This window comes from Phenylobacterium sp. (genome assembly GCF_036563285.1).
GTDB lineage: Bacteria > Pseudomonadota > Alphaproteobacteria > Caulobacterales > Caulobacteraceae > Phenylobacterium.
In genome coordinates, this window is record NZ_DATCMR010000002.1 from 227102 (window position 1) to 337362 (window position 110261).

Here is a 110261-nt window from a genome sequence, read left to right on the forward strand (position 1 = left end):
AGCGGAGCTGAACCGCTCAGGAGGCCGGCGCGGCCTTTTCGGCGAGGGGCTCGAGCCACGCCTCGTCCTGGCTCCAGGGGTGGCGGACCTGGCAGGCGGGGCAGGTGTAGGACTGGCCCTCCAGCCGCACGATGCGGAAGGTCGAGGCGTCCATGGAGAGGTTGGTCGCCACGGTCTGGCCGCTCGCCGGGCAGGTCGTCAGGATCCTGGGCATGTCTCGGCTCCTCGCAGCATGGGCGGGAGCGCGAAGCGTCTCTCAGGCGCCAGCAGCCGGTACGAGCTGGCGATTTGCGGAGCATACACCGCCCGCCCCGCCAGCGATACGATCAAGCGTCGACCGTGAGCCGCCCGTTTGCCGCGCGGGTCGCCAGCGCCTCGAACGGCTTGCCGGCCTGCAGGAGCGCCCGCTCGCCATCCTCGAAGCGCATGGCGGTGAGCACGCCGGTGGCGAAGGCGCCGGTGTCCAGCCCGATGCGGTGCTCCAGGAGCTGCGGGCGCTCGTCGAACCAGGTGTGGCCGTGGACGACCACCTTCTCGAATGGTGTCTCGCAATCCAGGAACGGGCGGCGGATCCACAGCAGGTCGTGCTCCGCCTGCGCCGCCAGTGGCGCGCCGGGCCGCAGCCCGGCGTGCACGAAGGCGTAGTCGCCCACCACGGCCATCAGCTCCAGCCGCTGCAGCAGGCGCAGGTGCGCCGCCGGCATGCGAGCGAGCAGCTGGTCGCGCGCGTGGCGGAAGACCTGCGGGTCGTCGTGCGGCTCCGGCGGCTCCACGGCATAGGCGGCCAGGGTCTCCTGCCCGCCGTAGGTGAGCCAGCCGGCGGCCGCCTCGGGCGCGTCGAGGAAGTCGAGCATGGCCTGTTCGTGGTTGCCCTTGAGCAGGTGGACCTCGAGATCGCCGCGCTGCTTCAGCCAGACCATCGCCTCGAGGACCTTGGACGACTCCGGCCCGCGGTCCACGTAGTCGCCGAGGAAGATCAGCACCGGCCGCCGGCCGCGGGCGCGGAGGGCGTAGTCCTGGGCGATCGTCGCGAGAAGCTCCTTCAGCAGGCCGTAGCAGCCGTGGATGTCGCCGACCGCATAGACCAGTTGGCCTTCCGTGGAGTCGCGCGCGCCGTTCATCGGGCCCTCTTGGCGGCGAGCCGGTTGAGCTCCGCGGCCAGGGCGCCGTAGCCGGAGATCACCCGCGCCGGCTGGTCGTTGGCGTGGCGGCGCAGCGAGGCCCACCGGCTGCGGTAGGAAGCCAGGGTGGTGCGCGACACGCCGGCGCTGGTCGCCCTGGCGTAGGCCCGCCGCAGGCTGCGGTCGGCGGCGAGCACCTTGGGGTAGGCGCAGCGGGCGAGCGCGTCGCCGCGCAGGCTGCTGCAGCCCGTCACGCCGGAACGTGCGCGGGCGGGCGCGGCGGCCCGTACGGGGGCGGCCACCCGGGCGGGCGTCGCCTTCTTCACGGCCGGCGCGGCAGGCGCTGGCGCCGGGGCGGCGGCGACTTCCACCGGCTGCGGCGCGGGAGTAACGGGGGTCGCGGGCGGCGCCTGGACGATCACGGCGGGTGGCGGCGCGGGCGGCGGCGGCGGAGCGCGGGTCAGCACCGAGCCGATGGTCACGCCGGCCAGCACGCCCACGACGATCAGCCCCAGGGCGCCCACCGAGGCGCGCCGGGCGCGGCCGGAGGTCGCCACCGTGGTGAAGCTCTGCACCCGCGGGGCCGCGTCGGCAGGCGCGGCCGCCGGCTCCCGGAAGATCTCGCCCATGTCGGCGGAGACCGAGCGCGAGAGGCGCTCGAGGTCATGGGGCGCAGGCTCGTTCCCGACCAGTGCGGGCGTCAGCGCGTCAGCCGTCATGACGGTCTTAAGCCTCCAGTCGAGCGGCCCGCCCATCCGAAGCTTAAATGGATACCGCCCAGCTTCGATCCCGAAGCCGGCCAGGAACGCTCAGGGCTTGGGCTTCAGGTCCGGCCGGGAGGCCAGGAAGGCGGCTCGCTCCGCTGCGGTGAGCACCTTGGCCCGCTTCTGGCGCGAGACCTTCGGCGTCGGCGCGGCGTAGGTCTCGGCCTTGCGCGAGGTCTTCTGCAGGTCCGCGAGTTTCTTGAAGGGCGGGTTCATGGCCCTTCATGTCAGATTTCGCTCGCGGGCGGGGAAGAGAAGTCGCGGTGCGCGACGACTGGCCTCGGGTCAGCGCTTGCGGAATCGCTTGGCTTCCGCGGCCATGTTGGCGCCCCAGGGATCGGGGCGGTCTTCAGGGTCGGGCTGGAAGGGCAGGCTGCCGGCAACCCCGCGGACGGCGAGCCAGAGCTGTTGGTTGAAATGGCCCAGCACGCGCAGCGGCCGGCGCTTGTCGTCGGTGACGTCCCAGCCGGACGCCTCGAAGGCGTCCACCTGCTCGCGCAGCGGCCGGGTCTCGATTCCGTCCCAGTCGTCGGGCCGCGGCGCCGCCTCCGCCTGGTCCGCAGTCAGGCCGAAGGTGTCGACGGAGCAGGCGTCGATCTCCGGATGCTCGGCGCGCGCCTCCGGCTCGGCGAAGTCCCGCTTCATCACCGCCTTGAACTCCAGGTCGCGGACGCCGGGCAGGTCGATAAGGCGGCGAAGCGGCGGGCGGCTGGTCATCGACGAGCTATCGCAGACGCCATCGCAGCTTGCCAAGCCAATCCCCGCGGCGGGATGGTGCCGGAAAGAGGTTGGAGACACGCATGCGCTTCGGGATCTTCTACGAGCACCAGCTGCCGAAGCCCTGGAACGAGGGCGACGAGGCCAGGCTGTTCCACCAGGCGCTGGAGTAGGTGCAGCTCGCCGACCGGCTGGGCTACGATTACGCTTGGGAGGTGGAGCACCACTTCCTGGAGGAGTACTCGCACTCCTCGGCGCCCGAGGTGTTCCTGGCGGCGTGCGCCGCGCTGACGAAGAGCATCCGCCTGGGCCACGGCATCCGCCAGGTGATCCCCAACTACAATCATCCGGCCCGCACGGCCGAGGGCCTGGCGACGCTGGACATCGTCTCCAACGGCCGCCTGGAGTTCGGGATCGGGGAGGGCGCCACGCGCCTGGAGCTGGGCGGCTTCAAGATCCCCGCCAAGGAGAAGCGGGCGCTGGCGCTCGAGGCCGGCGAGCAGATCGCCAACATGATGGTGATGGAGCCCTATCCCGGGTTCGAGGGGAGGGGCTTTTCCTTCCCCTGCCGCAACGTCGTGCCGAAGCCGGTGCAGAAGCCGCATCCGCCCATGTGGATGGCCTGCACCAACCGCGACACCATCAAGGTGGCGGCGCAGAACGGCATCGGGGCGCTGGCCTTCTCCTTTGTGGACCCGGAGGAGGCCCGCAACTGGGCGGACATCTACTACGGGATCATCCGGTCCGATCAGTGCAGGCCGATCGGGCATGCGGTGAACGCCAACATCGCGATGGTGTCGAACTTCTCGGTTCACCCGGACCGGGAGACGGCGATCCGGCGGGGGCAGGAGGGCTTCGAGTTCTTCAGCTATGCGGTGAACGCGCTCGTTGCGCACGACGTGCTGCCGGGCCGCTCGCGGCTGTTCGAGGACTTCCAGAAGGCCCGCGCCATGAGCGACGACGAGCACGTCGCCGCCCGCAAGGCCAGCGCCCGCAACGCCAACGGCATCGGCACGCCTGACGACATCCGCGAGCACATCCGCGCCTTCCAGGCCGCCGGCGTCGACCAGGTGATCTTCCTGCAGCAGGCCGGCCGCAACAAACACGAGCACATCTGCGAGAGCCTGGAGCTGTTCGCGGCCGAGGTGATGCCGGAGTTCAAGGTCGAGGCGGCCGAGCGCGAGGCTGCGAAGGCCGCCGAGCTCGCCCCCTTCATCGAGGCGGCCATGGCGCGTAAGGACTGGATGAAGCCCCTTGCCGAGCACGAGATCCCGGTGGTGCCCGCCTCGCGCCCGAGGGCCGAGATCAACGTCAGTAGAGAGCCTGCCGAATGAGCGTCGCCGACTTCACCCCGATCGTGGACCCCAATGCGCTCGGCGAGTTCGTGGGTGAGGTCTGGGACCGGGAGATCGTGCCGGAGCTGGTGGACTACGTGGCCATCCCCGCGAAGTCCCCGCACTTCGACCACGACTGGGAGAAGAACGGCCACATCGACCGTGCGGTGGAGCACATGGCGCGGTGGGCCGAGGGCAAGCTCGCCGAGCTGCCGGGCGCGACGCTGCAGGTGGTGCGCCTGGAGGGCCGTACGCCGGTGATCCTGATCGAGGTCCCGGGCGCGGTGGACGACACCGTCCTGCTCTATGGCCACCTGGACAAGCAGCCGGAGATGATCGGCTGGGCCGAGGGGCTGGGGCCGTGGATCCCGGTCCTGAAGGACGACAAGCTCTACGGCCGCGGCGGCGCCGACGACGGCTATGCGATCTACGCCTCGGTGACCGCGCTGCTGGCGCTTCGGAAGCAGGCCGTCCCGCACGCCCGCGCGGTGGTGCTGATCGAGGCCTGCGAGGAGAGCGGCTCCTACGACCTGCCGGCCTACATGGAGCACCTGGCCGACCGTATCGGCACGCCCTCGCTGGTCATCTGCCTGGATAGCGGCTGCGGCAACTACGACCAGATGTGGCTCACCACCTCGCTGCGCGGGCTGGCCGGCGGCCTGCTCACGGTCGAGGTGCTGAACGAGGGCGTCCACTCGGGCGACGCCTCCGGGATCGTGCCCGACAGCTTCCGGCTTGCCCGCGCGCTCGTGGAGCGGATCGAGGACGACCAGACCGGCGAGGTCCGCCTGCCCGAGCTGAACGTGCAGATCCCGCCGGACCGTCGCACCCAGGCCAAGGTCGCCGCTGAGGCCCTGGGCGAGGAGGTCTGGCGCAAGTTCCCGTTCGCCGGGAAGACGCGGCCGCCGACCTTGGACGGTACGGAGCTGGTTCTGAACCGCACCTGGCGGCCGCAGCTGGCGGTGGTGGGCGCGGGCGGCCTGCCGGACCCGGCCAACGCGGGCAACGTGCTTCGGCCGTCGACCACCCTGAAGCTCAGCGTGCGCCTGCCCCCGACCACCGACGCCGATAAGGCCCAGGCGGCGCTAGCCGCGGCCTTGACGGCGGACGCCCCGCAAGGCGCCGAGGTCCGCTACGAAGGCAACCAGACCAGCGGCGGCTGGAACGCCCCGCCGCTCGCCCCTTGGCTGGAGGCCGCGGTGCAGCGCGCCTCGCAGGCGACCTTCGGCAAGCCCGCGGTGATGATGGGGGAGGGCGGCACCATCCCCTTCATGGGCATGCTGGGCGAGACCTTCCCCAAGGCCCAGTTCGTGATCACCGGCGTGCTCGGCCCGCACTCCAACGCCCACGGCCCCAACGAATTCCTGCACATCCCGACCGGCAAGAAGGTCACCGCCTGCGCCGCCCTGATCCTCGCCGAGCACGCCCAGCGCTCTTGACCGCCGCCACGTGTCGTCCCGATAAGACCCTCAACACGAGGGAGCCGGGCTGATGAGCGAAGACGTCGAACGCGAAGCGATGGAGTACGACGTCGTGATCGTCGGCGCCGGGCCCTCGGGCCTGGGCGCGGCGATCCGGCTCAAGCAGCTTTCGCCGGACCTCACCGTCGCCGTCATCGAGAAGGGCTCGGAGGTCGGCGCCCACATCCTCTCCGGCGCGGTGATCGACCCCAAGGGCCTCACCGAGCTCATCCCGAACTGGAAGGAGCTTGGCGCGCCGCTGGAGACCCCGGTCACCAAGGACACCTTCCAGGTGCTGGGGCCACAGGGCGACCTGGACCTGCCGATGTGGGCCATGCCGGGCTTCATGAACAATCACGGCAACTACATCGCCTCGCTGGGCAACGTCTGCCGCTGGCTGGCTGGACAGGCCGAGGGCCTCGGCGTGGAAATCTATCCCGGCATGGCGGCCTCCGACCTGGTGTTCCGAGAGGACGGCTCGGTGAAGGGTGTCGTCGCCGGGGTGTTCGGCATCGACAAGGACGGCAACCGCGGTCCCGACTACCAGTCGGGCGTCGAGCTGCACGCCAAGTACGTCTTCATCGGCGAGGGCGTCCGCGGCTCGCTGGCCAAGGTGCTTAAGGCGCGCTTCGACCTCGGCAAGGGCAAGGATCCCGAGAAGTACGGGATCGGCATCAAGGAGCTGTGGCAGATCCCGGGCGAGTGCTTCGTGCCGGGGCTCGTGGCGCACACCACCGGCTGGCCGCTGGACAACAAGACCGGCGGCGGCAGTTTCATGTACCACTTCGGGGACAACTACGTGGCCCTCGGCTACGTGGTGCACCTGAACTACAAGAACCCCTGGCTCTCGCCCTTCGACGAGTTCCAGCGCTGGAAGCACCACCCGGAGGTGGCCAAGTACCTGGAGGGCGGCAAGCGTATCGCCTACGGCGCGCGCGCCATCTCCGAGGGCGGCCTGCAGTCGGTCCCCAAGCTCTACTTCCCCGGCGGCGTGCTGCTGGGCGACAGCGCGGGCCTGGTGAACGTCCCGCGCATCAAGGGCAGCCACAACGCCATCAAGAGCGGCATGCTGGCCGCCGAGGCCGCGTACGCCGCCATCCAGGCCGGCCGCTCCGGCGACGAGCTCGCGGAGTACGAACAGGCCCTGAGCAGCTCCTGGGTCTACAAGGAGCTGAAGGTCGTCCGCAACGCCAAGCCGATGCTGTCGAAGTTCGGCACCATGCTGGGCGGCGCCGTCGGCATGTTCGACATGTGGTGCACCAGCCTGCTGGGCGGCTTCTCGTTCTTCGGCACCCTGCACCACGGCAAGTCGGACTCGGAGTCCACGGGCCTGGCCAAGGACTTCAAGCCGATCGTCTATCCGAAGCCGGACGGCGTGCTGAGCTTCGACAAGCTGTCTTCCGTGTTCCTGTCGAACACCAACCACGACGAGAACCAGCCGGCGCACCTGCGCCTGAAGGACCCGACCGTCCCGATCGCCAACAACCTGCCCAGGTACGGCGAGCCGGCCCGGCTCTACTGCCCGGCCGGCGTCTACGAGGTGCTCTACGACGACAACGGCCAGAACCCGCGGTTCCAGATCAACTTCCAGAACTGCGTCCACTGCAAGACGTGCGACATCAAGGATCCGTCGCAGAACATCGTCTGGACGACACCCCAGGGCGGCGACGGGCCGAACTATCCCAACATGTGACCTGCAGCCGCGCTTGTCGCGGCTGTCGGATACGCCCAAGGTCCGTTCATGCGCCTGAAGCTCCTCGTCGCCGCCGCTCCGCTCGTCCTGCTCTGCGCCTGCGCAGGCGCGCCACCGCAGGGGCAGATCGCCCGCAGCCAGATCGAGCCGAACTCGATCTCGCCCTACGGCATGTTCCTGGCCGGCCAGGCGGCGCTGAACGACGGCAAGAGTGGCGACGCGGCCCGGTTCTTCGACCAGGCGCGCGGTCACCCCGAGGCCGACGTCGTGGTGGCCGAGCGCGCCTTCCTGGCCGCGCTCCTGGCCGGAGACATCGAGAAGGCCGCCCAGGTCGCCCCCACCGGCGAGGACGCCTCCGAAGCCACCAAGCGGCTCGGCAAGCTGGTGCAGGGCGTCGAGGCGATCGCCGAGGGCAAGGGCAAGATCGCCCAGCCGGCGCTGACGCCCGACTCGGTCGCCTTTCCGCACCGCCCCGCCGCCGCGCTTCTGGCGCCCTGGGCCGCCGCGCTCAACGGCGACGTGGAAGCCTCGCTGACGCGTCCGGTGGTCCGCAACGACCGGCTGGTGGAGTACTTCGGCCAGCTCGGGCAGGCCCACCTCTTCGAGCGCGCCAAGCGCTACGACGAGGCGGAGACCAACTTCAAGGCCCTGACCGGCGGCGACGACCCCGCCGAGTTGGCGGTGCTGGCCTACGGCGCCTTCCTCGAGCGCCGCGGCCGTCGGCCGGAAGCCGTCGAGCTCTACGACCTGGCCCTGGGCCGCGAGCCCGCCAGCGTCGCCCTGAAGCAGTCCCGCCTGCGCGCGGCCGCCGGCAAGGCGCCCCCCGCGCCGCCGACCATCCGCGAAGGCGCGGCCTTCTCCCTGCTGGCGCCCGCCAGCAACATGATCCAGGCCAAGCAGACCCAGCTGGCGCTGGCCTACCTGCGGCTGGTGCTGCGGCTCGACCCCAAGCGCGACGAGGCCTGGGTGATGGTCGGCGACGTGATGCAGGCGGCCGGCGACACCGAAGCCGCCCGCGCCGCCTACGGCAAGCCGAAGCCGGGCTCGCCGGAGTATGGCGCCGCCCAGGCCAAGCTCGCCTGGACCTACCAGAGCGCCGAAGACCCCGAGACGGCCATCAAGCTCGCCCGCGCCGCGGCCTCGGCCGGGGACCCCGACGCCCGCCTCACCCTGGCCGACCTGCTCCGCGCCAACGAGCGCTACGAGGAAGCCGCCCAGCTGCTGACCGGCCTGATCAACGAGGACAAGAGCCCGGACTGGAGACTCTACTACGCCCGCGGCGTCTCGCTGGAGCGCCTGGGCCGCTGGAGCGAGGCCGAGAAGGACCTGCAGGCGGCGCTGAAGATCCGTCCCGACGAGCCCGAGCTGCTCAACTACCTCGGCTACACCTGGATCGACCGCGGCGAGCGGCTGAAGGAAGCCCTGGCCATGGTCGAGAAGGCCGTCGCCCAGAACCCCCGCTCCGGCGCCATGATCGACAGCCTCGGCTGGGCCTACTACCGCATGGGCGACTACAAGACGGCCATCCAGAAGCTGGAGCAGGCGGTCGAGCTGGAAGCCGGCGACCCGGACATCAACAACCACCTAGGCGACGCGTACTGGAAGGCCGGCCGCAAGGACGAGGCCGCGTTCCAGTGGCGGCGCGTGCTCACCCTGAAGCCGGACGCCAAGATCAGGGCCGAGGCGGAGCGCAAGCTGGCCTCCGGCGCCGGCCCCGACAGCCTGCCCGCCGTCGCCCGACAGTAGGCCCATGGCCGCGACTGCCTTCGCGCCGGCCAAGGTCAACCTGTTCCTGCACGTCGGCGCGCCCGGCGCCGACGGCTACCATCCGATCTGCAGCCTGATGGCCTTCGCCGACGTGGGCGACCGGGTCTCGCTGCACGCTGCCGACGCCTTCGAGCTGCAGGTGGTGGGGCCGTTCGCAGGCGAACTCACCTGGGGCGAGGAGAACCTGGTGGCCAAGGCCGCCCGGGCCCTGGTCCGCGCCGGCCGGCGGCCGGTGGCGCCGGTGGGGCTCACCCTGGACAAGCGGCTGCCGGTGGCGGCGGGCCTGGGCGGCGGCTCGAGCGACGCCGGCGCGGCGCTCAGGCTGCTGCACGAGGCGTTCCAGCTGCCGATGGACGACGCCGCGCTCGAGGCGGTGGCGGCGGAGCTCGGCGCGGATGGCGCGGCCTGCCTCTGGGGCCGGCCGGCGGTGGCGCAGGGCAGGGGGGAGCGGTTGTCCCCCGCGCCCGGCTTGCCGCCGATCGACGCCGTCCTGGTGAACCCCGGCGTGCCGGTCTCGACGCCGGAGGTCTACCGCCGCTTCGATGCGCTCGCCCGGTTCGGCGATGTCGAGCCGCCGCCGGCGCCGGACGCCTTCGAGGACGTCGTCGAACTCGCCGCCTGGCTGGCCACCCAGCGCAACGACCTGGAAGCGGCGGCGGTGGACGTCGCGCCGGCGGTCGGGACCGTGCTGGCCACCCTGGCCGACGAGCCGGAGACCCTGCTCGCCCGGGTGTCGGGCTCCGGCGGCACCTGCTTCGCGCTGTGTCCCGGCGACATCGAGGCCGAGGGCCTGGCGGAGCGGATCGAGGCGATGCGGCCCGACTGGTGGGTCCGCCGCTGCCGGCTGGGCGGGCCCTGGCCGGACTGAGCCGCGTGTCACATTCGGCGTCAGGGCCATTTGCATCACTGAGCGCGACAACTCTCGCAAGCCTCTAAGTGATTGTATTCACATGTTAAAGATCCTCTCGATAATAGCGTAGGCGCGGTCCTTCGCCAAAAGAAAACGGGGGCCCCGAAGGACCCCCGTTCCGTGCGCCACGAACGCTGCGACTAGACGTGGTAGGCGCGCTCGCCGTGCTCGACGATGTCGAGGCCTTCTTCCTCGGTGTCGGCGTCGACCCGCAGGCCGATGGTGAACCGGATCGCCGTGAACACGATGGCGCTAGCGACGCCCGACCAGACGATGGCCAGCGCCACGGCCTTGAGCTGGGCCGTGATCTGGAAGGCCGCGTCATAGCCGGTCGTGCCGTTGGTGAAGTCCACCACGCCCGCGCCGCCCAGGGCCGGGTTGACCAGGATGCCGGTGGCGATGGCGCCGACGATTCCGCCCACGGCGTGGATGCCGAACGCGTCGAGGCTGTCGTCGTACTTCAGCGCGTTCTTCACGGCCGAGCAGAAGACCACGCAGATCGGCGAGACGATCAGGCCCAGCACAATGGAGCCCACCGGGCCCGCGAAGCCGGCCGCCGGCGTCACCGCCACGAGGCCGGCCACCAACCCGGAGGCAAGGCCCAGCATGGACGCCCGCTTGCGGGTGACCCACTCGGTCATGGCCCAGGAGAAGCCCGCCGCGGCGGTGGCCAGCAGGGTGTTGACCATGGCCAGGCCCGCGTAGCCGTTGGCCTCCAGGTTGGAGCCGGCGTTGAAGCCGAACCAGCCCACCCACAGCAGGCCCGCGCCGACCAGGGTCAGGGTCAGCGAGTGTGGTGGGATCGGCTCGCGCCGGTAGTCCTTCCGCGCGCCGAGGATCAGTGCGCCTACGAGGGCCGCGACGCCGGCGTTTATGTGCACCACCGTGCCGCCGGCGAAGTCCAGGGCCCCGAAGGCCCAGATCTGACCTGCGCCGCCGGACAGGGCGTCCGCCGTCTGGCCGAAGGCCGAGGTCGCGCCCGCCCACCACCAGGTCATGTGCGCCATGGGGTAGTAGGAGAGCAGCGGCCACAGGATGGCGAAGGCGACCACCGCGCCGAACTTCATCCGCTCGGCCACGCCGCCCAGCACCAGGGCTGCGGTGATGCAGGCGAAGGTCATCTGGAAGCAGACGAAGACGATCTCCGGGATCACCACGTCGCGGGAGAAGGTCTCCACGTTGGTGAAGGCCCCGTCGGCGTTGAAGACCGCCCCGTTCAGGAAGGCCTTGGAGAAGCCGCCCACGAACTTGTTGAGTCCTCCGCCGTCGGTGAAGGCCAGGCTGTAGCCCCAGAAGGCCCAGGCCATCATGCCGATGACGGTCACGATGGAGACCTGCATCAGCATGGACAGCATGTTCTTCTGGCGGACCAGGCCGCCGTAGAAGAGGGCCAGGCCGGGCAGGATCATCAGCAGCACCAGGATGGTGGAGGTGAGCATCCAGGTGGTGTCGCCCTTGTCCGGCGTGGGCGCTGCGGCCGCCTCGGCGGTGGGCGCGGCGGCTTCGGCGGCAGGCGCCGGAGCGGCGGCGGCCACCCCGCCGGGCGCAGCGGCCGGCGCGGCCTCCTGGGCGAGGGCCGGCGCGGCGAGCGGGCCGGCCAGCATGGCCGCGGCGAGGGCGAGCCCCGCGAGCGGCTTGAACGACATGAGCTTCATCTAGCTATCCCCTTGAATTTCTTGTGGCTAGAGCGCCGAGGCGCCGGTCTCGCCGGTGCGGATGCGCACCGCGTCCTGCACGTCGAGCACGAAGATCTTGCCGTCGCCGATCTTGCCGGTGGCGGCGGCGGCCTTGATGGCCTCGACGGCCTTGGCCGCGGCGGCATCGTCGACCACCGCCTCCAGCTTCACCTTGGGCAGGAAGTTCACCTGGTACTCCGCGCCCCGGTAGATCTCGGTCTGGCCCTTCTGCCGGCCGTAGCCCTTCACTTCCGAGACCGTCAGGCCCTCCACGCCGGCCGCCACGAGCGCTTCGCGCACGTCGTCCAGCTTGAAGGGTTTGACGATCGCCATGATCAGTTTCATCCGCTCGCTCCCGCACGAGCCCCCTGGGCGGGGCCGGCCTGTCTCCAGTTGCTCAAAGGACCGACGCGGAACTCGCATCCCCCAATCGCGGCGGTCCCTGGGACGCTAGCCATCGCCCCGCCGAGGGGCGCGGGATGGGGGGCCGCGCTCGTGAAGAAAGCAGCGGCCGCGCAATTCGTGGGCGCAGGCTTGGCAGGGCGCCTCAAAAATGGGCGGAAGAGGCCCCCGGGCCGGCGCCGGAGGGCCTTGGCGAGGGCGCCGGAACCCGCCTATGGTCCCGCCGGTTTCACGAAACCGTGTCAACGGAACGTCGAGCTTGGCCATGCGTAAAGGGTGCGGACCGTCGCTCACGCGCACGCGTCCCTACGGGGCTGGGCTGCATCAAGTCGAGGAAACGATGCCGATCAATCGCCTACTGACCGCCGCCGCCGCCTCCGCCCTGGTGGCCGCCCTGGCCCTTCCAGCCGCCGCCCAGACCACCTCCACCGCCAAGACCGAAGCCGCCGCCAAGGCCGCCACCGGCAAGGCCACCTCCGACAAGCCGGCGGGCACGGCCGTCCAGGGCACGGCCAAGGCCGTGAAGGACGGCGCCGCCCCGGCCGCCGCAGGCGCCGGCGCGAACGTGCAGGCCACCGCTGCTGCGACGACTCCGGCCCCCTCGAACACCAAGGCCGTCGCCGCCCAGGGCGACCTGGTCGACACCCTGAAGCTGTCGGGCCAGTTCAACACCTTCGTGAAGGCGATCGACTCGACCAACCTCACGCAGCTCCTGAAGACCAACAAGAACCTGACGGTCTTCGCGCCCACCGACGCGGCCTTCGCCGCCATGCCGGCCGGCGAGCTCGCCAAGCTGCAGGCCGACAAGGTCGCCATGCAGAAGTTCGTCCTGCACCACATCATCAACGCGCCGGTGGACACCACCAAGATCAAGGGCGCCCGCGGCCCGGTGCCGTCCGGCGCCCAGGACAACATCCTGCTGGACGGCAGCGATGAGGCCGGGACCCTGAAGGCCGACGGCGCGACCATCGTGCAGGCCGACCTGAAGACCAGCTCGGGCATGCTGCACATCGTCGACAAGCCGCTGGTCGCCGGGGCAGGCGGCACTGCCGAGCCCGCCCAGGCGAGCGCGCCGGCCTCCACAGGCGCCGGGTCCGACGCTTCGGCGGCCGCGGCCAAGCCAAAAACCTAGGGAATTGAAACCTTCACTACGGGGTGGGGCTTTTCAGAAGAACGTCCACGAAGGAGTGAAGACCATGAACCTCAAGTATCTTGTCGGCGTTGCGGCCGCGGCGGCCCTTTCGGCCGGCGCCGCCTACGCGCAGCAAAGTTCGACGACGACCTCGACCACCACCGAGACCCCGGCGGCGTCGACCTCGAGCGACACCCAGTCGTCGGCGTCGTCGAGCGAGACCTCGACCTCGACCTCGACGAGCGTCAACAGCTCGACGGCCACCTCGGCCACGAGCACGGGCTCGAACGTCAGCGTGACCACCACGCTGGTGACCAACGGCCCGGTGCCCGACACGGCCGAGAACCGCGCCAAGTACGGCCAGCCCATGTCGCGCGCGGGCAAGCGCACGGCCGCGGCCGGCAACTAAGCATTCTTCGGGCGGCCCCCCGGCGCGCGGCGCGCGCCGGATTCTGAAAGGAAGACGAGCCTTCCAAAGGAAGGCTCGGGGCGCTTGAAGCCAAGGTCGGCGGGCCCTATGGTCCGCCGACTTTTTTTGCGCCTGCGAACAAGCCCTTCCCCCAAGTCCTTATCATGCCCGAAAAGCCCCTCTCGTTTCAGGACCTGATCCTGAAATTGCACGCCTATTGGGGCGCGCAGGGCTGCACGCTCGTGCAGGCCTACGACGTCGAGGTGGGGGCCGGCACGCTGTCGCCGATGACCGTGCTGCGGGCGCTGGGGCCGAAGCCCTGGAAGGTGGCCTACGTGCAGCCCTCGCGGCGGCCGGCCGACGGCCGCTACGGCGAGAATCCCAACCGGCTGCACCAGCACCACCAGTACCAGGTGATCCTGAAGCCGAACCCCGAGAACCTGCAGGAGCTCTACCTCGGCAGCCTCGAGGCGATCGGCATCGATCCCCTGCTGCACGACATCCGCTTCGTGGAGGACGACTGGGAGAACCCCACAGTCGGCGCCTGGGGCCTCGGCTGGGAGGTCTGGTGCGACGGGATGGAGATCACCCAGTACACCTACTTCCAGCAGGTGGGCGGCCTGGATGTGTTCCCGGTGGCGGGCGAGCTGACCTACGGCCTGGAGCGCCTGTCGCTCTACCTGCAGGACAAGGAGAGCGTCTACGACCTCGCCTACAACGACGAGTTCACCTACGGCGACGTGTTCCTGGCCAACGAGCAGCAGTTCTCCGCCTTCGAGCTGGAGGCCGCCGACGTGGCCATCCTGAAGCGCCAGTTCGAGGAGATGGAGGCCACGGTGCCGAAGGTGCTGGCCGCCCGCGGCCGCCAGGGCCAGGCGCTGGTGCTGCCCGCCTACGACCACGTGCTGAAGGCCAGCCACCTGTTCAACATCATGGACGCCCGCGGCGCGATCGCGGTCGCCGAGCGCCAGAGCTACATCGGCCGCATCCGCGACCTGTGCAAACAGTGCGCGGAGGCGTGGGTCGAGCAGTCCGGCGGGAACGCGTAACCCATGCCTCAGCTTCTGCTCGAACTGCTCTCCGAAGAGATCCCCGCGCGCATGCAGGCGCAGGCGGCGCGGGACCTCGAACGCCTGGCGCGCGAGAAGCTGGCGGCCGAGGGGCTGCTGCCCGAGGCGCTGACGGCGTTCGCAGGGCCGCGCCGGCTGACGCTGGTGGCCGAGGGGCTGCCGGCGGCGCAGGCGGATCGGCACGAGGAGCTGAAGGGCCCGCGCGTCGGCGCCCCGCCCCAGGCGCTGGAAGGCTTCTTGCGCAAGGCGGGGCTGACCCAGGACCAGCTCACCGAGAAGGACGGGGTCTGGTTCGCCCACGTCCACAAGGCCGGCCGCCAAACGACGCAGATCGTCGCCGAGATGGTCGAGGCCATCCTGCGCGGCTTCCCCTGGCCGAAGTCGATGACCTCCGGAGTCAGCAAGTTGCGCTGGGTGCGCCCGCTGCGCAGCATCCTGTGCACCTTCGACGGGGAGGTCGTGCCGCTGACGGTGGAGGACTGGACGGCGGGCGACGCCACCCAGGGCCACCGGTTCATGGGCGCCAAGCAGACCCTGCGCGCGCGCACCTACGAGCAGTACGCCGCGGCGCTCGAGAAGAACTTCGTCGTCCTCGATCCGGAGGAGCGCAAGCAGCGCATCGTCGAGGCGGCGCGCACCCTTTGCTTCGCCCGCAACCTGGAGCTGGTGGAGGACCCCGGCCTGCTGGACGAGGTCGCCGGGCTCACCGAATGGCCGGTCCCGATCCTGGGCGACATGGATCCCGTGTTCCTCGACCTGCCTCCGGAGGTGATCCGCACCTCCATGCGCGTGCACCAGCGCTACTTCGCGGTGCGCAATCCGCAGACCGGCAAGCTGGCCCCGCACTTCGTCGCGGTCGCCAACATCGACGCCATCGACGGCGGCAAGACCATCGCCCGCGGCAACGCCAAGGTGCTCTCGGCCCGGCTGTCCGACGCGCGGTTCTTCTGGACCGAGGACCGGAATACGCGGCTGGAGGACCGGTTGGAGAAGCTGAAGGGCGTCACCTTCCACGCCAAGCTCGGCACCATGCACGAGCGGGTGGAGCGGATCGTGGCGCTGGCCCGCGCACTGACGCCCTACGTCATGACGGCGGACCAGGTTCCGGAGAAGGTCGAACAAGCGGCCCGGCTCTGCAAGGCCGACCTGGTCAGCGGCATGGTCGGCGAGTTCCCCGAGCTGCAGGGCGTCATGGGCGGCTACTACGCCGAGGCCGAAGGGCTGGACACCGAGGTGGTCGACGCCGTGCGCCACCACTACCGCCCCCAGGGTCCGAACGACGCCGTCCCGGTGCAGGCGGTGGGCGCCACCGTGGCCCTCGCCGACAAGCTCGACACCCTGATCAGCTTCTTCGGCATCGACGAGAAGCCCACCGGCAGCCGGGACCCGTTCGCGCTGCGCCGCGCCGCCCTCGGGGTGATCCGGATCCTCATCGAGACCCGCACCCGGCTTCCATTGAAGAGCTTCGTCTCCGACGACCTGCTCGCTTTCTTCGCCGACCGGCTGAAGGTGCAGCTGCGCGAGGAGGGGCAGCGGCACGACCTGGTGGACGCGGTCTTCGCGCTCGGCGACGACGACCTGGTGCGCATCGTGGCGCGGGTGAAGGCGCTGGGCGGGTTCCTGGGGACCGACGACGGCAAGAACCTGCTGGCCGGCTACAAGCGCGCGGTGAACATCCTGCGGGCCGAGGAGAAGAAGGGCGCCCTGCCCACCGGGGAGCCTGCGGAGATGCCGGGCGCCCCTGCGGAAGAGACCGCGCTCGTCCAGGCGGTTGGCCGCGTCGAGTCCGCGGTCGACCAGGCGCTGGCGCAGGAAGACTTCGAAGGCGCCATGCGCGAGCTCGCCGGGCTCCGCGGGCCGGTCGATGCGTTCTTCGACAAGGTGCTGGTGAACTCGGAGGTCGCGGCGGAACGCGACAACCGGCTGAGGCTTTTGGCGAGGGTCCGCGACGCCATGGGGCGCGTGGCGGACTTCAGCCAGGTTACGGGGTAGAGAAGAGCGATGGCGACAGGCACGCTGACGAAGACGCGCTGGGTCTATGCCTTCGGCGGCGGGAGCGCGGACGGCGACGCCTCCATGAAGAACCTGCTGGGCGGCAAGGGCGCGAACCTGGCGGAGATGTCGTCGCTGGGCCTGCCGGTGCCGCCGGGCTTCACCATCACCACCGAGGCCTGCGTCCACTACTACGCCAACGAGCGCGCCTATCCGGCCGACCTGAAGGAACAGGTGGCCGCCGGGCTGAAGCGGGTCGAGGAGCTGACCGGCAAGACCTTCGGCGACCCGGCCAACCCGCTGCTGGTCTCGGTGCGCTCCGGCGCGCGCGCGTCGATGCCGGGGATGATGGACACGGTCCTGAACCTCGGCCTCAACGACGCCACCGTGGACGGGCTGGCCAAGCTCTCCGGCGACCGCCGCTTCGCCTTCGACAGCTACCGCCGCTTCATCCAGATGTACTCCAACGTGGTGCTCGGCCTCGACCACCACATGTTCGAGGAGATCCTCGACGAGCATAAGGAGCGGCTCGACGTCACCGTCGACACGGGCTTGTCGGCGGAAGACTGGGAAGAGGTGGTCGCCGACTACAAGCGCGCGGTCGAGAGCGACCTCGGCAAGCCCTTCCCGCAGGACCCCGACGCCCAGCTCTGGGGCGCGATCGGCGCGGTCTTCGCCAGCTGGATGAACGACCGGGCAAAGTTCTACCGGCGCATGCACGACATCCCCGAGAGCTGGGGCACGGCGGTCAACATCCAGTCGATGGTGTTCGGCAACATGGGCGAGACGTCGGCTACCGGCGTCGCCTTCACCCGCAACCCGTCTACCGGCGAGAACAAGCTCTACGGCGAGTTCCTGATCAACGCCCAGGGCGAGGACGTGGTCGCCGGCATCCGCACGCCGCAGGCCCTGACGCGGGCGGCCCGCGAGGAGATGGGCGAGAAGAACCCGTCGATGGAGGAGGCGCTCCCGGACGTCTTCGCCCAGTTCAAAGCCGTCGTGGAGAAGCTCGAGAAGCACTACCGCGACATGCAGGACATCGAGTTCACGGTGGAGAAGGGCCGTCTGTACATGCTGCAGACGCGCAACGGCAAAAGGACGGCCAAGGCCGCCCTGAAGGTCGCCGTGGACCTCGCCTCCGAGGGCCTGATCAGCCGGGAAGAGGCGGTGATGCGGGTCGAGCCACAGAGCCTCGACCAGCTGCTGCACCCGACCATCGACCCCGCTTCGAACCGCGACGTCATCGCCACGGGGCTTCCCGCGTCGCCCGGCGCGGCCACCGGCAAGGTGGTGTTCACGGCCGAAGAGGCCGAGAAGCTCGGCGGCTCGGGCGAGGCGGTGATCCTGATGCGCGAGGAGACCTCGCCCGAGGACATCCGCGGCATGGACGCCGCCCGCGGCATCGTCACCGCCCGCGGCGGCATGACCAGCCACGCGGCCGTAGTCGCCCGCGGCATGGGGCGGCCTTGCGTCTCCGGCGCCGGCGAAATCCGCATCGACAATAAGACCGGCGAGTTCCACTGCCGCGGCCGGACCTTCAGGAAGGGCGACGTGATCACCATCGACGGCTCGACCGGTGAGGTGCTGGCCGGCGCGGTGAAGATGGTCCAGCCGGAGCTCTCCGGCGACTTCTCCACCCTGATGGGCTGGGCCGACAGCCTGCGGCGCCTGAAGGTGCGCGCGAACGCCGAGACGGCGCTGGACGCCAAGACCGCCCGCGAGTTCGGGGCCGAGGGCATCGGCCTTTGCCGCACGGAGCACATGTTCTTCGACCCCGACCGGATCGCCGCGGTGCGCGAGATGATCCTGGCCGACGACGAGAAGGGCCGCCGCGCCGCGCTGGAGAAGATCCTGCCCATGCAGCGCGCCGACTTCGTCGAGCTGTTCGGGATCATGGAGGGTCTGCCGGTCACCATCCGCCTGCTCGACCCGCCGCTGCACGAGTTCCTGCCGCACACCGAGGAGGACGTGGCCTCCGTCGCCGAGGCAACCGGTCTCGATCCGGCCAAGCTGCTGCGCCGCGCCAAGGAGCTGCACGAGGTGAACCCGATGCTGGGCCACCGCGGCTGCCGGCTGGGCGTGGCCTATCCGGAGATCTACGAGATCCAGGTCCGCGCCATCGTCGAGGCCGCCTGCGAGGTGGCCAAGGCGGGACGCCCGGCGCCGATCCCGGAGATCATGCATCCCCTCGTCGCCAAGGGGGAGGAGATGAAGTTCCTGCGCGAGCTCACCGACCGCACCGCGAAGAAGGTGATCGAGGAGCAGGGCTGCACGATCGAGTACAAGGTGGGCACCATGGTGGAGCTGCCGCGCGCCGCCATCCGCGCCGGAGACCTCGCCGAGCACGCCGAGTTCTTCTCCTTCGGCACCAACGACCTGACCCAGACGACGTTCGGCATCAGCCGCGACGACTCCGGGCGGTTCCTGAACGCCTACATCGAGAAGGGCATCTTCGATAAAGACCCGTTCGTGAGCCTCGACCAGGAGGGCGTCGGCGACCTGATCCGCATCGCCACCGAGCGCGGCCGGGCGGTGCGGCCGGACGTGAAGCTCGGCATCTGCGGCGAGCACGGCGGCGACCCGGCGTCGATCCAGTTCTGCGAGAAGGTGGGGCTCGACTACGTCAGCTGCTCGGCCTACCGCGTGCCGATCGCGCGGCTGGCGGCGGCCCAGGCCGCCATCGGCGAGCGCGAGAAGGACGGCTAGGCTGGAGATCGCGCCCGCCCGGGCGGAGGGCGACGACCTCGCCTTCGTGGTGATGGCCAGGACCTGACGGAACAGGCGGGCGGCTCCCCGGTTAAGCTGCCCATGCCCCTGCACGAGAGTATCTTCCCGACCTTCTTCCTCTCCGGCTTCGAGTGCTCGACCTTCGAGTGGAAGGACGTCGGCCGACGAGACTGCTCGCAGGAGACGCTGCACCTGAAGCACGCGCACGAGGACTACGCCTTCCTGCGCAGGCTCGGCATCGGCGTGGCCCGGGAGGGTGCGCCGTGGCCGTTCATCGACAAGGGGAACGGACGCTACGACTTCGACTGCATCGACCCGCTGATCGAGGCCATGCACGCCCACAAGGTGCTGCCGATCTGGGACCTCTGCCACTACGGCTATCCGGACGGGCTCGATCCGTTCGGGCCGGACTTCATCCCGCGCTTCGCCGACTACTGCCGGGCGGTGGCGGAGTACGTGGTCCCGAAGCTCCCGGGCCCGCACTTCTTCACCCCGATCAACGAGATCACCTTCTTCGCCTTCGCCGGCGGGGAGTGGGGCTGGTGCGCGCCGTTCGGCAAGACGCGGCAATGCCGGTTCGACTTCCGCCAGCGGCTGTGCGCCGCCGACATCGCCGCCGTGAAGGCGATCCGCGAGGTGTGCCCGCAGGCCCGCATGGTGCACATCGACCCGCTGGTGAACGTGGTGGCGCCGCTGGACCGGCCCGACCTGATCCCTGCGGCGTGGAAGGAGACCTACGAGGACACCTTCGTGGCGTGGGACATCATCTCGGGGAAGCGCCACCCCGAACTCGGTGGGACGCCGGACATCCTCGATATCGTGGGGGTCAACTGCTACTCGTTCGGCCAGATGGAGTACCGCGAGCAGGGGCCGCACGCGGCGCTGCCCAGGGACGATCCGCGCATCGTGCCGCTCTGCGAGCTCATCAAGCTCACCTACGAACGCTACCGGCGCCCGATGATCATCGGCGAGACCAGCGGGCTGGAGGAGGGCCGCCACTTCTGGCTGCGCGACGTGATCCAGGAGGCCCTCGCGGCCGTCCACCAGGGCGTGGACCTGCACGGCGTGTGCCTGTTCCCCGCGGTGGACATGAAGGACTGGCACAAGGGCATCTGGGTCCACAACGGCATCGCCGACCTGGTCGAGGACCGCGGCGACCTGCGGCGCGTGCCGGTGGAGGCCTATTGCGCCGAGCTTCGCCGCTGGCAGAAGCGGTTGAACCGGGTGACCAGCCTGGACGAGGATCCGCTGAGCAGCCCGGTGGACCTGGAGGACATCGTCAAGGCCGCCCGCGAGCTGAAGCTGAGCGGCGACGCCAACTGGTCCTAAAAGGCGAACTTCCAGATCAGCAGCCCCAGCAGGCTGGTGCTGACCGCCAGCGCCAGCAGCACCACCAGCCCGTCCCGCGCGATCAGGCCCACCCCGAAGGCGAAGATCGCCAGGGACGGGATGAAGGCCACGAAGGGCAGCAGCTCCAGCGGCGGGACGCAGATCGCCACCACGACGCAGACGGCGGCCACGATCCGGTCGGCGAAGGGCATGGTGAGGCTCTGCAGTCTTGGGCGCACCATCCGGTCGACGATCCGGGCCGGCTTGCGGCTGATCTTGACCGCCTTCTGCACCCGCTCGGCGCGCACCGAGAGCTTCTCCAGGAAGCGCGGCAGCCAGATCGTCTTGCGCCCGAACAGCAGCTGCACGGAGACCAGCAGGGTGATGGTGGCGATCAGGGTCGGGGCGGTGGGGATCGCCGCCACTGGCGTCATGCCCAGCAGGCCGCCCAGCAGGAGCAGGGGCCCGAACGAGCGCTTGCCGACGGTCTCCACCAGCTCGCCCACGGAGACCTTGGCGCCGTTGCTACGGGCGGCCTTCTCCAGCTCTCCGAGGACATCCTCGAGATCCTGGGCCGGGTGCTCCGCCATGTCAGGTCTCCGTTCGCGCGTGAGCGGCGAACCGAGGTCGCGGCCTACCAGTTCCACTCCGCTGCGCTCTTGCGGCAGCCGCCGTCGGGCCAGCCCTTCCAGCCGCGGCCGCGCACGACGCGTCCCGGGCGCGCCGCCGTGGGCTCCCCGTCGGCCAGCGCCAGCTGGCCGTTCACCACCACGTGGCTCACCCCCACCGCCAGCTGCTGCGGCTGCGGGAAGGTGGCGCGGTCGCCGACGGTGGCGGGGTCGAACACCACCACGTCGGCGAAGTAGCCCTCCACCAGCCGGCCGCGCTCGCGCAGGCCGAGGTTGTGGGCGGGTAGGGCGGTGAGCTTGCGCACCGCCTCGGCCAGGGTGAGCCGCTTCTCCTCGCGCACGTACTTGCCCAGCAGGCGGGCGAAGTTGCCGTAGGCCCGCGGGTGGGGCTGGGACAGCTTGAAGACGCCCTCCGGGGCCTGGCCCTCGGCGTCGGAGCCGAAGCTCATGTAGGGCAGGGCGGTCTGGCGCGCGACGTTCTCCTCGCTCATCAGGAAGTAGGCCGCCCCCACCCGGCTGCCGTCCTCGATCACCAGGTCGATGGCGGCGTCCTCGGGGCTGACGCCGCGCGCCCGGGCGACCTCGGCCAGCGCCTTGCCGGTGAGCGGCTTCAGGGCCGGATTCTTGAACGCCAGCAGGACGACGCCGTCGGGGCCGGCGTGGCGGGCGAGGTTCTCGAACGTCGATTTCTCCGCCCGCATCTCGGCGATCACCCGGCGGCGGATGGCGGGGTCCTTCAGCCGCTTGATCCACTCCTCCAGCCCGCCGGCCTGCACCCAGACCGGCATGGCCGCGTCCAGGCCCGTCGCGCCGGCGGTGTAGGTGTACATGTCCGTGGTGATCCGCTGGCCACGGGCCCGCGCCGCCTCGATGCGGGCGATGGCTTGGTCGAGCTTGGGCCAGTTGGAGCGTCCGGCGGCCTTCAGGTGGTAGATCTCGGCCGGGGCGCCGGAGCGGCGGGATATCTCGATCAGCTCGTCCACCGCCTCGATGAACCGGTCGCCCTCCGAGCGCATGTGGCTGATGTAGAAGCCGCCACAGCGGCCGGCCTCCGTGACCAGGGCCGCCAGCTCGTCGGTCTCGGCGTAGCTCGCCGGCGCATAGATCAGCGACGAGCCCACGCCCATGTCGCCGTCCTCCATGGCCTGAACGACCAGGGCGCGCATGCGGGCGAGCTGCCCCGCCGTCGGGTCAACGTCGCCTTCGCCGAGCGCGTTGATCCTGATCGTGGTGGCGCCCACGAAGGAGGCCACGTTCATCGACACGCCGCGCTTCTCGAGGCCGGTCAGGTACTGGTCCAGCGTGGTCCAGGTGACCGGAAACTTTATGTCGCCCTGCCGCTGCTCGTAGTTGCGCTGCATGGCCGGGGTGAAGGGGCCCATGGAGTCGCCTTCGCCCATCACCTGCAGGGTGACCCCCTGCTTCAGCTCCGACAGGCCGCGGCCGTCCGCCATGAGGCTGTCGGTGGACCAGGACAGCATGTTGATGAACCCCGGCGCGACCGCCTTGCCACGGGCGTCGATCTCCACGCGGCCGGGCGCCGGGGCCCGCGGCCCCACAAAGACGATCCGGTCGTTGCTGATCCCCACGTCGGCCTTCACCGGCGCCGTGCCCGACCCGTCGTAGAGGTCGCCTCCGCGGATCACGATGTCGAAGAACGGCTGCGGCGGCGGGGCCGCGGGACCGGTCGCGCAGGCGCCGAGCGCCAGGACCCCGGCGGCGAAAAGGGCTTTGAGCTTCATGCAGACGCCTCCCGAGGCCGAGCCTAGCCCGCCATGACCAAGCTTTCACCTGACAAAGCCCGGCGGCTCTGGCCTCCTCCCCCGAAGCTCATGGGAGGACGGGAATGAGGCTGTTGGCGGGCGTTGTGGCGGCTCTGGTGCTTGCAGGCGCGGCCGAGGCGCAACCCGGCGTTGGCGTCGACGCCAGGATCCGCCAGTACGAGGAGATCACCCGCCAGGCAGACGAGCCTGCGGTGGAGTGGCTGCTGGCGGAGGCCTATGCCGAGGCGGGTCGCACCGCCGACGCGGTGGCCGTGCTGCAGAAGCTGGCCGGCCGGCGGATGGGCTTCGCGCCCGACGGGCTCTCGCCCCTGAAGCGGCTGGCCGGCGACCCGGCCTACGACCGGATCGCCGCGCAGCTGCACGCCGACGCGCCCAAGGTGCGCCGCGGCCGCACCGCTTTCACCATCGCCCGGACCGGCGTGGTCCCGGAGGGCATCGCCTACGACGCCCGCGCTGGCCGGGTGTTCGTGGGCGACATGCATGCCCGGACCGTGCTGGCCGTGGACCGGGTCGGGCGGGTCTCGACCTTCGCGCCGGCCATGTCGCTGACGCCTCTCGGGATGAAGGTGCATGGCGGCCGTCTGTGGGTGGCCACCACCAACGGATTCACCGACGCCAAGGCCAGGCGGGCGGAGCTGGTGGCGTTCGACCTGCGCACCGGCCGGCGCGTGGGCGCCTGGACCCATCCCGAGGCGCAGTCCTTCAACGACTTCGACTTTGCGCCCGACGGCGCGGCCTATGTGAGCGACAGCCTGGGCGGCGCGGTCTTCCGGTTGGCTGCAGGAAGGATGGAGCGCCTGACGCCGGCCGGGGGACTGGGCTATCCCAACGGCGTGGCGGTGACCGACGACGGCCGCCACGTCTTCGTGGCGCAGGGCGTCAGCCTGCGCAGGATCGACACCGCGACGAAGGAGATCACCCGCGTGGGCAATCCGCCGGGCCTGACCAGCCTCGGCTCCGACGGCCTCTACTGGCGCGACGGGGCCCTGCTGGCGGTGCAGAACGGCGGCACGCCGGGCCGGGTGGTCAGGTTCCGGCTCTCGCCCGAGCGGGACCGCATCACGGGCTTCGAGCTGCTGGAGGCCGGCAACCCCGCGTTCGACGTGCCGACGACGGCCGCCATCGGTTCGGACCGGATGTATGTGCTGGCCAACGCCCAGATCGACCGGCTGCGCGAGGACGGCCGCCTCGATCCGGCCAAGCCTCTGCACCCCATCCAGATCCTGGAGATCCCGCTGGGTTAGCGCTTGCGGACGAACACGGTCCCTGCCGAATAGCCCGCCCCGAACGAGCAGATGAGGCCCAGGTCGCCCGTCCGGAAGTCGTCGTTGGTCTTGTGGAAGGCGATGATCGATCCGGCGGAGGAGGTGTTGGCGTACTCGTCGAGGATGATGACGTTCTCGCCGGGCTCCGGCTCGCGGCCGAGCACACGCCGACCGATCAGCTCGTTCATGTTGATGTTGGCCTGGTGCAGCCACAGGCGCTTCAGCCGGGCCGTGTCCACGCCGATGTCGTTTGCGTGCTCGACGATCATCTCGGAGACCATCGGAACGACCTCGCGGAACACCTTGCGGCCCTCTTGGACGAACAGCTTGTCCGGCTTGCCCACGCCGTCGGGGTCGGCGCGGTTGAGGAAGCCGTAGTTGTTGCGGATGTTGTTGGAGAACTGGGTCTTCAGCCGCGTACCGAGGATCTCCCAGCCGCCGACCGCCTGGTCGGAGGCCTCCAGGATCACGGCCGTGGCCACGTCGCCGAAGATGAAGTGGCTGTCGCGGTCGCGGAAGTTCAGGTGGCCGGAGCAGATCTCCGGATTGACCATCAGCACAGCCTTGGCCGAACCGGTCTTGATGAAGTCGGCCGCCGTCTTGATGCCGAAGGTGGCCGAGGAGCACGCCACGTTCATGTCGAAGGCAAAGCCCTCGATGCCGAGCGCGTTCTGCACCTCTATGGCCATGGCCGGGTAGGCGCGCTGCATGTTCGAGGCGGCGCAGATCACCGCGTCGATCTCGCTGGCCGGCTTGTCCCAGCTGACCAGGGCGTCCATCGCGGCCTCGACGGCCATCTCAGCCAGCACCGAGAGCTGCTCGTTCGGCCGGTCCGGGATGATCGGGCGCATCAGCTCGGGGTCGACGAGTCCGGTCTTGTCGAACACGTAGCGCGACTTGATACCTGAGGCCTTCTCGATGAACTCCGGGGAGGAGGGCATGAGGGCGGCGACCTCGCCGGCGGCGATGGCCTTGGCGTTGGCCTTGTTGAACCGCTCGACGTAGGCGTTGAAGGTCTCCACCAGCTCGGCGTTCGAGAGGCGGTTGGGCGGGGTGTAGAGCCCCGTGGCGGCGATCACGGCGTCCGGCAAGCGACGACTCCGACTTGGACGGCGCTGTAGATAGCACGCCGCCGGGCTGCGTCACCGCCTGTTGCGCGCAGGCCACACCTCTGGGTTGCCATAGTCAAGCCGCAGAACCCACACGGCATGGCCTTGGTTTAGCGCCCACGTGGAGGAGGCCTAGGGGGCTGATCCCTCGCATCCCAACCAGGAGTGGTTTTGCTTATGAAGACTCTTATCGCTGCGGCGTCCGCCGCCGTGCTTGCGACGCTCGTTCCCGCCATGGCTCAGGCCCAGACGGCGACGACGGGGCTGTACGGAAACCTCGGCTACTCGCAAGCGAGCAGTGACGACATCAACCTCGGCGCCATCGGCGGCCGCGTCGGCTGGCGGTTCAACGATTGGCTGGGCGTGGAAGGCGAGCTCGGCTTCGGCGTGAAGGACGACACCGTCACCGAGGCCGGCATCGACGTGGACATCGAGCTGGAGCACACCGAGGCGATCTACGCCGTGGGCTTCGCCCCGCTGTCGGCCAACACCGACCTCCTGGCCCGCATCGGCTACGGCAACACCTCGATCAAGGGCTCTGCGCTTGGCACGTCGGTGTCCGAGGATGGCGATTCGTGGAACTACGGGGTGGGCGTCCAGCACCACTTCGACGGCGTGAACGGCATCCGCTTCGACTACACCCGCCAGGAGTACCGCGGCGACGACGCCGGCTCGTCCGACGTCTGGTCGATCAGCTACAGCCGCCGGTTCTAAGGACCGCACAGGCTTGTGACGATGAGCCCCCGCCCTTCGGCGGGGGCTTTTCCTTGACCTTTCGTCGCCTTCGCGCGCAGCTTCGGGCAGAGTTCCGGGAGGCGTGGGGCGTGGACCAGGCGTTCTTCATCCAGTTGGCGGTGTCGCTGGCGGCCGTGGCCGTGCTCGTGGCGCTGGCCGCGTGGGCCAAGATCGCCCGGCCGGGCGCACCCCTCGACGACGCCCGCGCCCGCTTCCTGCTGCAGGAGGAGTTTCCCGGCCGCACGCTCGACGCCGTCTGGGTGGCCGTGGACGGCAAGGGCGCGGTGGCCAAATCCGGCGCGCTCGCCCTGGTGCTCTGCGAACTCGGCGACGGCCACGTGGCCCGCCAGATTCCCTGGGGCCAGGCTCTCGCGGCCAGCTTCAAGAACGGCAAGATCTCCATCGACCTGGCCGACGTCTCGGCGCCCGTGGCGGTGATCTCGCTGCCGTCGTGGCCGCCCAAGGAGATCGTCAAGGACCTGGCTGCGTGACGCCACCGGCCCTCGATCCGGTGACGCTGGCGACCCCGTTCTTCATCCTCACCATCATCCTGGAGATCCTGCTGGCCCGCGCCGGCAAGGTCGCGGCGAACTACGAGACCCGGGACACCGCGGTCTCGCTGGGCATGGGCCTGGGCTCCTCGGTGGCCGGGGCCTTGATGAGCGGGATCATCTTCGCGGGTAGCGTGTGGGCCTACCAGCACCGGCTGTTCGATATCCCCATGACCGCGGCCTGGGCCTGGGTGGCGATCTTCCTGCTGGAGGACGTGACCTACTACTGGTTCCACAGGATCAGCCACGAGCGGCGCTTCTGGTGGGCGAGCCACGTCAACCATCACTCCAGCCAGCACTACAACCTGTCGACGGCGCTTCGGCAGACCTGGACCGGCGGGGTGGCGGGGACCTGGCTCCTCTGGCTGCCGCTGGCCTTCCTGGGCTTCCCGCCCGCCATGATCGCCATCCAGAAGGGGATCAGCCTCGTCTACCAGTACTGGATCCACACCGAGGCGATCCGCCGGCTGCCGGCCTGGTTCGAGTGGGCGTTCAACACGCCGTCGCACCACCGGGTGCACCACGCGCGCAACCCGCGCTACCTGGACCGCAACTACGCCGGCATCCTGATCGTCTGGGACCGCATGTTCGGCACCTTCCAGCCCGAGCTGGACGAAGAGCCCTGCCGCTACGGGCTGGTGAAGAACCTGGGCACCTTCAACATCGTCCGCGTGGCCTTCCACGAGTGGATCGGCATCTTCCACGACATCGCCCGGCACCCGCGGCACATCCTCGGCTGGCTGTTCGGCCCGCCCGGTTGGAGCCCCGACGGCAGCCGCGAGACCTCGGCGAAGCTGCGGGCGCAGTGGGCGGCGGCTAATCCCGCAGCAGCGGGAGCGCCAGCCCCGAGACCGGCCGCGCGGCAAGTATCTCGCGCCTGAAGCGGTGCAGCTCGGCGGGGCGGCCGCCGGTGTCCGGCTCCAGCGTCCCCAGGCCCTCCACCAGCTCGGCCCGCTCAAGGGCGCGGCGGAAGTTCTGCTTGTGCAGCGGCACGCCGGCGATCGCCTCCACCGCCCGCTGCAGGGCCGACAGGGTGAAGGCCTCGGGCATAAGCTCGAACACCACCGGCCGGTACTTCAGCTTGCCCCGCAGGCGGGACAACGCGGTGGCCAGGATCCGGCGGTGGTCGGAGATCATGGGGTCGCCGCCGGCGCGCGCCAGCTCGCCCTCCACGGGGCTCTCGCCGCGGTCGCGGGCCGCCTCCTGGACCACGCCGGCCTCGTAGAGCAACTCGTAGCGCTCCAGCACCCGCTCCTCGTTCCAGGGCGCACCGTCGAAGGCGAACAGCAGGCGGGCGCGGGCGAGCCGCCCTGCGTCCTCGCCGGCCCACCGCCGCAGCGCCGGCTCGATGGCGAAGAGCGCCGCGGGGCGCCCCTGCCGCCAGTCCTCGTAGGGGAAGAACCGGCTCCACGGCTGCCACTGGCTGTCGGTGGAATGGGTGTCGAGGGCCGCGGGGGCGAGGGCCAGGTAGCCGACGGAGATCACCCGGCCGTGCTCCGAGCCCGCCGCCAGCGGCGCGTCACGGCCCTTGTCGCCGAAGGTGTAGAGCTGCTCGACGTAGCCCAGGTTGAACCGCGTCTGCTCCGTCACGAAGGCCCGCATCGCCAGCTCGAACGTCCGGTGGCCCTCCGGGTCGAACGGGCCGAACGGCAGGCCTGCCAGCGCCTGGCCGGGCGGGCGCACGCTCAGCACCACGGCCTCGCCGTCGCGGATCGCGACCACCACCGCCGAGAGCCCGATGACGACGGGGGTGGCCATGCTCACTCCGTATCGAAGGCGGCGGCGGGGGCGGCCATGTAGCCCGCGGCCTCGGAGAGGGTGTGGAAGCGCTGCACGTAGCGCGCCTGGGCGAGGCTGGGCGCCCAGGGCTCGATGTGGAGGTCGTACCCGGGGGGCGGGGCGTCGAAGAAGTCCAGGGCCTCGTCACGCGAAAACCCAGCCAGCTGGGTCGCCTCGAAGAAGGCGCAGGCCCGGTCGGCCTGCTTGATCAGCTTCTTGACCGGGAGCGGCGTCTTCGCCGGCAGCCCGAAGCGGATGTGGATGGCGCTCTCGAGCCGGTCCTCGAAGACCTTGTAGTCCATGCCGAGCGCCGCCTTGAACGGGCTGATCATGTCCCCGATCACATATTCCGAAGCATCGTGCAGCAGGGCCGCCAGGCGCCAGCGCGGCTCCACGTCCGGCTGGATGTGGGCCACGATCTCCTCCACCACGATAGAGTGCTGGGCGACGGAGAAGGCGTGCTCGCCCACCGTCTGGCCGTTCCAGCGGGCCACCCTGGCCAGGCCGTGGGCGATGTCCTCGATCTCGATATCCATTGGGGAGGGGTCGAGCAGGTCCAGCCGCCGGCCCGACAGCATCCGCTGCCAGGCCCTGGGCGCGGCCTTGGCGGTACGCAGCCCTTTCCTCACCGGCACATTCCCTCCATGGTCTGGTTCCGTGAACTGGCCCAGAGCCTGACAAAGATCAATGCGCGGCTCAGGCCGAGCTTGGCAGGTTCCACGGAATGGAAGGGACGAGACGATGAGCTGGGCCCGGATCATGGCCCCGTTGTCGGGAGGCCAGGGCGACCGAGACGCCGTCGCCGCCGCCGTCATGCTGGCCGAGCCCTTCGGGGCCGAGGTGGCCGGCGTCTACACCCCGGCCGACGTGGCCGACGTCATGCCGTGGATGGGGGAGGGGTTCCTGGGCGGGGTCCAGACCACCGCCCTGGAGTCCCTGAAGGAGGCCGCCCAGGCCGGCGAGAAGAACGCGCGCGCCGCCATGGACGCCTGCGCCTACGGCAAGAAGCAGTTCATCGCGCTGACCACCCCCGTCTGGGCAGGGCTCTCCGCCGAGAGCCGGCTGTCGGACGTGGTGGTGTTCGGCTCCGATCCCGCCCGCGGCCGCGGCCCGCTCGCCGAGGCCTTCCAGCAGATGGTGGCCGACGAGCAGCGGCCGGTGCTGATCGCCCGCGAGGGGCTGACGGTCGGCGGCTGCGTGGCGGTCGCCTGGGACGGCGGCAAGGAGGCCTCACGCGCCGCCCGCCTGGCCCTGCCGCTGCTGGAGAAGGCCAGGCGCGTGGTGATCCTGGCCGCGCCCAAGGCCAGCTCCCGCAGCTTCGACGCGGCCCGGCTCCAAGCCTACTACGGCGCCCGGGGCGTCGACGCGGAGCTGGAGGTCCTGCCGGAGTCGGGGGACGCGGCCCCGGCGCTGGTCAAAGCCGCCGCGGCGGTCGAGGCGGAGATCCTGGTGGCCGGCGCCTTCGGCCATCCACGGCTGCAGGAGTTCATCTTCGGGGGCACCACACGAAGCCTGTTGAACTCCGACCGCCCATCGTTGTTCTTATCGCATTAGGTCGGAGGTGAATTGATGACCCTGTCGCGTATCGTGATGCGGCTTGCCCGTAACCCTGGCACGGAATTCGCCGGCGGCGACGACCATCGCGGCTACGCGCTGACCGCGCCGCTGAACGACGACGGCCTGCTGGACGAGCAGGCCTTCAGCAAGGCCCGCGAGAACTGCACCGTGCGCCGCTTCGCGCCGGACGAGGATCCGGTGGACGGCCGCCTGAACCGCCGCGGCCAGCGCTGGTTCTTCGACTACGACGAGGACGACGTGGCCGACGACGAGCCCGTCCACCGCCTGGGCGAGCACCGTTTCGCCGTAGGCGAATACGTCACCGTCACCGACGAGGACGGCCGCCCGCTCACCTACAAGGTCGTCGAGGTCCAACCGGCGCAGTAGGGGCGGGGCTCACACCCCGCCGTTGCGGCGCACCAAGCGCTTGATGTCGTCGTAGGTGTCGTCGTTGTGGCGGTCCGGCGCGTCGATGTTCGAGCGCACCGTGGCCACCGCCAGCGGCCCCATCTTCGGTCCCGCGGCCTCGTAGCCGACGAACCGGGCGCCGTTCGGCATGTCCTTGCCGGTGTAGATGAAGGTCGCCCGAAGCCCTCGCTTCTGGCGCGAGAAGGCCTCGCCCTTCAGCCGCACGTCCCGGTACATGCGGATTTCGGCCGCGTCGTCCTTGGCCTTGATGTGCATGCCGCCGATGCGCACGTCGGCCTCGTCGGTGGCGTCGTCGGCATGGACCTCGATGAACGGCAGCTTCACGTGGGCCGTGTCCTTGCCGCCCGGGCCGTCCCGGGCCTCTACCTTTACGCCCGGCAGGTTCACGCTGACGTCCTCGCTGGCGTCCACATCGACGTCCACGTCCGCGCGGGCCGACTTGGTGTCGTCCGCGGCTTCCGCCGCCGCCTTCGCGGCCGCGCCCGCTACGGGCGCTTCGGCCTGCGCCTTGGCCTTCTCGGCCGTCGTCTTGGCCTGGTCGGCCGCCTCCGTCGCCTCGATGGGCGCCATCAGGCTCGTCTCGATCGCCCGCAGCGCGCCTTTCGGGTCCCCGCCGGTGGAGACCAGCTGCAGGGTGACGTCGCTGCCGTCCCGCGTGCGGTAGGTGCAGGTCTTGCCGTCCGGCGCGCGGGCGGTCCGCGTCAGCTCGCCCTGCACGTCCGGGCAATCCAGCGAGGCGCGGGCGACCGGGGGCTTCGAGGGGGTGCAGGCGGCGGCGAAGGCGCCCACCGCGAGGACCGACGCCGAGGCGAGGATCAGGGACTTCATGGTCAAACAGGCTCCGTCCGTTCGCTCAGGAACGTGCGCGGAGAGCCCCCGAAAATCGAGTGAATTCGCCGTAACGCCTGTTACGTCGGCAAGGCCGCTACTGACCCGGCCGCGACCCCGCGCCCTCGCGCCGCGCCAGGAAGGCGAGGCGCTCGAAAAGGTGCACGTCCTGCTCGTTCTTCAGCAGGGCGCCGTGCAGCGGCGGGATCAGCTTGGTGGGGTCGCGCTCCTTCAGCGCCACCTCGTCGATGTCCTCGACCATCAGCAGCTTCAGCCAGTCGAGCAGCTCGGACGTGGACGGCTTCTTCTTCAGGCCGGGCACCTTGCGCATGTCGTAGAAGATGCGCAGCGCCTCGGCGACGAGCTTCTGCTTGATCCCCGGATAGTGCACCTCGACGATCTCGTTCATCGTCTCGGCTTCCGGGAAGCGGATGTAGTGGAAGAAGCAGCGGCGCAGGAAGGCGTCCGGCAGCTCCTTCTCGTTGTTCGAGGTGATGACCACGATCGGCCGGACCGCGGCCTTGATCGTCTCGTTGGTCTCGTAGACGTAGAACTCCATCCGATCGAGCTCCTGCAGGAGGTCGTTCGGGAATTCGATGTCGGCTTTGTCGATCTCGTCGATCAGCAGGACGGGGCGCTGCGGGCTCTCGAACGCCTCCCAGAGCTTGCCCTTCTTGATGTAGTTCTTGACGTCCTTCACCCGCTCGTCGCCGAGCTGGCTGTCGCGCAGGCGGGTCACGGCGTCGTACTCGTAGAGGCCCTGGATGGCCTTGGTGGTCGACTTGATGTGCCAGGTGATCAGCGGCGCATCCAGCGCCTTGGCGATCTCGTAGGCCAGGACGGTCTTGCCGGTGCCGGGCTCACCCTTGATCAGCAGGGGGCGCTCGAGCGCGATCGCGGCGTTCACCGCCACCTTCAGGTCTTCGGTGGCGACGTAGGCTTCCGTGCCTTCAAAACGCTGGCTCATTCGGGCTCCCCGGGGGCGGGCGAGGCCCGCGTTCGAACAGTTGTTTCAACCGCGGAGACTAAAGACCGCGTCGGCGCATGCAAGTGGCTTGGCGCCGCGCGCTCGCCGCGGCTTCGGCTATGCTCCCCATGCGGGCGACTCACGTGGGCCCGGCGGGAGCGCAACGGTGACGCAGCGTCTGGTCCAGAAGCCGGAGGGCTACTTCGAGATCGAGCCCCGACCGACGTCGGAGGAGCTCGCCGCCTACTACCGCGACAAGTACTTCGTGGCCGACCACGGCAAGAACCCCTACGCCCACGGCTACACCGACGAGGAGCTGGCCCACAAATACCTGCAGCCGGCCGAGACCGAGCTGGTCTGGGGCCGCCCGCCGGGCCGGCTGCTGGAGGTCGGGGTGGGCGAGGGGTTCACCCTGGACCACTTCGTCAAACGCGGCTGGGACGCCAGTGGCCTCGACTTCACCGACGACGGCCTGATGGCCTTTTTCCCGGAGCTGTCAGACCGGCTTCGGCTGGGCGACGCCTTCGCCCTGCTGGACGAGGTCATCGCCCGCGGCGAGACGTTCGATCTGGTGGTCTGCAACAACGTCCTGGAGCACGTCATCGACCCCATGGGCCTGCTCGACCGCCTGCGGGCCATCGTGGCGCCAGAGGGGATGGTGCGGATCTCGGTCCCCAACGACGGTTCTTGGCTGCAGGACCAGATCGTCCGCCGCGGCCTCGGTGAGCCCGAGTTCTGGCTCGCCCCGCCGGACCACCTCAACTACTTCAACACCGACAGCCTGCCCCGGGCCATGGCCGCGCACGGCTGGGACGTGGTCGAGCACCTGGGCGAGTTCCCGATCGACATCTTCCTGCTCAATCCCGACACCGGCTACATGCGGGACCGGACCAAGGGCCGCGCCTGCCACTTCGCCCGCATCGCCTTCGAGATGGGGCTCTGGAAGGATCGCTCCCTGGAGGCGGTGGTGGCGTTCCGGCGTGGCTGCGCCCAGGCCGGCATCGGCCGCAACCAGACCGTCTACGCCCGCCCGGCGGCATGAACGTCCTGATCCTCAGCGCCGCGGCCAAGGTCCAGCTGGTGCGGGCGTTCAAGGACGCGGGCGCACGCGTGATCGCCGCGGACATCTCGCCGGACAACGCCGCTCTGTTCGAAGCCGACCAGGCCCTGATCCTGCCCCGGAGCGACGACCCCGCCTTCGCCGACGCCCTCGCCGAGGCCTGCGCTCATCACGACGTGCGGCTGGTGGTCCCCACGCGGGACGGTGAGCTGCCCGTTCTGAGCGGCCTCAAGGCCTGCCTGGCGGGCCGGGGCGTGACCGTTCTCGCCCCGTCTTCCGAGGCGCTGGAGACCTGCCAGGACAAGCGCCGGTTCGCAGCCTTCTGCGCCGCCCATGGGTTTGCGACCCCGCGCACCTTCGCCCCCGGTGAGACGCCGGACTTCCCCGTCTTCGTCCGGCCGGTGCGCGGCGCGGGGGGCAAGGGGGCGCGGCGCGTCGATGGGCCGGAGCCGCTCGGCGATGAGCTCCTCGTGCAGGCGCTGGAGACCGACCCGGAGTTCACCGTCGACGTGCTGATGGACCTGGAGGGCCGCCCGCTCCAGGCGGTGGCCCGCCGCCGGCTGCTGGTGCGTGACGGCGAGGCGGTGAAGTCTCAGGTGGCAGACATCGCCGACCTCGCCGAGCAGGCGTTGGCGCTGTGCGCCGCCCTGGCGCTGGTGGGCCACAATGTGGTGCAGGCCTTCTGGTCGGCCGAGCGCGGGCCGCGTTTCATCGAGGTGAACCCCCGCTTCGGCGGCGCCTCGAACCTCTCGATCCGGGCGGGCCTCGCCTCGCCGGAGCGCCTCCTGCAGATGGCGGCGGGCGAGGACGCGGCAACGCGGCGGCCGATCGCCTACGGCCTGACCCTGCTGCGCTATGCCGAAGACCGCATCGTCAGCGAGGCCGAGCTGGCGGCGCTCGCCCGATGAAACCGCGAGCGCTGCTCATCGACCTCGACGACACCCTCTATGACGAGCGGACCTATGTGCTCTCGGGCTTCCAGGCGGTCGCCGCGGGCCTGGCCGAGCGCTTTCCCGGGCTGCATGCCGGCCTCGTCTTCGAGGCCATGGTCGCCGAACTGGACACCAACGGCCGCGGCGAGGTCTTCGACCGCGTGCTGGCGGAAGCCGGGCTGAGGGCCGAGGTCGGCGAACTGGTGCAGATGTACCGCGAACACCCGCCTCACATCGCGCTCTGGCCCGGTGTGGCCGACACCCTGACCGAACTGCGCCGCGAGCATCGCATCGCCATCGTCACCGACGGCCTCGGGGTCATGCAGCGGCGCAAGGTTGCGGCGCTGCGCGTCGAGCCGCTCGTCGACGCGGTGCTGTATTGTTGGGAGCACGAGTCGCCGAAGCCGCACCCAGGTCCCTATGCCGAGGCGCTGCGGCGGCTCTCCGTGACGCCCGAGGAGGCGGTGGTGATCGGCGACAATCCCGCACACGACATAGCCGCCGCCCGGGCGCTGGGCTGCCGCTCCGTGCGCGTGCTCACCGGCCGGTTCACGGCAGAGCCGGGCCAGGCGGACGCCACGGTCGCCAGCTTCACCGAGGTCCCGGCCGTGCTGGGGAGCCTGGCATGACGCCCGTCACCATCGGCGGCCGCGCACTGGGTCCGGACCAGCCGCCCTTTGTCGTTGCCGAGATGTCGGGCAACCACAACGGCGACATCGGCCGCGCGATGGCCCTGATCGACGCGGCCAAGGCCGCAGGCGCGGACGCGGTGAAGCTGCAGACCTACACCGCCGACACCATCACCATCGACCATGACGGGCCCGAGTTCGTCGTCCACGGCGGCCTCTGGGACGGGCGCAGGCTCTATGATCTCTACCAGGAGGCCCACACCCCGTGGGACTGGCACGGGCGGTTGTTCGACCATGCCCGCCAGGTGGGCATCGAAATATTCTCCTCGCCCTTCGACCCGACCGCCGTGGCCCTGCTCCAGACGCTCGGCGCGCCGGCCTACAAGATCGCGTCATTCGAGCTGATCGACAGTCCCCTGATCGAACTCTGCGCGGCCACCGGCAAGCCGCTCATCATGTCGACGGGCCTGGCCTCGCCGCAGGAGATCGCCGAAGCCGTGGCGGCGGCGAAGGGCGCGGGCGACGGCGGCATCGTCCTGCTTCACTGCACCAGCGCCTATCCGGCGCCTATGTGCGACATGAACCTGAAGACCCTGCAGCATCTGGCCGACGCCCACCGCGTGCTGGTGGGCCTATCGGACCATACGCTCGGCGTGGCCGCGTCCGTGGCGGCCGTGGCCCTGGGCGCCTGCTTCATCGAGAAGCACTTCACCCTCAGCCGCGCCGAGGGCGGGGTCGATTCGGACTTCTCGCTGGAGCCGCACGAGCTCGCCCGCCTGGTTGCGGAATGCCGCGACGCCTGGGCCGCCCTGGGTGAGGTCCGCTACGACGAGGCGCCGTCTGAGGCCGCCAGCCGCGACCACCGCCGCTCGCTCTACGTGGTCGCCGACATCGCCGCCGGCGAGCCGCTGACGCCGGCCAACGTCCGCTCCATCCGTCCCGGCCACGGCCTGCCGCCGAAGCACTTGCCTGAGGTCGTCGGCCGCCGCGCCGCGCGTGACCTCAAGCGCGGATCGCCGCTGGACTGGTCGATGCTCGCCTAGGCCGTGTGGCTGAAGGGCAGGGCGCGCACGTCGTCCGACGTGAAGGCCGGGTTCTTGGGATAGAGCGCCTCGTACACCCGCGCCACGAATGCGTAGTCCTCAGGGGTGTCGACAGTCCAGCGCAGCCCGCTCTCGTCCCGGTCCTGCTGTAGATGGCCGACGCTGAACCGAGCCCCTTCGCGATAAAGGTAGGGCGTGACGTGCTCGCGGTCGTACGGGTCCGTCGCCTCGCGCCCCGCCGCCAGCAGCGCGTCCAGCGTGAACACCTCCATGTCGACCCCGTGCGGATAGGTCCTGCGCCGGCCGTTGGACAGGTAGTCGACCCCCAGCCGCTGCCGCAGCCGCACCCCGGCGTCGATCACGCCCGGATCGGCCAGCGGGCAGTCGGCCGTCAGCCGGACCACGTCGCCCTCGAGCCCCAGGTCCTCGGCACAGCGGACGAACCGATCCAGCACGTCCGCCAGCGATCCCCGGAACACCTCGGCTCCGATGCGCTCCACATGCGCCGCGAGCAGATCGTCGGAGCGGTCGTCGCTGGTCGCCACAGCCAGCCGCTCGAGCGTCTCGCAGCGGCGGAGGCGCTCGATCTGCCGCTCGATCATCGGCGCGCCGGCCAGCGGCTTCATCACCTTGCCGGGTAGCCGGGTGGAGCTCATCCGCGCCTGCAGGATCGCCACCGCCATCGCTCACCTCCGCAAGCGATGATGGGCGGATTCGGAAGCGTCAGTCCTCGTCGGGCTTGGCGCGGGTCTCGCCGCCGCGGTCCTCGGAATAGCCCATCCGCTTGAGGTCCTCGTCGGAGACGTTCTTGGACTGGAAGTTCGTGAAGTCGTCCTCGCCGCCGGACACGGCGTCGGCGTCGCGCACCTCGTGCAGCCCCTCGATCTCCTCGGGGTCGATCGCCGCCTCATCGATGAAGTCGGAGCCGGCTTCGGCGCCCAGGCCGTCGAGGTCGTCCTCGTCCTCCTCGTCCACCGCGCGGTAGGAGAGCTCGTCGTCGTCCTCCAGGTCGCCGTCGTCCACGGCGTCCTCGTCGAACTCGTCGGCGTCCAGGGCCAACGCCTCATCGTCGTCGCGGTCCCCGACCTTCTGCATCATGTCCACGACGTCTGGCAGCTCCTCGAAGGTGCGCATGTCCTCGCCGACACCGAGCGGGGAGTCGCCGCCCATGGCGGCTGCGCCTTCGCCGCCGACCGTGTTGCTCTCGTCGAAGACCTCGGCCTGATCCTGGGGATCGAAGTCGGAGTCGGAGTCGAAGCTGGTTCCGGGCATGGGGTCCTCGCATGACGGCGCCTGACACGGCGGCGCCCATACGGTTTCAACCCGTGGAAAAGCTCAGCGTTCCTCGCCGGCCCAGGCGCCGAGCGCCTCGCCAGTCTCGGACATCACCTCGTCCCAGGCGCCGAAGGTCGGCGGCAGGAACACCCGTGTCTGCGGGTAGAAGGGATAGCGGTCGGTGCCCAGCAGGGTCCAGGCGCCGGGCGTGGAGATCAGCCAGCTCGGCACGCCGCAGCCGGCGGCGATGTTGAAGGTGGCGTTGGAGAAGCCCACCACCAGGTCCATGGCGCAGCAGAGCGCGGCCACCTCGTCGAGGTCCTGCTTCAGGTCGATGCCCTCGGGCTGGAAGACCTCCACGCTCAGCTTACGCTTGGCGAACGCCAGCTCCTCGGCGCAATCGCCGTACTGCAGGTTCACGAAGGTCACGCCCTCAGTCTTCAGCACCGGGGCCCAGGCCTGGAATGGCGAGAAGTAGCGGTTCCGCGCGCCGCGGCTGATGGCGCTCTTCCACAGCAGGCCGACCTTGCGGCCGGGCAGGGCGGAGAGCTTCTTGCGCCAGTGGGCGACCCGCTTCGGGTCGGCGGAGAACAGGTCGGTGCGCTGCGGGAAGGCCTCCACCGTCGGCCGGAACTCTCGCAGGAGCGAGCCGATCGGGGTCCACAGGTCGACCTGCTCCATGTCCTCCACGAAATCGACGACGCGGGCGGGCCGGTTGCGCAGCCCATAGGTCTTGTGGGCGCCCACCTGGGCCTGCGGGAAGGCGCGGGCGAACATGGGGACCAGCCGCTCCTCGACCGCGATGATCAGCTTGCCCTCGGGCCCCAGCCGCTCGATCACGTCGGGCAGGGTGTTGGCGAAGAGGATCTCGTCGCCGAGGCCCTGCTCGCCCACCACCAGCAGGGTCTTGCCGGCCAATTCGTCGCCCGGCGACCAGCGCGGGCGGTCGACCAGGAAATAGGTGATTTCCCCGTACTGGGGATGCAGGCGGGCTTCGTACTCCTCCCAGCCCTCGCTGACGCGCCCGAGCGCCATCAGGATGGTCGAGCGGGCCAGCCGCATCATCTGGCGCTCGACCTCGGCCTTGGTGCGGGACGCCGCGATGTCGCACGCCTCCAGCGCCGCCTGTGGGTCGCCGAGCGCCAGGAGCGCGTTGCCGAGGTTGTAGCGGGCCTTGGGGAACTCCGGATCCAGGCGCAGGGCCTCGCCGAAGAACACCATGGCGTTGGCGTAGTCGCCCTGTTCGGCGACCACGGTGCCCATGGTGTTCCAGAGCATCGGCACGTCCTGCCGCACCATGATCGCGGGCCGCAGCACCTCCACGGCGTCGTCGAGCTTGCCCTGGCTGCGGAGCGCGCAGGCCAGGTTGTTGGCGCCCTCGTGGTCGTCGGGATGGCGGACCAGGTAGTGGCGGAAGAGCTTCTCCGCCTGCACGTTCATGCCCATCCGAAAGGCCAGGCGGCCGAGGTCGTTGGCCACCTCGGCGTGGTCGGGCAGCAGCTTCAGCGCCGCCTCGTAGGCCTTAACCGAGGAGGCGAGGTCGCCCAGCCGCTCGCGGGCGATGGCCAGCAGGTACCAGCCGAAGCCGTTGCGCTCGTCGTGGTTCAGCGCCTTCAGCGCCCATTCGTCGCCGGCGCGGAAGTCCTCCGCCAGCAGCGACTGCACGGCCTGCTGCAGCAGGGGCTCCACCGCCATGGCCTTCAGCTCGCTCATGGCGGAGTTCAGGCGAGCGAGCGCGTCCTTAGACCCCGCCGCGCCCAGCGCGTCGGTCGCCAGCTGGACCCGCGCCGGCTCGGCGGTCTGCAGGGCTTTGAGCGAAACGGCGCTCGACTCGCGCGGCATGGAGGCGACTCCCGGACTTCGCCGCTAGCTCGCGCGATTATGGTGAATCCGGCGTTAACCAAGCTCCCTTCCGGAGCGGCAAGAGCCCGTTAACCTGCGCGCCCATAGCGTGCAGGTGCGTTCGGCCCACCAGAAGGCGACAATGGGTCATTCGAATCGTGACTTAGATTCGCGGACGCAAGGATCGGGAGGCGGGACTTGCCGCTAAAATTGTCGCTCAAGCCCGGGGAGAAGTTCGTCCTCAACGGCGCCGTCGTCCAGAACGGCGATCGGCGCGGCGTGCTGGTCTTGCAGAACAAGGCCTCCGTCCTTCGCGAGAAGGATATCATGCAGCAGGAGGCGGCCAATACACCGGCCCGCCGCATCTACTTCCCGGTGATGATGATGTACCTCGATGAGGCCGGCGCGGCCCGCTACTACGACGAGTTCGTACTGCGGCTGACCGAGTTCATGGGGGTGATCCGCAATGCGGAGATCCTGACGGACTGTGTCTCGATCTCGAAGTTCTGCATGGAGCGCGAGTACTACAAGGCGCTCATGCTGTGCCGGAAGCTTATCGAGTACGAAGACGAGAGGTTGGGGAATGTCCCTTCAAGCGTACCAGCGGGCGGCGACAAGCGCTGAGAGCCCGCGCGAGACGGAATACCGTCTGTTCGCGCAGGTTACGCTGGCCCTGATGGAAGCGGCGAAGCTGGATCCGATGGAGATCGGCCGGCGGGTGGACGCGCTCGACTGGAATCGTCGCGTCTGGAACGTGCTGCAGACCGACTGCGCGCACCCTGAGAACGGGCTGCCTGCGGAGCTGCGCGCCTCGATCATCTCCCTGGCCATCTGGGTGGGCAAGCACACCAGCGCCGTGATCCGCCGCGAGGAGGAGATCCAGCCGCTGATCGACGTCAACCGGATCATCATGCAGGGCCTCTCCGGAAGCCCTGGCGCCGCAGCCGCGGCCTAAGGCCCCACCTCCGAACCCATCCGAAGGCCGCGGCCCGCCGCGGCCTTTTTGCTTGCGTGGGCGCGAATCGCCTGGTCCGCGGAAGCCGCTGCGCGGCAGTCCCTGCCGAGCGGCAGGAAAGATGTGCGCGGCCGTTAGCCACGTCTCCGGAGCGCGCTACGAAAACGCAGCAATTACAACGACCTAATTGGTTACCGTTCTGGCCCGCAGCTTGCGCTGGGTCTCGCAGGCGAAGAACCGCCGGCCGGCCGAAGCGCCGGGCGATTACCTCCAGAATGGAAGGACCAAGAAGATGCCGTTCAATTCGGTGAATACGAACGTGGGCGCCATGGTGGCGCTCCAGAACCTCAACGCGACCAACTCGGAGCTGGCCAACACACAGTCACGCATCAACACCGGCAAGCGGGTGGGGAGTGTGAAGGACAACGGCGCCATCTGGGCCATCGCCCAGAACCAGCGCGCGGCGTCCAACTCGCTCAACTCCGTGCGGGAGTCGCTGCAGCGCGGTCAATCGACCGTGGATGTGGCGGTCTCTGCGGGTGAGACCGTCTCCGACCTCCTCATTCAGATGAAGGAGAAGGCGCTGGCGGCCTCTGACACCACGCTCGACGCCAACAGCCGTACGGCGCTCAACGACGACTTCATCTCGTTGCGCGACCAGATCTCCAAGGCCGTGGCCAACGCCGAATTCAACGGCGCCAACATGCTCTTGGGGACGGGGGGATCCACCGTCGCCGCCATCGCAAACGCGGATGGCACGTCGGTGATCACCGTGGTCGCCCAGCCGATGGATCTGGGCACCGGGGCTCTGTTGACCGTCTCGGCGACCGCAACGCTTGGCACCGCCTCGGAGTCGTCTGCGATGATCCTGTCGCTCAACACGGCGATCATCGCGGTCTCGAGCGCCCTCTCGAAGCTGGGCACCGGTTCGAAGTCGCTGGCTTCGCACCTGGTGTTCGTCAACAAGCTTCAGGACACCGTTGATGCGGGGATCGGCAATCTCGTCGACGCCGACCTGGCGAAGGAAAGCGCAAAGCTTCAGGCGCTGCAGACCAAGCAGCAACTGGGGGTCCAAGCGCTCTCGATCGCCAACCAGTCGTCCTCGACGTTGCTGTCGCTCTTCCGATAGTCGCGACGCCGGGCGGCGGGCGGGCACGGCCCGTCCCGACCGCCCGGCGGACTCCTTTTTCAGGCTGTCGGCAAATGCTGCCGACCGGCCCGGCAAAACCTGCCCACCACCCGTCGAGCCCGGCAACAAATGCCGCTCCGGGGCATGGCTAACAAGACTATAACCTAGAGATTTCAGGACCTTGCCGCGCCCGGCCGAAATTGCCGGGCTGGCCTGCGACTTGCTGCGGAATCTGCCGGGCAAAAAGCCCCCGGCTGTCAGAAGGACCGCCGGCATCCTGAAAAAGGGAAAGAGTCGTATGCCGATGAACAGCGTCAATACGAACGTGGGGGCGATGATCGCCCTCCAGAACCTCAACGTCACCAACAGCGACCTGATGACGACCCAGGGCCGGATCAACACCGGCAAGCGGGTGGGTTCGGCGAAGGACAACGGCGCTATCTGGGCCATTGCCCAGAACCAACGCGCCACGGCCAACTCGCTGAACGCGGTCAAGGAATCCCTGCAGCGCGGTCAATCGACTGTGGATGTCGCGATCTCCGCCGGCGAAACGGTGTCCGAGCTCCTCATCCAGATGAAGGAGAAGGCCCTGGCGGCTGCCGACACGACCCTCGACACCAACAGCCGCACGGCGCTCAACGACGACTTCATGTCGCTGCGCGACCAGATCACCAAGGCCGTGGACAACGCCGAATTCAACGGCGCCAACATGGTCAAGACGAGCGGCACGACCGTGGAGGCCCTGGCCAACGCGGACGCTTCGTCGGTGATCACCGTGTCGACCCAGGACCTGTCGCTGACGGGCATCGGCCTCACGGCCACGTCCTCGCTCGGCACGGCCTCTGAATCGGCTGCCCTGATCAGCACGCTCAACAGCGCCATCACCGGCGTCTCGAGCAAGCTGTCGAAGCTCGGCACCGGCTCGAAGTCGCTGGCGTCGCACCTGAACTTCGTCATGAAGCTCCAGGACACTCTGGAAGCTGGGGTCGGCAACCTCGTCGACGCTGACCTGGCGAAGGAAAGCGCCAAGTTGCAGGCTCTGCAGACCAAGCAGCAGCTGGGCATCCAAGCGCTGTCGATCGCGAACCAGTCGTCGTCGATCCTCCTGGGCCTCTTCCGCTAAGGCCTTCGCTGGACGTCGGATCGAACGACCCGGCGTCCGCCGTGGCGGCGGGAGGGGCGACCCTCCCGCCGTACACGCATTAACCCGGAGCGCTGTCGCAGAACGCGGCAAGCGATTGGAGACATGGCAAACAAGGTTGCGCCTTTCGCAGCCACGCCGGATCCGACCTTCGGGCGCCACTCGTCGCACCCCCAGCCCCAAGGGGGAGCGGCCCCGGCGCCTGCGGTCCCGAACCACGATCCGGTTGACCTGCGACTGATCATCGAAGAGGACAAGGCTAGCGGTTCCTACGTCTACAAGACGGTGAACCGCGTCACCGGCGAGATCGTCCGGCAGTTCCCCCGCGAGGAGGTCCTGCGGATGCACCATGTCAGCGACTACGTCGCTGGCGGAGTCGTCCGGACCAAGGCCTGAGCCTCACCGCTCCACGCGCGGGCGGACCTGAACTGTGACTCGTTAACCGCCCGGGCCTGCCCGAGGCGGCGAAGGCCGTTAACTTTTCGGACACCATAATCTCCCACGCTCGGCTCGAACCTCCTCCCGACTCGGTGAATCCGGGTCAGAGGAGCTGAGAGCGACTGAGGAGAATCCGCGATGTCGATCAGCGTCCATACGAACAAGTCCGCGCTGGTCGCGCTGCAAAACCTCAACAAGACCAACGACGAGCTGGGTGACGTGCAGCAGCGCGTCAACACCGGCCTCAAGATCTCCAACGCCAAGGACAATGCGGCGATCTGGTCGATCGCGCAGAACCAGCGCGCCGATATCGGGGCGCTCAACGCGGTGAAGATGAGCCTGGACCGGGCCAACTCCATCGCCGAGGTCTCGATGACCGCCGGCGAGTCGGTCTCTGACCTGCTCGTGCAGTTGAAGGAGAAGGTGGTCGCGGCGATGGACACGTCGCTGGACGCCAGCGCGCGCACCGCGCTGGACAGCGACTTCAAGTCGATCCTGCGCCAGATCGGGCAGGTGACCCAGAACGCCAGCTTCGACGGCGCCAACCTGCTGGACGGCACCATCCCAACCGACATCCAGTTCCTGGCCAACGCCGAGGCCAACTCGTACATCACGCTGGCGGCCCAGGACATGTCGCTGGGCGGCCTGATCGTGACCATTCCCGCAACCGCGTCGCTGGGCGACGTCGCGACGGCCTCGGCCGTGCTGGGCGAGCTCAACACCTCGATCATCAACGTAAACCAGTCCCTGGGGAGCATGGGCTCCCAGGCCAAGCAGATCGAGAACCACGCCAAGTTCGTCTCCCAGCTCACCGACGTGCTGGAGACCGGCGTGGGCAACCTGGTCGACGCCGACCTCGCCAAGGAAAGCGCGCGCCTGCAGGCGTTGCAGGTGCAGCAGCAGCTGGGCGCCCAGGCGCTCTCCATCGCCAACCAGGCGCCGCAGATCATCCTGTCGCTGTTCCGCGGCGGGTAAGGAGTTTCCGTTGGGGCGTACCAGAAGCCCGGGCGGCCTCCGTCCGGGCTTTTTCCCAATTCTTAACGGGACAGCAGCCCTGTTCGGCCATGATGCCAGGCTGAAGAGCCCTGACGCATGGCCCTAGCCCCCCTCAACACGAGCTACGTGCTCGGCCTGTATGGCCTCGATCCGTCCTCGGCCGCGACGACGGGGGGCACGGCTGCGCCGAAGCGGGTGGCCCCGACCGCGCCCTGGAGCAAGACGCCCACGCCTCAGGAGGCGAGCGCCAACCTCAAGGCGGCGCTGGCCGGCCGCAAGTTCGTGGACGAGGACGCCGCCCAGCTCGACCTGAAGGGCGCCAGCGGCGACTACCGCAAGCTCTTCGCCCTGTACCAGGGTCTCTCCACCCTCAGCGACGTCGCCACCCGGATGGAGTCCAAGGGCCTGAGCGGCGTCGACAAGGCCCAGATCAACCGCGCCTTCGTCCGCGGCATGGCCGAGCTCAGCGCCTATATCGACAAGAGCCAGTTCGAGCAGCTGAGGCTCGCGCAGGGGGAGGCGGCCACCTCCGTGAAGGCCGGCCTCACCGCGCCCAAGGCCAAGACCGAGTACATCACCAAGCCGATCACGGACTCCACGAGCGAGCCGGTGGCCGCGCTTGAAGGGCAGGTCAGTTTCACCATCGCTGTCAAGCGCTTGAACGTGACTCATTATGTCGCGATCGACCTCGCCGGCATGGGCGGCGCCCCGCGCACCATCGGCAATGTCATCAATTACATCAACGACCAGCTGGCGGCGGAGGGCCTGGAGACCCGCGTCCTCACTCACCGCATACCCGCCCAGCCCCGCAAGGTGCAGGTGAACGGCAAGGAGATCACCCTGCCGCCCGGCGCCGACCAGTGGGCGCTGAAGGTGAAGATGGGCACCTCGGAGGCTGTCAGATTCGATGCCCCCAGGACCGGCGCGGTCTATGTGGCCCAGAGCGTCGGCAACCCGGATCCCGACGGCAAGGCGTCCACCAACGACGGCGTCACCCAGCGCGAGCTGCTGAAGTTCCAGACCGCGGTCACGCCGTCCACGCCTGCGCCTCTGCAGGGGGAGGGAGAGGCCAACTGGGTCGAAGGCCGCATCTTCGCCCAGACGCTGGCGCCGGAGATCAAAACCGTCCGCAGCCAGGCGGTCGCGGCCGACGGGTCGGTCTACATGCTGGCCGACGTCACCGGAAAACCTGCCGGCCAGGTCATCAAGGGCGAGCAGGACACCGCCCTGCTGAAGTACGATTCCGCCGGCAAGCTGATCTACGCCCGCACCCTGGGCGCCGCAGACTCGGCGACGGGCCTGGCGCTCGCCGTCTCGTCCGACGGCAAGGTCGCCGTCGCCGGCTCCGTCACCGGCGTGCTCGGCGGCGCGACGGACGGGGTGATGAACTCCGGGCCCGCCTCGACCGCCTCTGACAGCTTCGTCACCGTCTTCGATGACAAGGGCGACGAGCTCTGGACCCAGCGCCGCGGCGCGCGTCTCGAGGACGAGGCGAGCCAGCTCGCCTTCGGGGCCGACGGCACCGTCTACGTCGCCGGCCGCACCCGCTCGGCCATGCCGGGGGCCGCGGCCATCGGCGGCTGGGACAGCTACGTCGAGGCGTTCAAGCCCGACACTGCGGGCAAGGTGCAGACCCTCTTCACCCAAACCTTCGGGACCGCCGCCTCCGACCGCCCCGCCGGGCTGGTGGTGGATGGCAATGCCCTGGTCACCGCCAGCGTCGAGGACGGCCGCGGCGTGCTCCGGCGCTTTGACCTGACCTCCGGGACCCCGGTGCTCGCCGCGACCCGCGATCTCGGCGACCTGATGGGCGGCGACATCGCCGGCCTCGCCCTGGACGCCGGGACCGTCGTGGTGGCCGGCACGACCGCCAACACAGCGCTCGCCGCCGGGGGCGTCACCCATGCCCACGCCGGCGGGACCGACGCCTTCGCCGCGCGGCTCTCCGCCAGCCTGGCGCCTGCCGCGGGCGACCGGATCGCCTACTACGGCGGCGCCGGCGACGACCGCGCGGTTTCCCTGGCCGTAGGCAACGGCCAGGTGTTCATCGGCGGCTCCGCCGGGACCGACCTGCCGGGCGAAGCGGCCATGGGGGTGAAGGACGGCTTCGTGGCGCGCCTCGACATCGCCACCGGCGCTGTGGGCTGGTCGCAGCGCTTCACCGGCAAGGACGGCCGCGCCACGCCGACCGCCATCGCCGTGGATCCCAACGGAGCGAGCGTCCTGGACCGCCTGGGCCTGCCGCAGGGCGAGCTGCAGCTGGGCGATTCCGACAAGGTGACCTCGCTGTCGTCGGTCCGGCCCGGGGACCAGTTCACCGTGCAGGTGGGGGCGGGCCGCACCTCGACCGTGACGATCGAGGGCAAGGACACGCTCGACACCCTGGCCCAGAAGATCCGCCGCGCCTCCGGCTTCCAAGCCAAGGTGACGCTCACCACCGTGAACGGCGCCCGCCAGATGAAGATCGAGCCGATCAATCCGCGCTTCGTCATCGAGATCGGCCCGGGCAAGACCGACAAGGACGCGCTGGCCATGCTCGGGATCCCGGAAGGTGTGGTGCGGACCACCATCACCCAGGACGGCCAGATCCTGCCCGGCGACCGCAAGCCGAAGATCTACGGCCTGGGTCTGCCCAGCGACCTGAACCTGTCCAACCCCGAGCAGGTTCGCCACGCCATGGCGGAGATCGGCTCGGCGATGGGCATCGTGCGTTCGGCCTACAAGGACCTGGTGGCCGCCGCCACGCCGAAGACAGGGCTCGCCGCCGCCCAGGCATCGGCCGGCCCCGCGCCCGCCTACCTGACCAACCAGATCGCCAACTACCAGGCCGCCCTGAACCGGCTGACCGGCGGCGGTTAGCGGCGCCTTGAATCTGGCCCAACCGCAGTCTAGCGAGGGCCTATGGTTCAAACTCCCGACCAGCCACCGTCACAGCCGCGCCGCAAACGCCTTATCCTGCTCGGCGGCGGGGTGGTGGCGGTGGCCGGAGCCGCGGTCGCCTGGATGCTGCTGCAGGCGGGGCAGGGGGAGCGCACGGCGCCGCCCGCGTCGCAAGGCGGCCTGGTCATCGACTCCTCGGCGATGGACGAGAACCTCGACCCCGCCCGGCCGCTGCGCTGCTTCGTGGCCGGGCAGTTCGTGGGCGAGCTCACCCTGGCCCAGTGCGCCCAGCGCAATGGCGTGGCCACCGACGCCCTCGACGTGGGCGTCGACGAGACCGGCGCGCTGGCCGCCGCCGACCAGGCGGGCCAGGTCCTCACGCCGCTGCCGCCGGCTGGCGCGGAACCCTTGGACACGGACGACGACGCCGACGTCTCCGACCCTATCCCGGCCGAGGCTCCGAAGGCCCAGCCTGCCAGGGCCCCGACCGCCGCGGCCGCCTGCTGGCGCTACGCCGACAACCAGTGGCGCAAGCTGCCGAACGACATGACGCTCGGCGCCTGCGTCCAGACCCTCTTCGCCGGCCGCTGCGAGCGCACCGGCGGCGCCACCTACGGCCGCTGGTCGCAGCAGACCCTGCGCCTGATGCCGGGCCGCGTGGAGGTCTCGGGCGACAACCGCAGCTTCCGGCCGCTCGCCGAACAGGCCGCCAACTGCACCTTCCCGTCGCTGGGCTGAGGCGCTAAGGGTCGAGCCATGCCGAACGCCCGCCTGCTCCTGGTCCTCGCCGCCGCGGCCGCCGCGCTGGCTGCTTGCGCCAAGAAGACCGAGCCGCCGGGGACCCCGGGCGTCTGCTACCACGTGGTGCAGGGCGCCGAGGGCGAGTTGAAGTACAACAAGCTGGTCGAGACGGACACGCTGGAGAAGTGCGCCGCCAACCTCGAGGCCATGCGCCTGAAGTTCCTGCGCATGGGGGGCAGCCAGCACGAGATCGTCGGCGCCTTCCAGTCCAACTACCTGTTCCTGGAGCGCATCGGCGTGCGCACCGCCACCTCGCTGGAGGGCCCGCGCTACGTGGCGCTGGTGCGCACCGGCGACGGCCGGCTGGCGGTGCCGGGCGCTATGCCGCAGGCTGCGCAATAAGAGCGCTGTGGGTAACCGCCGACGGGCGGAACAAACGCGGAACATAGTTGTTGCGAAGAGGTTAACGGCGCGCTAGCTTGCGCGCCTTCGGCCCGCGCTGGCGGGCCCGCAAACACGGAAGCTCAGGGACATCGCATGGCGGGCAGCGTCAACAAGGTCATTCTGGTCGGCAACCTCGGGGCGGACCCCGAGATCCGCAGCCTCAACTCCGGCGACCGGGTCGCCAACCTCCGCGTCGCCACCTCCGAGAACTGGCGCGACAAGTCTTCCGGCGAGCGCCGCGAGAAGACCGAATGGCACCGGGTGGTGATCTTCAACGACAACCTGGTGAAGGTGGCCGAGCAGTACCTGCGCAAGGGCTCGAAGGTGTACATCGAGGGCTCTATCCAGACCCGCAAGTGGCAGGACCAGTCGGGGGTCGAGAAGTTCTCCACCGAGATCGTGCTGCAGAAGTTCCGCGGCGAGCTGACCATGCTCGACGGCCGCGGCGGTGACGCGGAGCAGGGCGAGGGCGGCGGCTACTCGGGCGGCTTCTCCTCCGGCCCGCGCGCCCAAAGCTCCGGTCCCCGCGAAGACTTCTCCGCCGACTTGGACGACGAGATCCCGTTCTAAGCCTGGAGGCGGATTACTTCTCCGCCGTCTCGGTGGGGCAGGTGTCGGCGATGCGCTTGCCGCTCGTGCGGGCGTGGACGGGGACGTTCAGCCCGCCGACCTTGGCCTTCACATAGGCGTCGAGCCGCAGGGTGTCGCGGGTGAACACGCCTTCGCCGGTGATCGGCACCGGCTGGCTGTTCTTGGTCTTGCAGCTGCCGGCCAGGCGGATCTTGCCGTTGGCCACCTCGCGGGTGGGGTAGGTGCAGGTGTAGTGGCGGTTCGGCGAGCCGCCGATGAACTTGTCGATGTCCTCGGCGCGGATGCACTTCTTCTCGGTCTTCTTGGTGGGGAAGGGCGAGATGACCTGGCTGGTGGTCTCCCAGTAGCCGGGCGCGATCGGCGTCGGCTGCGCGGCGGCCGGGCCGGCGGCGAGCGTGGCGGCGAGGAGCAGGGCGGGCAGGGTCTTCATGGGCCTACAGTTAGTGCCGTTGCGATGCGACGCCAGCTTGGCCGCCCAAGGCTGAACCTATCATGACCGGGCTCAGCCGGTCGCCTTGCCGCCCGCCGCAACGTCCAGGAACGCCTCGCTCTCCCGGCGAATCTCCGCGCCGGCCTCGTCGTAGAGGAACGGCAGGAAGGCGTAGCGCCGCCCGCGCGTCACCGGCGTCGCCTCGTGCAGCAGGGTGCAGCAGAACACCACCGCCCCGCCCGTCGGCGGGCGGTAGGTGCGCGGCCCGAACTCCGGAAACCGCAGGTCGCCGCCCTCGAACGCCTCGGAGTTCAGGTTGATCGACACGGCAAACCGCCGGTGCCGGGTCGCCATGGTCTGGTTGTCCCGGTGCGGCCGGAACCAGCCGCCTGAGTCGGCGTCGTAGCAGGCCACGATGTAGCGCTCGAGCCGCGTGACGGTGAACTGGAAGGCCTTCTCGATCTCCGGCAGCAGCCGCCGGCGGATGCGCGCCAGCAGGGCGCGGCGAAGCTCCGGGTCCTCCACCGGGGCGTCGCTGCGTCGCTTCATGTCGTCCAGCACGCCCACCGTGCGCCCGCCCACGTCGCGCATGACGCCGGAGGGCGCCCCGCCGTGGGCGTCATAGAGATCGATCAGCCGCCGGCAGAGCTCGCGCTCGAACACCCGAGGCACGATCAACACCGGCGCGTTCAGGGGAACGCCGGCGTAGTCCTCCACCTCCGGCAGCGCGGGGAGCGCATCCAGTACCGCCGTCGACGCGATGGGGGCGCGGTCCACGACCCGCAGCGCCGGGTCGAGCAGCAGCCACTGGGGCGCGTCCAGCGGGCCGTACATCGCGCCGACCTTGCCTTCCGGATCGAACAGCCAGCGGATGCCGGGCGGCTCGTTGACCGCTGTCGCCATCGTCTCGGGGTCGCGGGCCACCAGGAAGCAGGCCGCCTTGCGCCCGTCGAAGAGACTGCGCCGGGCCCGCACCGCGGCCAGCAGCGGCTCCCGCGCCGCGCGGTCATCAGGCAGGAAGCCCAGGACGATGTAGCGGCCCGCCACGGTGTGGAAGCCGTAGTTCGCCGTCTCCGGCCCCTGGGCCACGAACCACGGCGCGGGATGGCCGGGCGACAGCGGCTGCGGCGGGGCGAAGGGGTCGCTCACGCGGGCTCCTTGCGGCCGACGCGCGACTCGTAGGCGGCCAGCACCTCGGCGCCCGCCTCGTCGTAGAGGAAGCTCAGGAAGGCGTAGCGCCGGCCCTTCGTCACCCGCGTCGCCTCGTGCAGCAGGGAGGTGGAGAACACCACCGCCCCCCCTTCCGGCGGTCGGTAGGTGTCGGGCCCGAACTCCGGGAATCGCAGGTCGCCGCCCTCGAAGTCGGCGTTCAGGTTGATCGAGACGGCGAACTTCCGGTGGGCGGTCCCCTGGGTGAAGCTGTCCCTGTGGGCGTGGAAGACGCCGCCCTCGTCGACGTCGTACGCCGAGACCAGGTAGCGCTCGATGCGGGTGGCGGTGAAACCCAGCCCCCGCTGGACCATAGGGAACAGCCGCTGCTCCAGCCGCGCCTTCAGCCCGTCCACCTTGGCCGCGTCGCGCACCATCATGTCGCGGCGGCGCTTCAGCTCGTCCATCACCGTGACGGTCCGCTCGCCCTGGTCGCGCATCACGCCGGTGAAGTCCGCCGCGCTCGCCTCGTGCAACTCGATCAGCGCGCGGCAGAGCCCGGGCTCGAAGATCCGCGGGACGATCAGCACCGGGGCGTGCATCCGCACGCCGGCATGGTCGGCTACCGGCGGCAGCCGTCCGCAGATGTCGAAGATCGCCTTGGCGCTCTCGATGGGCGCATAGGCCACCACCCTGAGCGCCGGGTCGAGCAGCAGCCAGTGCGGCCGCTCCGCCCCGTCCTCGCCGAGCGCGCCGTAACGGCGGCTGATCTCGCCCGCGGTGTCGTCGAACCAGCGCAGGGCCGGCGTGTCCCGCGCCCCGGCCCAGGTCTGCGCATCGCGCACCACGATGAAGGCCGAGAGCCTGGCGTCGTCCAGCAGCCCCTGGTTCTTGGAGAGCGCCTTCAGCGCCCTGCGACGCAGCTCGTCGTCCAGCGGCAGGAACAGCAGCAGCACATAGCGGCCGCCCACCGTGTCGAAGACGAACTCCGGGTTCGACGGCGTGGCGGCCGTGAACCAGGGCGCGGGCTCTCCGGGTGTAAGCGGCGTCGGGCGTGTCGAACTCATTCCGGGCGGGAACTTAGGGGCTCAGGACGGTGAGGTCACGGCGGCAGTTGGGCGCCTTCGCCGCACCCCCCTCGCGTGCGCGCGCATACGCGTATGCGCGCGGGTGGCGCGCGCCTCTTCAGAATGTTACCAACGATCCCCACATAGCCCTTACGATTCGCCGAGCGGCCGACCTCCCTTGACCGACGAAACCCAGACCCCACCGGAAGACCGGCGCGGGGGCATCGCCCCTATCGCCATCGAAGACGAGCTGAAGCGCTCCTACCTCGACTACGCCATGAGCGTGATCGTCAGCCGCGCGCTGCCGGACGTCCGCGACGGCCTGAAGCCGGTGCACCGCCGGATCCTGTTCTCCATGGGGGAGCAGGGCCACACGCCGGACCGGCCGTATGTGAAGTCCGCCCGCATCGTCGGTGACGTGATGGGTAAGTACCACCCGCACGGCGACGTCGCGATCTACGACACCCTGGTGCGCCTGGCCCAGCCGTTCTCGATGAACCTGCTGCTGATCGACGGGCAGGGCAACTTCGGCTCGGTGGACAACGATCCGCCGGCGGCCATGCGCTACACCGAGAGCCGCATGACGCGAGCGGCCATGGCGATCCTGGCCGACCTCGACAAGGACACGGTCGACTTCAAGGACAACTACGACGGCTCCGAGCAGGAGCCGGTGGTCCTGCCCTCGCGCATCCCGAACCTGCTGGTCAACGGCGCGGGCGGCATCGCCGTGGGCATGGCCACCAACATCCCGCCGCATAACCTCGGCGAGGTGGTCGACGCCTGCCTGGCCTACATCGACAACCCAGAGGTCAGCCTCGAGGAGCTGCTGGACATCGTCCCGGGGCCCGACTTCCCGACCGGCGGCCAGATCGTCGGCCGCACCGGCCCGCGCCAGGCGCTGATGACCGGCCGCGGCTCGGTGATCATGCGCGGCGTGGCCTCCATCGAGGAGATGCGCAAGGAGCGCGAGGCGATCGTCATCCACTCGATCCCCTACCAGGTGAACAAGGCCGCCCTGGTGGAGCGGATCGCCGAGCTGGTCCGCGAGAAGCGGATCGAGGGCATCGCGGACCTGCGCGACGAGAGCGACCGCGACGGCATGCGCGTGGTCATCGAGATGAAGCGGGACGCGCCCGCCGACGTGATCCTCAACCAGCTCTACCGCTACACGCCGCTGCAGAGCTCGTTCGGGGTCAACATGCTGGCCCTGAACCGCGGCCGGCCCCAGCAGATGGGGCTGCGCGAGATGATCACGGCCTTCGTCGACTTCCGCGAGGAGGTCGTCGTCCGGCGGGTGAAGTTCGAGCTCGGCAAGGCCCGCGACCGCGGCCACGTGCTGGTTGGCCTCGCCATCGCCGTCGCCAACATCGACGAGTTCATCCACATCATCCGCTCGTCCAAGGACCCCACCGAGGCCCGTGAACGGCTGGTGGCCCGCGACTGGCCGGCCGGGGACATGCTGCCGCTGGTCGAGCTGATCGCCGATCCGCGCACCCTGGTGATCGACGGCGACAAGATCCGGCTCACCGACGAGCAGGCCCGCGCCATCCTGGCCCTGACCCTGTCGCGCCTCACCGGCCTCGGCCGCGACGAGATCTTCGGCGAGGCGCGCGAGCTGGCCGGCACCATCCAGGGCCACCTGGACATCCTGGCCTCCCGCGACCGGGTGATGGGCATCGTCCGCCAGGAGCTGGTGGAGGTCCGCGACGCCTTCGCCGTGCCGCGCCGCTGCGAGATCGTCGAGGGCGACGCCGACGTCGAGGACGAGGACCTGATCGCCCGCGAGGAAATGGTGATCACCGTCACCCACGGCGGCTACGTGAAGCGCACCCCGCTCTCCATCTACCGGACGCAGCACCGGGGCGGCAAAGGCCGCTCGGGCATGGCCACCAAGGAAGAGGACGCCGTCACCCGGGTGTTCTCGGCCAACACCCACACGCCGATGCTGTTCTTCTCGTCCGGCGGCAAGGCCTACCAGCTGAAGGTGTGGCGCCTGCCGGTCGGCACGCCCACCAGCCGCGGCAAGGCCTTCGTCAACCTGCTGCCCATCGAGCCGGGCGAGAGCATCACGTCCATCCTGGCCCTGCCCGAGGACGTGGCGACCTGGGACCAGTACGACGTGATGTTCGCCACCCGCTCGGGCGGCGTGCGTCGCAACAAGCTCTCCGACTTCATCGGCATCAAGCGCAACGGCAAGATCGCCATGAAGCTGGACGAGGGCGACGCCATCGTCGGCGTGGCCGTCTGCCGGCCCGAGGTGAACGACGTCCTGCTGACCACGGCGCTCGGCCGCTGCATCCGCTTCGCGGTGGACGACGTGCGGGTCTTCGCCGGCCGGGATTCCACCGGCGTCCGCGGCATTCGCCTCGCCGAGGGCGACAGCGTCATCTCCATGGCCATCCTGCGGGCGGTGGCGGCCACGCCCGAGGAGCGCGCGGCTTACGTCAAGCACGCCCGCGCCATGGCCAAGGCCAGCGGCGAGGCAGACGAGTCCGACGAGGCGCCTGCGCCCGACGACGAGGACGCCTCGGTCCCGACCATCAGCCTCAGCCCTGACCGCATCGCCCAGCTGGGCGCGCAGGAGGAGATCCTGCTCACCGTCTCCACCGAAGGCTACGGCAAGCGCTCGTCGGCCTACGAGTTCCGGCGCACCGGCCGCGGCGGCCAGGGGCTCATGGCCCAGGACCTCACCAAGCGTGGCGGCCGTCTGGCCGGGTCGTTCCCGGTGGAGGAGGGCGACCAGATCCTGCTCGTCTCCGACCAGGGCCAGCTCATCCGCGTGCCGGTGCGTCAAATCCGGCTGGCCGGGCGCAACACCCAGGGCGTGATCATCTTCCGCAAGCACGAGGACGAGCATGTCGTCTCCGTCGAGCGCCTGGCCGACACCGGCGAGGACGAGCCTGCGGAGGGCCTTGCGGACGAGGCGCCGGACGCCGGGCCGGAAGGCGAGGGCGGCGAAGCCTAGCCGCCCCGCCAAGCGCCACAGTCAAGCTAAGCGCCTGCAATAGAACAATTATTTTCGCATATGTCGGAAATTGGCGTTACGCGATCCGCGATTTCGGTTCACAGTCTGCCCGGTGGGGGAGGGTGGAATGCGTACTTTCGAGTGTCTGGTCACGGATGACCGGTCTGCGACGCCGTTGCTGACGGTGATGCTCGTGAGCGACCGCGACCGCGCTTGCGAGCTGGCTTCGAGGGAGCTGCTGCAGGATGTCCACCACACAGGGGTGGAGCTGCGCGAGGACGGCCAGGTGATCTTCCGTGCGCTGCGGGAGGACCTCGCGTCCCCGCAGTCCGGGCCGTCCGCCGGCGAGCAGCGCAGCTTTCTGCGCCGGCTGCGCGAAGCCGACTAGACCGCCGCCTGCCGCTGCGACGTGATGGGCAGCGCGAGCACCTGTCGCGCGACCGGACCCACTCCGCCCATGCCGAAACCTGCCCCTGAGATCACCGTGCGCCGGGCCACCCCCGCCGACGCCGAAGCGCTTGGCCGGCTGGGCGCCGTGCTTGTCGCGGTCCACCACCAGTACGACCCCGACCGCTTCATCGCCCCCACGGCGGCGACCGAGCGCGGATACGCCGGCTTCCTGAAGGGCGAGCTTGCCCGCGACGACGCCGTCATCCTCGTCGCCGAAGATCGGGATGGCGTGCTGGGCTACGTCTACGCCGCCCTCGAAGGCATGGACTGGATGTCCCTGCGCGGGCCCGCCGGCGCCATCTACGACATCGTGGTCGACCCGGACCGGCGAGGGGCGGGCGTCGGGCGGCGCCTGCTGGACGAGGTCCTGGCGGCGCTCGCCGCGCTCGGGGCGCCTCAGGTGGTGCTCTCCACGGCCTACCCGAACGAAGGCGCACGGCGCCTCTTCGCCGCCGCGGGCTTCCGTCCCACGATGATCGAGATGACGCGCCCGGGCGGAGGCGGCTAGGCGCCCGTCCGCGCCTTGCCGGCCTTGCCCCGGGCGTTGAGCGCCACCGCCGCCTGGACCAGCGCCGTCAGCGCCGCCTCGTCGATGGCCTCGCCTTCGCGGATGTCGATGGCCCGGCGGGTGTTTCCCTCCAGGCTGGAGTTGAACAGCCCCTTGGGGTCCGCCAGCGAGGCGCCTTTCGCGAAGGTCAGCTTCACCACCTCCTTGTAGGTCTCGCCGGTGCAGATGATGCCGTCGTGCTCCCACACCGGCACCCCCCGCCACTTCCAGGTCTCGACGACCTGCGGATCGGCCGCCTTGATGAGGCTGCGCACGCGCGCGAGCGTCGCCCCGCGCCAGTCCTTGAGCTCGTCGATGCGCGCGTCGATCAGGTCGGAGGCCGAAGCTTCGGTCGTTGTCATGGGCTTTCCCTTCGTCTCAGGCGAGCCAGCCCGGCAGCCGGCTGGCCTGCCGGACCCAGTCGAGAAATTGGGCCTCGTCGAACGGCGCGCCCTCGTAGACGTCGAGGTAGCGCACGTCCTCGTGCTTCGAGCGGCCCGGCGGCAGGGGCGACAGCGCGCCGCCCTTGAAGAACGTCACCTTCACGTAGCGGGTGAAGCAATGGAAGCTGAGGAACCAGCCCTGGTCCGCGACGCCGTAGAAGGGCGAGTTCCACTTCACCGCCTTCTGCACGCCAGGGCAGGCGGCCTCGATGAGCCCGTCCAGCCTGCGCCCCACGTCGCGTTTCCAGCCGGGCATGGCGGCGATGTAGGCCTGCACGGGGCCATCGCCTTCACCCTTGGGGATCTGCGGATTTCCGCCGGAGAGGAGCTTGGGCTCCAGGCGCTCAGGCGCCGTTGTGGACGTCTCGCCGCTCATGATCCCACTTCAGCCCGAGACGCGCGGGGAATCAAGGCGGCCACCGTTCCGGAACCTTGGCTGTAGATCGCCGTTAACCCCCCTGTCAGCTGATCGAACGATCGGCCGAAACGCCTCGTCAGAAGGCAAAGGACAGGGACGGGAATGAAAATCATCACTCTGGCAGCCGCAGGGCTGATGCTCACCGGCTGCGCGACGATCACGCGCGGCACCAGCACGGACTGGACGGTCAACACCACGCCTGCGGGCGCGGCTGTCCGCACCTCGAACGACTTCTCGTGCGAGCAGACCCCCTGCACCTTCAAGATGAAGCGCAAGTCCGAGTTCGACGTCACCATCACCAAGCCCGGCTACAAGACCTGGACCGGCCACGTGACCAACAAGGTGGCGGGCGCGGGCGGCGCGGCCATGGCCGGCAATCTGATCGCCGGCGGCATCATCGGCGCCGGGGTCGACGCTTCCAACGGCTCGATGCTCGATCTGACGCCGAACCCGCTGAACGTCACGCTCGAGCCGCAGTAGCGCCAGATGCCGCGGATACTCGCGGCGGTGGGGGCTGCGCTCCTGCTCGCCGCCTGCTCCACCTCCGTGAAGGAGACGCTCCCCCTGGGGGGCGGCCCGCTCCCTGCGTCCGCCGGTCCCGTGCAGGTGAGGACTGTCACAGGTCGGGCGACGGCCAGGGTCCCTCAGAACCTGGTGCCGCAGCTCTCCCGCGCCATCCAGCTGCAGCTCGCCGCCGCGCCGGGCGGCGGCGCGCCAGCGGACCTTCAGTTCGACGTGCTGGAATACCGCGAGCGCAGCGCCCAGGCCCGGGCGATCGCCGGCGTGTTCATGGGCGGGGACCGCATCCGCGTTGTCGTCACCCTGCGCGATCCGGCCGGCGCGACGCTCCGCACCTTCGAAGTGGACCGCAAGTCCAACCCCGGCGGGTTCGGCGCACTGATCGACCAGCAGCAGGCCCTCACGGACGCCGTCGCCAAGCAGATCGCGGTCTCACTCGGGGTGGCGGGGCAGGGCCGCCGCTGAACCACGTCGGCGCTCGCCCCACGCAAGATTGCGCTTGCCTAAAGCGCGGGGTGCGGCGAAAGGCGAAGGCGGGGGCTGTTGGGGGACCTGAGCCATGACGCGCATCGGCTTCTACCCGGGCACGTTCGATCCGATCCATAACGGCCACACCGACATCATCGGCCGGGCCGTGAAGTTCCTCGACAAGCTGGTGCTGGGCATCGCCATCAACACTGGCAAGGGGCCCATGTTCAGCCTCGACGAGCGGGTGGCCATCGCCGAGGAGGCGGTCCAGCCGCTCCGCGCCAAGGCCGAGATCGTCATCCACCCCTATGAAGGCCTGACCATGCACGTGGCCCGTGAGGTGGGGGCCCAGGTGATCGTCCGCGGCCTGCGCGCCGTGGCCGACTTCGAGTTCGAGTTCCAGATGACGGCCATGAACCAGCAGCTCGACCGCGAGATCGAGACCGTCTTCCTGATGGCCGACCCGCGGCACCAGGCGCTCAACTCCCGCCTGATCAAGGAGATCGCCCAGCTCGGCGGCGACGTGTCGAAGTTCGTTTCCGACGGGGTGAAATCCCGGCTCCTCGCCAAGGTCGGCCGGCAATGAAGATCGAGATCGAGAACGTCAACCACCCGGGCAAGGTCTACAGGGTCGAGGCCGAGCCCTTCAACGCGATCAAGGCCACGATGCTTAAGGTGGTGCCTACAGGCGGGCCGGGCCTGACCCAGTCCGAGATGGTCGCCGCGGTGAAAGCCGCCGCGCCGGGCGCCCTGTTCCCAGGCGGCGAGCGCGCCGGCTGGTGGACGAAGTCGGTGCAGCTCGACATGGAGGCCAAGGGCGAGCTCGTCCGACTGCCCACCAAGCCTCTGCGCTGGCGGCTGAAGGCCTGACTTCCCCGATCGCTCCTGTCCGGCTAGGACAGGCCCCTATGAGACAAGCCCTCTTCGCCGCCGCATCGCTTGCAGCCTTGTTCGCTTTCGCGCCGATGGCCGACGCCCAGCGCGCCAAGGCGCCGGCTCCCAAGGCGGCCGCGGTCAAGGCCGCCCCCAAGGCCGCCGCAGCCCCCTCCGCCGCCGACTGGCGCACGCCCAATCCCGACGACATCCTGGTGATCGACACCAACAAGGGCCGCATCGTCGTCGAGATGGTCCCCGAGGTCGCCCCTGGCCACGTCGCGCGCATCCGCGACCTCGCCAAGCAGCACTTCTTCGATCGCCAGCGGTTCTTCCGGGTCATCGAGAATTTCATGGCCCAGACCGGCGACCCGATGAACAACGGCACCGGCGGCTCGCCGCAGCCGGATATCGAGCCCGAGTTCACCTTCCGCCGCGGCGCGGACATGCCCTTTGCGCTTGCCGCCGACCAGAGCGTCGCCGAGATCGGCTTCGTGCGGTCCCTGCCGGTGATGACCCAGTCGATGATGCTGGCGCCCATGACCCGCGACCAGAAGGTCACCGGCTGGGCGCTTTACTGCCCCGGCGTGGCCGGGATGGCCCGCGGCCAGGAGGAGGCCTCGGCCAATAGCCAGTTCTTCCTCATGCGGGCGGCCTATCCCTCGCTGGAGAAGCGCTACACCGCCTGGGGCCGGGTGATCGCCGGCCAGGACGTGGTCAACTCCATCAAGACCGGCGAGCCCGTCGAGCCGCCGCAGGACTGGATGAACACGGTGCGGCTGCTGTCGGACATCCCGGCGACCGAGCGTCCGACGGTCCGGGTGGTCGACACCAAGGGCGCCTGGTTCAAGCGAGAGATCGAGCGGGTGAGGGCGGCCAGGGGCGCCGACTTCTCGGCCTGCGATGTGAGCATTCCTGCGGAGGTGAAGTGATGGATCCGGAAAACACGCTGGTCATGGAGCTGGAATCCGGCCCGGTGACCATCAAGCTGCGCCCCGACCTGGCCCCCGGCCACGTGGAGCGCATCAAGGAGCTGGCGCGCGAAGGCTTCTACGACGGCGTGGTCTTCCACCGGGTGATCCCCGGCTTCATGGCCCAGGGCGGCGATCCGTCCGGCACCGGCTCGGGCGGCTCGAAGAAGCCCAACCTCCAGGCCGAGTTCAGCCGTGAGCCGCACGTGCGTGGGGTCTGCTCAATGGCCCGCACCAACCAGCCGCACAGCGCCAACAGCCAGTTCTTCATCTGCTTCGACGACGCCCGCTTCCTGGACGGCCAGTACACCGTCTGGGGCGAGGTGGTCGAAGGCATGGAGCACGTGGACGCCCTGCCGAAGGGCGAGCCGCCGCGCAGCCCCGGCAAGATCGTCTCCATGAAGGTCGCCGCCGACGCGTAAGGGACGCCCATGGCAGCCAGGCTGAAGGTCTTCGTCACCTCCGATGGGCTCACGGACTACGTCATCGCGACGTCGTCCAAGGCCAAGGCCCTGGCCGCCTGGGGAAGCCACCAGGACCTGTTCAAGACGGGCCTGGCGCGGGAGACCGACGATCCCGAACTGGTGAAGGCCGCCACGGCCAAGCCGGAAGAGGTTCTGCGCAAGCCCGCCGGCTCCCGCGCCGAGCTCGCAAAGCTGAAACCTGCGAAGCGGCCGAAGCCCAAGGGGCCCACGCCGGCGCAGCTGAAGCGCGTCGCGGAGCTGGAGAGGCGGCTCGGCGACCTGGACCGGGACTACGCGAAGGCCATCGACCGCCTCGAGCAGCAGCGGGCCGCCGTTGAGCGCGAGCTGGAGGCCGCGAAGGCGCGCCACCACGACCAGCGCCGCAAGCTGGAGGCCCAGCTCAGCTCGGCGCGCGAGGCGCTAGGGTGACGATCACGGGGTAGTGGTCCGACCCCACCTTGGGTCCGCGCTTCACGCTCACCGTCGCCCAGCCGTCGCCGGCGTAGACATGGTCGATCGGCAGGATCGGGAACAGCCCCAGCCAGCGGATGCGGTTGTACTGCGCGGCCGGCCAGGAGAAGAGCGCCCGCGTCCGCCGCGGCAGGCCGAACTCGCGGTCCCAGCGCTTGCGGGAGAAGGACCAGGGGGCGGAGTTGAAATCGCCGGCCACGATCGTCCGCTCGCCCCGGTACTTGCGGATGGCCGCCGCCAGCCGTCGTTCCTGACTCTGCTGGTCGGCGGCGTCGGTGGGCCAGGCGTAATGGACGCCGATCACGGTGAAGGCGCCGCGTGCGTCGCGGAAGGTGGCGCCGCCGATCGGACCTACGGTGGGCGGGAACTCCCCGCGCCCGAAGCTGGAGACCGGCTGAGCCTTGGAGATGATCACCACCTCGGAGCGTCCGCCGCTGACGTGCCAGCCCGGCTCAGCCTGCAGCAGGCGCCGCAGTTCCGGGGTAGCCTCCTCCAGCACTGCGACGTCCGGCGCCTCCTTGCGCAGCCAGGCTACGACACTGGCCATGTCACGGTTGTGGTACCACACGTTGAACTGGACCAGCTTGATCTGCCCCGGTGCATCGGCCGCCGCCTTGGGCCCCGTTGAGCGGATGAGCTCCGGGACGATCAGGCCCCCGGCCGCGACCATGGCAATGGTCCCGAGGCTCACCAGCGCGCCACGGTCGAAGCCCTTCAGGAACGCCCCGCCGACCGCGGCGACCAGGCCGCCGGCGAACCAGACCGGCGCGAAGTGGGTGAGCACGTCGAAGCGCAGGCTGCCGCGGCCGAGCCACGCGGCCAGGGCGGCCGTGGCGCACACCAGCACGGCCAGAAAGGCGGGTGGGGCGATCAGCGCCGTCAGCACGATTCGGAACGTCCGCATGCCAGCCTCTAGCACGCCGCCGGCTTGACGGGAGTGAGGCGCCGTGGCCTTCAGCCGGGCTCCATGCAACTGGCCGACTTCGACTTCCACCTCCCGGACGAGCGCATCGCGCTGCGGCCGGCCAGCCCGAGGGATTCGGCGCGCCTGCTGGTGGTCGATCCGGGCCGCCCGCTGCGGGACCTGACCGTCCGAGACCTGCCCGGCGAGCTGCGCGCCGGCGACGTCCTGGTGCTCAACGACACCAAGGTCATCCCGGCCCGGCTGAAGGGCGTCCGCACCCGTGACGAGAGCCGCGTGGCCGTTGAAGCCACCCTGCACCGCAGGCTTTCGCCCCACGTGTGGACCGCCTTCATGCGGCCCGGCAAGCGCCTGGCGGAAGGCGACCGCGTCTCCTTCGGGGAAAGCTCGGACCGCGCCTGCTTCCTGGGCGCGCTAGACGCCACAGTGAAGGCGAAAGGCGAGGGCGGCGAAGTGACGCTCGCCTTCGACCTGTCCGGTCCCGACCTTGACGCCGCCATCGCCGAGCGCGGCGCCATGCCTCTGCCGCCCTACATCGCCGCCAAGCGCGCCGAGGACGCGCAGGACCGCGCCGACTACCAGACGGTCTACGCCGCCGAGGACGGCTCCGTCGCCGCGCCCACGGCCGGTCTCCACTTCACGCCGGAGCTGTTCGCCCGCCTGGACGAGGCCGGGGTCAAGACCGCCTTCGTCACCCTGCACGTGGGCGCCGGCACCTTCCTGCCGGTGAAGACCGAGGTCGTCGCCGAGCACCGCATGCACCCGGAGTGGGGGGAGGTGGACGCCGTCACCGCCCAGACCCTCAATGCCGCTCGCGACGCCGGCGGCCGGATCGTGTGCGTCGGCACGACCTCGCTGCGCCTGCTGGAGTCCGCTGCCGGCGACGACGGCGTGATCCGGCCGTTCATGGACGAGACCGCCATCTTCATCACCCCGGGCTACCGCTTCCGGGCGGCGGACGGGCTGATGACCAACTTCCACCTGCCGAAGTCGACGCTGTTCATGCTGGTCTCCGCCTTCGCGGGCCTGGAGACCATGCGCGCCGCCTACGCCCACGCCATCGAGACGGGATACCGCTTCTACTCGTACGGCGACGCCAGCCTGCTCTGGAGGGCCGCCTAGGTGGCCGCGTTCCCCTTCACCATCCAGGCCACCGACGGCGCCGCGCGCACCGGCGTGCTCTCCACGACCAGGGGCGAGATCCGGACGCCGGCCTTCATGCCGGTGGGCACCGCGGGGACGGTCAAGGCGCTGACCGTGGACCAGGTGGCGGCCACCGGCGCCGATATCATCCTGGGCAACACCTACCACCTGATGCTCCGCCCTACCGCCGAACGGGTCGCGAGGCTGGGCGGGCTGCACAGGTTCATGCGCTGGAACAAGCCGATCCTCACCGACAGCGGCGGCTTCCAGGTCATGTCGCTGTCGAAGATCGCCAAGGTCACGGAGGAGGCGGTCACCTTCGCCAGCCACATCGACGGCTCGCGCCACGTGCTCTCGCCCGAGAGGTCCATGGAGATCCAGGCGGACCTGCTGGGCTCCGACATCGTCATGCAGCTGGACGAGCTGGTCGCGCTCCCAGCCGAGGAGAGCGTCGTCGCCGACGCCATGCGCCGCTCCGCGCGCTGGGGGCAGCGCTGCAAGGCCGCCTTCGGCCAGCGCGACACCCAGGCCCTGTTCGGCATCCAGCAGGGCGGCACGGCCGAGCATCTGCGCCGAGAGTCGGCGCAGCGGCTGCAGGAGATCGGGTTCCACGGCTACGCCATCGGCGGTCTGGCGGTCGGCGAAGGCCACGAGGCCATGGTCGAGGTGTTGGACTTCGCGCCGGCCCAGCTGCCGCCAGAACGGCCCCGCTACCTGATGGGCGTTGGCAAGCCCATCGACATCGTGGAGGCCGTCTGGCGCGGCGTGGACATGTTCGACTGCGTGCTGCCCACCCGCTCGGGGCGGCACGGCCAGGCCTGGACCTGGGACGGCCCGATCAACCTGAAGAACGCCCGGTTCGCCGAGGACGAGAGCCCCCTCGATCCGGACAGCGACGTGCCGGCGAGCCGCGACTATTCGAGGGCCTACCTGCATCACCTCGTGAAGGCCGACGAGATCCTGGGCCAGGTGCTGCTCTCCTGGCACAACATCGCCTTCTTCCAGGCCCTGATGGCCGAGATGCGCGCGGCTATCGCCGAGGGGAGGCTTTCGGCGTTTCGGCAGGCTTCCCGGGCCCGGGCGGCGGCGGCCGGGTCGGATAGCGCGGCCGGAACTCCTGGGTGATCACCTCGCTGCCGGCCAGTTCGTGGCTCGGCGTTGCCGGTGGCGGGCAGCCCCTGGCTTCTCCCAGCCCCTTCAGGTAGGCGCGGCGCACCGCGCCGGCGCTGATCGCCGCCTGCACCAGCCTGTCGTGCCGCTCGGCGCCGGAGAGTTTGCGCACCCAGCCGCGAAAGGGGATCGCATCGGTGGTCACCCCCGCGACGGCCCCGTAGGCGCTCTCTCGGCCTTTCAGCAGCAGGTCATCCTCGTCGGTCGACGGCGTGTCGAGGTCCGCGCCCAGCGCGTCGTTCAGCGGCTGCACCAGCGCAACCAGCTCGACGCAGGTCACCCGCCGCGGCGGGCGTGCATAGGGGTCGGCCATGGCCTCCAGCAGCACGACGGGAATCTTGGTGCGCAGCAGGTTGAGGTCGCGCAGCGGCGCCCTCACCGCGCCCTTGAGGTTCTCGCGGTTGGCGTCGCCGGTGGTCTGCACCCGGGGGGAGCCGTCGGCCGGCGCGGTCACGCAGCCCGTCCCGGCCAGGGCGGCGGCGAACACGGCGGCGGCGGCGAGGCTGCGCATGGACGGCAATCTAGCTGAGTCCTTGTCTGTTTCGCGGCCTTGCGCCCCAGGGTCCCGCTGCATATGGTCCGCGCCGCTTCGCGAAGGCCGTCCGGCTTGCCGCGTCGTGGGCCGGTAGCTCAGTGGTAGAGCATTCGACTTTTAATCGAATGGTCGTGAGTTCGAACCTCACCCGGCCTACCAACCGTCCCTGCTGACACCGGACGCGGGCTCGGGCAGAACCGGGCCATGGGGTCAGGCGTCCTCTTCGTCCACAATGGCTTTCCCGGCCAGTTTCGCGATCTGGCGCAGACGCTGGTGGCGCGCGGCGTGCCATGCGCGGCGATCGGCGGACTCGAGGCGCAGGGGCTGGAGGGCGTCAACACCGCCCGCTATGCGATCCCCCGCGCCTCGACGCCGGGCGTCTACCCCCTGGCGATGGCTGCCGAGGGAGACTTCATCCGCGCGTCGATGGCCTCCCGCGTGGCGCATGAGCTGAAGGGGGGCGGGTTCGACCCCGCCGTCATCGTCGGCCACGCGATGTGGGGCGAGATGGCGTTCATGGCCGAGATCTTCCCGGAGGCGCGGCAGGTGCTGTTCCCGGAGCTGTTCTCGGGCCGGCCGCGGCCGGCGGCGCCGTTCGATCCGGAGTTCCAGTCGTCCTCGATGCAGACCCAGCTGCTCGCCAAGTCGCGCTGGGCGGCGCCGGCGCTGGAGCTCTGCGACGCCGACGCCATCGTGGCGCCCACGCCCTTCCAGGCCGCCACCCTGCCGGCGGCGTTCCGGCCGATCACCCGGATCATCCACGAGGGAATCGATGTGGAGACTATCCGGCCCGGTTCGCCCAAGCCCCTGCAGTTGCCTGGCGGGACGGTGATCCGGCCCGGGACGCCGGTCATTACACATGTGAACAACTACCTGGAGCCCCTGCGCGGCCTGCACATCCTGGCCCGGGCCCTGCCGCGGGTGCTGGCGGAGGTCCCGGAGGCGCAGGTGCTGATCGTCGGGCGCGAGACCCTGACCTCGGCCTACGCGGGCGACGCGCCCGGCGGCGGGACCTGGAAGGAGGCCGCGCTGGCCGGCGTCGAGCTGGACCCGGCGCGGGTGCATTTCCTGGGGTGGCTGGCGCACCCGGTGATGCACGAGGTGCTGAAGCTCTCTACCGCCCACGTCTACTACACTTGGCCCTATGTGCTCTCGTGGTCGGTGGTCGAGGTCATGGCGCTGGGCTGCTACGTCATAGGCTCCGACACCGCCCCGGTGCGTGACGCCATCGAGGATGGGGTGAACGGGCGGCTGCTGCCGTTCTTCGACGTGGACGCCTTGGCCGCCACGCTGATCGAGGCTTGCCGCCAACCTGAGGCTTCGCGGCCCATGCGGGAGGCCGCCCGCTCCACCGCGGTGGAGCGGTTCAGCCAGGCGAAGGGCCGGGCGGCCTGGCTCGAGCTGCTGTCGGAGATGGGGCTGGAGGTTCCGGCGGCGGCGTGAAAGGCTCGCGCCCAGGAGGACCCGGATGAGGCTGATCGCCGGTATCATCGCCGCCCTGGCGCTCGCCGCGCCCGCGGCGGCCGAGCCGCCCAAGCCCTGCCAGCCCGACGCCGAGGGCGGCATGGACTTCGAGGCCTGCGCCAAGGCGGCCGCGCCGGGATCGGCGGAGCGGATGCTGGCCTACATCAACCTGGGCACCCACGCCTTCCTGCGCGGCGACTACGCCGCGGCGGTGCGGTTCTACGACGAGGCCCGGCCCGCGGACCGCACCCAGAGGCTCTATTCCGACGCCACCTTCCACGCCTTCCGGGCCGCCGCCTACGAGCGGGTGGGGCGGGAGCCGGAGGCCCTGGAGGACGCCCAGGTGGCGCTGGCCATGCTGGAGGGCAAGTCGCCGCCCGGCGTGCCGGACCGCTCCGCCGACGCCGAGCCGGAGGCGGTGCTGCCCTACGTCCTGCCGATCCTCAAGCGGGGCGGCGATGCCGGCTACCCGCGGGCGCTCGCCGTCTACCGCAGCATGCCGGCCAAGGACTGGGTGAGCTACGCCAACCGGGCCGGCGTGCTGGCGGAGGTGGGGGAGGTGCAGGCGGCGCTGGCCGACAACGCCCAGGCGGCGAAGCTCGCGCCCGACGAGCCGGCGGTGCTCAACAACAGCTGCTACATCCTCACCCTGGCCGGCAGGCCGGGCGAGGGGCTGCCCTCCTGCCAGCGCGCCGCCGCCGCCGCGCCGCAGGTCCCCGCCGTCCACGACAGCTACGCGGTCGCCCTGGCGGCGCTGGGCCGCTGTTCGGAAGCCCAGGCCGAGCTGGCCAAGGCGCGGACGCTCGACCCGGCCTCGCTGGAATACAGCCGCAAGCTCGCCTGCACGAAGCGGTGAGGCCTCTACCGCCCTGGCGGCGCTGATCCTAGATTGAGGGGTGCTGCGGCGGGCTACGACGGCCCACGGGCGCGCCGATCATCGGCCCCAGTCCGGACCGTGGGTCAGAGCGTTATCGCAAGAGCGCTTTCCCGCCGCAGCACTTCCCTATTGGAACAGCCAGTCGCTCGACGTCACGGACGAAGGCGCAACGCCGTCGAGCGTCGTGATGGTCGTGGGCCACGGGTTGCCGGAGCCCCAGCCGTCCTGGTCGAAGAGCACCTTCGTGCCGCCGGCGCCGTCTCCCTCCAGCCGCAGGTAGCCGTCGGCCACCGGATTGGAGCCGCGGTAGCCGGCCGCCTGGAACAGCGGGCGCAGGTCGATCTTGTCCACCCCGTGCTGGAAGTCGGTCACGTGGCCGGCGTTCCAGGGCAGCTTGCCGAACACGAAGTGGTCCGCGCCCGCGCCGCCGGTGAGCCGGTCGGGGCCCTGGCCGGCCGACAGGGTGTCGTTGGCCGAGCCTCCCACCAGGACGTCCGCATAGGTGTCGGAGACCAGCACCTGGCCGGCCGTCGTGGTGACGGGCGGCGGCGTGGTGGTGACCGGCGGCGGGGTCGGCGCAGCCGCCCCCAGCACCTGGGCCGCGGTCAGGCCCGCGGGGCTGACGCCGTTCAGAGTCACCATGGTGAAGGGCCAGGGGTTGGCCGAAGACGCCCCGTCGATGTCGAGCATGACCTTCGTCCCGCCCGCTCCGTCCGAGACGAAGGTCAGGTAGTTGCCGATCGGCTCGGCGCCCTTGTAGACGGCCGAGAAGTCCAACCGGTCCACGCCGACCTGGAAGTCCTTGATGTTCCCGGCGTTCCAGGGCGCGGCCTTGAAGACGAAGGTGTCGCCGCCCGCGCCGCCGGTGAGCTGGTCGGGGCCTTGGCCCGCCACCAGCGTGTCGGCGCCCGTCCCGCCCGTGAGAACGTCGGCGTACTTGGAGGAGGTGAGGACCTGACCCGTCGTCGCCGGGGCCGGGGCCGGGGGCGGGGTGGTCGTGGTCGGCGGCGGAGTGGTGATCACCGGCGGCGGCGTGGTCGGCTGCGGCGCCGTGCCGTTGCCCGGCAGGTTGTAGACCCGCACGTAGTCGATCTTCATCTGCGCCGGCCATGGCGTGCTGGCGTCCGGCGAACCGGCCCAGTTGCCCCCGACCGCCAGGTTGAGGATCATCTTCATCGGCTGGTCCATGTCGTAGGGCGTCGGCGTGGTCCAAACCGGCGTCCCGTCGACGAGGAAGGTGATCGTCTTGGGATTCCAGAGCGCGCCGTAGGTGTGGAAACCGTCGCCGTACGGATTGAAGCTGGGGTTGCCGATCGCGGGCACGGCGTTGGAGTGCAGGGCGTTGTAGGCGACCTTGGTGTTGCTCCCCAGGCCCTCGAGGATGTCGATCTCGCGGTTCTGCTCGCCCAGCAGCCAGAAGGCGGGCCACAGGCCCTGGCCCTTGGGAAGCTCGGCGCGGATCTCGAAGTAGCCGTAGGTCTGGGTGAAGTTCGACTTGAGCATCCCCGACGAGTAGTCGTAGCCCCACATTTGCGACGAGTGCCAGTCGCTCACCGGCTGCGCGGTGATGGTCAGAACGCCGTTGTTGAACGAATAGGGATTGAGGCCCAGGGGTCCGCCCGACGTCCCCTTGAAGGCGGCGCTCGTATAGATCTGCTGCTCGCCGTTCTGGGGCAGGGTGAAGCTGTTCAGGCCGTCCCCGGCGTAGCCGAAGTTGGTGACCCAGTTGGTCCCGATGGTCCCGGGGTTGTTGAACTCTTCGGAGAAGGTGAGCGAACCCAGGCCCGCGTAGTTCAGCGGCAGCTGGAAGTCCGAGGCGTCGAACTGGCTGATCTGCGAATTGCGGAACAGGATCATCGTGCCGCCGTCGTTCAGCAGGACGTCCGAGCCCTGCTGGACCATGTTGGCCTTCACGGCCTCGATGCTGGTGAGCGGCCCGCCGATCAGCCGCACGGTGTCGGCGCCCTGGGTGAAGTTCTGGACGACCTTGTTGCCCTCGCCGGCGGCGACGATGAAGGTCGTGCCGCTGCCGCCGGAGCCGATGAAGACGTCCTCGCCGCGCGCCCCGTAGATCAGGGTGCGGGGGGCCTCGGTCTTCAGCACGTTGTTCTGGTCATTGCCCGCGGCGTAGTTGCCGTCCCCGAACACGATCAGGTTCTGCATGGGGCTGTTGGGCGACAGCGTGTAGGACTGCCAGATCTTGGCCGTGTCGACACCGGAGGTCGGCACGATCGCCTGCCACTCGTTGACGAGCCACAGGTAGCTGGAGTTGGACTGCGCCAGCCACTGGCCGGAGTAGTTTTGATAAGCCAAGACGAAACCCTCGCACCGTCAGATGAGTTGTTTGGAAGTCGTCCCGCGCTGAATCGCGCGGCGCTCCCCCCTGCGTGGTGAGAGAAGTAGTTGCGCGGTTTCGACGCAGCAACATTCGTCTCTGGTCAAGCTGACGATTGCAGACACAACCTATTGTGAGCGCGGGAACCCGCTCTTCGCCCTAATTGTGTCAGAATTGGCTGGCCATGATGCTCTAAGGCCAAGCTTGTTTACTTCTTGTTGTACCTTCTAGACCGTCAGGCGACCTTTCACCTCAGGCAGATCGCCGCAGGCGTTGCTGTGTGATGTGCCGCTGAAAGCCCGGCCGTGACAGCCGCCAGCCGCCCCGCTACACCCGGAGCAGGGGGGCGGCCCGAGGATTCGCGTTTGAACCGAGTGGCTTACGCCGTCGCCGCCTCGGCGGCCTTGTGCGCGTACGCCCACGCCATGCCGGCGCGGGCCGCGCCGCCGCGCGCCCAGATCGAAGGCGAGCTGCCGGAGGACCTGCGGACCGCGGTGACCCGCGCGGTCGGCGAGACCGACCGTCCCATCGAGAACCGCTTCGAGGCCCGCCGCCGCGCCCGCGACGCGGCCGAGGACGTGATCGCGGTCCTCCGCTCCGAGGGCTACTACGCCTATGTCGTCGAGCCCGACGTCGGGGAGGGCGACGCGCCGAGGCCCCTGGTCCGCGTCCAGCCCGGCCCGCGGTTCGTGATCGCCCAGCCGCGGATCGCCTGGGTGGGGCCGCAGCCCGACGCCGCCGCCACGTCCGCGGCCGAGGCGGCGCTCGAGTTCCACCCCGCCCAGCCCGGGCGCGCGGCCGACGTGGTCGGCGCCGAAGGCCGGGCGGTGGCCGCGATCCAGAAGCGCGGCTACGCCGACGTCCGCGCCGAGCCGCGCGAGGTGATCGTCGACCACGCCGACAGGACCGTGCGCCCGACCTTCCGGATCGCCGCCGGCGACGTGGTGCGCCTGAACGGCGTGCGCCTAGTCACCGACGGGCGGACGGATCCGCGCTGGGTGAGCCGCCTCGCCCCCTGGAGGGCGGGCGACGCCTACGATCCCGAAGACGTCGGCGAGCTGGAGCGGCGGCTGCTCGACGCAGGCGTGTTCGAGTCCGTCACCGTCGCGCTCGCGCCGCGAGCCATGATCGACGAGCAGGGCCGCCGCCCGGTGGTGGTCAGCCTGGCGGAGCGCAAGCGCCGCACCCTGGAGGTCGGCGCCAGCTATTCCACCGAAGAGGGCCTGGGGGCCGAGGTCCGCTGGACGCGCTACAACTGGCTGGGCCGCGCCGACACTCTCGGCGTCCTTGCCCGCGCCTCCAGCGTCGACAGCCGGCTGGGCGCGACGCTCACCCTGCCGCACTGGCGCCATCCCCAGCAGACCTTCACCGCCGGCAGCGCCGCCTACCGGGTGCGCACCGACGCCTACGACGAGACGGGCGTGGGCGTGCGCGCCGACGTCACCCGCCGCTTCGGCCGCACCTCGTTCCTCACCCAGGGCTCCTACGTCACCGTCGGCGCCTCGCTGGACCTCTCACGCACCGACGAGCTGCGCGTGCGCGAGCTGACCCCGCTGGGCCGCGACCTGCTCACCGCGACCCTGCTGGCCGCCTTCGCCCTCGACCGCTCCGACGATCCGCTGGATCCGCGCCGCGGCTGGCGGGTGAACACGCGGGCCGAGCCGACGCTGATCGCCGGCGACGACACCCTGCCGTTCCTGCGGCTCGTGGGCGACGGGACGATCTACCGGCCGCTGGACCAGGACGCCCGCACGGTCCTGGCGGGGCGGCTGCGCGTCGGCAGCCTCGTCAACGGCTCGATCCCCGACGTGCCCGCCTCGCGGCGCTTCTACGCCGGCGGCGGCGGCTCGGTGCGCGGTTTTGGATACCAGGCCGTGGGCCCGAGGCTCGCCGACAACACCCCGCAGGGCGGCGCCTCCCTGCTCGAAACCTCGGTGGAGGTGCGCCGCCAGATCACCCGGACCTGGGAGCTCGCCGCTTTCGTCGACGCGGGCGCCGTCGGCACCGACCAGATCCCGGACTTCAGCGATCTGGCCGTCGGGGTCGGCGTGGGCGTGCGCTACCATCTGGGCTTCGGCCCGATCCGCGTGGACGTCGCGGTGCCGGTCACCGACCGCCGCGGGGACTCGCCGTTCCAGATCTACGTCAGCCTGGGGCAGAGCTTTTGAGCGAGGTCCCCGAAACCCCGGTCCTGAAGCGCAGCCTCCTCCCGAAGCTGATCCTCGTCCTGCTGGCCGCCGTCTTCGTGCTGATCGTCGGCCTGTGGGCCGCCGGGCGCTACGCGGTGCTGCTGCCGCAGGCGCGGGTGCTGATCGAGGCGCGCACCGACGGGCTCAAGGTCGGCCGCGTCGGCCAGCTCAAGATCGAGGGGCTCGGCGGCGACCTGTGGCGCGACTTCACCATCCGACGCCTGACCCTGCGCGACGAGAAGGGCGTCTGGCTGGAGGCCAGCAACGTGCGCATGCGATGGCGCTACGCCGACCTGTTCCGCCGCCGCTTCAGCGCCGAGCGCATCGACGCCCAGACCATCCGCCTGATCCGCCGCCCGACGCTCAGGCCCAAGGGCAAGGACCGCGGCCTGCCGCTCTCCTTCCACATCGACGAGGCCACGGCCCGCGTAGAGATGCTGGAGGGCTTCAGCTACCGCCGCGGTGTCTACGACCTCGCCGCCAGCCTCGACATCGAGCGCCGCGGCGGGCGCGAGGGCCGGGTGCGCGCCGCCAGCGTGCTGCACCCCGGCGACCACCTGAACCTGGACTTCGACGTCTCCCCCGACCGCCCGCTGGTCATCCGCGTCGACGCGGTGGAGGCCCAGGGCGGCGCGCTGGCCGGCGCGCTCGGGCTGCCGACCGAGCAGCCGTTCGAGCTGAAGGCGGCGGCCGACGGCAAGACCTCCGAGGGCCGCTTCACCGCCGTCGCCACCTCCGGCACCCTGCGGCCGCTGGATGCCCGCGGGGCCTGGACGCCCGAGGGCGGCGAGGCGAGCGGCCGCGCCGTGCTGACCGCCTCGACCCTCACCCGTCGCTGGGCCGAGCGGTTCGGCGCGCGCGTCGCCTTCGGCATCGCCGGCCGGCGTTCGGGGCGCGACCTGCACGCGCTCGCCGGGCGGTTCTACGCCGACAACGCATCCGTTCGCATCGACGGCCTCGGCAACGTGATGGAGCGGCGGCTCGGCCCCGGCGGCGCCACGGTGGTCGCCAACACCCAGGCCCTGTCGCGGATCACCGGCGGCCCCCAGATGGGGCCCGCGCGCATCGCCGGTCGGGTCACCGGGCAGGGGACCGCCTGGCGGTTCGCCGGCACGGCGGGCGTCTCGCGCCTGAAGGTCGGCGCCTACGGCCTCGCCGACGCCTCCGGTCCCGTGGAGATCGAGACCCGCACCGGCGTGGTCACCTTGCAGGGCCAGCTGACCGGGCGGGGGGGCTCAGGGGCCGGCTGGATCCCCGCCATCCTGGGCGGGGCACCGCGGGCCGGCTTCGAGGCCGCGCGCCTGCGCGACGGCCGCCTGGAGGTGCGCCGGCTCGACGTGACCGGCCGCGGGCTGAAGCTCACCGCCACCGGCGGCCGCGGCCTGCTGGGCGGGCTCACCTTCAAGGGGCGGGCGGACCTCTCCAACCTCGCCGCCGCGCGGACCGGCGCCGCCGGCGCGGCCAGCGCCACCTGGTCCGCAACCCAGTCCGGGGCCGGCAAGCCCTGGGTGTTCGACGTCGCGGCCCGCGGCCAGCGGTTCGCCACCGGCTACGGCGAGCTCGACCGGTTGCTGGGCGCCAGCCCGCGGGTCGGCCTGCAGGCCAGCCTCTCCGGACGGCGCGTCTCGGTGGCGCGCGGGACCGTCAACGGCGCGGCCCTCGACGCCTCCACCGCCGGTGTCCTTGAGCCGAACGGGGCCTTGAGCTTCAAGGTCGACTGGAGCGCGTCTGGGCCGTTCCGCGCCGGTCCGGTGGAGATCGCCGGACGCGCCAAGGGCAACGGCGCGGTCACCGGCCGCCTCGCCGAGCCGCGCATCGACCTGACCGCCGACGTCGCCGAGATCGACGTGCCGCGCCTGCCGTTGCGAAACGCACGGGTTACCCTCAGCTTCCTGCGCCGCCCCGACGGCTCCAGCGGCGCCATCGCAGTGGCCGCCCAGAGCGCCTACGGTCCCGCCCGCGGCCGCTCCGACTTCCGCTTCCCGGCGGGCGGGGTGGACCTCACCAACCTCGCCGTGGACGCAGGCGGGCTGAACGCGTCCGGCGCCCTGTCGCTGCGCCGCCGCTCGCCCTCGGCGGCGGACCTGAGGCTGGTGGTCACGCCCGGCGCGTTCCTGGAAACCGGACGGGTGACCGGCTCCGTGCGCATCGTGGACGCACCCGGAGGTCCGCGGGCGACCCTGAACCTGGCGGGTCAGAACGCCCGGCTGCCGGGCTCCGGCGTGACGCTCGCCACGGCGCGGATCATGGCCGACGGCCCGTTGGCGCGACTTCCCTACACGGCCGGCGCGGAGGGGGAGTCGCCCGGCGGGCACTGGACCGCCGCCGGCCGGGGCGTCCTCACCGAGGCGCGACCCGGCTACGCCGCCAGCTTCGACGGCACGGGCCGGCTGGGACCGCGCGAGTTGCGCACCCTTGAGACGGCAGTCTTCCGCTTCGGCGGCCCGGAGCGCAGCGCGCATGCCGTGCTCGCCACCTCCGACGGCGGCCGGGTCGGCGTCGACGGACGGCTGGCCGGGGACCTGGCCGACGTGCGCCTGCAGGCGACCAACCTGGGCCTGTCGCTGATCGAGGAGGACCTCGCCGGCCGCGTGCAGGGGACGCTCACCCTGCAGGGCCGCGGCCGCGCGCTCACCGGCGCCCTGGAAGCCCGCCTGACCGACGCCCGCGGCCGAGGCGCGCCGGCGGTGTCCGGTGTCGACGGGGTGATCCGCGGCCGGCTGGCCGACTCCACCCTCACCCTCGACGGTTCGGCCACCAACCGGGAGGGCCTGCGCGCGGAAGGCGCCGTGGTGCTCCCCACCGAAGCCTCGGCTGCGCCGTTCCGTCTCGCGGTTGCCCGGCTGCGCCCCATGCAGGGCCGCTTCTCCGCGGAGGGCGAGGTGCGGCCGCTTTGGGACCTGTTCTTCGGCGGCGAGCGCAGCCTGGCCGGTTTCGTGCGCACCCGCGGCACGCTCGGCGGCACGCTGGCCGACCCGCGGGCCCGCGGCGATATCACCGTCCAGCGCGGCCGTTTCGATGACGGGTGGAGCGGCCTGTCCCTGCGTGAGGTGGCCGTCGCCGCCACCTTCGACGAGGACGTGGTCAGCGTCACCCAGGCCGCCGGCGTGGACGGGCAGGGGGGCTCGGTCAGCGGCGCCGGGCGAATCAGCCTGGAGCGCGCCGGCGCCTCCAGCTTCCGCCTGAACCTGCGCGGCTTCCGGCTGATCGACAACGAGCAGATGACCGCCTCGGCGAGCGGCCAGGCCGCCATCGACCGCGCCGCCAGCGGCCGCGTCCGGCTCTCCGGAGCCCTCGCCATCGACCGCGCCGACGTGGCGGCGCGCCTGCCGACGCCGTCCGGGGTGGTGGCCATGGACGTGGTGGAGCGCAACCGGCCGGCCGACCTGCCCGCGTCCCTGCCCCCTGCCTCGCGCCGCGGCGAGGGCTGGAACCTCGACGTGACGCTCACCGCGCCGCGCCGCGTGTTCCTGCGCGGGCGCGGCCTCGACGTGGAGCTGTCGCTGGACGCCCGCGTCGGCGGCACCACCTCGCGGCCGCAGCTCAGCGGCACCGCGCGCGTGGTGCGGGGCGACTACGACTTCGCGGGCAAGCGGTTCGCCTTCGACACCTCCAGCGTGGTCTACCTCTCCACCCGCGCCGAGCAGATCCGCCTCGACCTCACCGCCACCCGCGCCGACCCCTCGCTGCTGGCCATGGTGCGGATCCGCGGCGTCGCCGCCCGGCCGGAGGTGACGCTCACCTCCAACCCGACCCTGCCGAACGACGAGGTGCTGTCGCAGGTGCTGTTCGGCCGCTCGGCGTCGCAGCTGTCGCCGATCGAGGCGGCCCAGCTCGCCTCGGCGCTCTCGGGGCTGGCCAGCGGCGGCGGCTTCGACGTGATCGGCAACCTGCGCCAGCTCGCCGGCCTCGACCGGCTGGCCTTCGGCGGCGGCGGTTCGGAGGGCGTCACCGTGGCGGGCGGCAAGTACCTCACCGACGACGTCTACCTGGAGATCATCGGCGGCGGCCGCGAGGGCCCCGCGGCCCAGGTCGAATGGCGCGTCCGCCCCAACCTCTCCATCCTGTCCCGCATCGCGGGGCAGGCGGGTGCGAGGCTCGCGGTGAGGTGGCGGCGGGATTACTAGGCGGCTGTGCGGCCGCCGGCGTCGGCGTAGGCCTGCGTCCCGCGCGTGAACACCCGGTCCGAGGGCTCGATCGCCGCGATGGGGATGTCCGCCGCCGTCGCCAGCCGATCGTAGAGCGGCGCGAAGTCCGTGTGCGTCGTCACGTCCAGCAGGGTCTGCAGGGCCGGGACCACGAAATAGACCTGCTGGAAGTCGTCGATCCGGTAGGGCGTGCGCATCACCCGCTCCAGGTCGAAGCCGATCCGGTTGGGGGAGGGGTCGTCCAGCGCGAACACCGACTCCGCATAGGACGAGACGATGCCCGCCCCATAGATCCGCAGGCCCTGCGGGCTTTCCATCAGGCCGAACTCAACCGTGTACCAGTAGAGCCGGGCGAGGTTGTGCAGCCGGCCCAGGCTCATCGCCCGCTGCCCGCCCTTGCCGTAGGCCTGCATGTAGTCGGCGAAGGTGGGGTCGGTGAGCATCGGCACGTGGCCGAACACGTCGTGGAAGATGTCCGGCTCCTGCAGGTAGTCCAGCTGCTCGGGCTTTCGGATGAACTGCCCGGCCGGGAAGCGGCGGTTCGCCAGGTGGTCGAAGAACACCTCGTCGGGCACCAGCCCGGGGACGGCCACCACCGTCCAGCCGGTGAGCCGCATCAGCTCCTCGTTGATCCGCGCGAAGTCGGGGATGCCGGTGCGGTGCAGGTCCAGCGAGTCCAGCCCCCGCAGGAAGGGGTCGCAGGCGCGGCCCTCGAGCAGCTTCACCTGCCGCTCGTAGAGGGTGATCCAGACGTCGTGCTCGGCCTGGGCGTAGTGCTCCCAACCCTGGTCGATGGTCCAGTCGGGCCGCGCGCCCGGAGGCGGGGCCAGGGTGACGCCGTCTGCGCTCATGGCGCCACAATGGAGGCTTGCGGCTGGAAGTTCCGTTCGGAGTGCCGGCCCGGGAAGCGGTTCACCGGCAAGATCTTGCGCCTAGTGGCTGATCCGCGGGCGAAGCTTGTACTGGCCTTCGCGGAACGATTCGAAGAGCAGGGTGGCCTGGGGGTGACCGACCGGCTGGCCGGTGTCGTCGGGCAGCAGGTTCTGCTCCGAGACATAGGCCACGTAGCTGCTGTCGTCGTTCTCGGCGAGCAGATGGTAGAACGGCTGGTCCTTCGCGGGCCGGATGTGCTCCGGGATCGAGAGCCAGTATTCCTCGGTGTTCGAGAACGTGGGGTCCACGTCGAAGATCACGCCGCGGAAGGGATAGACGCGGTGACGGACGACTTGGCCGATCGTGAATTTGGCGAGTCGCTGGTTCATGGCTCGAATCTACCTCCTCTCTCCTGACCGGAAGGTGAACGTAGCGCTCATAATGCCACATACAAGGCCGCGCTTCCCTTGGCGGCACGGCGCTTGCTAGTCTCGCCGCGAAATCAGGTGCGCGGACGGTCGCGCCTGCGACAGGACGGATAGGCGGTCCAATGGACGAGGCGCCGAGCGCGCCCGGCGCCCGAATGCGTGGCCGGGACAGGTCGAATGGCGAGGCCGCCTGCTATGCGGCGCTCGACCTGGGCACCAACAACTGCCGGCTACTGATCGCCACGCCCGCGGGCGCCGGCTTCCGTGTGGTGGAGGCCTATTCGCGCATCGTGCGGCTGGGGGAGGGGCTCACCCAGTCCGGCCGGCTGTCCGACGCCGCCATGGAGCGGGCCATGGCCGCCCTGAAGGTCAGCGCCGAGAAGGTGCGCCGCCGCCGCGTGGTGAAGCTGCGCGCCATCGCCACCCAGGCCTGCCGCGTCGCCGCCAACGGCGAGGCCTTCGTCGCCCGGGTGGCGGAGGAGACGGGCCTGCGCCTGCAGATCATCCCGCCGCAGGAGGAGGCCCGCCTGTCGGTGCAGGGCTGCCTCAACCTTATCGACCGCACGTCGGACGCGGCCCTGGTGGTCGATGTCGGCGGCGGCTCGACCGAGCTGTCCTGGGTCGACCTGAAGGGCGCGCCGCCCACCGGCACGCCGCCCCTGCAGGCCTGGCTCTCGATCCCCGTGGGCGTGGTGACCCTGGCGGAGCAGTTTCCGGAGGGCGAGGCCGCCACCGAGGCGTGGTTCCGGCAGATGGTGGACAGCGTCAAGGCCGAGCTCGGCGCCTTCCGCCGCGCCGACCCGCTCCGCGGCGTCTTCGAGGCAGACCGGGCGCACCTGATCGGCACCTCCGGCGCCATCACGAGCCTCGCGGGGCTGCACCTCAACCTGCCGCGCTACGACCGCAGCCGTGTGGACGGCATCTGGATGACCCGCGGCGAGTGCGAGGCCGCCGCGGGCCGGCTGCTGGCGCTGAACGCCCGCGAGCGCGCCGACCAGCCCTGCATCGGCCCCGACCGCGCCGACCTGGTGCTGGCCGGCGCCGCTATCCTGCAGGCCGTGCAGGAGCTGTGGCCCTGCACCCGGGTCCGCGTCGCCGACCGCGGGCTGCGCGAAGGCATCCTGCTGTCCCTGATGAGCGAGCGCAGCGGCCGCCGCCGCAAGCGCCGCCGGCGGCGTCCGACCGCCGTGGCGGCATGACCGAGCCTCCCCGCAAACGGATGGTGAAGCCGCCCACCGGCGGCAACGAGGGGGGTCGTGGCAAGCCTGCGCGCCTGAAGACCGCCAAGCAGCGCACGCCGGCCCAGCAGGCCTGGCTGGAGCGCCAGATCAACGACCCCTTCGCCGCCAAGGCCCGCGCCCTCGGCTACCGCAGCCGCGCGGCCTTCAAGATCAGCGAAATCGACGAGCGCTTCCGCATCTTCCGGCCGGGCGTGCGCGTGGTCGACCTCGGCCTCGCCCCCGGCGGCTGGACCCAATTCGCGATCCAGCGCGGGGTGACCGACATCGTCGGCGTCGACCTCCTGCCGGTCGATCCGCTGCCGCCGGCCCACATCCTGCAGATGGACTTCACCGACCCCGACTGCGCGCCCAAGCTGATCGAGCTGCTGGGCGGGCCGCCGGACGTGGTGCTCTCGGACATGGCGCCGAACACCGTAGGGCACCGGCAGACCGACCACCTGCGGATCATGGGCCTGATCGAGGCCGCCGCCGAGTTCGCCATCGGCGTGCTGAAGCCCGGCGGCGTCTTCGTCGCCAAGGCTTTCCAGGGGGGTGAGACGGGCGAGGTGATCGGCGTTCTGAAGCAGCACTTCGCCGAGGTCCGCAACGTCAAGCCCAAGGCAAGCCGCCAGGACAGCTCCGAGGTCTTCATCGTCGCCACCGGCTTCAAGGGCCGCTGAGTGGCGCCCGCGCGTCGCAAGTGCCGCGCGCTCATGCTGGTCAATCCCCACGCCCGTCGTGGCCAGGAGGCGCTGGGCGTCGTCGAGCGGCTGCGGGACGGCGGCCTCGAGGTGGCGGTCGAGCAGTTCTCCTCGCCTGCGGAGGCCGCCGCCGACATCCGCCGCCGCGCGTCGGGCATGGACATCGTCATTATCTGCGGCGGCGACGGGACGCTCGCCTGCGCCGCGCGCGGCGTGCTGGAGGCGGGTCTGCCCATGGGCGTCCTGCCGCTCGGCACCGCCAACGACTTCGCCCGCACGCTCGGCATCCCCGAGGACCTCTCCGCCGCAGCCGACGTGATCCTCGCCGGCCGCACCCGGTTCGTCGACGTGGGGGAGGTCAACGGACACACCTTCTTCAACGTCGCCAGCCTTGGGCTCTCGGCCGACCTGGCGCGCGGCCTGACGAAGGAGCGCAAGCGCCGCTTCGGCCGGCTCGCCTACGCGGTCCAGGCCCTGGAGGTGCTGATCCGCGCCCGCCCGTTCCATGCCGAGATCGTCAGCCAGACCCAGACGCGCCGCGTCCGCACCCTGCAGATCGCCGTCGGCAACGGCCGCCATTACGGCGGCGGCACGGTGGTGCACGAGGACGCCGCCATCGACGATGGCCGCCTCGACCTCTACAGCCTCGCCCCGCGAGCGGTCTGGAAGCTGGCCCTGATGTTCGACAGCTTCCGGCGCGGCCGCCACGGCGCCTGGGACGAGGTGCTCACCGCCAAGTGCGTCGAGTTCGACGTCCGCACCCGCCGCCCCAGGCCGATCAACGCCGACGGGGACATCGTCACCCACACCCCGGCCCACTTCAAAGTCCGTCCCGCGGCGATCGAGGTCTTTGCGCCTTAAGCCCGCGCCGCGTTGACTCCCACCGCCCTCGCGGTCATACCCGGCCCGCAAAACGAGGTGTCTCCATGGAGATTCGCGAAGGGCTCACCTTCGACGATGTTTTGCTCGAACCCGGTCCTTCTGACGTCATGCCCACGCAGGTGGACGTCGCTACGCGGTTCACGCGAGAGATCAATCTGAACATACCGCTGGTGTCCGCCGCCATGGACACCGTCACCGAGAGCCGGCTGGCCATCGCCATGGCCCAGAACGGCGGCATGGGCATCCTGCACCGCAACCTCACGAACGAGGAGCAGGCCGACCAGGTCCGGGAGGTGAAGCGCTACGAAAGCGGGATGGTCATCAATCCGCTGACCATCAACCCCGATACGCCGCTCTCCCAGGTCCGGGAGATCAAGGCGCGCCGGAAGATCTCCGGCTTCCCGGTGGTCGACGCGAGCGGCAAGCTCTGCGGCATCCTCACCAACCGCGACATGCGCTTCGAGGCCGGCGACGAGACCCCGGCCAGCCAGGTCATGACCACCGAGAACCTGGTCACGGTGAAGGAGGGCGTCGGCCAGGCCGAGGCCCGCGACCTGCTCCGCCGCCACAAGATCGAGCGCCTGATCGTCGTCGACGACGACTACCGGGCCGTCGGCCTGATCACGGTCAAGGACATGGAGAAGTCCCAGGCCCACCCCAACGCCGCCAAGGACGCACAGGGCCGCCTTCTGGTCGGCGCAGCCTCCACCGTCGGCGATGCGGGCTACGAGCGCTCCATGGGGCTGGTGGACGCCGGCGTCGACGTGGTCGTCATCGACACTGCCCACGGGCACAACGCCGACGTCGCCAAGGCGGTCGCCCGCATCAAGCGCGAGACCAACCGCGTCCAGATCGTCGCCGGCAATGTCGCCACCTATGACGGCGCCAAGGCGCTGATCGACGCCGGCGCGGACGCCGTGAAGGTGGGCATCGGCCCGGGGTCCATCTGCACGACGCGGATCGTGGCCGGCGTGGGCGTGCCGCAGCTGACCGCCATCGCCGACGCCGTGCGGGCCGCGGGCGCGTCCGACGTGCCGGTGATCGCGGACGGCGGGATCAAGTATTCCGGCGACCTGGCCAAGGCGCTCGCCATGGGCGCCTCTGTGGCGATGATGGGCTCGGTCTTCGCCGGCGTCGACGAGGCGCCGGGCGAGGTGTTCCTCTACCAGGGCCGCAGCTACAAGGCCTATCGCGGCATGGGCAGCCTGGGCGCCATGTCCCGCGGCTCGGCCGACCGCTACTTCCAGAAGGAAGTCTCCGACGCGCTGAAGCTGGTCCCGGAGGGCATCGAGGGCCAGGTCCCCTACAAGGGCCCGATCGCGCCGATCCTGCACCAGATGGTCGGCGGCCTCCGCGCCGCCATGGGCTATACCGGCGCCGGCAACCTGGTCGAATTCCGGAAGAAGGCCCGGTTCATCCGCATCACCGGTGCGGGCCTTCGCGAGAGCCACGTCCACGACGTGATGATCACCCGCGAGGCGCCCAACTACCCGAGCCCGGTCTGAAAGGCAGGCTGACACTTTGCGAGACGGCGGACGCCTGGCGGCGGCCATAGATGTCCTTTCCGAGATCGAGAGCCGTCACCGGCCTGTCCGTCTCGCGCTGAAGTCCTGGGGAGACGCCGCCCGCTACGCAGGCGCGAAGGACCGCGCCTTCGTCTCCGGCCTGGTGCTGGACGCGCTCCGCCGCCGCCGCTCGCTCGCCTGGCGGATGGGCGACGACAGCCCCCGCGCCGCGGCGCTCGCCACCCTGCGCTTCGTCTGGGACTGGCCGGTCGAGCGCATCGCCGAGGCCGCCGGCGATGCGCCGCACGGCCCTGGCGCGCTCACCGAGCCCGAGACCGCCGCGCTGGAGAATCCGCGTGACCTCGCCGAGGCGCCGCCGCCCATCCGCGGCGACTACCCCGACTGGCTCGAAGCCGAGCTCACCCGCGCCTTCGGCGAGGATCGGGTCGACGAGGCCCAGGCCCTATCGCAGCGCGCGCCCGTTGACCTGCGCGCCAACCGCCTGAAGACCGGCCCCGGCAAGGCCATGAAGGCGCTGGAGCCGCTCCCCGCGCGGGCCACCGGCGTCCTGCCCGAGGCCTTGCGCATCGACGCCCCGCAGGCGGAGGAGCGCGCCGCCGCGGTGGAAGCCATGCCCGCCTTCGTGAAGGGCTGGGTCGAGGTGCAGGACCTGGGCTCCCAGATAGCCGCGGCTTCCGCCGGCGACGTGAAGGGCAAGCAGGTCCTCGACCTCTGCGCCGGCGGCGGCGGCAAGACACTGGCGCTGGCCGCCGGCATGGAGAACTCCGGGCAGATTTACGCCTACGACAGCGACGCGCGGCGGCTCACCGACACCATCCGCCGGGCTGAGCGGGCCGGCGTCCGCAATCTGCAGGTCCGCACCCCCGCCAAGGCGGATCCGCTCAAGGGCCTCGACGGCCGCATGGACCTGGTCTTCGTCGACGCGCCCTGCTCGGGCACAGGCTCGTGGCGTCGCCACCCGGACACCAAGTGGCGGCTCACTCCGCACGCCTTGGAACGCCGCCAGGCCGAGCAGGACCTGGTGCTGGACCAGGCGACCGCCTTCGTGAAGCCGGGCGGCGTCATCGTCTACGTCACCTGCTCGGTGCTGCCGTCCGAGGACGAGGATCGGGTCACGGCCTTCCTGGCGCGCCATCCGGACTTCGCCGTTCGCCCCGCGACGGACGACCCGTCGCTGGCCAAGTTCCTGACCGCCGACGGCTTCCTGCGCCTGTCGCCCCGAACCTCCCGGACGGACGGCTTCTTCGTCGCCCGCCTGGAAAGAACCCCTGACGGAGTCCCATGACCGCTCCCGCCGCTCACGAACGCGTCCTGATCGTCGACTTCGGCAGCCAGGTGACCCAGCTGATCGCCCGGCGCCTGCGGGAGAGCGGCGTCTATTGCGAGATCCATCCCTACGACAAGGTCGAGGGGATGCTGGAGGCCTTCGCCCCTAAGGCGGTGATCCTCTCCGGCGGTCCGGCCAGCGTGCACGAGGACGAGAGCCCCAAGGCGCCGCAGAAGGTCTTCGAGCTGGGCGTGCCCGTGCTGGGCATCTGCTACGGCGAGATGGCCATGTGCGCCCAACTGGGCGGCGCGGTGGAGGGCGGCCACGACCGCGAGTTCGGCCGCGCCGAGATCCTCATCGAGCGCCCGTCGCCGCTGCTGGAAGGCCTAGGCGACATGGGCGAGCGCGAGACCGTCTGGATGAGCCACGGCGACAAGGTCACCGCCATCCCCCTGGGCTTCGACGTGGTCGCAGCGTCGGATGGCAGCCCCTTCGCCGTGATCGCCGACGAGGGCCGCCGGTTCTACGGCATCCAGTTCCACCCGGAGGTGGCGCACACGCCGCGCGGGGCGCTGATCCTGCGCAACTTCACCCACCGGATCGCCGGCCTGAAGGGCGACTGGACCATGGCCTCGTACCGCGAGGAGCAGGTCGCCAAGATCCGCGCCCAGGTGGGCGACGCCAAGGTGATCTGCGGCCTCTCCGGGGGCGTCGATTCGTCGGTGGCCGCGGTCCTGATCCACGAGGCCATCGGCGACCAGCTGACCTGCGTGTTCGTCGACACCGGCCTGTTGCGCAAGGACGAGGCGACCCAGGTCGTGACCATGTTCCGGGATCACTACAACATCCCATTGATACACGTTGATGCAGCCGACCTTTTCCTTGGCGAACTGGCCGGGGTCTCGGACCCGGAGACCAAGCGCAAGACCATCGGCCGGCTGTTCATCGAGGTGTTCGACAAGGAGAGCGCCAAGATCGAGGGCGCCGCCTTCCTGGCCCAGGGCACGCTCTATCCGGACGTGATCGAGAGCGTCTCGGCGAGCGGCGGGCCCTCGGCGGTCATCAAGAGCCACCACAACGTCGGCGGCCTGCCCGAGTACATGAAGCTGAAGCTGGTCGAGCCGCTGCGCGAGCTCTTCAAGGACGAGGTCCGCGCGCTCGGCGTCGAGCTCGGCCTGCCGCCCCAGTTCGTCGGCCGCCACCCGTTCCCGGGCCCCGGCCTGGCCATCCGAATCCCCGGCGAGATCACCCGCGAGAAGGTCGCCGTGCTGCAGCAGGCCGACGCCATCTACCTCGAGGAGATCCGCAAGGCGGGCCTCTACGACTCCATCTGGCAGGCGTTCGCCGTCCTGCTGCCGGTGAAGACCGTGGGCGTGATGGGCGACGCCCGCACCTACGAGGACGTGCTGGCGTTGCGCGCGGTGACCTCCACCGACGGCATGACGGCGGACTTCTTCGAATTCCCCTGGGAGGTCCTGGGCCGCTGCGCTACCCGGATCATCAACGAGGTCCGCGGCGTCAACCGCGTCGTCTACGACGTCACCTCCAAACCCCCCGGCACCATCGAGTGGGAGTGAGGCTCAGATCCGCACCGGCTTCTCGATCTCGTAGATGGCCTCGGTGATCTGCTCCAGCTTCTTGGCGACGATGACCTGGGCGTCGGCCAGACCCTGGTTGTAGTAGTGCGGCCCCAGCTTCTCGCTGATGAAGTCGAGCAACAGCAGGCCGTCCATGCCGCCGATCTCGACGTCGAGCTCGTCCTTCAGGTAGCGGGAGAGGACCCGGACCAGCGCGTCGCGGACCGGCTTCTCCAGTTCGATCTTCGACATCTGGCCTCCGGAGCGATCCTGACGTGACCGAGACCCTCTACGGCATCCGCAACTGCGACACGATGAAGAAGGCCTGGACCTGGCTCGACCAGGCCGGAATCGCCTACGCCTTCCACGACTACAAGAAGGAAGGCATCGACCGCGAGCGCCTGGAGCGCTGGGCCGACCAGGTGGGCTGGGAGACCCTCCTCAACCGCGCCGGAACCACCTTCAGGAAGCTCCCGGACGCCGACAGGCAGGACCTGACCCGCGACAAGGCCATCGCCCTGATGCTGGCGCAGCCCTCGATGATCAAGCGGCCAGTGCTGGAGACTGAGCAAGGCCTCCTCGTCGGATTCAAGCCCGACCAGTACGAGGGCCTGCAACGCTAGGGCATCTCCCCCGCGAAGCGGAGAGGGAGAGGGTAGGGAGAGGGCGGCTCCGCGTTCGAGGCTCCACGGGAAGAAGCCGCGGGCGCAGGGCCTCTTCCCGCGCCCGTCGTTCTCGCCGCGCCGCCCTCTCCCGGCCTCTCCCTCTCTCGCTGCGCTCGGGGGAGAGGAGAAATCAAAGCGGCTTCGCCGCCCGCACCGGGCGTCGTGTATAAGCTTGGCCGTGGCGGGCGGATCATGACCAAGATTTCATAGGCTTGGCTGCATCCATGGGGGAGGCCGCGCGCCTCTTCCCATCAGAAGCGGGCGACAAGCGCCCCGGACAGAGATCGACAGGAGAAAAGGACATGGGCATCGAAGGTCTGATTGGGGTGATGATCCCGATCTTCGGGATGGTCTTCATCGCCGCGCTGGTCATCGTGCCGCGCTACTTCAAGAGCCTGGAACGGCAGAAGGTGGCCGACACCCTGCGGGCCGCCATCGAGAAGGGCCAGCCGCTGCCGCCGGAGATCGTCGACGCGATCGCCCGTGACACCAAGCTGCCGCCGTCCCCTGCCCGGGACCTGCGCACCGGCATCATCTGGTTGGGCGTGGCCGTGGGCCTCGCGGCCTTCGGCATCGCCATCGGCTTCGAGGAGCCGGACGCAACCTTCCCGATGGTCGCCTTCGCGGCCTTCCCGGGGTTCATCGGCCTGGCGTTCATCGTGCTGGGCCTGATCAACCGGACCAAGGCGTAGCAACCGCCACTCGGGGGACGAAAAGCCCATGCCGGGCGCCAGACAAACCAGCCTCGCCAGCCAGCACGACGTGGAGCTCTGCGCTCTCGCCGCGACCGGCCAGCGGCAGGCCTTCGGGGAGCTCGTGCGGCGGCACGGCTCCGCGGTGCGTGGGCTCCTGCGCCGGATGGGGGCCCAGTCCGCCGAGGCCGACGACGTGGCCCAGGACGCGTTCCTGGCGGCGTTCGAGAGGATCACCGAGTTCCGCGGGGAGGGGACCTTTGCGGGATGGGTGAAACGGATCGCCGCGCGGGCCTACCTGCGCCGTCTGCAGAAGGAGCGCCGGCTCGGCGCCTTGGCGGCGGAAAACGGCGAGGACGAGACACATGCGCTTACGGGAGACGCCGATGGCCGTATCGACCTGGACGAGGCCATGAAGGGCCTGGGACCTGCCGAGCGGCTGTGCGTTTCCCTGTGCTTCGGCGCGGGACTTTCCCACGGGGAGGCGGCTGAGGCCTTGAACCTGCCGCTTGGAACGGTCAAATCCCATGTCAAACGTAGTCTGGATAAGCTCAGAGCGCGACTGGCGCCGGTCGAAGGCGTCGTGGCTGCAGGGAGGTCGGGCAATGGCTGAGGTCGACTTCGAGCGGCGGCTCGAGCGCCTCTTCGCCGAGGCCCCGGAGCTTCCCGACGCCCGCGCGTTCGCCGAACGGATCGAGCGCCGGCTCGACCGTGGCTGGAACGTCCGCCGCTGGCTCATCGGCGCCGCCGGCGTCGTGGGCGGCCTGATCGGCGCGAGCCAGCTGATGGTGTCCAACCTATTCCAGCGGGCGGAGACGGCCAGCGAGTCGGCCCGCGTGCTCACCTCCAGCCTGTCGCAGGTCCGCGCCTCGCCGGACTGGATGACCCTGCTGGGCGGCGGCGGCGCCACCGTCTGGGTGGCCTCAGGCCTTGCCATCCTGGCCATGGCCTTCGCGCTGAGGCGCGTGATCGAGGAGATCTGAGTGTCGTCCCACCGCGAGCAGCCGGTCCGGCGCCTCGCCGCACCCGACATCACGTTGCGCAAGGGGCAGACGCCGGTCGTCTGCCTGACCGCGTACACGGCCCCCATGGCCGAGCTGCTCGACGAGCACTGCGACCTGATGCTGGTGGGCGATTCCGTGGGCATGGTGGTCCATGGCCTGCCCAACACGGTGGGCGTCACCCTCGAGATGATGATCCTGCACGGCCAGGCGGTGATGCGGGGCTCGAAGAAGGCCATGGTCGTGGTCGACATGCCCTTCGGCTCCTACGAGGGGGCCATGGAGGTCGCCTATGCCAACGCCGCCCGGATCATGAAGGAGACCGGAGCCTCGGCAGTGAAGGTCGAGGCCGGGCCGCACATCACCGAGACCATCGCCTATCTCGTCGCACGCGGCATCCCGGTCATGGGCCACGTCGGTCTGCGCCCGCAGGCGGTGCTGGTCGACGGCGGCTTCAAGGCCAAGGGCAAGGCCGGCGAGGAGCGCAGGCGCATCCTCGAGGAAGCCAAGGCCACCGCCGAGGCCGGCGCCTTCGCCGTCGTGGTGGAGGGCGTCGCCGAAGGCTTGGCCCGCGAGATTACGGCCGCCATCGAGGTCCCCACCATCGGCATCGGCGCTTCGGCCGGCTGCGACGGCCAGATCCTGGTCACCGACGACATGCTGGGCCTCTTCGACTGGACGCCGAAGTTCGTCCGCCGCTACGCCGACCTCCGGGGCGAGATCTCGCGTGCGGTCGGCAAGTACGCCGAGGACGTCCGCGCCCGCCGCTTCCCCGGCCCCGCCGAGATCTATTTCGCCAAGGCGGGCTGACCAGCGGGCACGTTGCGGCACGCGACGGCGCGCTATAGGTTCCGCAGCCTCTGGCGGCAGCCCCCATTTCGAGAGAGTAGTCCCCGTTGGCCGATCTGTTTGAAGAGGTCGAGGAGCAGCTTCGCTCCGACCGCTACCGGACGCTCGCGCTCAAGGCCCTCCCGTGGGTCCTTGGGATCGCCGCGGCCGCCCTGATCGCCTGGCTGGGCTGGTGGGGCTGGGGCAAGTACCAGGAGCAGGCCGCCCACAAGGCCTCCGAGCAGTACGAGACCGCCTGGACCGCCCTGACCGAAGGCCAGACCGACCGGGCGGCCCAGCTTTTCGGCGAGGTCACCAAGTCCCCCGCCAGGGGCTACAAGTCGCTTGCCCTGATGCAGCTGGCCTCCCTCAAGCTCAACGCGTCGGGCGGCCCGGAAGCCGCCCGTGTCGCCGAAGCCGTCAAGCTCCTGGACCAGGCCGCCGACGCCGCGCCGGGCGAGCTGATCGGCGACGCCGCCCGCCTCAAATCCGCCTTGGCCTTGCTCGACACCGCCCCCTTCAAGGATCTGGAGGGTCGATTGACGCCGCTGACCAAGGAAGGCCGGCCGTACCGCGTCATGGCCCGCGAGGCGCTCGCCTTCGCGAGGCTCAATTCCGGCGACACCGCCGGGGCCCGCGGCGACTTCGTGGTCATCTCCGCCATGCTCGACGCCCCCGACAGCGTCCGGGAACGCGCCAAGGCCGCCACGAGCCTGATCGACTCCGGCTCGGCCAAGGCTATCCCCTCCATCGCCAAGCAGGCGGCCGCCCTGCCGCCGCCGCAGCCGATGGCCCTTCCGCCCGGCCTCCTGCCGCCGGGCGCGCAGGGCCCGGCCCAAGCCCCGCAACAAAGCACGCCGCAATGACGTCTCGCCGTACCGCACTCCTGGCCGCCCTGATGATCGCCGCGCTGGGCGCGAGCGGGTGCGCCACGCTCTCGCGCTTCAACATCTTCGATCGTGACAAGGGCCCGCAGGAGACCGCGGGCCAGGGCGAGCGCATCTCCATCATCCCGAACAACGAGCGGCTCGAGGTCGCCGAGGGGCTGAAGGGCGTCGACTTCAGCCTGCCGCCGGCCGCCGCCGTCGCCGACTGGCCGCTGCCGGGCGGTACGCCCGAGCAGTCCGTGGGCCACGTGGACGCCGCCCCGAACCTCTCCGTCGCCTGGCGGCGCGGCTTCGGCCAAGGCTCGGACCGGGGCAACCACGTGACGGCGCCGCCGGTGGCCGCCGCCGGCCGCGTGTACGTCATGGACGGCGAGGCCAACGTCTCGGCCATCGACGCCCGCTCCGGCCAGCAGGTGTGGCGGACCAGCCTGCGGCCGGCCGACAACCGCCGCGACCGCGAGGCCTTCGGCGGCGGCATCGCCTTCTCCGACGGCAAGCTCTACGTGACCTCCGGCTACCGGCTGGTCGCCCAGCTCGACGCCGCCACCGGCGCCGTGGGCTGGACCACCCGCACCGAGCAGCCGATCCACGCCGCCCCCACACTGGCGGCCGGCCGGGTCGCGGCCGTCGCCATCGACAACACGCTGCTCACCTTCGACGTCGCCACCGGCGCGCCGGCCTGGACCTATCAGGCGCTGTCCGAGCCGGCCCGGATCCTGTCGGCCTCTAGCCCGGCGGTGTCCGGCGACACGATCATCGCCTCCTTCGGCTCAGGCGAGCTCGTGGCGCTGCGCGCCACCAACGGCAACGACCTGTGGAACGAGGCGCTCTCGCGGGCCAGCCGCACCAGCGCGCTCTCGGAGATCCGCGACATCCCCGGCCGTCCGGTGATCTACCAGGGTGACGTCTTCGCGATGAGCCACTCCGGCGTCTTCGCCGCCACCGACGTGCGCACCGGCCAGGCCCGGTGGAGCCTGCCGGTGGTGGGCGTCACCACCCCATGGCCCGCGGGCGACGTGGTCTTTGTCGTCTCCAAGACCGGCGAGCTGATCTGCGCCCAGCGGGAGACCGGCCAGATCTACTGGATGCGCGACCTGAACGAAGGCTTCCAGGGCAAGCGCCGCGGCGGGTTGTTCGGCATCGGCGGGACGCGGGTGCTGCGGCCGATCTGGTCCAGCCCGCTGCTCGCCAACGAGCGGCTGATCCTCGTCAGCTCCTCCGGCCAGCTGGTCTCGGTGAACGCCAAGACGGGCGAGGTCGCCAAGCGCATGGACCTGGGCGCGCCCGCGCTGCTGGCCCCGATCGCGGTGGGCGACACCATCTATGTGGCGACCGACACGGCCCAGCTGATCGCGCTGCGCTAGCCGGACGTTTAGGCTGACGCCATGGCCCTGAAACTTGCGATCGTAGGGCGTCCCAACGTCGGCAAGTCCACGCTGTTCAACCGGCTGGCGGGCAAGAAGCTCGCCATCGTCGACGACCGGCCGGGCGTCACCCGCGACCGCCGCTTCGCCAGCGGCAACCTTGGCGACCTCGACCTCGAGCTGATCGACACCGCCGGCTTCGAGGACGTCGACGACGAGAGCCTGGAAGCCCGCATGCGCCAGCAGACCGTGCTGGCCGTGGAGGAAGCCGACATCGCCGTCTTCGTCATCGACTCCCGCGAGGGCGTCACGCCCATGGACGAGGTGTTCGCCGAGATCCTGCGGCGCAACGACAAGCCAGTGCTGCTGGTCGCCAACAAGGCGGAGGGCAAGGCGGGCGACGCCGGCGTGCTGGATGCCTACCGCCTGGGCCTGGGGGAGCCGATCGCCATCTCGGCCGAGCACGGCGAGGGCATGGCCGACCTCTACAACGGCCTGGCCGCCATGGGCGCGGACACCGATCCGGAGCCGGACCCCGACGACGAGAAGCACGTCCGCATCGCCATCGTTGGCCGCCCCAACGCCGGCAAGTCGACCCTGGTCAACAAGCTGATCGGCGAGGATCGCCTGCTCACCGGCCCCGAGGCCGGGATCACCCGCGACGCCATTCCCGTGGACTGGAGCTGGGACGGCCGCCCCGTGCGCCTCGTGGACACCGCAGGGCTGCGCCGCAAGGCCAAGGTGCAGGAGAAGCTGGAGAAGCTCTCCACCGCGGACACGATCCGCGCCATCACCTTCGCCGAGATCGTCATCCTGGTGATGGACGCCACCCACCCCTTCGAGATCCAGGACCTGCAGATCGCGGACCTCGTCGAGCGCGAGGGCCGCGGCCTGGTCTTCGTGCTGGCCAAGTGGGACCTCGTGGAGGATCCGCAGAAGACGCTCGCCGACATCATCGAGGAGGCCCAGCGCCAGCTGCCGCAGGTGAAGGGCGCGCCGATCGTCGCGCTCTCGGCCGAGACCGGCCGCGGCCTCGACAAGCTGATGCCGGCGGTCTTCAAGACCCACGCCGACTGGTCGACCAAGGTGAAAACCCGCGACCTCAACGACTGGCTGCAGATGGCCATCCAGCGCCATCCGCCGCCGGCGGTGGCCGGCCGGCGGATCAAGCCCAAGTACATGGCCCAGACCAAGGCGCGCCCGCCGACGTTCGTGCTGTTCGCCAGCCGCGCCGACCAGCTGCCGGAGAGCTATCGCCGCTACCTGATCAACTCGCTGCGCGAGAGCTTCGACCTGCCTGGCGTGCCGCTGCGGATCACCATCAAGTCCAACCGCAACCCCTACGCGGAGGGCGAGGAGAAGGCGGGGCAGGGCTCGGCGCGCGCCCCGTTCGGCGAGACCCTGCCGAAGACCGGCCTGAAGGCGAAGACCCGCATCGCGGCAGCCGGCAAGGCCAAGGCCGGCGCCGCCGCCAAGCCGAAGCCGCACGGCAAGGCCAAGCCGCAGGGCGCCAAGGCGAAGCCAGGATCGCCCCGCGGCCGCACACAGAAGCTGAACCGGCCCGGGACTAAGCCGAAACGAGCTTCCCGGCCCTCTTCCACTCGCGGAAGACCACGTTAGAGGTCGGCAGCCCCAGGTCCGCCTGGGCGAGCTCCACGAACAGCGGCCCGATCTCCGACGGGTCCGGCAGGGTCTCGGGATCCTCACCCGGCATGGCCTCCGCCCGCATCCGCGTGCGCATGGGCCCCGGGTCGACCAGGGCCGCCCGGATCGTGGTCTGTTCCAGCTCGTCGGCCCAGGTGCGCACCAGGTTCTCCATCGCCGCCTTGGTCGCCCCGTAGGGCCCCCAGAACGCCTTCGGCTCGGCGGCCTTGCGGCTGGTCAGGAAGATCGCCCGCGCCGCCGGAGCCGCCCGAAGCAGCGGCTCGGTCGTGCGGATCAGCCGGTACGTCGCCGTCACGTTCACCGCCCACACCCGCTCCCAGTGCTTGGGCTCGATATGGCTGACGGGGGTGATGGGCCCAAGGATCGCCGCGGAATGCACGAGGATGTCCAGCCGCCCGAACCGCTGGTGGATCGCGAAGCCGAGCTGGTCGAGCGCCTCGCCGTCGGCCATGTCCAGCGGCACGAGGGTGGCGGACTGGCCGGTGAGGCCGCGGATCTCGTCGTCGAGCTCCTCCAGGCCGCCCTGGGTCCGGGCCACGGCCACGATGTGCGCGCCGGCCTCGGCGAGCGAGAGGGCGGCGGCGCGGCCGATGCCGCGGCCGGCGCCGGTGACGAGGGCAATTTTGTCGACGAGCGGCTTGGACATGAGGGCCGCTCTCTTAGCCGCTCAGGGCCGCCTGGCATAGCGCTGGGCGATCACGGCGCAGGCCATCAGCTGGATCTGGTGGAAGATCATGAGCGGCAAGAGCGCCAGCCCAGCCGTCGCCGGCGGGAACAGCACTCCGGCCATCGGCACGCCCGACGCCAGGCTCTTCTTCGATCCGCAGAAGACGATGGCGATCTCGTCCTCCTTGGCGAAACGTAAGCTCCGCGCCACGAACCAGGTGACGCCCAGCACCAGCGCCAGGAGCACGCAGCAGATGACCAGCAGGCGGACGAGGTCCAGCGCGCCGATCCGGCTCCAGACCCCGCCCACCACGGCCCCGGAGAAGGCGGTGTAGACCACCAGCAGGATCGAGCCGCGATCGGCCAGCGACAGGAGCTTCGCCTGCCGCGCCACCCAGCCGCCGATCCAGCGCCGCAGGACCTGGCCGGCCACGAACGGGACGAGCAGCTGCAGGACGATGGCCTGGATGGCATGCGGCGAGGCGGCCCCCTGGGCGTGCAGGGTGAGGCCCACCAGCAGGGGCGTGAGCGCCACGCCCAGCAGGTTGGAGGCCGAGGCCGCGGCGACCGCTGCGGCGACATTGCCGCGGGCGATCGAGGTGAAGCCGATCGACGACTGGATGGTCGAGGGCAGGCAGCCCAGGAAGACGATCCCGCCCGCCAGGGCCGGCGGCGTGATCCAGGCGGGCAGGGCGGCCAGGCCCAGGGTCAGCAGCGGGAAGAGGGCGTAGGTGGAGCCCAGCACGACCAGATGCAGCCGCCAGTGGACCAGGCCCGCAATGACGGCTTCGCGGGACAGCCGCGCGCCGTGCAGGAAGAAGACGAAGCCGATGCTGATCTTCGTCGCCCACTCGAAGGCCGGCGCCGCTGCGCCGCGCGCCGGCAGGACGCTGGCCAGCACGACCATCCCGAAGATCAGGGCCAGGTACCAGTCGGGCTTCAGACGCCCGAGCCAGCTCGCCCGTGCGGGTTCGCTCACGCGTCGACGAGGAACGAGAGCTGGCGCTCGACGTCCTCGTTGCGGCCCTCGGCGATCTCGCGGTCCAGCAGCCGGGTCGGGTAGTCGCCCGTGAAGTAGTGGTCGGTGAACTGCGGGTTCGCCGGATCCCGCGGCCCGACCTCCATGGCCCAGTAGAGCCCGTCGACCGACAGGTAGCCCATCGAGTCGACGCCCAGGATCCTGGTGATCTCCTCTATCGAGTGGTTCGCCGCGAGCAGCTTCTCCCGGTCGGGCATGTCGATGCCGTAGTAGTCCGGCCACATAAGGGGCGGCGAGGCCGAGCGCAGGTGCACCTCGGCGGCGCCAGCCTCGCGGACCATGCGAACAACGCGGATCGAGTTGGTGCCGCGCACGATGGAATCGTCGATCAGCATCACCCGCTTGCCCGCCAGCACCGCGCGGTTGGGCGACAGCTTCATGCGGACACCCATCTCGCGCTGGCCCTGGGTGGGCTGGATGAAGGTGCGGCCGACATAGTGGTTGCGGATGATCCCGAGCTCATAGGGCAGCCCGGCTTCCTGGGCGTAGCCCAGCGCGGCCGGGACGCCGGAGTCCGGCACCGGCACGACGACATCCACCTCGGCCGGGTTCTCCTGGGCGAGCCGTCGGCCCATCCGCTTGCGGACCTCGTAGACCGAGCGGCCGTTCACCACCGAGTCCGGGCGGGCAAAGTAGACGTATTCGAAGACGCAGGGCCGCGCCTGCTTCGCCGGGAAGGGCCGCAGCGAGGTCACCCCGCGATGGTCGATGACCACCATCTCGCCGTGCTCGATGTCGCGCACGAACTGGGCGCCGATCATGTCGAGCGCGCAGGTCTCCGAAGCCAGCACATAGCGGCCGTCCAGCTCGCCCAGCACCAGCGGGCGGATGCCGAGCGGGTCGCGGACGCCAATGAGCTTCTTGTTGGTGAGCGCCACCAGGGCATAGCCGCCCTCGATCTGCGACAGGGCGTCGATGAACCGATCGACCATCCGCGGCCTGCGCGAGCGGGCGATCAGATGCAGGATCACCTCGGAGTCCGAAGTCGACTGGAAGATCGCCCCGTCCGCGACCAGCTGCTCGCGCAGTGTCAGGAAGTTGGTCAGGTTGCCGTTGTGGGCCAGCGCGATCCCGCCGCTTTCGAGATCGGCGAACATCGGCTGGACGTTGCGGATGAAGGAGCCCCCGGCGGTGGAGTAGCGCGTGTGGCCGATGGCGTAGTTCCCCGGCAGCCGCTCGGAGAGCGCCCCGCCGCCGAAGGCGTCGCCCACGTGGCCCATGTGCCGCTCGGTGTGGAACCGCTGGCCGTCGAAGGAGGCGATGCCGCAGGCCTCCTGGCCGCGGTGCTGCAGGGCGTGCAGGCCCAGCGCCGTCATCGCCGACGCCTCGGCCAGGTCGTACACACCAAAAACGCCGCACTCGAGGCGCGGCGCGTCGTCGTCGGGATCACGGACCGGGGGCGACCATCGGTCGTGAGCCTGGCTCATCGGGATTTCTCCACCAGATCGTCCATGCTGTCGCGTTGGCGCGCGTCGTACCCGCCTGTCTCGTCCCTGTCACCTGCGTCGCGGACGGCTCGGTCGAAGGCCGGCTTCAGGCGGCCGGCTATATCCAGGCCCTGCGGAGCCAGCACGTTCAGGAAATTGCCCATGTTGCGGGCGAGCGGCCAGGTCGTGGCGCCCGTAATCCAGCGTGGCTGCAGGTCGGCGGGGGTCGCGGCGTTGAACATCAGGAACAGGGCGCCCAGCACGATGAGCCCGCGGCCCAAGCCGATGAGCAGGCCCACGCTGCGGTCGAGCGCCCCGACGAAATGGGTTTCCTGGATCCGCCGCGCCGCCTGCGCGCCGATCAGCCGCAGGGCGAGGTAGACGACCCCGAAGGTGACGATGAGGGCGGCCGCGGTCCCCAGCCAGCCGGGCTGGACGAGGTCGCGCATCAAGGGAGCCACCAGCGGCAGGCCGAAGATGGCGGCGAGCGCCGCCAGGATCAGGGCCAGCAGCGCCGCGATCTCCCGCGCAGCGCCGCGCAGGAAGCCGACGCCGGCCGAGAGCGCCAGCAGCGCCAGGACGATGAAGTCGAACTGCGTCAAACCACTAGTCCCACTCTCCGTCGCCGATGCGACGGATGGCTTCCGAAAGGCGCGAAACGCCCGTGACGGTCATCGGCGGGGCCGCCTCCAGGTCGGTGGGGCCCAGCGCGCGACGGAAGCCGAGCTTGGCGGCTTCCTTCAGGCGCGAGTCCATTCGGCTGACGTGCCTGACCTCGCCTGACAGGCTGATCTCGCCGAACACCACGCAGTCCTGCGGTAGGGCCTGGTCGAGCGCCGATGACGCCAACGCCGCAGCCGCCGCGAGATCGGCGGCCGGCTCGCTGATACGAAGCCCCCCGGCCACGTTCAGATAGACATCGCGGTCGCCGAAACCAAGGCCACACCGGGCCTCCAATACGGCGAGCACCATGGCCAGGCGCCCGGAATCCCAGCCGACCACCGCCCGCCGCGGCGTGCCGTAGGCGGAGGGCGCCACCAGCGCCTGGAACTCCACCAGCACTGGACGCGAGCCCTCGATGCCCGCGAAGACGGCCGCGCCGGCCGCCCGCTCGCCGGAGGTGTTGAGGAACAGGGCCGACGGATTGCGCACCTCGGCGAGGCCCGCGTCGCCCATCTCGAAGACGCCGATCTCGTCGGTCGCCCCGAAGCGGTTCTTGGCGCCGCGCAGGATGCGGAAGGGATAGCCGCGCTCACCCTCGAAGGCGAGGACCGCGTCAACCATGTGCTCGATCACGCGGGGACCGGCGATGGTCCCTTCCTTGGTGACGTGGCCGACCAGGATGATCGCCACGCCGCGCTTCTTGGCCAGCCGCACCAGCTCGCCGGCCGCGGCTCGGACCTGGGTGACCGAGCCGGGCCCCGCCTCGTGGGCGTCGCTCCACAGCGTCTGGATGGAGTCGATGACCACCAGGTCGAGGTCGGCCCGCTTCAGCCCGTCGACGATGTCCCGCAGCGAGGTCTCGGCCGCAAGCCGCACCGGCGCGTCGGCCAGGCCCATGCGCTGCGCCCGGGCGCGAACCTGCTCGACGGCCTCCTCGCCGGAGATGTAGGCGCAGGCCGCGCCGTTTCGGGCCGCGTGGGCCGCGACCTGCATCAGGAGCGTGGACTTGCCCACGCCCGGGTCGCCGCCCAGCAGGATGGCCGAGCCCGGCACGACGCCGCCGCCGCAGACCCGGTCGAACTCCTCCACGCCGGTGATGATCCGGGGCGGGGCAGGGGTCTCGTCCTCCAGCGTCTCGAACTGCAGCCCGCGCGCCTTCGCACCCTTGGTCGGGGCGAGCGCCCCGGGCGGGCGGCTGGTCAGCTCCTCGACGAGGGTGTTCCAGGCGCCGCAGCCGGCGCACTGGCCGGACCACTTGGTCTGGGTCGCCCCGCAGGACTGGCAGGCGTAGAGGGCGCCGTCGCGGGCCAAGCGTCGCTCCTGATTCGGCTGGCCCACAGTCTACCTGACCCGGAGCCGCGGCGCCGTGCGGCCGCTTGGCGTGTTACGGTCGACCGGGTTGGAGGGATTCGATGGCGGCCGTAGAGCCGGAAAAGCCCCGTTCGGGCCTGATCGGGCGCGCCCTCGACATGGTCCTGCGTCCGCAGGCGGCCTGGCGGGCCGTCGCGGCTGAGCCCTCGGACATCGGCGAGGTCTATCTGCGCTATGTGCTGCCGCTGGCGGCGATCCCGCCGGTCGCGGGTTTCCTGGGGATCGTCATCTTCGGCGGCATCCAGATCGCCAGCATCGGCGTGCGGCCCTCCCTTATGGCGGCCGCCGTGGAGGCCGTCGCCGCCTACGGGCTGACCTTGATCCTGACCTATGTCTTGGCCCTGGTGGTGGACGCGCTGGCGCCCCGCTTCGGAGGACAGGCCGACCGCACCCGGGCGTTCAAGCTGGTGGCCTATTCAGGGACCGGGCTGTGGCTGGCCGGGGCGCTGGCGCTCTATCCGACCCTCAGCTTTCCGGCGGTGATACTGGGGGCGCTCTACAGTCTCTATCTGCTCTACACCGGCCTGCCGCGCTTGATGCGGATCGAGGAGGGGCGGGCGATCACCTGCTTTGCGGTGGTCCTGCTGGCGGTGGTGCTGCTCGCGGCGCTGAAGGGCTTCCTGGCGGCGCGGGCGATGGAGCTGGGCGGGCCGCTGATGGCGGGCTAGGCCTCGCCGAGATAGACCCGCTCGGCGCGGCGGCTGAGGCGGACAAGCACCTCGTGGGCCACGCTGCCGGCGGCGGCGGCGAGATCGTCCAGCAGCGCGTTGGGGCCCAGCAGCTCGACCGGCTCGCCCACCTGGGCCCGCGCATCGCCGATGTCGATGGCGGCCAGGTCCATGTTGACCAGCAGGAGCGGGCGGCGCGCGCCGCCAAACCAAGCGTAGCCCTGGCCCATGGCGGCGCGGATCACCCCGTCGGCGTAGCCCGCGCCCAGCACCGCAACCCGGGTCGGGCGGTCCACAGTGGTCCGCCAGCCGTAGCCCAGCCGGTCCCCCGGCTTCAGGTTGCGGATGTCGAGGATCGGGGCGGTCAGGGTGGCCACGGCCTTGAGCCGCGGGTCCGGACGTTCCAGGGGGCCGCCGCCGTAGAGGCTGACGCCGGGCCGCACCATGTCGAAGCGGTACTCGTCGCCCAGGAACGTACCGGCGGAAGCCGCGAGGCTGGCGCGGCTCTCCGGGAACAGCGCGCGGATCGGCCGGAAGGCGGCGAGCTGCTGGCCGCTGCGGTGGTCGGACGGATCCGCCGCCGAGCCGAGATGGCTCATCACCAGCGTCACGTCCAGGCCGCGCAGCCCGTCGGGCGCTTCGACCAGGGCGCGGGCCTCTTCCGGGGTCAGACCCTGACGGTTCATGCCGCTGTCGACATGCAGGGCCACCGGCCAGCGGCGGCCGCGCCGCGCCGCCCAGACCACCGCCGCCGCAGCCTGCGGAAGGGTCGAGATCACCGGGGTGAGATTGGCCTCGTCGAACAGGGGCGCAGAGCCGCCGACCAGGCCGTCAAGCACATAGATGGCGACGTCGCGGTCGGGCAGGGCCTCACGCAGCGCCACCGCTTCGGCCAGGCGCGCGACGAAGAAGCTGCGCGCCCCCTCCGCCCATAGCCTGCGCGCCACCTGGGGCGCGCCGAGACCGTAGCCATCCGACTTGACCACCGGCGCGACCTCGGCGCCGCCGGCCTCTACCGCCAGGACGTGGAAGTTGTGGGCGAGCGCGTCCAGGTCGATGACGAGCCGCGCGCGGGCAGGCTCAGCCATCGGGCCTCAGCGCACCTCGTAGCGGCCGTCGCGCGCCAGGTTGCCGAACTTGGTGATGTCCTCGTTGAACGACAGCTTCACCGTGCCGATGGGGCCGTGACGCTGCTTGCCGATGATAATCTCGGCGAGCCCGTGCACCTGCTCCATCTGCTCCTGCCACTTGAAGTGCTCCTCGGTGCCTTCGCGCGGCTCCATGCGGCTCAGATAGTAGCTTTCGCGGTAGACGAACATGACCATGTCGGCGTCCTGCTCGATCGAGCCGGACTCACGCAGGTCGGAGAGCTGGGGCTTCTTGTCCTCGCGGTTCTCGACCTGGCGCGACAGCTGCGACAGCGCCATCACCGGGACCGAGAGCTCCTTGGCCAGCGCCTTGAGGCCCTGGGTGATCATCGAGACTTCCTGCACCCGGTTGTCGGAGCTGCCCGTGCCGCCGGTGACCAGCTGCAGGTAGTCGACGACGATCAGGTCGAGGCCGACCATCCGCTTCAGACGGCGCGCGCGGGCGGCCAGCTTGGCGATGGTGATGCCGCCGGTGGCGTCGATGTAGAGCGGCGCCTCCTGGATCTCCAGCGCGGCGTCGCGGATGCGGCCGAACTCGGACGCGTCAATCTCGCCCTTGCGCAGCCGGTCGCCGGATACGCCGGAGACTTCGGCGAGCAGGCGCATGGCCAGCTGCTCGGCGCTCATTTCCAGCGAGAAGAAGGCGCAAACACCTCCGCGCACCGTCTTCTTCGAGCCGTCGGGCTGCGGCTCCCAGGCGTAGTTGCGCGCCACGTCGAAGGCGATGTTACAGGCCAGGGACGTCTTACCCATGGAGGGACGCGCGGCCAGGATGATCAGGTCGGACGGGTGCATGCCGCCGATCTTCTGGTCAAGGTCGATGAGGCCCGTGGAAAGACCGGCGAGACCGCCTTCGCGGCTGTGCGCCTCGGCGGCCATGGTGACGGCGCCGTGCAGGGCGTCGGCGAAGGTGACGAACCCCTGTGAAACCCCGCCGGTCTCGGCCAGCTGGAACAGCTGCTGCTCGGCCTGTTCGATCTGGTCGCGTGCGGAAAGCTCGGCGTCACCCTGCGCGGCCTGGGTGGAGATGTCGCCGCCGATGCGGATCAGGTCGCGGCGCAGCGCCAGGTCGTAGACGGCGCGGGCGTAGTCGGCGGCGTTGGCCGCCGGCGGGGCGCGGTCGACGAGGTCGGCGAGATAGCGGACGCCGCCCAGCTCCTCGAACGCCGGATCGCGGCTGAAGGATTCCGCCAGCAGGATCGGCTCGGCCAGCTGGCCCTTGCGGATGTTGGTCTCGATTGACTCGAAGAGGCGCTGGTGGAACGGCTCGTAGAAGTGCCGCGCCTGCAGATAGTCGCCGATGCGCTCGAACGCGGCGTTGTCGTACAGCAGCGCGCCCAGCAGCGCCTGCTCGGCCTCGATGTTGGCCGGCACGTGGGGGATTTCGACGTCGTTGGAAAGGGGACGCAGGTCGAGCGCTGGGACGATTGCCATGGGTTAAGGGCATAGCCCAAACGAGACGCGGCCGGGACTGTGACAAGCCTGTCGCGCGTCACCTTGTCCCCAAGTTTCGGAGCTCGGCTGTGGACAAGCTTCGCTATGGCGGCGCCGGCATTTCGAGGTGGAGCCATGCGATCCGCTCCTCCGGAAATCCCTGTCCGGTCGGCGCGAAGTCTTCCGGTCTGTCGAAGGCGCCGACGTGCACGTGGAACTCGCTCGGCCAGCGCTCGCCTTCGTAGCTGATGGTCGAGCCGCACCTGGCGCAGAAGCCGCGCTGGACGCCCGGCGAGGAGGCGAACCTGGCGAGCGGCTGGCCCGTCATCCGCACCTGGTCGCGCTCGAAGCCGGCGAAGGCCGAGACCGGCGCGCCGGTGTGCTTGCGGCAGCTGTGACAGTGGCAGTAGCCGGTCCACTTGGCCGGGCCGGACACCTCGAACGTGACGGCGCCGCAGAGGCAGCGGCCGGTGTGCGTCTGCTCGCTCATGGCGTCACCGTAGAACGAAAACGGCGCGGGACGTGAGCCCCGCGCCGCTGTCGCTCAGCCGTTTTCCGGCGGCTACCAGTTGTAGCCGATGCGGGCGTACCAGAACCGGCCGTTGAAGCCGAACGGCGAGTAGCCTGGGAAGCCGATCGATCCGGTCGGGCTGTTGATGTTGCCCGGCGTGAAGTTCGGATACTCGTCGGTGAGGTTGTTCACCCCCACCGCCAGGCGGACGCCCATGTCGAATTCCCACCGCGCTTCGAGGTCCAGCAGGGTGGCTTCGCCCGTCTGGTAGTCGAAGGTCGGGTTGTTGTTCGGCACCAGGACGCTGGCGTAGTGCGTGCCCTTGGCCGTCAGCCCGAAGGGACCGGCCGTGTAGTCGGCTTGCAGCACCAGCTTCATGTCCGGCGTGCCCTCCTCGAAGGTCAGCCGGTTGCCGCGGTCGAACACGAAGGCCGGCTGCGGCAGGCTGGTGATCGAGGGCAGCGCCGGGATCTTGGTCACCTCGGTCCGGTTGAAGTTGCCCGCCGCGGTCAGGTCCACGCGGCCGCCGAGCGCCTCCATCCGATAGCGCGCGACGATGTCGACGCCCCGGGTGGTGGTGTCCACCCCGTTGATGAAGAAGCGCGCGCCGGAGACGCCGAAGGGCGCCAGGATCGCGTTAATCACCGCCGTCGTGGCTGCCGGCGTGTTGGAGTTCGGCAGGTTCTCCGAGAGGACGATCCGGTTCTCGAGGTCGATGTGGTAGGCGTCGACCGTCACCTCCAGCGGACCCGTCCGCCACACCGCGCCAATCGCGTAGTTGGTGGAGGTCTCCGGCTCCAGCGGTTTGGCGCCCAGCGCGACGGCCACCGGGTGGGCCACCGGGAAGGTGCCGATCTCGATCAGCTGGAAGCTCGAGCCCACCAGGACGTTGTTGGTCGAGGTGTAGGTGAAGAACCGCTGCTGCAGGGCTGGCGCCTTGAAGCCCGTGGACACCGAACCCCGCAGGGCGAACTCCGGCGAGAAGTCGTAGCGGGCCGCGACCTTGCCGGTCGTCTTGGACCCGAAGTCGGAATAGTCCTCGAACCGGGCCGCCACGTCGAAGCTGAACGCTTCGGTGAGGTTGCCTTCCAGGTCGACGTAGGCCGACCAGTTGTTGCGGTCGACGTCCACCTCGTTGGCGGGGCGGAAGCCGGGGAAGCCCTGGCTCACGCCCGCGGCCGAGGTGATCGGGCCCACGGTGTAGGAGGCGGGCTCGCCGGCGCCGATCTCGAACGCCTCGCGGCGGTGTTCCAGGCCGACGGCGACGTTCAGCGGCTTCACCAGCCCGACCTCGAAGGGCCGCGACAGGTTCAGGTTCACCAGGAACTGCCCGTAGCCGAGCGAGCCCGCGTAGAAGTCGCGCTTCGAGGCCGCGCCGAACGAGGCGTTGACCGAGTTCACCGTGTAGTACTCGAGATCGTTGCGGCCGTAGCTGACGCCCAGTTCGGTCCGCCAGCCCATCATCTCGCCGCGGACGCCGCCCTGGACGTTCCAGTCGTCAATGTCGGTGTCGATGCGCGGCAGGAACCCGCCGGGCGTCAGCGCGGCCACGTTGTTGGCGTTGTTGTAGGCCCGCGCGGTGGCCGCGGCGCTGGTGTCGCGGTGCTGGTAGCCGGCATAGCCGAACAGCTCCCACGTCTCGTTCAGCGGCATGCCGGCGTTGCCGTAGAGCGACCAGCTGCGCACGTACGGGTCGCCGTAGCGGCCGAGGATGATCGGGCGGCCGTAGTTCGGCAGCGCCGTCGGGTTCGCGAAGTCCGACCGGTTGGTCGCGTGGCGCAGGGCGTACTCGCCCGAGATGGTGAGGAAGCCTTCCTCGCCGATCGGCAGCCCCTGCCAAGCCGACACCGACTCCTGCAGGCCGTCGTTGGCGTCACGGCTGCCGCGGGAAGTGGCGACCTTGGTCTTGTGGATGCCATAGCTGGCGGTGACGCCCCCGCCCTCGCGGGCCTCGCGCAGGCGGATGTTCAGCACCCCGGCGATCGCGTCGGCGCCGTACTGGGCCGAGGCGCCGTCGCGCAGGATCTCGACCCGCTCGACCGCGACGGTCGGAATGGTGTTCAGGTCGAACGAAGTGGAGCCGCGGCCGATCGAGCCGTTCACGGCCACCAGGGCCGAGACGTGGCCGCGCATGCCGTTCACCAGCACCAGCGTCTGGTCGGGCGCGAGGCCGCGCAGCGTGGCCGGGCGCACGTGGTCGGTGCCGTCGGTGATCGCCGGGCGCGGGAAGTCGATGGCGGGCGTCAGGTTGGAGAGCGCCTGCGCCAGTTCCGTGGACGTGCCCTGCCGGGTGATCGCCTCGTTGCTGATCACGTCGACGGGCGCGAGCGTGTCGAGACGCGAGCGGCCCTCGGTGCGGGTGCCGGTGACGACGAGCTCCTCGACTTCGGAGTTGATCGTGGCGGGCTGCGCCTGCGCCGCGGCGGCGCCGGCGTAGAGCGTCGCGGCCGAGGCGGCGGCGAACAGGAGTGCGCGGTAGTTCATTGTGCGGAGAATCCCCTCACGCCGTCAGGCGGCGCAGCAGGGAGGCTAGGTTACGCTGTAAGCCTTAGAAATGACGCCGGCGCCACAGCCGTCACAAATGGCGCCGCATGGCGCCGTCTTATTGTCGCACCCATCTCAGGCGATGAGCGGCTCGGCCAGGGGCGGGGGCGGCGCCTTGGCGGCTTCCTCCACCAGCCAGTCGCGGAAGGCAGCGATGCCCTTCTTCGGGCTCTCAGGCAGCATCAGCTGGAAGCGGTTCGGGGTCCGGACGAAGCCGAAGGGAGCGACGAGCCGCCCAGCCGCAACGTCGCCTGCGACGTAGATCCACGGGATGATGCCTACCCCCAGGCCTGCGAGCGCCGCCTCCAGCGTATAGAAGATGTGCTCGAACTCCCGGTGCTCGCGGGCTTCGCCCAGGGGCATGCCGGCGTGCTCCGCCCACTCGGCCCAGGCCTGCGGGTGCGAGCGGGTGTGGAGGCGCGGCAGGCGGGAGAGTTCGGCGATCTCGGCGCCGGCGCCGAGCAGGGCAGGGGCCACCACCGGCCCGTGATAGTTGTCCAGCAGCGGCGTCGCCGTCATGCCTTCCACAGGCCCTGCATCGGTCAGCCGGATGGCCGCGTCGAACGGCTCGCGAGCAAAGTCCACCGGCCGGTAAGCCTCGGTGACGCGGATGTTCAAGTCCGGGTGGCGGCTGTTGAAGCCCGAGAGGCGCGGGATGAGCCACTTCATGGCAAGCGTCCCTACGCAGGAGATGTGCAGCTCGCGGTCGGCGTCGGCCCGTAACTCGAGGAAGCTGCGCTCGATCTCGTCGAACGTGCTGCCCAGCGATCGGGCCAGGCGCTCGCCGGCTTCCGTCAGCTTCAGCGCGTTGCGTGGCCCCTGGGTGAGCCGCGCGCCGCAGAGCCGCTCGAGGCTGCGGACCTGGCGGCTGACGGCGCCGTGCGTCACGCAGAGCTCGTCGGCGGCCAGGCTCATCTTGCCGTGGCGCGCGAACGCCTCGAAGGCGCGCAGGGCGGTCAGGGGGAGGAGCCGGCGCTTGGCCATGTGACCTCAGCTCACTGATGCGGCAGGCTTACCGCGTTTCGTAGCCGAACGGTACGCTCCGTGAGCTCTCCTCACGGCGGGGGCACCAATGCCCCCGTTGGTGCGGCGCAGCAAACGACATCTCCGCCGCGTCTCCGTGATCCACGCTCACAGAGACGCGGCGGGCGCCGGATCAGCCGAAGCCCTCCACCAGCAATACGACGGCGTCACTCGCCGCGAGCCGGTCAGGCGCGATCGCCTGATAGGCCGCAGAGGCCGCCCAGGCCCGGGCGGCCGCCTTGTCCGGGAAGGCGATAACGTTCAGCTTCTCGTGGTCCCAGGCGCCTTCCATCAGCTCCGGCGCCTCATCGGCCGCAAGCAGGCGTCCGCCGAAGGGTTTCAGCGTGGGCAGGAAGGCCGCGGCGTAGCGGGCGTAGCGCTCGCGGTCATGGATGGTGAGCTGGGCGACGATGTAGGCGGTCATGCCGCGACCCTCCGGCTGACGACCCGGAACACGGCGTCGGCCCGGGCGCACGGCTGTCCGTTCGCGGTGACGAAAGCCTGCGCGAAGCAGAGCGTGGACCCCGGCTTCACGAAGACCGTGTCGAATTCCAGCCACTGGCCCTTCATGGCGGCCGTCAGGAAGTCGACCGAGAGGCTGACGGTGACCATCCCCGGCTGGCCCGTACGGCGCCCGCAGGCCAGGCCCATGGCATTGTCCGCCAGCGCCGAGATCAGCCCGCCGTGCACGAAGCCGCGGCTGTTGCAGTGCGGCTCGTCGGCGCGCACGCCGAGCACCACCACGTCGCCGGAGGTGCGCGCCCAGATCGGCTCCCACGGGTCCGTGAGAGGGCTCTTGCGGTCGTGCCGGACGAAGCCGGCGGGAGGTGCTGTCGTGGTGTTCATCGCCGCCTCCTCAAGCCGCCAGCCGCGCGAGGCTCTCGAGCGTCGTCGCACACGCCTGCGCCGCTTCCTGGCCTTTCGCCCGGAAGTGGCCGTGGAAGAAGCGCCGGTGGACGTCGTGCTCATGGAAGTGGTGCGGCGTCAGCACCACCGAGAAGACCGGCATGTCGGTGGCCAGCTGCACCTGCATCAACGCGCGCACCACCGTCTCGGCCACGAACTCGTGGCGGTAGATTCCGCCGTTCACGACGAACGCTGCCGCCACGACAGCAGCGTATCGCCCCGTGCGCGCGAGCGTCTGGGCGTGCAGCGGGATCTCGAAGGCGCCGGGGACCTCGAAGCGGTCGATGACGGCCGATGGGAAGCCGAGGCCGTCCATCTCCTCGATAAAGCCGGCATGCGCTTCGTCGACGATGTCGCGATGCCACAGCGACTGCACGAAGGCGATCCGCGCGGCCCGGAAGGCGCCGTTGGCGGTGGGGAGTTCGTAAGAGACTTGGGTCATGGTCGTATCTCCCTGACGGGTTGATGAACCACGACTCAGGGAGGCGCCGAGGACGCGCTCCGGACGGTATCCGGGCGTGCGCCTGCAGCGGTTCTCATAACCGGACTCTAACCGTCGGCCCCGGGATCGCACCGGTGTCTGCTAGTCCCTGCGTCTTGCGACACAGGCGCCCGCGGGCTCGTCCCTCGGATGAGGGCATTACCGCCGGTGGGGACTTCCACCCCGCCCTGAGAACGCGGCCGCCGGAACGGCCCGGCGGCAAGCTGAACCTAGGCGGCTGACGCAACGTCAAACAAGCGTTTGAAACGAAACCGGCGGGGGGCTCAGGGGTTACGGTCTAGACGCCACCTCAAAGGACACCTTTCCGATGCCCCACAAGCAGACCGAGGAAGAGGCCAAGCGGGCCTTCGAGCATGGCTCCAGCGGCTCGACCGCCGACATGGCCGTGGACGGGACCTGCCGCCCGGAAGACCGGCACATCGAGACGCCGCACGCCCGCCGCGCCGACGAGCCGCTCGCGGAAGGCGAGAAGCACGACCAGCTGGCCGGCAAAGAGACCAACGACGAGGGTCGCCAGGAGGCGCTGCTCGACGAGGCCATCGAGGAGACCTTCCCGGGCTCCGACCCGATCAGCCCCAAGCACATCACCTAAAGGCGGGGCTTCACGCCGCCTTCGACATCTTCGGGGGCCGTCCAGAGGGCTTGCGGGCCTTGTCCTGGGCGGCCCCGACCGTATCGGCCATCTTGGCGCCCCGGAATCCCAGCGGTTTCGGGGCGCCTGTGGTGGTGTCCACCGCCGTCTGGTGCTCGATCTCGGCGTTGAGCTCGGCGCCGAACAGGATGACGACGGTCGACAGCCAGCTCCACATCATGAATCCGATCACCGCGCCGAGCGGGCCGTAGGTCTTGTCGTAGTGGGCGAAGTTGCCGACGTAGATGGAGAACGCCGCGCAGGCGGCGATCCAGGCGAGCAGCGCCACGACGCTCCCCCAGCTGATCCAGCGCCACTGGGCCCGGTCGCGGCTCGGGCCGTAGCGATATAGAGCCGCCAGTCCGCCGGCCATGCCGACCAGCAGCAGCGGGTAGCTGATCCAGCGGAACAGGGTCACCGCCTCGCGGCCAACGAAGGTCTCGATCGCCGGGCCCGCCGCGAGCACGCCGCACGCCACCAGCACGAACAGCAGGAAGCTCACCGTGAAGGCCAGCGAGGTCGCGGTCTTGCGGACGAACTTGCGCTTCTCGGTCTCGTCGTAGGCGATGTTGAGGCCGGTCATCATGGCCTTCATCGCCCCGTTCGCGCTCCAGATGGAGAGCAGGAGGCCGGACACAAACGCGAACGACAGCCCGCCCTCGTTGCCGGCGGCCAGGCGCACCATTTGCTCGCCGATGAACTTCAGCGCGTCGGGCGGCAGCATGAAGGCCAGGAGCTGCAGGTGCTTCTGGGCCTCGGCCGCATCGGCGAACAGTCCGTAGAGCGCCACGAAGGCGCCCAGGGCCGGGAAGAAGGCCAGCAGGGTGTAGAAGGTCACGCCCGCCGCAATCATCGGGATCTGGTCTTCCTGGAACTCGGTCTTGGTCCGCAGCAGGATGTCCTTCCAGCCGCGGGCCGGGATCTGGCGCGGGGAGGTCGCCTCTCGGCCGCGGCCGCGCTCGTGCCAGCGTGCCTTCGCCTTCGGGGGAGCCGTGTCGCGCAGCAGGGTGACGCCCGCGCCCGCCAGCACCAGCAGCGGAGCCAGGTCCAAGGCGAAGTGGCGCAGCGGCCGCGGCATGGCTATCCCTCACTCGGTCCCGAACGCTCGCGCCAATGCCCGGCGCGTTCGATGGTTCCTTCGGCCTACGGCAAAGCTTGGCGAACTAAATCAACGAGCTTTGCAACGGAATCCACGGCCAAGGTGTTCAAAGCGCGGCTGTTGGATCCAGTGGCAGACGCATCCTGGCGTCGCACGCAGTAAGGGCATTCTGGGGATGATCGAGACCATTCGCGAACTGGTTGGCGCTCATGCCGGCCTTCCCGTCGCCATCGGCCAGATCGGCGACGACGACGACCTCTACCGCGCGGGCATGAAGTCGTTCGCCTCGGTGCAGCTGATGCTGGCGCTGGAAGAGGCGTTCGAGATCGAGTTCCCGGAGGAGATGCTGAACCGTCAGACCTTCCGCAGCATCGCGGCCATCGCCCGCGCCGTTGAAGAGCTCGCGCCCGGAAAGCTCGCAGCATGAAGCCCGTGGGGGCCGTCGCCGGCGCGAGCCTGGCCGAACGGGTCCGCGTCGCGGTCGCAGCGGCGGCCGAGCATGCGGATGAGGTGGACCGGGACGGCCGCTTCCCCTCCGAAGCCCTCACAGCCCTGAAGGCCGAACGGCTCATGAGCGTGGCGGTCCCGCCCGAGATGGGGGGAGAGGGCGCGAGCCTCGGCGAGATCGCCTGGATCTGCAGCGAGCTCGGCTCGGCCTGCGCCTCGGCCGGCATGGTCTTCGCCATGCACCAGATCAACATGGCCAACCTCATCGACTGCGGTATGGACGGCGCCTGGCACCGTGAGCTGATGGCCCGCACCGTGGCCGAGCAGCTGCTGTTCGCCTCGGCCACCACCGAGGCCGGGGTCGGCGGCGACCTGCGCCACTCCATCTGCGCGGTGGAGGCCGACGGCGAGCGGTTCACGCTCGCAAAGGCCGCGCCGGTGATCTCCTACGGCGAGCAGGCCGACGCGATCTTCGCGACCGCCCGGCGTGACGCCGACGCGCCCTCGTCGGACCAGGTCCTCTGCGTGCTCATGAAGGACCAGTGCGAGCTCGACCGGTTCGTGAACTGGGACGCGCTCGGCATGCGCGGGACCTGCTCCCACGGCTATCGGCTGAAGGCCGAGGCGGCGCTCGAGCAGATCCTGCCGATGCCGTTCGCCGACATCGCTGCAGAATCGATGGTCGCCGTCTCACACCTCCTGTGGAGCAGCGTCTGGGCCGGCGTCGCCAGCGACGCCCTGGCCCGCGCCCAGGCCTTCGTCACCGCGGAAGCCAAGAAGCAGCCGGGCTCCATCCCGCCCGGCGCGGCGCGGCTGGCCGAAGCCTTCACCCGCTACCGCATGATCGAGGGCGCGATCCGCGAATGCCTCGAGCGGTGGGAGGAGATGAAGGCCGATAGCGACGCCTCGCCGACGCTCTCCCTCGCGCTCGCCATGAATGCGCTGAAGGTCTGCGTCTCCACCACCGCCCTCGAGGTCGTGGACGAGACGATGATGATCTGCGGCCTGCAGGGCTACAAGAACGGCGGCCCCTACAGCCTCGGCCGCCACCTGCGCGACATCCATTCCGCCAGACTGATGATCGGCAACGACCGGATCCTCTCCGCCGCCGGTCAGATGCTGCTCATCCAGCGCCAGCCCCGGAGGGCCTGAACCATGGACGCCACCCTGAGCTACCTCGACCAGCTGATCGGCGCGGGTCTCTTGATCCCTACCGGCGTCGATGGCCTCTACGGCCGCAGCGGGACCTTCGAGGACGTGATCTGCCGCTTCGAGGCGCTGGTGACCGCCGAAGGCGGCCGCGATAATCCCGAGGTGATCCGCTTCCCGCCGGCCATGACGCGGCGCCAGCTGGAGACCAGCGGCTACATGAAGAGCTTCCCGCAACTGGCGGGAACGGTTCATTCCTTCTGCGGCGGCGACCATGATCACATGGAGCTGCTGGCCGCCCTGGACAGCGGCGAGGACTGGACCAAGGGCCAGGAGCCGACTGACATCGCGCTCACGCCCGCGGCCTGCTACCCGATCTATCCGATGGTGGCCGCGCAGGGTCCGCTGCCGCCGGAAGGGCGGCTGTTCGACGTCCAGTCCTACTGCTTCCGCCACGAGCCCAGCGCCGACCCCGCGCGCATGCAGCTGTTCCGGATGCGCGAGTACGTGCGCCTGGGGACCGCCGAGCAGGTGCAGGCCTTCCGCGCCGGCTGGATCAAACGGGCCGAGGGGATCATCGGCGCCCTGCGCCTGCCCTATGACGTGGTGCCCGCCAACGACCCGTTCTTCGGCCGCGCCGGCAAGATGATGAAGGTCAACCAGCGCGACCAGGGCCTGAAGCTGGAGATGGTGATCCCGGTCGCCAATCCGCAGCCCACCGCCTGCCTGTCGTTCAACTACCACCAGGACCACTTCGCCGGCACCTGGGGCGTCCAGCTCGCCGACGGCGGGCCGGGACACACCGCCTGTGTCGGCTTCGGCCTGGAGCGGATCGCGCTGGCGCTGTTCAAGCACCACGGCTTCGACCCGCGCGACTGGCCGACCGACGTGCGCGGGCTGCTGTGGGGGTAGGCGTGCCGGCCCTGCTGCCCCACCTCGATCCAGCGACCTACCGGCCGCACCGGCTGCACGGGCCGGAGCGCTGCTGGGCCGAGACCAACTGCTATCTCGACCTCTGGATCGAGTTGCTGCACGCGCTCGGCCTCCCCCCGGAAGCCGCGTTTGGCTTTGCCGCCCGGCAGGACTTTGAGGGCGACCAGTTCGGCTTCTCCAAGATTCCGCTGGAGGACCTGGAAACGCTCTATGGCCTGCGGGTGCAGGAGCTGGCGCTCTATGATCCCGTCGAGCAGCACGTGGTCCGGCAGATGGCCCGCGGCCGGCTCTGCCTCGTCGAGGTGGACCCGTTCTTCCTCCCCGACACCCGCCAGGCGGCCTACCGGGTGCAGCACGGCAAGACCACCATCGGCATCAACCGGATCGACCTCGACAGCCGCCGCCTCGAGTACTTTCACAACGCCGGCTACTTCGCCCTGGAAGGCGAGGATTTCGACGGACTGTTCGCCCCGGCGCCGGCCGACCGCATGCCGTTCCGGCCCTACGTGGAGTTCACCACCCTCGAGCCCCTGCGGCTGAGCGAAGATGACCTGAAGGCGCGCGCGGCGATCATCCTTGCCCGCGACTGGACCCGCCGCCCGGCCGAGAACCCGATCCGCAAGTTCCAGGCCGTGTTCGCCGAGCAGGCGCAGGGGCTGGTCGGCCGCCCGATGGAAGCCTTCCACGACTTCGCCTTCCACAACCTGCGGCTCCTGGGCGCCAACTACGACCTGCTGGGCGCCGGCCTCGACTGGCTGTTTGACGGCCAGGACATCCGCGCCTCGGCGTGCGCGCTGATCGCCGAGTCGGCCAAGGCCGCACAGTTCCAGCTCGCCCGCGCCGTGGCCCGGCGGAAGTTCGACACGCTCGCCGCCTCGCTCGATCCGGCCGCCGACGCCTGGGACGCCCTCGTCGAGGCCGCGGCGGTCCGCGACGCCGCCTGAGCGAACATGGCTGAGCTCACGGACGGTTGGTCCCTGGCCGTCACGCCGTCGGGCGCCTGCGCAGGACCCGCCGAGGCCGCGAAGCTCACCGACTGGATCCCTGCGCCAGTCCCTGGAACCGCGGCCCTTGCGCTGGAGCGCGCCGGTCGCTGGCGGCGCGCCGCGCCCGAGCCGCTGCATGACAAGGACGTCTGGTATCGCGTGAGCCTTCCCGACGCCGGCCGCCGGCGGCTGTGCTTCGAAGGCCTGGCGACGATCGCCGACGGCTGGCTGGACGAGACGCCGCTATTCGCGTCGCGCAGCATGTTCCGGCCGCAGCATGTGGAAGCCGACATCCGCGGCCTGGCGACGCTTTGGCTCTGCTTCCGCGCGCTTGATCCGCACCTGCAGGCGAAGGGGCCGCGCGCCCGCTGGCGGCCGATGATGATGGACAGCCAGGGTCTGCGGCTGGTGCGCACGACGACGCTCGGCCACATGCCCGGCTGGTGCCCGCCCGTGGACATCGTGGGACCCTACCGGCCGGTTCGCATCGAGGATCCGGCCGAACCGGGCGTGGATCGTGTCCGCCTGCGCGCCGAATGGGACGGCAGTCCCGGCCTCCACGTCGAGGCGACGCTGCGCGGGATCGAAGGGCCGATCACCGTCGCCTGCGCCGGAGGCTCCGTGGAGCTGACGCCGGAGGACGGACGGATCTCGGGCGAGCTTGACGCTTGGGGCGCCGAGGCCTGGCAGCCGGCTGGGTATGGCGCCCAGCCGCTCTATCCGGTGGTGCTGCGCGCCGCCGGTCGCGAGTTCAGCCTCGGGCGGGTCGGTTTCCGCCACCTCGCCGTCGACCGCGGCCGCGATGGCCGGGAGTTTGCCCTGCTGGTCAACGGCGAAGAGGTGTTCTGCCGCGGCGCCTGCTGGATCGCGCCTGACCTGCTGGACCCCGGCGCCGATCCCGAGCCGACCCTGCGGCTCGCCCGGGAGGCCGGGATGAACATGGTCCGCGTGAGCGGGGTCGGCCTCTACGAGAGCCGACGGTTCTTCGAGGTCTGCGACGAGCTCGGTCTGCTGGTCTGGCACGACTTCATGTTCGCCAACTTCGACTATCCCGTCGCCGACGCGACGTTCGCCGCGGCTGTGCGCGACGAGGCGAAGGCCTTCCTCGCCATGACCCAGGGCTGCCCGTCGCTCGCCATGCTCTGCGGCGGCAGCGAGGTGCTGCAGCAGGCGACGATGATGGGGCTGCCGGCCGACCTGCAATGGCCCCTGTTCGACGAGGTCCTCCCCCAGGCCGCGGCCGAGACACGCCCCGATGTTCCCTATGTGCCCAACACGCCGTGGGGCG

The 110261-nt window shown here is 70.3% G+C and carries 110 protein-coding genes, 1 tRNA gene and 1 riboswitch (1 of these 112 cut by a window edge); of the genes, 69 read left to right on the forward strand and 42 right to left on the reverse strand.

Translation table 11 applies throughout. The features are described 5' to 3' along the window. Positions 1-16 precede the first annotated feature (16 nt). The 5 genes from VIL76_RS01335 to VIL76_RS01355 form a co-directional block, all read right to left on the reverse strand. Positions 17-214 (reverse strand): hypothetical protein, encoded by a 198-nt coding sequence (locus VIL76_RS01335; RefSeq protein ID WP_332043177.1) that lies wholly within the window; start codon positions 212-214, stop codon positions 17-19. 112 nt (positions 215-326) lie between these two features. Beyond that, on the reverse strand, positions 327-1121 hold the full coding sequence (locus VIL76_RS01340) for a metallophosphoesterase family protein (protein WP_332043178.1): 795 nt from the start codon (positions 1119-1121) through the stop codon (positions 327-329). Next, entirely contained in the window at positions 1118-1840 is a 723-nt protein-coding gene (locus VIL76_RS01345) for a hypothetical protein (RefSeq protein WP_332043179.1), read from the reverse strand. The genes VIL76_RS01340 and VIL76_RS01345 overlap by 4 nt, the downstream gene beginning before the upstream one ends. 90 nt (positions 1841-1930) lie before the next feature. After that, positions 1931-2101, reverse strand: coding sequence for a hypothetical protein (locus VIL76_RS01350; protein WP_332043180.1), 171 nt, complete (start codon positions 2099-2101; stop codon positions 1931-1933). Positions 2102-2170: 69 nt separating this feature from the next. Next, complete coding sequence (locus VIL76_RS01355) at positions 2171-2602, reverse strand: hypothetical protein (RefSeq protein ID WP_332043181.1); 432 nt, start codon at positions 2600-2602, stop codon at positions 2171-2173. Between the two features lie 173 nt (positions 2603-2775). Here VIL76_RS01355 and VIL76_RS01360 point away from each other — a divergent pair, with 173 nt between their 5' ends. The 5 genes from VIL76_RS01360 to VIL76_RS01380 are packed head-to-tail and all read left to right on the forward strand — an operon-like array spanning position 2776 to position 9724. Next, complete coding sequence (locus tag VIL76_RS01360; RefSeq protein WP_332043182.1) at positions 2776-3936, forward strand: LLM class flavin-dependent oxidoreductase; 1161 nt, start codon at positions 2776-2778, stop codon at positions 3934-3936. Next, positions 3933-5375 (forward strand): M20/M25/M40 family metallo-hydrolase, encoded by a 1443-nt coding sequence (locus VIL76_RS01365; protein ID WP_332043183.1) that lies wholly within the window; start codon positions 3933-3935, stop codon positions 5373-5375. The genes VIL76_RS01360 and VIL76_RS01365 overlap by 4 nt, the downstream gene beginning before the upstream one ends. Before the next feature lie 52 nt (positions 5376-5427). Beyond that, positions 5428-7089, forward strand: coding sequence for an electron transfer flavoprotein-ubiquinone oxidoreductase (locus VIL76_RS01370; protein WP_332043184.1), 1662 nt, complete (start codon positions 5428-5430; stop codon positions 7087-7089). A 48-nt stretch (positions 7090-7137) separates the two neighbouring features. Then, positions 7138-8835, forward strand: a complete 1698-nt coding sequence (locus VIL76_RS01375; protein ID WP_332043185.1) for a tetratricopeptide repeat protein — start codon at positions 7138-7140, stop codon at positions 8833-8835. Between the two features lie 4 nt (positions 8836-8839). Continuing rightward, positions 8840-9724, forward strand: a complete 885-nt coding sequence (locus VIL76_RS01380; RefSeq protein WP_332043186.1) for a 4-(cytidine 5'-diphospho)-2-C-methyl-D-erythritol kinase — start codon at positions 8840-8842, stop codon at positions 9722-9724. 182 nt (positions 9725-9906) lie between these two features. On the opposite strand, the gene VIL76_RS01385 is transcribed toward VIL76_RS01380, so the two are convergent. Together VIL76_RS01385 and VIL76_RS01390 are read right to left on the reverse strand one after the other, a co-directional pair. Further along, positions 9907-11421, reverse strand: a complete 1515-nt coding sequence (locus VIL76_RS01385) for an ammonium transporter (protein ID WP_332043187.1) — start codon at positions 11419-11421, stop codon at positions 9907-9909. A gap of 27 nt (positions 11422-11448) precedes the next feature. Further along, positions 11449-11787 carry a P-II family nitrogen regulator gene (locus VIL76_RS01390; protein WP_332043188.1) on the reverse strand — a complete coding sequence of 113 codons (339 nt, stop codon included), beginning with the start codon at positions 11785-11787 and terminating at the stop codon, positions 11449-11451. Between the two features lie 397 nt (positions 11788-12184). Here VIL76_RS01390 and VIL76_RS01395 point away from each other — a divergent pair, with 397 nt between their 5' ends. The 6 genes from VIL76_RS01395 to VIL76_RS01420 all read left to right on the forward strand — a co-directional run bounded on the left by VIL76_RS01395 (position 12185) and on the right by VIL76_RS01420 (position 20503). Further along, positions 12185-12976: a fasciclin domain-containing protein gene (locus VIL76_RS01395; protein WP_332043189.1), complete on the forward strand. Its 792-nt coding sequence runs from the start codon at positions 12185-12187 to the stop codon at positions 12974-12976. Positions 12977-13040: 64 nt separating this feature from the next. Then, on the forward strand, positions 13041-13385 hold the full coding sequence (locus tag VIL76_RS01400; protein ID WP_332043190.1) for a hypothetical protein: 345 nt from the start codon (positions 13041-13043) through the stop codon (positions 13383-13385). A gap of 164 nt (positions 13386-13549) precedes the next feature. Next, positions 13550-14434: a glycine--tRNA ligase subunit alpha gene (locus VIL76_RS01405; protein ID WP_414695404.1), complete on the forward strand. Its 885-nt coding sequence runs from the start codon at positions 13550-13552 to the stop codon at positions 14432-14434. 3 nt (positions 14435-14437) lie between these two features. After that, positions 14438-16447, forward strand: coding sequence for a glycine--tRNA ligase subunit beta (glyS, locus tag VIL76_RS01410; RefSeq protein WP_332043191.1), 2010 nt, complete (start codon positions 14438-14440; stop codon positions 16445-16447). Between the two features lie 9 nt (positions 16448-16456). Further along, the gene (gene ppdK / locus VIL76_RS01415) at positions 16457-19153 is read left to right on the forward strand and encodes a pyruvate, phosphate dikinase (protein ID WP_332043192.1); all 2697 of its coding nucleotides are present in this window, start codon (positions 16457-16459) and stop codon (positions 19151-19153) included. 102 nt (positions 19154-19255) lie between these two features. After that, positions 19256-20503, forward strand: a complete 1248-nt coding sequence (locus tag VIL76_RS01420) for a hypothetical protein (protein WP_332043193.1) — start codon at positions 19256-19258, stop codon at positions 20501-20503. On the opposite strand, the gene VIL76_RS01425 is transcribed toward VIL76_RS01420, so the two are convergent. Then, positions 20500-21093 (reverse strand): exopolysaccharide biosynthesis protein, encoded by a 594-nt coding sequence (locus VIL76_RS01425; protein WP_332043194.1) that lies wholly within the window; start codon positions 21091-21093, stop codon positions 20500-20502. The genes VIL76_RS01420 and VIL76_RS01425 overlap by 4 nt on opposite strands. A gap of 44 nt (positions 21094-21137) precedes the next feature. After that, positions 21138-22874: a D-aminoacylase gene (locus tag VIL76_RS01430; RefSeq protein WP_332043195.1), complete on the reverse strand. Its 1737-nt coding sequence runs from the start codon at positions 22872-22874 to the stop codon at positions 21138-21140. 104 nt (positions 22875-22978) lie between these two features. Here VIL76_RS01430 and VIL76_RS01435 point away from each other — a divergent pair, with 104 nt between their 5' ends. Next, positions 22979-24160: an SMP-30/gluconolactonase/LRE family protein gene (locus VIL76_RS01435; protein ID WP_332043196.1), complete on the forward strand. Its 1182-nt coding sequence runs from the start codon at positions 22979-22981 to the stop codon at positions 24158-24160. On the opposite strand, the gene VIL76_RS01440 is transcribed toward VIL76_RS01435, so the two are convergent. Then, positions 24157-25272 carry a beta-ketoacyl-ACP synthase III gene (locus VIL76_RS01440; protein ID WP_332043197.1) on the reverse strand — a complete coding sequence of 372 codons (1116 nt, stop codon included), beginning with the start codon at positions 25270-25272 and terminating at the stop codon, positions 24157-24159. The two genes, VIL76_RS01435 and VIL76_RS01440, sit on opposite strands and share 4 nt — an antisense overlap. A 195-nt stretch (positions 25273-25467) precedes the next feature. Between VIL76_RS01440 and VIL76_RS01445 the strand changes: the two genes are divergently transcribed. The 3 genes from VIL76_RS01445 to VIL76_RS01455 all read left to right on the forward strand — a co-directional run bounded on the left by VIL76_RS01445 (position 25468) and on the right by VIL76_RS01455 (position 27457). Further along, positions 25468-26004, forward strand: coding sequence for a porin family protein (locus VIL76_RS01445; protein WP_332043198.1), 537 nt, complete (start codon positions 25468-25470; stop codon positions 26002-26004). Positions 26005-26114: 110 nt separating this feature from the next. After that, the gene (locus VIL76_RS01450) at positions 26115-26516 is read left to right on the forward strand and encodes a hypothetical protein (RefSeq protein ID WP_332043199.1); all 402 of its coding nucleotides are present in this window, start codon (positions 26115-26117) and stop codon (positions 26514-26516) included. After that, positions 26513-27457, forward strand: a complete 945-nt coding sequence (locus VIL76_RS01455) for a sterol desaturase family protein (RefSeq protein WP_332043200.1) — start codon at positions 26513-26515, stop codon at positions 27455-27457. Before VIL76_RS01450 ends, VIL76_RS01455 begins: the two co-directional genes overlap by 4 nt. Here VIL76_RS01455 and VIL76_RS01460 read toward each other — a convergent pair. Both VIL76_RS01460 and VIL76_RS01465 read right to left on the reverse strand, forming a co-directional pair. Continuing rightward, complete coding sequence (locus tag VIL76_RS01460; RefSeq protein ID WP_332043201.1) at positions 27393-28334, reverse strand: NUDIX hydrolase; 942 nt, start codon at positions 28332-28334, stop codon at positions 27393-27395. The genes VIL76_RS01455 and VIL76_RS01460 overlap by 65 nt on opposite strands. A 2-nt stretch (positions 28335-28336) precedes the next feature. Beyond that, a complete protein-coding gene (locus VIL76_RS01465) occupies positions 28337-28933 on the reverse strand; it encodes an HD family hydrolase (RefSeq protein ID WP_332043326.1) in 597 nt (198 codons plus the stop codon). A 163-nt stretch (positions 28934-29096) separates the two neighbouring features. Between VIL76_RS01465 and VIL76_RS01470 the strand changes: the two genes are divergently transcribed. Together VIL76_RS01470 and VIL76_RS01475 are read left to right on the forward strand one after the other, a co-directional pair. Further along, positions 29097-29909: a universal stress protein gene (locus VIL76_RS01470; protein WP_332043202.1), complete on the forward strand. Its 813-nt coding sequence runs from the start codon at positions 29097-29099 to the stop codon at positions 29907-29909. A gap of 15 nt (positions 29910-29924) precedes the next feature. Next, entirely contained in the window at positions 29925-30299 is a 375-nt protein-coding gene (locus VIL76_RS01475; protein ID WP_332043203.1) for a hypothetical protein, read from the forward strand. A gap of 9 nt (positions 30300-30308) precedes the next feature. Here VIL76_RS01475 and VIL76_RS01480 read toward each other — a convergent pair whose 3' ends face one another. Together VIL76_RS01480 and VIL76_RS01485 are read right to left on the reverse strand one after the other, a co-directional pair. Beyond that, positions 30309-31169 carry a hypothetical protein gene (locus VIL76_RS01480; protein WP_332043204.1) on the reverse strand — a complete coding sequence of 287 codons (861 nt, stop codon included), beginning with the start codon at positions 31167-31169 and terminating at the stop codon, positions 30309-30311. 97 nt (positions 31170-31266) lie between these two features. After that, positions 31267-32136: a MoxR family ATPase gene (locus VIL76_RS01485; protein WP_332043205.1), complete on the reverse strand. Its 870-nt coding sequence runs from the start codon at positions 32134-32136 to the stop codon at positions 31267-31269. A gap of 166 nt (positions 32137-32302) precedes the next feature. Between VIL76_RS01485 and VIL76_RS01490 the strand changes: the two genes are divergently transcribed. The 4 genes from VIL76_RS01490 to pseI are packed head-to-tail and all read left to right on the forward strand — an operon-like array spanning position 32303 to position 35800. Next, on the forward strand, positions 32303-33178 hold the full coding sequence (locus VIL76_RS01490; protein WP_332043206.1) for a class I SAM-dependent methyltransferase: 876 nt from the start codon (positions 32303-32305) through the stop codon (positions 33176-33178). Next, positions 33175-34104, forward strand: a complete 930-nt coding sequence (locus VIL76_RS01495; RefSeq protein WP_332043207.1) for an ATP-grasp domain-containing protein — start codon at positions 33175-33177, stop codon at positions 34102-34104. Before VIL76_RS01490 ends, VIL76_RS01495 begins: the two co-directional genes overlap by 4 nt. Continuing rightward, a complete protein-coding gene (locus VIL76_RS01500; protein ID WP_332043208.1) occupies positions 34101-34757 on the forward strand; it encodes an HAD family hydrolase in 657 nt (218 codons plus the stop codon). The genes VIL76_RS01495 and VIL76_RS01500 overlap by 4 nt, the downstream gene beginning before the upstream one ends. Further along, entirely contained in the window at positions 34754-35800 is a 1047-nt protein-coding gene (pseI, locus tag VIL76_RS01505; RefSeq protein ID WP_332043209.1) for a pseudaminic acid synthase, read from the forward strand. The genes VIL76_RS01500 and pseI overlap by 4 nt, the downstream gene beginning before the upstream one ends. Here the strand turns inward: pseI and VIL76_RS01510 are convergent. The 3 genes from VIL76_RS01510 to VIL76_RS01520 all read right to left on the reverse strand — a co-directional run bounded on the left by VIL76_RS01510 (position 35797) and on the right by VIL76_RS01520 (position 38917). Continuing rightward, a complete protein-coding gene (locus VIL76_RS01510) occupies positions 35797-36483 on the reverse strand; it encodes a glycosyltransferase family protein (protein WP_332043210.1) in 687 nt (228 codons plus the stop codon). The genes pseI and VIL76_RS01510 overlap by 4 nt on opposite strands. Positions 36484-36523: 40 nt before the next feature. Beyond that, complete coding sequence (locus VIL76_RS01515; RefSeq protein ID WP_332043211.1) at positions 36524-37072, reverse strand: hypothetical protein; 549 nt, start codon at positions 37070-37072, stop codon at positions 36524-36526. A 63-nt stretch (positions 37073-37135) separates the two neighbouring features. Continuing rightward, entirely contained in the window at positions 37136-38917 is a 1782-nt protein-coding gene (locus VIL76_RS01520; protein WP_332043212.1) for a tetratricopeptide repeat protein, read from the reverse strand. Positions 38918-39115: 198 nt separating this feature from the next. Between VIL76_RS01520 and flbT the strand changes: the two genes are divergently transcribed. The 10 genes from flbT (at position 39116) to ssb (ending at position 48211) form a co-directional block, all read left to right on the forward strand. After that, on the forward strand, positions 39116-39541 hold the full coding sequence (gene flbT / locus VIL76_RS01525; RefSeq protein WP_332043213.1) for a flagellar biosynthesis repressor FlbT: 426 nt from the start codon (positions 39116-39118) through the stop codon (positions 39539-39541). Next, positions 39501-39872, forward strand: a complete 372-nt coding sequence (gene flaF / locus VIL76_RS01530) for a flagellar biosynthesis regulator FlaF (protein ID WP_332043214.1) — start codon at positions 39501-39503, stop codon at positions 39870-39872. Before flbT ends, flaF begins: the two co-directional genes overlap by 41 nt. 292 nt (positions 39873-40164) lie before the next feature. Next, positions 40165-41001: a flagellin gene (locus tag VIL76_RS01535; protein WP_332043327.1), complete on the forward strand. Its 837-nt coding sequence runs from the start codon at positions 40165-40167 to the stop codon at positions 40999-41001. A 298-nt stretch (positions 41002-41299) separates the two neighbouring features. Continuing rightward, positions 41300-42124, forward strand: a complete 825-nt coding sequence (locus VIL76_RS01540) for a flagellin (protein ID WP_332043328.1) — start codon at positions 41300-41302, stop codon at positions 42122-42124. 123 nt (positions 42125-42247) lie between these two features. Continuing rightward, positions 42248-42538 (forward strand): flagellar protein FlaG, encoded by a 291-nt coding sequence (locus VIL76_RS01545; protein ID WP_332043215.1) that lies wholly within the window; start codon positions 42248-42250, stop codon positions 42536-42538. Between the two features lie 180 nt (positions 42539-42718). Beyond that, the gene (locus tag VIL76_RS01550; protein ID WP_332043216.1) at positions 42719-43555 is read left to right on the forward strand and encodes a flagellin; all 837 of its coding nucleotides are present in this window, start codon (positions 42719-42721) and stop codon (positions 43553-43555) included. A 117-nt stretch (positions 43556-43672) separates the two neighbouring features. Then, entirely contained in the window at positions 43673-46435 is a 2763-nt protein-coding gene (locus tag VIL76_RS01555) for a hypothetical protein (RefSeq protein WP_332043217.1), read from the forward strand. Between the two features lie 42 nt (positions 46436-46477). Next, on the forward strand, positions 46478-47194 hold the full coding sequence (locus VIL76_RS01560; RefSeq protein WP_332043218.1) for a hypothetical protein: 717 nt from the start codon (positions 46478-46480) through the stop codon (positions 47192-47194). An 18-nt stretch (positions 47195-47212) separates the two neighbouring features. Continuing rightward, positions 47213-47599 carry a hypothetical protein gene (locus VIL76_RS01565; RefSeq protein WP_332043219.1) on the forward strand — a complete coding sequence of 129 codons (387 nt, stop codon included), beginning with the start codon at positions 47213-47215 and terminating at the stop codon, positions 47597-47599. 135 nt (positions 47600-47734) lie between these two features. Further along, positions 47735-48211: a single-stranded DNA-binding protein gene (gene ssb / locus VIL76_RS01570; protein ID WP_332043220.1), complete on the forward strand. Its 477-nt coding sequence runs from the start codon at positions 47735-47737 to the stop codon at positions 48209-48211. Positions 48212-48224: 13 nt separating this feature from the next. Here ssb and VIL76_RS01575 read toward each other — a convergent pair whose 3' ends face one another. From VIL76_RS01575 to VIL76_RS01585, 3 genes are all read right to left on the reverse strand, one after another. After that, entirely contained in the window at positions 48225-48662 is a 438-nt protein-coding gene (locus VIL76_RS01575; RefSeq protein ID WP_332043221.1) for a DUF3617 domain-containing protein, read from the reverse strand. Between the two features lie 72 nt (positions 48663-48734). Continuing rightward, entirely contained in the window at positions 48735-49811 is a 1077-nt protein-coding gene (locus VIL76_RS01580; RefSeq protein WP_332043222.1) for a 2OG-Fe(II) oxygenase, read from the reverse strand. Further along, positions 49808-50878, reverse strand: coding sequence for a 2OG-Fe(II) oxygenase (locus VIL76_RS01585; protein WP_332043223.1), 1071 nt, complete (start codon positions 50876-50878; stop codon positions 49808-49810). Before VIL76_RS01585 ends, VIL76_RS01580 begins: the two co-directional genes overlap by 4 nt. A gap of 178 nt (positions 50879-51056) precedes the next feature. Between VIL76_RS01585 and gyrA the strand changes: the two genes are divergently transcribed. The 3 genes from gyrA (at position 51057) to VIL76_RS01600 (ending at position 54801) form a co-directional block, all read left to right on the forward strand. Further along, the gene (gene gyrA / locus VIL76_RS01590; RefSeq protein WP_332043224.1) at positions 51057-53843 is read left to right on the forward strand and encodes a DNA gyrase subunit A; all 2787 of its coding nucleotides are present in this window, start codon (positions 51057-51059) and stop codon (positions 53841-53843) included. Between the two features lie 127 nt (positions 53844-53970). Further along, positions 53971-54231 (forward strand): hypothetical protein, encoded by a 261-nt coding sequence (locus tag VIL76_RS01595; protein ID WP_332043225.1) that lies wholly within the window; start codon positions 53971-53973, stop codon positions 54229-54231. Positions 54232-54300: 69 nt separating this feature from the next. Continuing rightward, positions 54301-54801, forward strand: a complete 501-nt coding sequence (locus tag VIL76_RS01600) for a GNAT family N-acetyltransferase (RefSeq protein WP_332043226.1) — start codon at positions 54301-54303, stop codon at positions 54799-54801. Here VIL76_RS01600 and VIL76_RS01605 read toward each other — a convergent pair. Both VIL76_RS01605 and VIL76_RS01610 read right to left on the reverse strand, forming a co-directional pair. Further along, positions 54798-55202 (reverse strand): DUF1801 domain-containing protein, encoded by a 405-nt coding sequence (locus tag VIL76_RS01605; RefSeq protein ID WP_332043227.1) that lies wholly within the window; start codon positions 55200-55202, stop codon positions 54798-54800. The genes VIL76_RS01600 and VIL76_RS01605 overlap by 4 nt on opposite strands. Positions 55203-55218: 16 nt before the next feature. Beyond that, positions 55219-55659 carry a DUF1801 domain-containing protein gene (locus VIL76_RS01610; RefSeq protein ID WP_332043228.1) on the reverse strand — a complete coding sequence of 147 codons (441 nt, stop codon included), beginning with the start codon at positions 55657-55659 and terminating at the stop codon, positions 55219-55221. A gap of 144 nt (positions 55660-55803) precedes the next feature. On the opposite strand from VIL76_RS01610, the gene VIL76_RS01615 reads away from it, so the two are divergent. The 7 genes from VIL76_RS01615 (at position 55804) to VIL76_RS01645 (ending at position 59425) form a co-directional block, all read left to right on the forward strand. After that, on the forward strand, positions 55804-56181 hold the full coding sequence (locus tag VIL76_RS01615) for a PEGA domain-containing protein (RefSeq protein WP_332043229.1): 378 nt from the start codon (positions 55804-55806) through the stop codon (positions 56179-56181). Between the two features lie 6 nt (positions 56182-56187). After that, positions 56188-56685, forward strand: coding sequence for a hypothetical protein (locus VIL76_RS01620; protein ID WP_332043230.1), 498 nt, complete (start codon positions 56188-56190; stop codon positions 56683-56685). Positions 56686-56779: 94 nt separating this feature from the next. Beyond that, positions 56780-57274, forward strand: coding sequence for a pantetheine-phosphate adenylyltransferase (coaD, locus tag VIL76_RS01625; protein ID WP_332043231.1), 495 nt, complete (start codon positions 56780-56782; stop codon positions 57272-57274). Further along, positions 57271-57558 (forward strand): DUF6958 family protein, encoded by a 288-nt coding sequence (locus VIL76_RS01630; protein ID WP_332043232.1) that lies wholly within the window; start codon positions 57271-57273, stop codon positions 57556-57558. Before coaD ends, VIL76_RS01630 begins: the two co-directional genes overlap by 4 nt. Before the next feature lie 95 nt (positions 57559-57653). Continuing rightward, entirely contained in the window at positions 57654-58493 is an 840-nt protein-coding gene (locus tag VIL76_RS01635) for a peptidylprolyl isomerase (RefSeq protein ID WP_414695405.1), read from the forward strand. Then, positions 58493-58954, forward strand: coding sequence for a peptidylprolyl isomerase (locus tag VIL76_RS01640; protein WP_332043234.1), 462 nt, complete (start codon positions 58493-58495; stop codon positions 58952-58954). Before VIL76_RS01635 ends, VIL76_RS01640 begins: the two co-directional genes overlap by 1 nt. 9 nt (positions 58955-58963) lie before the next feature. Then, the gene (locus VIL76_RS01645) at positions 58964-59425 is read left to right on the forward strand and encodes a hypothetical protein (protein ID WP_332043235.1); all 462 of its coding nucleotides are present in this window, start codon (positions 58964-58966) and stop codon (positions 59423-59425) included. On the opposite strand, the gene VIL76_RS01650 is transcribed toward VIL76_RS01645, so the two are convergent. Further along, a complete protein-coding gene (locus VIL76_RS01650; protein WP_332043236.1) occupies positions 59397-60371 on the reverse strand; it encodes an endonuclease/exonuclease/phosphatase family protein in 975 nt (324 codons plus the stop codon). The genes VIL76_RS01645 and VIL76_RS01650 overlap by 29 nt on opposite strands. 63 nt (positions 60372-60434) lie before the next feature. Here VIL76_RS01650 and queA point away from each other — a divergent pair, with 63 nt between their 5' ends. Both queA and tgt read left to right on the forward strand, forming a co-directional pair. Beyond that, on the forward strand, positions 60435-61511 hold the full coding sequence (gene queA, locus VIL76_RS01655) for a tRNA preQ1(34) S-adenosylmethionine ribosyltransferase-isomerase QueA (protein WP_332043237.1): 1077 nt from the start codon (positions 60435-60437) through the stop codon (positions 61509-61511). Beyond that, entirely contained in the window at positions 61512-62657 is a 1146-nt protein-coding gene (gene tgt, locus VIL76_RS01660) for a tRNA guanosine(34) transglycosylase Tgt (protein WP_332043238.1), read from the forward strand. On the opposite strand, the gene VIL76_RS01665 is transcribed toward tgt, so the two are convergent. Next, on the reverse strand, positions 62563-63213 hold the full coding sequence (locus VIL76_RS01665) for a hypothetical protein (protein ID WP_332043239.1): 651 nt from the start codon (positions 63211-63213) through the stop codon (positions 62563-62565). The two genes, tgt and VIL76_RS01665, sit on opposite strands and share 95 nt — an antisense overlap. Before the next feature lie 108 nt (positions 63214-63321). Here VIL76_RS01665 and VIL76_RS01670 point away from each other — a divergent pair. From VIL76_RS01670 to VIL76_RS01680, 3 genes are all read left to right on the forward strand, one after another. Next, positions 63322-63396 (forward strand) — tRNA-Lys (locus VIL76_RS01670). Between the two features lie 45 nt (positions 63397-63441). Further along, on the forward strand, positions 63442-64680 hold the full coding sequence (locus VIL76_RS01675) for a glycosyltransferase (protein WP_332043240.1): 1239 nt from the start codon (positions 63442-63444) through the stop codon (positions 64678-64680). A gap of 25 nt (positions 64681-64705) precedes the next feature. Further along, complete coding sequence (locus tag VIL76_RS01680) at positions 64706-65557, forward strand: tetratricopeptide repeat protein (RefSeq protein ID WP_332043241.1); 852 nt, start codon at positions 64706-64708, stop codon at positions 65555-65557. A 147-nt stretch (positions 65558-65704) separates the two neighbouring features. Here VIL76_RS01680 and VIL76_RS01685 read toward each other — a convergent pair whose 3' ends face one another. Then, a complete protein-coding gene (locus VIL76_RS01685; protein ID WP_332043242.1) occupies positions 65705-67891 on the reverse strand; it encodes a family 16 glycosylhydrolase in 2187 nt (728 codons plus the stop codon). A gap of 396 nt (positions 67892-68287) precedes the next feature. On the opposite strand from VIL76_RS01685, the gene VIL76_RS01690 reads away from it, so the two are divergent. Then, the gene (locus VIL76_RS01690) at positions 68288-70081 is read left to right on the forward strand and encodes an autotransporter assembly complex family protein (protein WP_332043329.1); all 1794 of its coding nucleotides are present in this window, start codon (positions 68288-68290) and stop codon (positions 70079-70081) included. Further along, entirely contained in the window at positions 70078-74229 is a 4152-nt protein-coding gene (locus VIL76_RS01695; protein ID WP_332043243.1) for a translocation/assembly module TamB domain-containing protein, read from the forward strand. The genes VIL76_RS01690 and VIL76_RS01695 overlap by 4 nt, the downstream gene beginning before the upstream one ends. On the opposite strand, the gene phhA is transcribed toward VIL76_RS01695, so the two are convergent. Next, positions 74226-75101: a phenylalanine 4-monooxygenase gene (phhA, locus tag VIL76_RS01700; protein WP_332043244.1), complete on the reverse strand. Its 876-nt coding sequence runs from the start codon at positions 75099-75101 to the stop codon at positions 74226-74228. The two genes, VIL76_RS01695 and phhA, sit on opposite strands and share 4 nt — an antisense overlap. Before the next feature lie 81 nt (positions 75102-75182). After that, complete coding sequence (gene hspQ, locus VIL76_RS01705) at positions 75183-75512, reverse strand: heat shock protein HspQ (protein ID WP_332043245.1); 330 nt, start codon at positions 75510-75512, stop codon at positions 75183-75185. Between the two features lie 161 nt (positions 75513-75673). Here hspQ and VIL76_RS01710 point away from each other — a divergent pair, with 161 nt between their 5' ends. The 6 genes from VIL76_RS01710 to guaA all read left to right on the forward strand — a co-directional run bounded on the left by VIL76_RS01710 (position 75674) and on the right by guaA (position 82724). Then, positions 75674-76750, forward strand: coding sequence for a Ppx/GppA phosphatase family protein (locus VIL76_RS01710; protein ID WP_332043246.1), 1077 nt, complete (start codon positions 75674-75676; stop codon positions 76748-76750). Continuing rightward, positions 76747-77451, forward strand: coding sequence for an RlmE family RNA methyltransferase (locus VIL76_RS01715; RefSeq protein WP_332043247.1), 705 nt, complete (start codon positions 76747-76749; stop codon positions 77449-77451). The genes VIL76_RS01710 and VIL76_RS01715 overlap by 4 nt, the downstream gene beginning before the upstream one ends. Next, positions 77452-78333, forward strand: a complete 882-nt coding sequence (locus VIL76_RS01720) for a lipid kinase (protein WP_332043248.1) — start codon at positions 77452-77454, stop codon at positions 78331-78333. It begins immediately after the preceding gene. A 65-nt stretch (positions 78334-78398) separates the two neighbouring features. Continuing rightward, a complete protein-coding gene (gene guaB / locus VIL76_RS01725; RefSeq protein ID WP_332043249.1) occupies positions 78399-79859 on the forward strand; it encodes an IMP dehydrogenase in 1461 nt (486 codons plus the stop codon). A gap of 16 nt (positions 79860-79875) precedes the next feature. Further along, the gene (locus VIL76_RS01730; protein WP_332043250.1) at positions 79876-81165 is read left to right on the forward strand and encodes an RsmB/NOP family class I SAM-dependent RNA methyltransferase; all 1290 of its coding nucleotides are present in this window, start codon (positions 79876-79878) and stop codon (positions 81163-81165) included. Next, positions 81162-82724 carry a glutamine-hydrolyzing GMP synthase gene (gene guaA / locus VIL76_RS01735; RefSeq protein ID WP_332043251.1) on the forward strand — a complete coding sequence of 521 codons (1563 nt, stop codon included), beginning with the start codon at positions 81162-81164 and terminating at the stop codon, positions 82722-82724. Before VIL76_RS01730 ends, guaA begins: the two co-directional genes overlap by 4 nt. 3 nt (positions 82725-82727) lie before the next feature. Here guaA and VIL76_RS01740 read toward each other — a convergent pair whose 3' ends face one another. Continuing rightward, positions 82728-82976 carry a DUF2164 domain-containing protein gene (locus VIL76_RS01740; RefSeq protein WP_332043252.1) on the reverse strand — a complete coding sequence of 83 codons (249 nt, stop codon included), beginning with the start codon at positions 82974-82976 and terminating at the stop codon, positions 82728-82730. 23 nt (positions 82977-82999) lie between these two features. Here VIL76_RS01740 and VIL76_RS01745 point away from each other — a divergent pair, with 23 nt between their 5' ends. The 8 genes from VIL76_RS01745 to der all read left to right on the forward strand — a co-directional run bounded on the left by VIL76_RS01745 (position 83000) and on the right by der (position 89781). After that, positions 83000-83347 (forward strand): ArsC family reductase, encoded by a 348-nt coding sequence (locus VIL76_RS01745; protein ID WP_332043253.1) that lies wholly within the window; start codon positions 83000-83002, stop codon positions 83345-83347. Between the two features lie 344 nt (positions 83348-83691). Continuing rightward, positions 83692-84081 (forward strand): DUF6249 domain-containing protein, encoded by a 390-nt coding sequence (locus VIL76_RS01750; RefSeq protein ID WP_332043254.1) that lies wholly within the window; start codon positions 83692-83694, stop codon positions 84079-84081. Positions 84082-84109: 28 nt separating this feature from the next. Further along, positions 84110-84694 (forward strand): sigma-70 family RNA polymerase sigma factor, encoded by a 585-nt coding sequence (locus tag VIL76_RS01755; protein ID WP_332043255.1) that lies wholly within the window; start codon positions 84110-84112, stop codon positions 84692-84694. Next, positions 84687-85064, forward strand: a complete 378-nt coding sequence (locus VIL76_RS01760) for a hypothetical protein (RefSeq protein ID WP_332043256.1) — start codon at positions 84687-84689, stop codon at positions 85062-85064. The genes VIL76_RS01755 and VIL76_RS01760 overlap by 8 nt, the downstream gene beginning before the upstream one ends. Beyond that, the gene (panB, locus tag VIL76_RS01765; protein ID WP_332043257.1) at positions 85065-85892 is read left to right on the forward strand and encodes a 3-methyl-2-oxobutanoate hydroxymethyltransferase; all 828 of its coding nucleotides are present in this window, start codon (positions 85065-85067) and stop codon (positions 85890-85892) included. Positions 85893-85978: 86 nt separating this feature from the next. Then, the gene (locus VIL76_RS01770) at positions 85979-86776 is read left to right on the forward strand and encodes a tetratricopeptide repeat protein (protein WP_332043258.1); all 798 of its coding nucleotides are present in this window, start codon (positions 85979-85981) and stop codon (positions 86774-86776) included. Next, positions 86773-88161 carry a PQQ-like beta-propeller repeat protein gene (locus VIL76_RS01775; protein ID WP_332043259.1) on the forward strand — a complete coding sequence of 463 codons (1389 nt, stop codon included), beginning with the start codon at positions 86773-86775 and terminating at the stop codon, positions 88159-88161. The genes VIL76_RS01770 and VIL76_RS01775 overlap by 4 nt, the downstream gene beginning before the upstream one ends. A gap of 21 nt (positions 88162-88182) precedes the next feature. Continuing rightward, positions 88183-89781, forward strand: a complete 1599-nt coding sequence (der, locus tag VIL76_RS01780) for a ribosome biogenesis GTPase Der (RefSeq protein ID WP_332043260.1) — start codon at positions 88183-88185, stop codon at positions 89779-89781. Here the strand turns inward: der and VIL76_RS01785 are convergent. Genes VIL76_RS01785 through radA form a run of 5 tightly spaced genes read right to left on the reverse strand, consistent with a single transcriptional unit; the run spans position 89729 to position 94932 of the window. Then, positions 89729-90472, reverse strand: a complete 744-nt coding sequence (locus tag VIL76_RS01785) for an SDR family NAD(P)-dependent oxidoreductase (RefSeq protein WP_332043261.1) — start codon at positions 90470-90472, stop codon at positions 89729-89731. The genes der and VIL76_RS01785 overlap by 53 nt on opposite strands. Positions 90473-90493: 21 nt before the next feature. Beyond that, positions 90494-91471, reverse strand: coding sequence for a bile acid:sodium symporter family protein (locus tag VIL76_RS01790; RefSeq protein WP_332043262.1), 978 nt, complete (start codon positions 91469-91471; stop codon positions 90494-90496). Then, positions 91468-92958, reverse strand: a complete 1491-nt coding sequence (gene purF, locus VIL76_RS01795; RefSeq protein WP_332043263.1) for an amidophosphoribosyltransferase — start codon at positions 92956-92958, stop codon at positions 91468-91470. The genes VIL76_RS01790 and purF overlap by 4 nt, the downstream gene beginning before the upstream one ends. Then, positions 92955-93560: a CvpA family protein gene (locus VIL76_RS01800; protein ID WP_332043264.1), complete on the reverse strand. Its 606-nt coding sequence runs from the start codon at positions 93558-93560 to the stop codon at positions 92955-92957. Before VIL76_RS01800 ends, purF begins: the two co-directional genes overlap by 4 nt. A gap of 4 nt (positions 93561-93564) precedes the next feature. Beyond that, positions 93565-94932, reverse strand: coding sequence for a DNA repair protein RadA (gene radA / locus VIL76_RS01805; RefSeq protein WP_332043265.1), 1368 nt, complete (start codon positions 94930-94932; stop codon positions 93565-93567). A gap of 101 nt (positions 94933-95033) precedes the next feature. Between radA and VIL76_RS01810 the strand changes: the two genes are divergently transcribed. Further along, positions 95034-95660, forward strand: a complete 627-nt coding sequence (locus tag VIL76_RS01810; RefSeq protein WP_332043266.1) for a Yip1 family protein — start codon at positions 95034-95036, stop codon at positions 95658-95660. On the opposite strand, the gene alr is transcribed toward VIL76_RS01810, so the two are convergent. The 8 genes from alr to VIL76_RS01850 form a co-directional block, all read right to left on the reverse strand. Next, positions 95657-96748: an alanine racemase gene (alr, locus tag VIL76_RS01815; RefSeq protein WP_332043267.1), complete on the reverse strand. Its 1092-nt coding sequence runs from the start codon at positions 96746-96748 to the stop codon at positions 95657-95659. The genes VIL76_RS01810 and alr overlap by 4 nt on opposite strands. A 6-nt stretch (positions 96749-96754) precedes the next feature. Further along, positions 96755-98242, reverse strand: coding sequence for a replicative DNA helicase (locus tag VIL76_RS01820; protein ID WP_332043268.1), 1488 nt, complete (start codon positions 98240-98242; stop codon positions 96755-96757). A 103-nt stretch (positions 98243-98345) separates the two neighbouring features. Continuing rightward, positions 98346-98732, reverse strand: a complete 387-nt coding sequence (locus VIL76_RS01825) for a GFA family protein (protein ID WP_332043269.1) — start codon at positions 98730-98732, stop codon at positions 98346-98348. A gap of 72 nt (positions 98733-98804) precedes the next feature. After that, the gene (locus VIL76_RS01830) at positions 98805-101237 is read right to left on the reverse strand and encodes a TonB-dependent receptor (protein WP_332043270.1); all 2433 of its coding nucleotides are present in this window, start codon (positions 101235-101237) and stop codon (positions 98805-98807) included. A gap of 135 nt (positions 101238-101372) precedes the next feature. Beyond that, positions 101373-102281, reverse strand: coding sequence for a LysR substrate-binding domain-containing protein (locus VIL76_RS01835; protein ID WP_332043271.1), 909 nt, complete (start codon positions 102279-102281; stop codon positions 101373-101375). Positions 102282-102453: 172 nt separating this feature from the next. After that, positions 102454-102744 carry a DUF1330 domain-containing protein gene (locus VIL76_RS01840; RefSeq protein WP_332043272.1) on the reverse strand — a complete coding sequence of 97 codons (291 nt, stop codon included), beginning with the start codon at positions 102742-102744 and terminating at the stop codon, positions 102454-102456. Then, a complete protein-coding gene (locus tag VIL76_RS01845) occupies positions 102741-103166 on the reverse strand; it encodes a PaaI family thioesterase (RefSeq protein WP_332043273.1) in 426 nt (141 codons plus the stop codon). The genes VIL76_RS01840 and VIL76_RS01845 overlap by 4 nt, the downstream gene beginning before the upstream one ends. 10 nt (positions 103167-103176) lie before the next feature. Continuing rightward, positions 103177-103668, reverse strand: a complete 492-nt coding sequence (locus VIL76_RS01850; RefSeq protein ID WP_332043274.1) for a 6,7-dimethyl-8-ribityllumazine synthase — start codon at positions 103666-103668, stop codon at positions 103177-103179. Between the two features lie 85 nt (positions 103669-103753). Then, a riboswitch (FMN riboswitch) is annotated at positions 103754-103907 on the reverse strand. 128 nt (positions 103908-104035) lie between these two features. Between VIL76_RS01850 and VIL76_RS01855 the strand changes: the two genes are divergently transcribed. Further along, complete coding sequence (locus VIL76_RS01855; RefSeq protein ID WP_332043275.1) at positions 104036-104320, forward strand: hypothetical protein; 285 nt, start codon at positions 104036-104038, stop codon at positions 104318-104320. A gap of 10 nt (positions 104321-104330) precedes the next feature. On the opposite strand, the gene VIL76_RS01860 is transcribed toward VIL76_RS01855, so the two are convergent. Next, positions 104331-105437, reverse strand: a complete 1107-nt coding sequence (locus tag VIL76_RS01860; RefSeq protein ID WP_332043276.1) for a YihY/virulence factor BrkB family protein — start codon at positions 105435-105437, stop codon at positions 104331-104333. A gap of 196 nt (positions 105438-105633) precedes the next feature. On the opposite strand from VIL76_RS01860, the gene VIL76_RS01865 reads away from it, so the two are divergent. The 5 genes in view from VIL76_RS01865 to VIL76_RS01885 are tightly spaced (at most 6 nt apart) and all read left to right on the forward strand, a layout consistent with a single transcriptional unit that may run on beyond the window. Next, entirely contained in the window at positions 105634-105885 is a 252-nt protein-coding gene (locus VIL76_RS01865; RefSeq protein WP_332043277.1) for an acyl carrier protein, read from the forward strand. Beyond that, a complete protein-coding gene (locus VIL76_RS01870; protein ID WP_332043278.1) occupies positions 105882-107057 on the forward strand; it encodes an acyl-CoA dehydrogenase family protein in 1176 nt (391 codons plus the stop codon). Before VIL76_RS01865 ends, VIL76_RS01870 begins: the two co-directional genes overlap by 4 nt. Positions 107058-107060: 3 nt before the next feature. Further along, positions 107061-107966, forward strand: coding sequence for an amino acid--[acyl-carrier-protein] ligase (locus VIL76_RS01875; RefSeq protein ID WP_332043279.1), 906 nt, complete (start codon positions 107061-107063; stop codon positions 107964-107966). 2 nt (positions 107967-107968) lie between these two features. Continuing rightward, on the forward strand, positions 107969-108931 hold the full coding sequence (locus VIL76_RS01880; RefSeq protein ID WP_332043280.1) for a DUF1839 family protein: 963 nt from the start codon (positions 107969-107971) through the stop codon (positions 108929-108931). A gap of 6 nt (positions 108932-108937) precedes the next feature. Beyond that, positions 108938-110261 carry the 5' portion of a hypothetical protein gene (locus VIL76_RS01885; protein ID WP_332043281.1) on the forward strand. 1070 nt of this gene lie beyond the right edge of the window, so 1324 of the gene's 2394 nt are visible here — the first part of the coding sequence; its start codon is at positions 108938-108940; the stop codon falls past the right edge of the window.

Bases quoted from the DNA above. Each gene is read 5' to 3' on its own strand.
- VIL76_RS01475 (WP_332043203.1), top strand. From the start codon at position 29,925: ATGACCCTGTCGCGTATCGTGATGCGGCTTGCCCGTAACCCTGGCACG.
- VIL76_RS01665 (WP_332043239.1), bottom strand. From the start codon at position 63,213: ATGCGCAGCCTCGCCGCCGCCGCCGTGTTCGCCGCCGCCCTGGCCGGG.
- VIL76_RS01605 (WP_332043227.1), bottom strand. From the start codon at position 55,202: ATGACAACGACCGAAGCTTCGGCCTCCGACCTGATCGACGCGCGCATC.
- VIL76_RS01875 (WP_332043279.1), top strand. From the start codon at position 107,061: ATGGACGCCACCCTGAGCTACCTCGACCAGCTGATCGGCGCGGGTCTC.
- guaA (WP_332043251.1), top strand. From the start codon at position 81,162: ATGACCGCTCCCGCCGCTCACGAACGCGTCCTGATCGTCGACTTCGGC.
- VIL76_RS01540 (WP_332043328.1), top strand. From the start codon at position 41,300: ATGCCGATGAACAGCGTCAATACGAACGTGGGGGCGATGATCGCCCTC.
- VIL76_RS01405 (WP_414695404.1), top strand. From the start codon at position 13,550: ATGCCCGAAAAGCCCCTCTCGTTTCAGGACCTGATCCTGAAATTGCAC.
- flaF (WP_332043214.1), top strand. From the start codon at position 39,501: ATGTCCCTTCAAGCGTACCAGCGGGCGGCGACAAGCGCTGAGAGCCCG.
- VIL76_RS01445 (WP_332043198.1), top strand. From the start codon at position 25,468: ATGAAGACTCTTATCGCTGCGGCGTCCGCCGCCGTGCTTGCGACGCTC.
- VIL76_RS01645 (WP_332043235.1), top strand. From the start codon at position 58,964: ATGGCAGCCAGGCTGAAGGTCTTCGTCACCTCCGATGGGCTCACGGAC.
- VIL76_RS01775 (WP_332043259.1), top strand. From the start codon at position 86,773: ATGACGTCTCGCCGTACCGCACTCCTGGCCGCCCTGATGATCGCCGCG.
- VIL76_RS01760 (WP_332043256.1), top strand. From the start codon at position 84,687: ATGGCTGAGGTCGACTTCGAGCGGCGGCTCGAGCGCCTCTTCGCCGAG.
- VIL76_RS01585 (WP_332043223.1), bottom strand. From the start codon at position 50,878: ATGAGTTCGACACGCCCGACGCCGCTTACACCCGGAGAGCCCGCGCCC.
- VIL76_RS01830 (WP_332043270.1), bottom strand. From the start codon at position 101,237: ATGAACTACCGCGCACTCCTGTTCGCCGCCGCCTCGGCCGCGACGCTC.
- VIL76_RS01675 (WP_332043240.1), top strand. From the start codon at position 63,442: ATGGGGTCAGGCGTCCTCTTCGTCCACAATGGCTTTCCCGGCCAGTTT.
- VIL76_RS01335 (WP_332043177.1), bottom strand. From the start codon at position 214: ATGCCCAGGATCCTGACGACCTGCCCGGCGAGCGGCCAGACCGTGGCG.
- VIL76_RS01390 (WP_332043188.1), bottom strand. From the start codon at position 11,787: ATGAAACTGATCATGGCGATCGTCAAACCCTTCAAGCTGGACGACGTG.
- glyS (WP_332043191.1), top strand. From the start codon at position 14,438: ATGCCTCAGCTTCTGCTCGAACTGCTCTCCGAAGAGATCCCCGCGCGC.
- VIL76_RS01510 (WP_332043210.1), bottom strand. From the start codon at position 36,483: ATGGCGGTGGCGATCCTGCAGGCGCGGATGAGCTCCACCCGGCTACCC.
- VIL76_RS01820 (WP_332043268.1), bottom strand. From the start codon at position 98,242: ATGGCAATCGTCCCAGCGCTCGACCTGCGTCCCCTTTCCAACGACGTC.
- ssb (WP_332043220.1), top strand. From the start codon at position 47,735: ATGGCGGGCAGCGTCAACAAGGTCATTCTGGTCGGCAACCTCGGGGCG.
- VIL76_RS01755 (WP_332043255.1), top strand. From the start codon at position 84,110: ATGCCGGGCGCCAGACAAACCAGCCTCGCCAGCCAGCACGACGTGGAG.
- VIL76_RS01860 (WP_332043276.1), bottom strand. From the start codon at position 105,437: ATGCCGCGGCCGCTGCGCCACTTCGCCTTGGACCTGGCTCCGCTGCTG.
- VIL76_RS01365 (WP_332043183.1), top strand. From the start codon at position 3,933: ATGAGCGTCGCCGACTTCACCCCGATCGTGGACCCCAATGCGCTCGGC.
- VIL76_RS01495 (WP_332043207.1), top strand. From the start codon at position 33,175: ATGAACGTCCTGATCCTCAGCGCCGCGGCCAAGGTCCAGCTGGTGCGG.
- VIL76_RS01750 (WP_332043254.1), top strand. From the start codon at position 83,692: ATGGGCATCGAAGGTCTGATTGGGGTGATGATCCCGATCTTCGGGATG.
- VIL76_RS01500 (WP_332043208.1), top strand. From the start codon at position 34,101: ATGAAACCGCGAGCGCTGCTCATCGACCTCGACGACACCCTCTATGAC.
- guaB (WP_332043249.1), top strand. From the start codon at position 78,399: ATGGAGATTCGCGAAGGGCTCACCTTCGACGATGTTTTGCTCGAACCC.
- VIL76_RS01385 (WP_332043187.1), bottom strand. From the start codon at position 11,421: ATGAAGCTCATGTCGTTCAAGCCGCTCGCGGGGCTCGCCCTCGCCGCG.
- VIL76_RS01480 (WP_332043204.1), bottom strand. From the start codon at position 31,169: ATGAAGTCCCTGATCCTCGCCTCGGCGTCGGTCCTCGCGGTGGGCGCC.
- VIL76_RS01515 (WP_332043211.1), bottom strand. From the start codon at position 37,072: ATGCCCGGAACCAGCTTCGACTCCGACTCCGACTTCGATCCCCAGGAT.
- VIL76_RS01340 (WP_332043178.1), bottom strand. From the start codon at position 1,121: ATGAACGGCGCGCGCGACTCCACGGAAGGCCAACTGGTCTATGCGGTC.
- VIL76_RS01850 (WP_332043274.1), bottom strand. From the start codon at position 103,668: ATGACCCAAGTCTCTTACGAACTCCCCACCGCCAACGGCGCCTTCCGG.
- VIL76_RS01435 (WP_332043196.1), top strand. From the start codon at position 22,979: ATGAGGCTGTTGGCGGGCGTTGTGGCGGCTCTGGTGCTTGCAGGCGCG.
- ppdK (WP_332043192.1), top strand. From the start codon at position 16,457: ATGGCGACAGGCACGCTGACGAAGACGCGCTGGGTCTATGCCTTCGGC.
- VIL76_RS01350 (WP_332043180.1), bottom strand. From the start codon at position 2,101: ATGAACCCGCCCTTCAAGAAACTCGCGGACCTGCAGAAGACCTCGCGC.
- VIL76_RS01535 (WP_332043327.1), top strand. From the start codon at position 40,165: ATGCCGTTCAATTCGGTGAATACGAACGTGGGCGCCATGGTGGCGCTC.
- alr (WP_332043267.1), bottom strand. From the start codon at position 96,748: ATGGCTGAGCCTGCCCGCGCGCGGCTCGTCATCGACCTGGACGCGCTC.
- VIL76_RS01520 (WP_332043212.1), bottom strand. From the start codon at position 38,917: ATGCCGCGCGAGTCGAGCGCCGTTTCGCTCAAAGCCCTGCAGACCGCC.
- VIL76_RS01345 (WP_332043179.1), bottom strand. From the start codon at position 1,840: ATGACGGCTGACGCGCTGACGCCCGCACTGGTCGGGAACGAGCCTGCG.
- VIL76_RS01715 (WP_332043247.1), top strand. From the start codon at position 76,747: ATGACCGAGCCTCCCCGCAAACGGATGGTGAAGCCGCCCACCGGCGGC.
- VIL76_RS01825 (WP_332043269.1), bottom strand. From the start codon at position 98,732: ATGAGCGAGCAGACGCACACCGGCCGCTGCCTCTGCGGCGCCGTCACG.
- VIL76_RS01425 (WP_332043194.1), bottom strand. From the start codon at position 21,093: ATGGCGGAGCACCCGGCCCAGGATCTCGAGGATGTCCTCGGAGAGCTG.
- VIL76_RS01620 (WP_332043230.1), top strand. From the start codon at position 56,188: ATGCCGCGGATACTCGCGGCGGTGGGGGCTGCGCTCCTGCTCGCCGCC.
- VIL76_RS01640 (WP_332043234.1), top strand. From the start codon at position 58,493: ATGGATCCGGAAAACACGCTGGTCATGGAGCTGGAATCCGGCCCGGTG.
- VIL76_RS01465 (WP_332043326.1), bottom strand. From the start codon at position 28,933: ATGCTGTCGGGCCGGCGGCTGGACCTGCTCGACCCCTCCCCAATGGAT.
- VIL76_RS01615 (WP_332043229.1), top strand. From the start codon at position 55,804: ATGAAAATCATCACTCTGGCAGCCGCAGGGCTGATGCTCACCGGCTGC.
- pseI (WP_332043209.1), top strand. From the start codon at position 34,754: ATGACGCCCGTCACCATCGGCGGCCGCGCACTGGGTCCGGACCAGCCG.
- VIL76_RS01550 (WP_332043216.1), top strand. From the start codon at position 42,719: ATGTCGATCAGCGTCCATACGAACAAGTCCGCGCTGGTCGCGCTGCAA.
- VIL76_RS01840 (WP_332043272.1), bottom strand. From the start codon at position 102,744: ATGACCGCCTACATCGTCGCCCAGCTCACCATCCATGACCGCGAGCGC.
- VIL76_RS01355 (WP_332043181.1), bottom strand. From the start codon at position 2,602: ATGACCAGCCGCCCGCCGCTTCGCCGCCTTATCGACCTGCCCGGCGTC.
- phhA (WP_332043244.1), bottom strand. From the start codon at position 75,101: ATGAGCGCAGACGGCGTCACCCTGGCCCCGCCTCCGGGCGCGCGGCCC.
- hspQ (WP_332043245.1), bottom strand. From the start codon at position 75,512: ATGAACCAGCGACTCGCCAAATTCACGATCGGCCAAGTCGTCCGTCAC.
- VIL76_RS01555 (WP_332043217.1), top strand. From the start codon at position 43,673: ATGGCCCTAGCCCCCCTCAACACGAGCTACGTGCTCGGCCTGTATGGC.
- VIL76_RS01545 (WP_332043215.1), top strand. From the start codon at position 42,248: ATGGCAAACAAGGTTGCGCCTTTCGCAGCCACGCCGGATCCGACCTTC.
- VIL76_RS01460 (WP_332043201.1), bottom strand. From the start codon at position 28,334: ATGGCCACCCCCGTCGTCATCGGGCTCTCGGCGGTGGTGGTCGCGATC.
- VIL76_RS01845 (WP_332043273.1), bottom strand. From the start codon at position 103,166: ATGAACACCACGACAGCACCTCCCGCCGGCTTCGTCCGGCACGACCGC.
- VIL76_RS01430 (WP_332043195.1), bottom strand. From the start codon at position 22,874: ATGAAGCTCAAAGCCCTTTTCGCCGCCGGGGTCCTGGCGCTCGGCGCC.
- VIL76_RS01835 (WP_332043271.1), bottom strand. From the start codon at position 102,281: ATGGCCAAGCGCCGGCTCCTCCCCCTGACCGCCCTGCGCGCCTTCGAG.
- VIL76_RS01395 (WP_332043189.1), top strand. From the start codon at position 12,185: ATGCCGATCAATCGCCTACTGACCGCCGCCGCCGCCTCCGCCCTGGTG.
- purF (WP_332043263.1), bottom strand. From the start codon at position 92,958: ATGAGCCAGGCTCACGACCGATGGTCGCCCCCGGTCCGTGATCCCGAC.
- VIL76_RS01470 (WP_332043202.1), top strand. From the start codon at position 29,097: ATGAGCTGGGCCCGGATCATGGCCCCGTTGTCGGGAGGCCAGGGCGAC.
- VIL76_RS01420 (WP_332043193.1), top strand. From the start codon at position 19,256: ATGCCCCTGCACGAGAGTATCTTCCCGACCTTCTTCCTCTCCGGCTTC.
- coaD (WP_332043231.1), top strand. From the start codon at position 56,780: ATGACGCGCATCGGCTTCTACCCGGGCACGTTCGATCCGATCCATAAC.
- VIL76_RS01610 (WP_332043228.1), bottom strand. From the start codon at position 55,659: ATGAGCGGCGAGACGTCCACAACGGCGCCTGAGCGCCTGGAGCCCAAG.
- VIL76_RS01680 (WP_332043241.1), top strand. From the start codon at position 64,706: ATGAGGCTGATCGCCGGTATCATCGCCGCCCTGGCGCTCGCCGCGCCC.
- VIL76_RS01375 (WP_332043185.1), top strand. From the start codon at position 7,138: ATGCGCCTGAAGCTCCTCGTCGCCGCCGCTCCGCTCGTCCTGCTCTGC.
- VIL76_RS01600 (WP_332043226.1), top strand. From the start codon at position 54,301: ATGCCGAAACCTGCCCCTGAGATCACCGTGCGCCGGGCCACCCCCGCC.
- VIL76_RS01400 (WP_332043190.1), top strand. From the start codon at position 13,041: ATGAACCTCAAGTATCTTGTCGGCGTTGCGGCCGCGGCGGCCCTTTCG.
- VIL76_RS01710 (WP_332043246.1), top strand. From the start codon at position 75,674: ATGGACGAGGCGCCGAGCGCGCCCGGCGCCCGAATGCGTGGCCGGGAC.
- VIL76_RS01635 (WP_414695405.1), top strand. From the start codon at position 57,654: ATGGCCGACGCCCAGCGCGCCAAGGCGCCGGCTCCCAAGGCGGCCGCG.
- VIL76_RS01650 (WP_332043236.1), bottom strand. From the start codon at position 60,371: ATGCGGACGTTCCGAATCGTGCTGACGGCGCTGATCGCCCCACCCGCC.
- VIL76_RS01810 (WP_332043266.1), top strand. From the start codon at position 95,034: ATGGCGGCCGTAGAGCCGGAAAAGCCCCGTTCGGGCCTGATCGGGCGC.
- VIL76_RS01870 (WP_332043278.1), top strand. From the start codon at position 105,882: ATGAAGCCCGTGGGGGCCGTCGCCGGCGCGAGCCTGGCCGAACGGGTC.
- VIL76_RS01485 (WP_332043205.1), bottom strand. From the start codon at position 32,136: ATGAGCCAGCGTTTTGAAGGCACGGAAGCCTACGTCGCCACCGAAGAC.
- VIL76_RS01855 (WP_332043275.1), top strand. From the start codon at position 104,036: ATGCCCCACAAGCAGACCGAGGAAGAGGCCAAGCGGGCCTTCGAGCAT.
- queA (WP_332043237.1), top strand. From the start codon at position 60,435: ATGCAACTGGCCGACTTCGACTTCCACCTCCCGGACGAGCGCATCGCG.
- VIL76_RS01740 (WP_332043252.1), bottom strand. From the start codon at position 82,976: ATGTCGAAGATCGAACTGGAGAAGCCGGTCCGCGACGCGCTGGTCCGG.
- VIL76_RS01380 (WP_332043186.1), top strand. From the start codon at position 8,840: ATGGCCGCGACTGCCTTCGCGCCGGCCAAGGTCAACCTGTTCCTGCAC.
- VIL76_RS01865 (WP_332043277.1), top strand. From the start codon at position 105,634: ATGATCGAGACCATTCGCGAACTGGTTGGCGCTCATGCCGGCCTTCCC.
- der (WP_332043260.1), top strand. From the start codon at position 88,183: ATGGCCCTGAAACTTGCGATCGTAGGGCGTCCCAACGTCGGCAAGTCC.
- VIL76_RS01370 (WP_332043184.1), top strand. From the start codon at position 5,428: ATGAGCGAAGACGTCGAACGCGAAGCGATGGAGTACGACGTCGTGATC.
- VIL76_RS01630 (WP_332043232.1), top strand. From the start codon at position 57,271: ATGAAGATCGAGATCGAGAACGTCAACCACCCGGGCAAGGTCTACAGG.
- VIL76_RS01785 (WP_332043261.1), bottom strand. From the start codon at position 90,472: ATGTCCAAGCCGCTCGTCGACAAAATTGCCCTCGTCACCGGCGCCGGC.
- VIL76_RS01565 (WP_332043219.1), top strand. From the start codon at position 47,213: ATGCCGAACGCCCGCCTGCTCCTGGTCCTCGCCGCCGCGGCCGCCGCG.
- VIL76_RS01595 (WP_332043225.1), top strand. From the start codon at position 53,971: ATGCGTACTTTCGAGTGTCTGGTCACGGATGACCGGTCTGCGACGCCG.
- VIL76_RS01560 (WP_332043218.1), top strand. From the start codon at position 46,478: ATGGTTCAAACTCCCGACCAGCCACCGTCACAGCCGCGCCGCAAACGC.
- VIL76_RS01575 (WP_332043221.1), bottom strand. From the start codon at position 48,662: ATGAAGACCCTGCCCGCCCTGCTCCTCGCCGCCACGCTCGCCGCCGGC.